The sequence below is a fragment of the Ancylobacter mangrovi genome (assembly GCF_024752335.1).
Taxonomy (GTDB): Bacteria; Pseudomonadota; Alphaproteobacteria; order Rhizobiales; family Xanthobacteraceae; genus Ancylobacter; species Ancylobacter mangrovi.
Map to the genome: position 1 here is coordinate 337,136 of NZ_JANTHY010000001.1, position 110,803 is coordinate 447,938.

The 110,803-nt window shown below is 70.7% G+C and carries 107 protein-coding genes (2 of these 107 cut by a window edge); 57 read left to right on the forward strand and 50 right to left on the reverse strand.

Features of this window, described 5'->3' with window-relative positions; translation table 11 throughout:
* Positions 1–1,927, reverse strand: partial view of a transglycosylase domain-containing protein gene (locus NVS83_RS01515; protein WP_258738458.1) — the 5' portion only. The gene continues 287 nt to the left of window position 1, outside the view; the window shows 1,927 of its 2,214 coding nt (coding positions 1–1,927); it begins with the start codon at positions 1,925–1,927; the stop codon falls past the left edge of the window.
* A gap of 322 nt (positions 1,928–2,249) precedes the next feature.
* On the opposite strand from NVS83_RS01515, the gene NVS83_RS01520 reads away from it, so the two are divergent.
* Positions 2,250–2,753 (forward strand): YcgN family cysteine cluster protein, encoded by a 504-nt coding sequence (locus NVS83_RS01520; RefSeq protein ID WP_258738459.1) that lies wholly within the window; start codon positions 2,250–2,252, stop codon positions 2,751–2,753.
* A 19-nt stretch (positions 2,754–2,772) separates the two neighbouring features.
* Here NVS83_RS01520 and NVS83_RS01525 read toward each other — a convergent pair whose 3' ends face one another.
* Positions 2,773–3,054 (reverse strand): hypothetical protein, encoded by a 282-nt coding sequence (locus tag NVS83_RS01525; RefSeq protein WP_258737739.1) that lies wholly within the window; start codon positions 3,052–3,054, stop codon positions 2,773–2,775.
* Positions 3,055–3,139: 85 nt separating this feature from the next.
* Entirely contained in the window at positions 3,140–4,276 is a 1,137-nt protein-coding gene (locus NVS83_RS01530; RefSeq protein WP_258737740.1) for an alpha-hydroxy acid oxidase, read from the reverse strand.
* A 218-nt stretch (positions 4,277–4,494) separates the two neighbouring features.
* On the opposite strand from NVS83_RS01530, the gene NVS83_RS01535 reads away from it, so the two are divergent.
* Positions 4,495–5,259, forward strand: a complete 765-nt coding sequence (locus NVS83_RS01535; protein WP_258737741.1) for an FCD domain-containing protein — start codon at positions 4,495–4,497, stop codon at positions 5,257–5,259.
* A 32-nt stretch (positions 5,260–5,291) separates the two neighbouring features.
* Here the strand turns inward: NVS83_RS01535 and dcd are convergent, their stop codons facing one another.
* Positions 5,292–5,849 carry a dCTP deaminase gene (gene dcd, locus NVS83_RS01540; RefSeq protein WP_258731146.1) on the reverse strand — a complete coding sequence of 186 codons (558 nt, stop codon included), beginning with the start codon at positions 5,847–5,849 and terminating at the stop codon, positions 5,292–5,294.
* 193 nt (positions 5,850–6,042) lie between these two features.
* Between dcd and NVS83_RS01545 the strand changes: the two genes are divergently transcribed.
* Positions 6,043–6,618 carry an NADPH-dependent FMN reductase gene (locus NVS83_RS01545; protein WP_258737742.1) on the forward strand — a complete coding sequence of 192 codons (576 nt, stop codon included), beginning with the start codon at positions 6,043–6,045 and terminating at the stop codon, positions 6,616–6,618.
* Between the two features lie 8 nt (positions 6,619–6,626).
* Positions 6,627–7,364 carry a TetR/AcrR family transcriptional regulator gene (locus NVS83_RS23445; RefSeq protein WP_309486165.1) on the forward strand — a complete coding sequence of 246 codons (738 nt, stop codon included), beginning with the start codon at positions 6,627–6,629 and terminating at the stop codon, positions 7,362–7,364.
* Here the strand turns inward: NVS83_RS23445 and NVS83_RS01560 are convergent.
* Genes NVS83_RS01560 through NVS83_RS01570 form a run of 3 tightly spaced genes read right to left on the reverse strand, consistent with a single transcriptional unit; the run spans position 7,361 to position 8,666 of the window.
* Entirely contained in the window at positions 7,361–7,897 is a 537-nt protein-coding gene (locus tag NVS83_RS01560; protein ID WP_258738461.1) for an SAM-dependent methyltransferase, read from the reverse strand. The genes NVS83_RS23445 and NVS83_RS01560 overlap by 4 nt on opposite strands.
* Positions 7,898–7,908: 11 nt before the next feature.
* On the reverse strand, positions 7,909–8,118 hold the full coding sequence (locus tag NVS83_RS01565; RefSeq protein ID WP_258737743.1) for a TOBE domain-containing protein: 210 nt from the start codon (positions 8,116–8,118) through the stop codon (positions 7,909–7,911).
* The gene (locus tag NVS83_RS01570; RefSeq protein ID WP_258737744.1) at positions 8,115–8,666 is read right to left on the reverse strand and encodes a molybdopterin-binding protein; all 552 of its coding nucleotides are present in this window, start codon (positions 8,664–8,666) and stop codon (positions 8,115–8,117) included. Before NVS83_RS01570 ends, NVS83_RS01565 begins: the two co-directional genes overlap by 4 nt.
* Positions 8,667–9,039: 373 nt before the next feature.
* On the opposite strand from NVS83_RS01570, the gene NVS83_RS01575 reads away from it, so the two are divergent.
* Together NVS83_RS01575 and NVS83_RS01580 are read left to right on the forward strand one after the other, a co-directional pair.
* Entirely contained in the window at positions 9,040–9,552 is a 513-nt protein-coding gene (locus NVS83_RS01575; RefSeq protein WP_258731139.1) for a hypothetical protein, read from the forward strand.
* Entirely contained in the window at positions 9,518–10,828 is a 1,311-nt protein-coding gene (locus NVS83_RS01580) for a DNA-packaging protein (RefSeq protein WP_258737745.1), read from the forward strand. Before NVS83_RS01575 ends, NVS83_RS01580 begins: the two co-directional genes overlap by 35 nt.
* A gap of 7 nt (positions 10,829–10,835) precedes the next feature.
* Here NVS83_RS01580 and NVS83_RS01585 read toward each other — a convergent pair whose 3' ends face one another.
* A complete protein-coding gene (locus NVS83_RS01585; RefSeq protein WP_258737746.1) occupies positions 10,836–11,000 on the reverse strand; it encodes a hypothetical protein in 165 nt (54 codons plus the stop codon).
* A 193-nt stretch (positions 11,001–11,193) separates the two neighbouring features.
* Here NVS83_RS01585 and NVS83_RS01590 point away from each other — a divergent pair, with 193 nt between their 5' ends.
* From NVS83_RS01590 to NVS83_RS01610, 5 genes are all read left to right on the forward strand, one after another.
* Positions 11,194–12,390: a phage portal protein gene (locus tag NVS83_RS01590; protein ID WP_258737747.1), complete on the forward strand. Its 1,197-nt coding sequence runs from the start codon at positions 11,194–11,196 to the stop codon at positions 12,388–12,390.
* A gap of 28 nt (positions 12,391–12,418) precedes the next feature.
* Complete coding sequence (locus NVS83_RS01595; protein WP_258731136.1) at positions 12,419–12,607, forward strand: hypothetical protein; 189 nt, start codon at positions 12,419–12,421, stop codon at positions 12,605–12,607.
* On the forward strand, positions 12,604–12,774 hold the full coding sequence (locus NVS83_RS01600; protein ID WP_258737748.1) for a hypothetical protein: 171 nt from the start codon (positions 12,604–12,606) through the stop codon (positions 12,772–12,774). The genes NVS83_RS01595 and NVS83_RS01600 overlap by 4 nt, the downstream gene beginning before the upstream one ends.
* The gene (locus NVS83_RS01605; RefSeq protein ID WP_258737749.1) at positions 12,771–13,343 is read left to right on the forward strand and encodes an HK97 family phage prohead protease; all 573 of its coding nucleotides are present in this window, start codon (positions 12,771–12,773) and stop codon (positions 13,341–13,343) included. Before NVS83_RS01600 ends, NVS83_RS01605 begins: the two co-directional genes overlap by 4 nt.
* Before the next feature lie 90 nt (positions 13,344–13,433).
* A complete protein-coding gene (locus NVS83_RS01610) occupies positions 13,434–14,696 on the forward strand; it encodes a phage major capsid protein (protein ID WP_374115017.1) in 1,263 nt (420 codons plus the stop codon).
* A gap of 77 nt (positions 14,697–14,773) precedes the next feature.
* Here the strand turns inward: NVS83_RS01610 and NVS83_RS01615 are convergent, their stop codons facing one another.
* Entirely contained in the window at positions 14,774–15,412 is a 639-nt protein-coding gene (locus tag NVS83_RS01615; protein WP_258737750.1) for a flavin reductase family protein, read from the reverse strand.
* A 105-nt stretch (positions 15,413–15,517) separates the two neighbouring features.
* On the reverse strand, positions 15,518–16,267 hold the full coding sequence (locus NVS83_RS01620) for a S1 family peptidase (RefSeq protein WP_258737751.1): 750 nt from the start codon (positions 16,265–16,267) through the stop codon (positions 15,518–15,520).
* Between the two features lie 104 nt (positions 16,268–16,371).
* On the opposite strand from NVS83_RS01620, the gene NVS83_RS01625 reads away from it, so the two are divergent.
* From NVS83_RS01625 to NVS83_RS01695, 15 genes are all read left to right on the forward strand, one after another.
* A complete protein-coding gene (locus NVS83_RS01625) occupies positions 16,372–16,938 on the forward strand; it encodes a head-tail connector protein (protein WP_258737752.1) in 567 nt (188 codons plus the stop codon).
* On the forward strand, positions 16,935–17,267 hold the full coding sequence (locus NVS83_RS01630; RefSeq protein WP_258737753.1) for a head-tail adaptor protein: 333 nt from the start codon (positions 16,935–16,937) through the stop codon (positions 17,265–17,267). Before NVS83_RS01625 ends, NVS83_RS01630 begins: the two co-directional genes overlap by 4 nt.
* Before the next feature lie 91 nt (positions 17,268–17,358).
* On the forward strand, positions 17,359–17,763 hold the full coding sequence (locus NVS83_RS01635; protein WP_258737755.1) for a DUF3168 domain-containing protein: 405 nt from the start codon (positions 17,359–17,361) through the stop codon (positions 17,761–17,763).
* 214 nt (positions 17,764–17,977) lie between these two features.
* Positions 17,978–18,385: a phage major tail protein, TP901-1 family gene (locus tag NVS83_RS01640; protein WP_258737756.1), complete on the forward strand. Its 408-nt coding sequence runs from the start codon at positions 17,978–17,980 to the stop codon at positions 18,383–18,385.
* Between the two features lie 10 nt (positions 18,386–18,395).
* Entirely contained in the window at positions 18,396–18,761 is a 366-nt protein-coding gene (locus tag NVS83_RS01645) for a gene transfer agent family protein (RefSeq protein ID WP_258737757.1), read from the forward strand.
* Positions 18,758–18,964 carry a rcc01693 family protein gene (locus NVS83_RS01650; RefSeq protein ID WP_258738463.1) on the forward strand — a complete coding sequence of 69 codons (207 nt, stop codon included), beginning with the start codon at positions 18,758–18,760 and terminating at the stop codon, positions 18,962–18,964. Before NVS83_RS01645 ends, NVS83_RS01650 begins: the two co-directional genes overlap by 4 nt.
* Before the next feature lie 39 nt (positions 18,965–19,003).
* Positions 19,004–19,612 carry a phage tail tape measure protein gene (locus NVS83_RS01655; RefSeq protein WP_258737758.1) on the forward strand — a complete coding sequence of 203 codons (609 nt, stop codon included), beginning with the start codon at positions 19,004–19,006 and terminating at the stop codon, positions 19,610–19,612.
* A complete protein-coding gene (locus NVS83_RS01660; protein WP_258737759.1) occupies positions 19,612–20,253 on the forward strand; it encodes a DUF2460 domain-containing protein in 642 nt (213 codons plus the stop codon). Before NVS83_RS01655 ends, NVS83_RS01660 begins: the two co-directional genes overlap by 1 nt.
* Positions 20,250–21,113: a phage/gene transfer agent baseplate hub protein gene (locus NVS83_RS01665; RefSeq protein ID WP_258737760.1), complete on the forward strand. Its 864-nt coding sequence runs from the start codon at positions 20,250–20,252 to the stop codon at positions 21,111–21,113. Before NVS83_RS01660 ends, NVS83_RS01665 begins: the two co-directional genes overlap by 4 nt.
* Positions 21,114–21,115: 2 nt before the next feature.
* Positions 21,116–21,553, forward strand: a complete 438-nt coding sequence (locus NVS83_RS01670; RefSeq protein WP_258737761.1) for an NlpC/P60 family protein — start codon at positions 21,116–21,118, stop codon at positions 21,551–21,553.
* A gap of 46 nt (positions 21,554–21,599) precedes the next feature.
* On the forward strand, positions 21,600–25,499 hold the full coding sequence (locus NVS83_RS01675) for a baseplate multidomain protein megatron (protein WP_258737763.1): 3,900 nt from the start codon (positions 21,600–21,602) through the stop codon (positions 25,497–25,499).
* Between the two features lie 33 nt (positions 25,500–25,532).
* Positions 25,533–26,222 carry a DUF2793 domain-containing protein gene (locus tag NVS83_RS01680; protein ID WP_258737764.1) on the forward strand — a complete coding sequence of 230 codons (690 nt, stop codon included), beginning with the start codon at positions 25,533–25,535 and terminating at the stop codon, positions 26,220–26,222.
* Between the two features lie 17 nt (positions 26,223–26,239).
* Positions 26,240–26,545 (forward strand): spike base protein, RCAP_Rcc01079 family, encoded by a 306-nt coding sequence (locus NVS83_RS01685; protein ID WP_258731122.1) that lies wholly within the window; start codon positions 26,240–26,242, stop codon positions 26,543–26,545.
* Position 26,546: 1 nt separating this feature from the next.
* A complete protein-coding gene (locus tag NVS83_RS01690) occupies positions 26,547–27,416 on the forward strand; it encodes a hypothetical protein (RefSeq protein ID WP_258737765.1) in 870 nt (289 codons plus the stop codon).
* Entirely contained in the window at positions 27,413–28,885 is a 1,473-nt protein-coding gene (locus NVS83_RS01695; RefSeq protein WP_258737766.1) for a right-handed parallel beta-helix repeat-containing protein, read from the forward strand. Before NVS83_RS01690 ends, NVS83_RS01695 begins: the two co-directional genes overlap by 4 nt.
* Positions 28,886–28,926: 41 nt before the next feature.
* On the opposite strand, the gene NVS83_RS01700 is transcribed toward NVS83_RS01695, so the two are convergent.
* Entirely contained in the window at positions 28,927–29,265 is a 339-nt protein-coding gene (locus NVS83_RS01700; protein ID WP_258737767.1) for a VanZ family protein, read from the reverse strand.
* 460 nt (positions 29,266–29,725) lie between these two features.
* Here NVS83_RS01700 and NVS83_RS01705 point away from each other — a divergent pair, with 460 nt between their 5' ends.
* The 13 genes from NVS83_RS01705 (at position 29,726) to NVS83_RS01765 (ending at position 45,021) form a co-directional block, all read left to right on the forward strand.
* On the forward strand, positions 29,726–30,532 hold the full coding sequence (locus tag NVS83_RS01705; protein WP_258737768.1) for a glycoside hydrolase family 108 protein: 807 nt from the start codon (positions 29,726–29,728) through the stop codon (positions 30,530–30,532).
* A 138-nt stretch (positions 30,533–30,670) separates the two neighbouring features.
* Positions 30,671–30,907: a hypothetical protein gene (locus NVS83_RS01710; RefSeq protein ID WP_258737769.1), complete on the forward strand. Its 237-nt coding sequence runs from the start codon at positions 30,671–30,673 to the stop codon at positions 30,905–30,907.
* Between the two features lie 71 nt (positions 30,908–30,978).
* A complete protein-coding gene (locus NVS83_RS01715) occupies positions 30,979–31,650 on the forward strand; it encodes a response regulator transcription factor (RefSeq protein WP_258731115.1) in 672 nt (223 codons plus the stop codon).
* Positions 31,650–33,029 (forward strand): ATP-binding protein, encoded by a 1,380-nt coding sequence (locus tag NVS83_RS01720; RefSeq protein WP_258737770.1) that lies wholly within the window; start codon positions 31,650–31,652, stop codon positions 33,027–33,029. Before NVS83_RS01715 ends, NVS83_RS01720 begins: the two co-directional genes overlap by 1 nt.
* Before the next feature lie 85 nt (positions 33,030–33,114).
* The gene (locus tag NVS83_RS01725; protein WP_258737771.1) at positions 33,115–33,579 is read left to right on the forward strand and encodes an RT0821/Lpp0805 family surface protein; all 465 of its coding nucleotides are present in this window, start codon (positions 33,115–33,117) and stop codon (positions 33,577–33,579) included.
* A 142-nt stretch (positions 33,580–33,721) separates the two neighbouring features.
* Positions 33,722–34,867 (forward strand): c-type cytochrome biogenesis protein CcmI, encoded by a 1,146-nt coding sequence (ccmI, locus tag NVS83_RS01730; protein ID WP_258737772.1) that lies wholly within the window; start codon positions 33,722–33,724, stop codon positions 34,865–34,867.
* A gap of 3 nt (positions 34,868–34,870) precedes the next feature.
* The gene (gene ccmE, locus NVS83_RS01735) at positions 34,871–35,317 is read left to right on the forward strand and encodes a cytochrome c maturation protein CcmE (RefSeq protein WP_258737774.1); all 447 of its coding nucleotides are present in this window, start codon (positions 34,871–34,873) and stop codon (positions 35,315–35,317) included.
* Positions 35,314–37,299, forward strand: coding sequence for a heme lyase CcmF/NrfE family subunit (locus NVS83_RS01740; RefSeq protein WP_258737775.1), 1,986 nt, complete (start codon positions 35,314–35,316; stop codon positions 37,297–37,299). The genes ccmE and NVS83_RS01740 overlap by 4 nt, the downstream gene beginning before the upstream one ends.
* A gap of 2 nt (positions 37,300–37,301) precedes the next feature.
* Positions 37,302–37,808: a cytochrome c-type biogenesis protein gene (locus NVS83_RS01745; RefSeq protein ID WP_258737776.1), complete on the forward strand. Its 507-nt coding sequence runs from the start codon at positions 37,302–37,304 to the stop codon at positions 37,806–37,808.
* A gap of 96 nt (positions 37,809–37,904) precedes the next feature.
* Positions 37,905–39,449 (forward strand): Do family serine endopeptidase, encoded by a 1,545-nt coding sequence (locus NVS83_RS01750; RefSeq protein WP_258737777.1) that lies wholly within the window; start codon positions 37,905–37,907, stop codon positions 39,447–39,449.
* Positions 39,450–39,861: 412 nt separating this feature from the next.
* Entirely contained in the window at positions 39,862–40,542 is a 681-nt protein-coding gene (locus NVS83_RS01755) for a response regulator transcription factor (protein WP_258731106.1), read from the forward strand.
* Positions 40,526–41,947 carry a sensor histidine kinase gene (locus NVS83_RS01760; protein ID WP_258737778.1) on the forward strand — a complete coding sequence of 474 codons (1,422 nt, stop codon included), beginning with the start codon at positions 40,526–40,528 and terminating at the stop codon, positions 41,945–41,947. Before NVS83_RS01755 ends, NVS83_RS01760 begins: the two co-directional genes overlap by 17 nt.
* A 47-nt stretch (positions 41,948–41,994) precedes the next feature.
* Positions 41,995–45,021 carry a bifunctional [glutamine synthetase] adenylyltransferase/[glutamine synthetase]-adenylyl-L-tyrosine phosphorylase gene (locus NVS83_RS01765; RefSeq protein ID WP_258737779.1) on the forward strand — a complete coding sequence of 1,009 codons (3,027 nt, stop codon included), beginning with the start codon at positions 41,995–41,997 and terminating at the stop codon, positions 45,019–45,021.
* Here the strand turns inward: NVS83_RS01765 and NVS83_RS01770 are convergent.
* Complete coding sequence (locus NVS83_RS01770; RefSeq protein ID WP_258737781.1) at positions 45,018–46,199, reverse strand: NAD(P)/FAD-dependent oxidoreductase; 1,182 nt, start codon at positions 46,197–46,199, stop codon at positions 45,018–45,020. The genes NVS83_RS01765 and NVS83_RS01770 overlap by 4 nt on opposite strands.
* Complete coding sequence (locus NVS83_RS01775; RefSeq protein ID WP_258737782.1) at positions 46,196–48,529, reverse strand: PAS domain-containing sensor histidine kinase; 2,334 nt, start codon at positions 48,527–48,529, stop codon at positions 46,196–46,198. Before NVS83_RS01775 ends, NVS83_RS01770 begins: the two co-directional genes overlap by 4 nt.
* A gap of 253 nt (positions 48,530–48,782) precedes the next feature.
* Here NVS83_RS01775 and fae point away from each other — a divergent pair, with 253 nt between their 5' ends.
* Positions 48,783–49,322, forward strand: coding sequence for a formaldehyde-activating enzyme (gene fae / locus NVS83_RS01780; RefSeq protein ID WP_258737783.1), 540 nt, complete (start codon positions 48,783–48,785; stop codon positions 49,320–49,322).
* A gap of 6 nt (positions 49,323–49,328) precedes the next feature.
* Here fae and NVS83_RS01785 read toward each other — a convergent pair whose 3' ends face one another.
* Positions 49,329–50,792 carry a GGDEF domain-containing protein gene (locus NVS83_RS01785; protein ID WP_258737784.1) on the reverse strand — a complete coding sequence of 488 codons (1,464 nt, stop codon included), beginning with the start codon at positions 50,790–50,792 and terminating at the stop codon, positions 49,329–49,331.
* Between the two features lie 97 nt (positions 50,793–50,889).
* Complete coding sequence (pepN, locus tag NVS83_RS01790) at positions 50,890–53,559, reverse strand: aminopeptidase N (RefSeq protein ID WP_258737785.1); 2,670 nt, start codon at positions 53,557–53,559, stop codon at positions 50,890–50,892.
* Positions 53,560–53,813: 254 nt separating this feature from the next.
* On the opposite strand from pepN, the gene NVS83_RS01795 reads away from it, so the two are divergent.
* Positions 53,814–55,067: an acyltransferase family protein gene (locus NVS83_RS01795; protein ID WP_258737786.1), complete on the forward strand. Its 1,254-nt coding sequence runs from the start codon at positions 53,814–53,816 to the stop codon at positions 55,065–55,067.
* A gap of 25 nt (positions 55,068–55,092) precedes the next feature.
* On the opposite strand, the gene folB is transcribed toward NVS83_RS01795, so the two are convergent.
* The 3 genes from folB to NVS83_RS01810 are packed head-to-tail and all read right to left on the reverse strand — an operon-like array spanning position 55,093 to position 57,473.
* Positions 55,093–55,455, reverse strand: a complete 363-nt coding sequence (gene folB / locus NVS83_RS01800) for a dihydroneopterin aldolase (protein WP_258731096.1) — start codon at positions 55,453–55,455, stop codon at positions 55,093–55,095.
* 15 nt (positions 55,456–55,470) lie between these two features.
* On the reverse strand, positions 55,471–56,511 hold the full coding sequence (locus tag NVS83_RS01805; protein ID WP_258737787.1) for a hydantoinase/oxoprolinase family protein: 1,041 nt from the start codon (positions 56,509–56,511) through the stop codon (positions 55,471–55,473).
* Positions 56,508–57,473, reverse strand: coding sequence for an ATP-grasp domain-containing protein (locus NVS83_RS01810; protein ID WP_258737788.1), 966 nt, complete (start codon positions 57,471–57,473; stop codon positions 56,508–56,510). The genes NVS83_RS01805 and NVS83_RS01810 overlap by 4 nt, the downstream gene beginning before the upstream one ends.
* A 26-nt stretch (positions 57,474–57,499) precedes the next feature.
* On the opposite strand from NVS83_RS01810, the gene NVS83_RS01815 reads away from it, so the two are divergent.
* Complete coding sequence (locus NVS83_RS01815) at positions 57,500–58,198, forward strand: HisA/HisF-related TIM barrel protein (protein ID WP_258737789.1); 699 nt, start codon at positions 57,500–57,502, stop codon at positions 58,196–58,198.
* On the opposite strand, the gene NVS83_RS01820 is transcribed toward NVS83_RS01815, so the two are convergent.
* From NVS83_RS01820 to NVS83_RS01845, 6 genes are all read right to left on the reverse strand, one after another.
* Complete coding sequence (locus NVS83_RS01820) at positions 58,188–59,054, reverse strand: triphosphoribosyl-dephospho-CoA synthase (RefSeq protein ID WP_258737790.1); 867 nt, start codon at positions 59,052–59,054, stop codon at positions 58,188–58,190. The two genes, NVS83_RS01815 and NVS83_RS01820, sit on opposite strands and share 11 nt — an antisense overlap.
* On the reverse strand, positions 59,051–59,959 hold the full coding sequence (locus tag NVS83_RS01825) for an ATP-grasp domain-containing protein (protein WP_258737791.1): 909 nt from the start codon (positions 59,957–59,959) through the stop codon (positions 59,051–59,053). Before NVS83_RS01825 ends, NVS83_RS01820 begins: the two co-directional genes overlap by 4 nt.
* Positions 59,956–60,924 carry a methenyltetrahydromethanopterin cyclohydrolase gene (mch, locus tag NVS83_RS01830; protein WP_258737792.1) on the reverse strand — a complete coding sequence of 323 codons (969 nt, stop codon included), beginning with the start codon at positions 60,922–60,924 and terminating at the stop codon, positions 59,956–59,958. The genes NVS83_RS01825 and mch overlap by 4 nt, the downstream gene beginning before the upstream one ends.
* Positions 60,925–60,929: 5 nt before the next feature.
* Positions 60,930–62,093, reverse strand: a complete 1,164-nt coding sequence (locus NVS83_RS01835) for an ATP-grasp domain-containing protein (RefSeq protein ID WP_258737794.1) — start codon at positions 62,091–62,093, stop codon at positions 60,930–60,932.
* Positions 62,059–62,955: an NAD(P)-dependent methylenetetrahydromethanopterin dehydrogenase gene (locus tag NVS83_RS01840; RefSeq protein ID WP_258737795.1), complete on the reverse strand. Its 897-nt coding sequence runs from the start codon at positions 62,953–62,955 to the stop codon at positions 62,059–62,061. The genes NVS83_RS01835 and NVS83_RS01840 overlap by 35 nt, the downstream gene beginning before the upstream one ends.
* Before the next feature lie 84 nt (positions 62,956–63,039).
* Positions 63,040–64,059: a beta-ribofuranosylaminobenzene 5'-phosphate synthase family protein gene (locus NVS83_RS01845; RefSeq protein ID WP_258737796.1), complete on the reverse strand. Its 1,020-nt coding sequence runs from the start codon at positions 64,057–64,059 to the stop codon at positions 63,040–63,042.
* 166 nt (positions 64,060–64,225) lie between these two features.
* Between NVS83_RS01845 and NVS83_RS01850 the strand changes: the two genes are divergently transcribed.
* The 6 genes from NVS83_RS01850 (at position 64,226) to NVS83_RS01875 (ending at position 69,570) form a co-directional block, all read left to right on the forward strand.
* A complete protein-coding gene (locus NVS83_RS01850; RefSeq protein ID WP_258737797.1) occupies positions 64,226–64,621 on the forward strand; it encodes a 4a-hydroxytetrahydrobiopterin dehydratase in 396 nt (131 codons plus the stop codon).
* Positions 64,622–64,625: 4 nt separating this feature from the next.
* Positions 64,626–65,867, forward strand: a complete 1,242-nt coding sequence (locus NVS83_RS01855; RefSeq protein ID WP_258737798.1) for a formylmethanofuran dehydrogenase — start codon at positions 64,626–64,628, stop codon at positions 65,865–65,867.
* Positions 65,868–67,535, forward strand: coding sequence for a formylmethanofuran dehydrogenase subunit A (locus NVS83_RS01860; RefSeq protein ID WP_258737799.1), 1,668 nt, complete (start codon positions 65,868–65,870; stop codon positions 67,533–67,535).
* A complete protein-coding gene (gene fhcD, locus NVS83_RS01865; RefSeq protein WP_258737800.1) occupies positions 67,532–68,461 on the forward strand; it encodes a formylmethanofuran--tetrahydromethanopterin N-formyltransferase in 930 nt (309 codons plus the stop codon). The genes NVS83_RS01860 and fhcD overlap by 4 nt, the downstream gene beginning before the upstream one ends.
* Positions 68,458–69,258, forward strand: a complete 801-nt coding sequence (locus NVS83_RS01870) for a formylmethanofuran dehydrogenase subunit C (RefSeq protein WP_258737801.1) — start codon at positions 68,458–68,460, stop codon at positions 69,256–69,258. The genes fhcD and NVS83_RS01870 overlap by 4 nt, the downstream gene beginning before the upstream one ends.
* 99 nt (positions 69,259–69,357) lie before the next feature.
* Positions 69,358–69,570 (forward strand): DUF1059 domain-containing protein, encoded by a 213-nt coding sequence (locus tag NVS83_RS01875; protein WP_258737802.1) that lies wholly within the window; start codon positions 69,358–69,360, stop codon positions 69,568–69,570.
* A 57-nt stretch (positions 69,571–69,627) separates the two neighbouring features.
* On the opposite strand, the gene mgtE is transcribed toward NVS83_RS01875, so the two are convergent.
* From mgtE to NVS83_RS01915, 8 genes are all read right to left on the reverse strand, one after another.
* Positions 69,628–71,049: a magnesium transporter gene (mgtE, locus tag NVS83_RS01880; RefSeq protein ID WP_258737803.1), complete on the reverse strand. Its 1,422-nt coding sequence runs from the start codon at positions 71,047–71,049 to the stop codon at positions 69,628–69,630.
* A 252-nt stretch (positions 71,050–71,301) separates the two neighbouring features.
* The gene (locus NVS83_RS01885) at positions 71,302–72,039 is read right to left on the reverse strand and encodes a (5-formylfuran-3-yl)methyl phosphate synthase (RefSeq protein WP_258737804.1); all 738 of its coding nucleotides are present in this window, start codon (positions 72,037–72,039) and stop codon (positions 71,302–71,304) included.
* Positions 72,036–72,602, reverse strand: coding sequence for a DUF447 domain-containing protein (locus tag NVS83_RS01890; protein WP_258731077.1), 567 nt, complete (start codon positions 72,600–72,602; stop codon positions 72,036–72,038). Before NVS83_RS01890 ends, NVS83_RS01885 begins: the two co-directional genes overlap by 4 nt.
* Positions 72,603–72,607: 5 nt before the next feature.
* Positions 72,608–74,122 (reverse strand): DUF6513 domain-containing protein, encoded by a 1,515-nt coding sequence (locus NVS83_RS01895; protein ID WP_258737805.1) that lies wholly within the window; start codon positions 74,120–74,122, stop codon positions 72,608–72,610.
* A complete protein-coding gene (locus NVS83_RS01900) occupies positions 74,115–74,681 on the reverse strand; it encodes a flavoprotein (RefSeq protein ID WP_258737806.1) in 567 nt (188 codons plus the stop codon). The genes NVS83_RS01895 and NVS83_RS01900 overlap by 8 nt, the downstream gene beginning before the upstream one ends.
* Positions 74,678–75,295: an amino acid kinase family protein gene (locus NVS83_RS01905; protein WP_258737807.1), complete on the reverse strand. Its 618-nt coding sequence runs from the start codon at positions 75,293–75,295 to the stop codon at positions 74,678–74,680. Before NVS83_RS01905 ends, NVS83_RS01900 begins: the two co-directional genes overlap by 4 nt.
* A gap of 232 nt (positions 75,296–75,527) precedes the next feature.
* Positions 75,528–76,337, reverse strand: coding sequence for a TrmH family RNA methyltransferase (locus tag NVS83_RS01910; RefSeq protein ID WP_258737808.1), 810 nt, complete (start codon positions 76,335–76,337; stop codon positions 75,528–75,530).
* Positions 76,334–78,145: an ABC-F family ATP-binding cassette domain-containing protein gene (locus tag NVS83_RS01915; protein ID WP_258737809.1), complete on the reverse strand. Its 1,812-nt coding sequence runs from the start codon at positions 78,143–78,145 to the stop codon at positions 76,334–76,336. Before NVS83_RS01915 ends, NVS83_RS01910 begins: the two co-directional genes overlap by 4 nt.
* 223 nt (positions 78,146–78,368) lie before the next feature.
* On the opposite strand from NVS83_RS01915, the gene NVS83_RS01920 reads away from it, so the two are divergent.
* From NVS83_RS01920 to NVS83_RS01935, 4 genes are all read left to right on the forward strand, one after another.
* A complete protein-coding gene (locus NVS83_RS01920; RefSeq protein ID WP_258737810.1) occupies positions 78,369–79,802 on the forward strand; it encodes an FAD-binding oxidoreductase in 1,434 nt (477 codons plus the stop codon).
* Between the two features lie 217 nt (positions 79,803–80,019).
* Positions 80,020–81,147 (forward strand): tonB-system energizer ExbB, encoded by a 1,128-nt coding sequence (gene exbB / locus NVS83_RS01925; RefSeq protein WP_258737811.1) that lies wholly within the window; start codon positions 80,020–80,022, stop codon positions 81,145–81,147.
* A 6-nt stretch (positions 81,148–81,153) separates the two neighbouring features.
* A complete protein-coding gene (gene exbD / locus NVS83_RS01930) occupies positions 81,154–81,666 on the forward strand; it encodes a TonB system transport protein ExbD (RefSeq protein ID WP_258737812.1) in 513 nt (170 codons plus the stop codon).
* A complete protein-coding gene (locus NVS83_RS01935; RefSeq protein WP_258737813.1) occupies positions 81,663–82,532 on the forward strand; it encodes an energy transducer TonB family protein in 870 nt (289 codons plus the stop codon). The genes exbD and NVS83_RS01935 overlap by 4 nt, the downstream gene beginning before the upstream one ends.
* On the opposite strand, the gene NVS83_RS01940 is transcribed toward NVS83_RS01935, so the two are convergent.
* A complete protein-coding gene (locus NVS83_RS01940; RefSeq protein WP_258737814.1) occupies positions 82,519–83,505 on the reverse strand; it encodes a hydrogen peroxide-inducible genes activator in 987 nt (328 codons plus the stop codon). The two genes, NVS83_RS01935 and NVS83_RS01940, sit on opposite strands and share 14 nt — an antisense overlap.
* A gap of 99 nt (positions 83,506–83,604) precedes the next feature.
* Here NVS83_RS01940 and katG point away from each other — a divergent pair, with 99 nt between their 5' ends.
* Entirely contained in the window at positions 83,605–85,782 is a 2,178-nt protein-coding gene (katG, locus tag NVS83_RS01945; RefSeq protein ID WP_258737815.1) for a catalase/peroxidase HPI, read from the forward strand.
* 139 nt (positions 85,783–85,921) lie between these two features.
* Here katG and NVS83_RS01950 read toward each other — a convergent pair whose 3' ends face one another.
* From NVS83_RS01950 to NVS83_RS01975, 6 genes are all read right to left on the reverse strand, one after another.
* On the reverse strand, positions 85,922–86,869 hold the full coding sequence (locus NVS83_RS01950; protein ID WP_258738464.1) for a dipeptide ABC transporter ATP-binding protein: 948 nt from the start codon (positions 86,867–86,869) through the stop codon (positions 85,922–85,924).
* Positions 86,870–86,952: 83 nt separating this feature from the next.
* Entirely contained in the window at positions 86,953–87,948 is a 996-nt protein-coding gene (locus NVS83_RS01955; protein ID WP_258737816.1) for an ABC transporter ATP-binding protein, read from the reverse strand.
* A 16-nt stretch (positions 87,949–87,964) separates the two neighbouring features.
* On the reverse strand, positions 87,965–88,618 hold the full coding sequence (locus NVS83_RS01960) for a hypothetical protein (RefSeq protein WP_258737817.1): 654 nt from the start codon (positions 88,616–88,618) through the stop codon (positions 87,965–87,967).
* Between the two features lie 4 nt (positions 88,619–88,622).
* Complete coding sequence (locus tag NVS83_RS01965) at positions 88,623–89,615, reverse strand: ABC transporter permease subunit (RefSeq protein ID WP_258737818.1); 993 nt, start codon at positions 89,613–89,615, stop codon at positions 88,623–88,625.
* Positions 89,608–90,618 carry an ABC transporter permease subunit gene (locus NVS83_RS01970; RefSeq protein WP_258731062.1) on the reverse strand — a complete coding sequence of 337 codons (1,011 nt, stop codon included), beginning with the start codon at positions 90,616–90,618 and terminating at the stop codon, positions 89,608–89,610. The genes NVS83_RS01965 and NVS83_RS01970 overlap by 8 nt, the downstream gene beginning before the upstream one ends.
* A 287-nt stretch (positions 90,619–90,905) precedes the next feature.
* A complete protein-coding gene (locus tag NVS83_RS01975) occupies positions 90,906–92,507 on the reverse strand; it encodes an ABC transporter substrate-binding protein (protein ID WP_258737819.1) in 1,602 nt (533 codons plus the stop codon).
* Between the two features lie 281 nt (positions 92,508–92,788).
* On the opposite strand from NVS83_RS01975, the gene NVS83_RS01980 reads away from it, so the two are divergent.
* Positions 92,789–94,000, forward strand: a complete 1,212-nt coding sequence (locus tag NVS83_RS01980; protein ID WP_258737820.1) for an acyl-CoA dehydrogenase — start codon at positions 92,789–92,791, stop codon at positions 93,998–94,000.
* 32 nt (positions 94,001–94,032) lie between these two features.
* Here NVS83_RS01980 and NVS83_RS01985 read toward each other — a convergent pair whose 3' ends face one another.
* The 5 genes from NVS83_RS01985 to NVS83_RS02005 all read right to left on the reverse strand — a co-directional run bounded on the left by NVS83_RS01985 (position 94,033) and on the right by NVS83_RS02005 (position 98,703).
* A complete protein-coding gene (locus NVS83_RS01985) occupies positions 94,033–94,488 on the reverse strand; it encodes an RrF2 family transcriptional regulator (protein ID WP_258737821.1) in 456 nt (151 codons plus the stop codon).
* A gap of 124 nt (positions 94,489–94,612) precedes the next feature.
* On the reverse strand, positions 94,613–94,765 hold the full coding sequence (locus NVS83_RS01990) for a hypothetical protein (protein WP_258737822.1): 153 nt from the start codon (positions 94,763–94,765) through the stop codon (positions 94,613–94,615).
* A gap of 52 nt (positions 94,766–94,817) precedes the next feature.
* Positions 94,818–96,179, reverse strand: coding sequence for an ATP-dependent DNA helicase (locus NVS83_RS01995; RefSeq protein ID WP_258737823.1), 1,362 nt, complete (start codon positions 96,177–96,179; stop codon positions 94,818–94,820).
* Between the two features lie 61 nt (positions 96,180–96,240).
* Complete coding sequence (locus NVS83_RS02000) at positions 96,241–97,083, reverse strand: EamA family transporter (RefSeq protein ID WP_258737824.1); 843 nt, start codon at positions 97,081–97,083, stop codon at positions 96,241–96,243.
* Between the two features lie 165 nt (positions 97,084–97,248).
* Positions 97,249–98,703 (reverse strand): NAD-dependent succinate-semialdehyde dehydrogenase, encoded by a 1,455-nt coding sequence (locus NVS83_RS02005; protein ID WP_258737825.1) that lies wholly within the window; start codon positions 98,701–98,703, stop codon positions 97,249–97,251.
* Between the two features lie 263 nt (positions 98,704–98,966).
* On the opposite strand from NVS83_RS02005, the gene NVS83_RS02010 reads away from it, so the two are divergent.
* Entirely contained in the window at positions 98,967–99,314 is a 348-nt protein-coding gene (locus NVS83_RS02010) for a hypothetical protein (RefSeq protein WP_258737826.1), read from the forward strand.
* A gap of 24 nt (positions 99,315–99,338) precedes the next feature.
* Here NVS83_RS02010 and NVS83_RS02015 read toward each other — a convergent pair whose 3' ends face one another.
* On the reverse strand, positions 99,339–102,107 hold the full coding sequence (locus NVS83_RS02015) for a DNA translocase FtsK (RefSeq protein WP_258737827.1): 2,769 nt from the start codon (positions 102,105–102,107) through the stop codon (positions 99,339–99,341).
* Between the two features lie 161 nt (positions 102,108–102,268).
* Positions 102,269–102,589, reverse strand: coding sequence for a GNAT family N-acetyltransferase (locus tag NVS83_RS02020; protein WP_258731052.1), 321 nt, complete (start codon positions 102,587–102,589; stop codon positions 102,269–102,271).
* Positions 102,590–102,822: 233 nt separating this feature from the next.
* Between NVS83_RS02020 and NVS83_RS02025 the strand changes: the two genes are divergently transcribed.
* Complete coding sequence (locus NVS83_RS02025) at positions 102,823–103,464, forward strand: nitroreductase family protein (RefSeq protein ID WP_258737828.1); 642 nt, start codon at positions 102,823–102,825, stop codon at positions 103,462–103,464.
* 10 nt (positions 103,465–103,474) lie between these two features.
* Here NVS83_RS02025 and NVS83_RS02030 read toward each other — a convergent pair whose 3' ends face one another.
* The 4 genes from NVS83_RS02030 to NVS83_RS02045 form a co-directional block, all read right to left on the reverse strand.
* On the reverse strand, positions 103,475–106,114 hold the full coding sequence (locus NVS83_RS02030) for a mechanosensitive ion channel family protein (protein WP_258737829.1): 2,640 nt from the start codon (positions 106,112–106,114) through the stop codon (positions 103,475–103,477).
* 271 nt (positions 106,115–106,385) lie between these two features.
* A complete protein-coding gene (locus NVS83_RS02035; RefSeq protein WP_258737830.1) occupies positions 106,386–108,557 on the reverse strand; it encodes a malate synthase G in 2,172 nt (723 codons plus the stop codon).
* Positions 108,558–108,747: 190 nt separating this feature from the next.
* The gene (gene aceA, locus NVS83_RS02040) at positions 108,748–110,067 is read right to left on the reverse strand and encodes an isocitrate lyase (protein ID WP_258737831.1); all 1,320 of its coding nucleotides are present in this window, start codon (positions 110,065–110,067) and stop codon (positions 108,748–108,750) included.
* A 236-nt stretch (positions 110,068–110,303) separates the two neighbouring features.
* Entirely contained in the window at positions 110,304–110,531 is a 228-nt protein-coding gene (locus NVS83_RS02045; protein WP_258737833.1) for a hypothetical protein, read from the reverse strand.
* Positions 110,532–110,674: 143 nt separating this feature from the next.
* On the opposite strand from NVS83_RS02045, the gene NVS83_RS02050 reads away from it, so the two are divergent.
* Positions 110,675–110,803: the beginning of a helix-turn-helix domain-containing protein gene (locus NVS83_RS02050; protein ID WP_258737834.1), read on the forward strand. Its footprint extends 1,290 nt past the window's final position; 129 of the gene's 1,419 nt are visible here — the first part of the coding sequence; the start codon lies at positions 110,675–110,677; its stop codon lies beyond the right edge, outside the window.

The window sequence follows — 110,803 nt, forward strand, 5'->3', positions numbered from 1 at the left end:
TCTGCCAGGTCATGGCCGGCAGCGAGCCGCCGGTCATGCGCCGGGTCGGGGTGTAGTCGTCATTGCCGAACCAGATCGCCGCCGCGTAATTGCCGGTGAAGCCGACGAACCAGGCGTCGCGATAGGCATTCGTGGTGCCGGTCTTGCCCGCCACCTTGACGCCCGGGATGATGGCACGCCGTCCGGTGCCGTGTTCGACCACGCTGTTGAGCATCGGGTTGATCATGTCGATGATTTCGGGCGGGATCACGCGCTTGGGCTTCTCGCCCTCCTGGGCGAAGTTCCACACCGGGTCGCCCGCCGGGGTGCGCATATCGATCACCGCGTGCGGCTGCACGGCGTAGCCGCCATTGGCGAACACGCAATAGGCGGTGGCCTGGTCCATCACCGTCACCTCGGCGGCGCCGAGCGGCAGCGCGCGGGTGATCTTCAGTTCGCTCTTCACGCCCATGGCGTGGGCGAGGTCGACGATCCGCCCGCGACCGATCGATTCCGCGAGCCGCACCGCCACCGTGTTGAGCGAGCGCGTCAGCGCCGTGATGAGCGGCAGGCGGCCGGCATAGGAATGGCCGTAATTCTGCGGGCACCAGTTGCCGATGCACAGCGGGGCGTCGAGCACCATGGTGTCGGGCTTGTATTTCCCGGTCATCAGCGCGGCGGTGTAGACGTAGGGCTTGAAGGACGAACCGGGCTGGCGCAGCGCGTCGGTGGCGCGGTTGAACTGGCTCTCGCCATAGTCGCGCCCGCCGACCATGGCGCGCACCGCGCCGTTCGGCTCCATCACCACCATGGCGGACTGGGTGGCGCCGTAATCCTTGCCGAACTGCTTGAGGCTGTCGCGGATGGCGGTGTCGGCTGCCTTCTGGATGTTGGGATCGAGCGCCGTGCGCACGACGAAGGAACGCTCGGCATAGTCCTTGGGCAGGGTGGCGACGATCGACTTCACCTGCTCGAAGGCGTAGTCGAGATAGTATTCGGGCACGTCCTCGCGCTTGCGGTCGATCGGCGTCGCCGGGTGGCGGCGGGCGCCGAACACCTGTCCCTCGGTCATGAAGCCGGCATCGACCAGATTGTCGAGCACCACGCTGGCGCGCCCGCGCGCGGCCGGCAGGTTGACGTGCGGGGCGAATTTCGACGGCGCCTTGAACAGGCCGGCCAGCATTGCCGCCTCGGCGAGGTTCACGTCGCGCGCCGACTTGCCGAAATAGTACTGCGCCGCCGCGTCGACGCCGAAGGTGCCCCCGCCCATATAGGCGCGGTCGAGATAGAGCTTGAGGATCTGGTTCTTGGTGAGGTGGAACTCCAGCCACAGCGCCAGGAACGCTTCCTTGATCTTGCGCTCCAGCGTGCGCTCGTTGGAGAGGAACAGGTTCTTGGCGAGCTGCTGGGTGATGGAGGAGCCGCCCTGCACCACGCCGCCGGCCCGCGCATTGGAGAGCAGCGCGCGGAAGGTGCCGGGCACGTCGATGCCGAAATGGTCGTAGAAGCGCCGGTCCTCGGTGGCGAGCACCGCCTTGATGAGGTGGTCCGGGAATTCCTCCAGCGGCACCGTGTCGTTGTGGCGGATGCCGCGCTCGCCGATGGTGTTGCCATAGCGGTCGAGGAAGGTGACGGACAGGTCCGCGCGCTTGAGCCAGTCGTCCGAGGTCTCCTGGAAGGCGGGCAGGGCGAGGGTCAGCATCAGCACCGCGCCGACCGCGCCCCAGGTCACCGCCTCCGAGGCGATCTCCACGCCCCAGCGCGCTGGGCCCTGCAGGTTGAAGCGCTCGGTGAAGGCGACGTAGCTGTCCCAGGCGGCGCGCAGACGCACGCCGCCGGTATAGATCGTGCTGTCGATCCAGGAATCGATGGCGAGCAGCGCATTTCGGATGCGGCGGCCGCGCCGCGGCGCGCCGGGCGGCGGGGCCTCCTTCGGCTCTTCCGGCATCTCCGCGTTCGGCGTCTCGCTCAAGCCCGGTACTCCACGGGTGCTCAACCAGTACCACCCTCGTTCCCAGGCAGCGTCCGACCTTATAGCCCAGACGGCGACGCGGGACGAGGCCGCCGACGGGCTCGCCTTGGCGGACGGTGAACGCTATCTAAGCGCGCGGGGACGCTTCGTGAAGCGCGTCCGTTTTCCCTAAGCCCTCTCTCGCGGAAGCTTGATGACACGACCCACGATCAACGACCGGCTCGACACCGATGGCACCGTCGCCGACGGCACCGGCCGCGAGGCGGAGCCGTTCTGGCGTACCAAGTCGCTCGAGCAGATGGACGCCGACGAGTGGGAGAGCCTGTGCGACGGCTGCGGGCGCTGCTGCCTGGTCAAGCTGCAGGACGAGGACACCGAGGCGATCGCCTATACCGACATCGGCTGCAAGCTGCTGGACGATGTCGGCTGCCGCTGCCGCGACTATCCCAACCGGCAGGCGCAGGTGCCCGACTGCGTGCGGCTGACGCCGCAGACGGTGCGCGCCATCGACTGGCTGCCGCCCTCCTGCGCCTACCGCCTCGTCGAGGAGGGGCGCGACCTCTACTGGTGGCATCACCTCGTCTCGGGCGACCGCGACACGGTGCACGCCGCCGGCGTCTCGGTGCGCGGCCGCGTGGAGGCGATGGAGGACGACCTGCCGCTCGAGGACTATATCGAGCACATGGTGCGCTGGCCGCTGCGCCTGCCGCGCGGGGCGATGCGACGCCCGGCCGACCCGGCACGCGGGCGGCGGACGGCCGCCCCCCCGACCGTCGCCGCCCGCGGCACGGCCCGGCGCTGACGCCGGGGCCGTTCGGCTCTCAGGGCGTGGGGCCGCCGCCGCCATGTTCGTCGGCGAAGGCGATGCCGGCCTCGACCTCGCCGATCGCCTGCCGGATCAGATCGATCGCGCGCTCGCGATATCCGCCCTTGTTGGGCGTCGCTTCGCGCAGGGAGGCGAGGGCCGAATAGAGGGCGGAGAGCGAGCGCTCCATATTGCCCTGATAGGCCGCGGCCGGAAGGGCGGGGAGCGTGCTCAGCGCGGCGACGGCGAGGCCGCCGAGCGCGAGGGGACCGAGGTCGCGGCGGGAAGGTTCTGTCATCGGGGAAGCTCTCGGCTGGGTGGGACGGCGAGGGTGGAACGAAGGCCGGCATGGTGCGCCGGCGGCGGGCCGCCAACAAGCGCGCTCAGAGCGCGAGCACGCTCTTGTCGACCTTCTTGATGTCCTTCGTTCCGGTGAGCGCCATCGACACGTCGAGTTCCCGGCGGATGATCTCGATCGCCTGCGCGACGCCGGCCTGCCCGCCGGCGGCGAGCGACCACAGGAACGCCTTGCCCATCATGCAGCCCCGCGCGCCGAGCGCGACCGCCTTGAGCACGTCCTGTCCCGACTGCACGCCGCCGTCGAACCAGATCTCGCTCGGCCCCCCGCCGATGGCGTCGACGATCCTCGGCAGCGCCGAGATCGAGGACACCGCGCCGTCGAGCTGGCGCCCGCCATGGTTCGAGACGACGATGGCGTCCGCCCCGGTCCCGGCCGCGATCCGGGCGTCCTCGACGTCGAGCACGCCCTTGAGGATGAGCTTGCCCGGCCAGATCGAGCGCACCCACTCCACGTCCTTCCACGACAGGGAGGGGTCGAACTGGCCGGCGATCCACTGCGAGAGCGTGGTGAGGCTGTCGCTTTCCTTGCGCACGGTGAGGTTGCCGAAGGAATGGCGCTTGCCCATGAGCACGCCGAGCGCCCAGGCCGGGCGCAGCGCGATGTCGAGCGCGTTGGCGAGCGTGAGCTTCGGCGGCACCGACAGGCCGTTCTTGATGTCCATGTGGCGCTGGCCCTGGATCTGCAGATCGAGGGTGAGCACCAGCGCCGAGCAGCGGGCCGCGATGGCGCGCTCGATGAGCGACTTCGAGAAGCCGCGGTCCCTCATGACGTAGAGCTGGAACCAGAAGGGCTTGTCGACCGCGCCGGCCACGTCCTCGATCGAGCAGATCGACATGGTGGAGAGGGTGAAGGGGATGCCCGCCGTCTGGGCGGCGCGGCAGCCGTGGATCTCGCCGTCGCCATGGAACAGGCCGGTGAGGCCGGTCGGCGCGATGGCGAGCGGCAGCGCCACCTTCTCGCCGATCATGGTGGTCTCGGTCGAGCGCTCGGAGACGTCGATCATCACCCGCTGGCGCAGCGCGATGGCGGCGAGGTCGGCCCGGTTGGCGCGGATCGTCGCCTCGTCGTACGAGCCGCGGTCGGCATAGTGGAAGATGGCGCGCGGCACCTTGCGCTTCGCGATGGCACGCAGATCCTGGATGTTGGTGACGGCCGTCATGGGCGCGGTTTCCGGCTTCCCGCCCGGCCGCGCCGGACACTCTCGGCGATGGCCGCCCCGCCGCGTGCCCGCACCCGTGGGCGCAGGGAGCCATCGCGGCGGCCGGACGTTTGGTAAGGAAAAATGACCATGGGTGTCAACAGGTCAGGAAGCCGCTCCTTTGTTGAACATCGCGCGGTGCCGGCGCATAAGGGCGGTTCGGACCGACGGGGGTGCACATGGTCGAGCGGCTGCGCGCGCCGAAGCTGGCGGAAGCCATCGCCGAACATATCGAGCGGCTGATCCTCGAGGGCGTGCTGCGCCCGGGCGAGAAGCTCGCCAGCGAGCGCGACCTCGCCGAGCGGCTGGACGTCTCACGCCCCTCGCTGCGCGACGCGCTCGCCCTGCTGGAGGGGCGCGGGCTGCTCGCCACCAGCCGCGACGGCACCCGGGTGACCGAGTTTCTCGCCGCGCTGACCGACCCGCTGGCGGACCTGCTTCAGTCCAACGACCGGGTGACGGCGGACTATTTCGAGTTCCGCGGCGCGGTCGAGCGCAGCGCCGCCGGCCTGGCTGCGCGCCGCGCCACCGACCCCGAGCGCGAGGCGATCCGCACCTGCCTCGCCGAGATGGAGGCCGCCCACCGCGCGCAGGACGCCACGCGCGAAGCGGAGGTCGACATCGACCTGCACCGGCTGATCTACGCCGCCTCGCACAACCTCGTCATCCTGCACGTCATGCGCGCCTTCTCCGAGATGCTGAGGCGCAACATCTTCTTCAGTCGCGCCAGCCTGTTCGCGCGCGCCGATGTGCGCGACGCCCTGTTCGTGCAGCACCGGGAGATCGCGGAGGCGGTGCTGAGGGGCGACCGGGAGGCGGCCGAGGACGCGGCGCACCGCCACCTCGCCTTCGTCGGGGCGAGCGTCGAGGAGTTCCGTCGCGACGAGGAACGCGCGGACCTCGCGCTGCGCCGGCTCAACCGCTCGACGCTGCTGGGCGGTTGACCGGGCAAGGGGCTTGCTTGGTGATCGGGAGCTTAGCCGGCGGCGCGCTGCCCGGCGAACTGGCCGCCATAGGCGCGCTGCGGCACGCCGAGCGTCTGCTCAAGGATGAGCTGGCACACCTTCATGCCGGCGCGCAGGCGGATCGGGCGCGGGCCGAGATTGATGATCTCGAGCTGGATGCGCCCGGTCGAGCCGGCATGGATGGTCGGCGCGGTGAGGTGCACCAGCAGGCCGATGCGCGCGAGCGAGCTCTTGCCCTCGACGCGGGCGGCGAGGCGGGCGCCGGCGGTGAGGTCGACCCGCTCCAGCGTCCAGCCGAGCACCAGGCGGCCGGGATCGAGCACGAAGCCGCCGGTGCCGATCTCGATGTCGTCGGCCATGGCGCCGATCGCCTCGCGGAAGCTGTAGCCCGGGCCGGCGGGGTCGATCACCGGGTCCTCCTCCGCGCCGGGGGCGCGGTAGAGGGTGAGGCGCGAATCCAGCCGCAGGTCGACCCCGTTCGGCGCGTAGAACTCCGGCGGCGGTGCCGGCTCGATGGCCAGCGTGCCGTCCTTCAGGGCGTCGAGAATGTCGCGGTCGGTCAGGATCACGGGTAGCGGTTCTCCCGGCTGGGTTGCGAAATCGGTAGCATGCTTTCCCGGATCGGGCGAGGGCGGCCGGAAAACCGTGGAATGCCAGAAAAAGCTTGCGCGATTGCAAGCGCGATCGGGTCGGAATGTGGTTAGATTGATACCGGATAGTATCAAACGAAGCGACCGCAGTGCCGCCTCACGGAGATTTCTCATGACCGACCATTCCACCGTCAAGCTTCTGGGCATTTCCGGCAGCCTGCGCACCGGCTCCTATTCGACCGCCGTGCTGGAGGCGCTGCGCGCCGTGCTGGCGCCCGAGGTGGAGCTGAAGGTGTTCCGCCTCAACGACGTGCCGCTCTACAATCAGGACGAGGACACCGACCATCCGCCGGCCGGCGCGGCGGCGCTGCGCGCGGCGATCGCGGCCGCCGACGGCGTGATCCTCGCCTCGCCCGAGTACAATTACGGCACCAGCGGCGCGATGAAGAACGCGGTCGACTGGGGTTCGCGCCCCTATGCGCGCGGCGCGCTGATCGGCAAGCCGGCGCTGGTGCTCACCTCCTCGCCCGGCTCCACCGGCGGCATCCGCGCCCAGGCGCAGCTGCGCGAGACGCTGAGCGCGGCCGGCGCGCGGGTGGTGACCTATCCGCACCTCGCCATTCCCAACGTGCTCGACAAGGTCGACGGCGGCGCGTTCACGGACGAGAAGACCCGGGACTTCGTGCTCGGCGGCGTGAAGGCGCTGGTCACCGAGATCCGCCTGCTCGCCTCGGCCAAGGCGGCCTGAGGCCGGCCATGACCGGGCGCGCGGCGGATGGCGGGGCGGGGCACGAGCCCGGGCAGGCCCGGCGCGGCCGGGCGCCCGAGAACAAGACCACCGCGCCGCGCTGCCCGAGCCGGCGCACCGGACGCGGTACGGCCACCTGCGCGGAGCTGCGCCGCGTCGCCGCCGACCTGTTCCTCGCCCATGGCTATGACGGGGTGAGCCTCGACGCCATCGTCGCCGAGGCCGGCGGCTCCAAGACCAACGTCTACGCTTTCTTCGGCGGCAAGGAAGGCCTGTTCGAGGCCGCGCTCGCCCATGCCTGCGCGGACATCCTCGCGCCGATGGACGCGGTGCGGGTCGAGGGGCTGTCGCTGGAGGAGGGGCTGGCGCGGCTCGGCCGGGCGCTGCTCGACCTGCTGCTGACGCCGCGCTCGGTGGCGCTGTTCCGCATCGCCATCAGCGCCACCGGGCGGTTTCCCCGGCTCGGCGCGGTCTGGTTCGCCAGCGGGCCGGCCACCTCGCAGGCGATCTTCGCGCGTTTCATTACGTCCCGGCTCGGCGAGGCGCCGCTGCGTGAGGGGCAGGCTCCCGACGCGGCGGTGCTGGCGCGGCTGTTCCACGACATGACGGTGCAGGAGCTGCTGCACCGCGCGCTGTTCGAGCCGGCGGCGGGACCGGCCGCGCGCGATGAAGCGGCGCGCACCGCCGCGGCCGCGGTGGCGGCGCTCGTAGCGGGGCTCGTGGCGGCGGGGGCGGAAGAGGGCTAGCCGCCCGGTGTCTCCTCCGGACCGTCGCTCACATCGTCATGCCCTGTCTGCCGGTCCCCCGCCTGCTCGCGGGCGAGCGGGGTGAAGAGGGTGCGGTCGGGCTTGAGGTCGAGCAGCGGCGTGCCGTCGATGCAGTCGAGCCCGCGCACGAGCAGGATGCCATCCGGCTCGACCCGCACCAGCCGGGCGATGGTGGTGCCGATCGGGTTCGGCCGCGCCGGGGTGCGCAGCGCGAAGGTGCCGTGCGCGGTGCCGTCGTCGGCAGGGCTCTGCAGGACCAGGTCGCGCCGCGACAGGTGCATCCAGAACAGCACCTCGATGCGCTCATAGGCCTCGATGCCCTTCAGCGCGGCACGCCAGGGCGCGAACACCTCGATCCGGCACAGCGGGCCGTCGAGCCGGCCGAGGCGCGGCGTCTCCAGCCGCGACGACCAGGGCGTGGCGATGCGGCCGATATAGACGAGGCCGGCATCGGTGGCGGGCGGCGGGTCGATCGCGACCTCGGCCCGCCGGATCTCGTTGAGGCGGACGATGGCGCCCTCCCTCAGTCGACCGCAACCATGACGTCGGACGCCTTGATCACCGCATAGGCGGCGTCGCCGAGCTTCAGGCCGAGCTCGTCCACCGCCTCGTTGGTGATGGCGGAGGTGATGACCTGCCCGGCGGCGATCTCAATCCGCACATGCGAGGTGGTGGCGCCGCGCACGACCGCGACCACCTTGCCCGGGACGACGTTGCGGGCGCTGAGCTTCATGGGTTTTCTCCTGTCGGGGGTTCGGGAAGGGTACGGACCTCGATGCGGGCGACGTCGAACACCTGCCGCGCGCCACGCCGGTCGCCGGGGACGACGAGCCGGGGCGAGCGGGCGGCCGGCAGTGGCGCGCCGTCGCGCTGGTGGACGAGGAGGATCGGCGCGGCGCCGAGCTCGGGCGCCAGCTCGCCGGCCGAGAGCACCAGCACGTAGCCGTCGCCGCCGGTGACGATCACCACCTGGCGGATGAGGGCGTGCAGGTCCGCGGGATCGACCAGCCCGTTGCCGACCAGCACGCTCCACAGCGACGCGCCGGTGTAGCGCGCATGCTCCTCGCCCTGCGAGGTGAGGAAGGTGACCTCGCGCGTGACGGCGGGCAGGGCTTCGAGCGCGGCGAGCGGCAGGGTGAGCGTGCGGCCCGGAGCGGCGAGGGCGAGGGGGTCGCGCGCGAGCGCCGGCTCGGCAGGGGCGAGGAGCGCAAGCGGGAGCGCGATGGCGGGGAGCGCGCGGAAGGCGAAGCGCCGGACGGCGGGGGCGGATGGGAAGGCCATGGCTGAGGCACCGGAAGATATATCTGAATGGATACATGACGGACGCAGGCGGCACAATGGGCGCGCCGTTCGCCGGCCTCCGACGCCGGGCCGGACAGGCGTTTTCAGCCCCGGTGGAGAGCGGGGGGCGGTGAAATATAGGAAAATAGTCCTTGACAGCGTGACGCTGTGGGGGTAGCTTTCGGTCATACTCCACAAATGCATCGAGGGGTCGCCGCCGTCAGCGGGGCTCGCCGGGTTGCCCGGCAGACGGGCTCGGGACTTCCGGGCTCGCAGCGGTGGAGAGGGGCCGGACCGAGGCCCCTTCAAGTCGTTTCGCAGCCGGCCTCAGGGCCGGCTTTTTCGTTTCTGAGCATCGTTCGGCGGAGGGGGCATGCCGGTTCCCGCGCAATCCATATCGCCGGAAGCGCTGGAGGAGGCGCGCCGGCTCTATGAAGGCGCCAGCCTGCCATTGTGGGCGGTCGCGAGCCGCCTTGGCGTCTCGCGCAGCACGCTGCACCGTCGGGCCAAGCGCTGGGGCTGGCGGCGCGGCAACGCCTACCGGCCCTGTGCGCCACCTGGACAGTCCGCCGGCTCCGCGCCGACCTCGCCCGAGCTTCCGCGCCCGGTGCTGATCCGGCGGCTGGTGACGCGGGTCGAGAACGAGATCGCCGCCGTCGAGCGGCTCATCGCCCGCGCTGGCCTCGTCGAGGGCGGCGCGGCGGAGGCCGAACGCGCGGCCCGCACGCTCGCCATACTGGTGCGCTCGCTGCGCGAACTGGCGGCGCTGGAGAAGGACGGGCCGGCCCGGGATGAGGATGAGGCAGGATTGCGCGACGCCGACGCCTTCCGACGCGAGCTTGGCGAAACTCTTGAGCGCGTGCTGGCAGGACGGGCGGCTGGCTGAGGCGATCGCCGCGCTGGACGCGGCGACCGCCGAATGGCTGGCCCATCACTGGCCGTTGCTCGGCCGGCCCTCGCAGCAGGCGCCGGACAAGGCGCAGGGCGGGGGCGACTGGCTGACCTGGCTGGTGCTGGGCGGGCGCGGGGCGGGCAAGACCCGCGCCGGCGCCGAATGGGTGCGCGCGCTGGCACTGGGGCGCGCCGGGCCGGCGGCCGGGCGGATCGCCCTGATCGCCGAGAGCCTTGGCGATTTCCGCGAGGTGATGGTGGAGGGCGTCTCCGGCATCCTCGCCGTGCATCCGCGCGCCGAGCGCCCGAACTGGGAGCCGACGCGCCGGCGCCTTCAATGGCCCAACGGGGCGGTGGCGCAGGGCTTTTCGGCCGACGACCCGGAATCGCTGCGTGGCCCGCAATTCGATGCCGCCTGGTGCGACGAACTCGCCAAGTGGCGCTATGCGCAGGCGGCCTTCGACATGCTGCAGTTCGGCCTGCGGCTGGGGCGTCGGCCGCGCCAGATGGTGACGACGACCCCGCGCCCGACCGCGCTGGTGCGTGCGCTGCTGGCCGACCCGCGCACCGCGGTGACGCGCATGGGCACGGCGGAGAACGCCATGCACCTCGCCCCGACCTTTCTCGAGGGCGTGGTCGGGCGCTATGCCGGCACGCGGCTGGGGCGGCAGGAACTCGAGGGCGAACTGGTCGAGGACCGGCCGGACGCCCTGTGGAACCGTGCCGCGCTCGAGGCCGCGCGCGAGACGGCGGCGCCGGAGCTGGTGCGGATCGCGGTCGCGGTCGACCCACCCGCCTCCTCGCGCCGGCAGGCCGACGCCTGCGGCATCGTCGCGGCGGGGATCGATCGGGACGGCATCGTCCATGTGCTGGCCGACGAGAGCGCGCAGGGGCTCACCCCCTCGCGTTGGGGAGCGAAGGCAATCGCGCTGTTCCACCGGCTGGAGGCGGACCGGGTCGTGGTCGAGGTGAACCAGGGCGGGGAGATGGTGCGCACCATCCTCGCCGGGCTCGATGCCGGCGTGCCGGTGGCCGAGGTGCGGGCGACGCGCGGCAAGTGGCTGCGGGCCGAGCCGGTGGCCGCGCTCTACGAGCAGGGACGGGTCCGCCATGCCGGGACCTTCCCACAGCTCGAGGACGAGCTTTGCGATTTCGGGCCCGAGGGCCTTTCCAACGGGCGCTCGCCCGACCGGCTCGACGCGCTGGTCTGGGCGGTGACGGGGCTCGCCCTCGGCCCGGCCGAGAGCGCACCGCGGGTGCGGCGGATGTGAGGGGGTCTCAGCCGGGCGGCACGGCAATGGCCTGCAGGTAGTCGGCGGCAAAATCGGTGGCGATCTCGATCCAGAGCGGGGCGTGGTCCGACACCTGCCGGTCCGCGCAGCGCTCGCCCGCGCCGGGCTCGCCCGCCAGATCCCGCCCGCAGATCCCGCCGCAGATCGGCATAGTTGTTCGACATGGCAGCGTCCCCAAAGTCTCGCGCCACACCGGGTGGAAGACGAGCAGCGGGCAGCGCGCAGGTCGTGTGCACGTTTAACGGCACACGTTTTGGGTGTGTCTCGTTCGGGCGGTTGCCTTGCCGGCTTCGCGTCACCAGCCCGGCCGCCCGCGCGGCCGACAGCCAGCTCAGGATGGGTCAATGCTTCGCCTGCCCTTCGCCTTTCGCGCCCGTGCCGGGCAGCCCGAAATGCCGCCCAACGCGCCGCCCGAGGCCAAGGCCTCGCGCACGCAGGCGCTGGTGGCGCTGATCGCCGGCCACCGGCCGCGCTGGACGCCGCGCGACTATGGCGCGCTCGCCCGTGAGGGCTACCAGCGCAACGCCGTGGCGCATCGCTGCGTGCGGCTGGTCGCCGAGGCCGTGGGGCAGGTGAGCTTCACCCTGCTCGAGGGCGAGCGCGAGCTCGATGCCCATCCGCTCGGCGAACTGCTGGCCCAGCCTAATCCGCGCCAGTCCGGCACCGCGTTCCTGGAGGCGCTCGCCGCGCATCTCATGATCGCCGGCAACGCCTATGTCGAGGCGGTGGCGATCGGCGGCGAGGTGCGCGAGCTCCACGTGCTGCGCCCGGACCGCATGCGGGTCGTGCCGGGCGGCGACGGCTGGGCCGAAGCCTATGAATATACGGTGGGCGGGCGCACCGTGCGCTTCGTGCAGGAGGGGCGGGGAGCGGGCCATGTGCCGCCGATCCTGCATGTCGCGCTGTTCAATCCGCTCGACGACTATTACGGCGCCCCGCCGCTGGAGGCGGCGCAGATCGCCCTCGACCTGCACAACGCCGCCGGCGCCTGGAACAAGGCGCTGCTCGACAATGCGGCGCGCCCCTCCGGCGCGCTGGTCTATGGCGGCGGGACGAACCTCTCCGACGAGCAGTTCGACCGGCTGAAGGAGGAGCTGGAGGCGAATTTCTCCGGCGCCGCCAATGCCGGCCGGCCGCTGCTGCTGGAAGGCGGGCTCGACTGGCGCCCGCTCTCGCTGAGCCCCAAGGACATGGATTTCCTCGAGGCCAAGAACGCGGCGGCGCGCGAGATCGCGCTCGCCTTCGGCGTGCCGCCGATGATGCTCGGCATTCCGGGCGATGCGACCTATGCGAACTATGCCGAGGCGAGCCGGGTGCTGTGGCGCCAGACGGTGCTGCCGCTGGCGCGCCGGCTCGGCGCCGAGCTCGCCGGCTGGCTTGCCCCCGCCTATGGCGCGGCGCGCCTGCGGCTTGAGCCGGACCTCGACGCCATCGAGGCGCTGGGCGCCGAGCGCGAGGCGCTGTGGCGCCGCGTGGGCGGGGCGACCTTCCTGACCGACAACGAGAAGCGCCAGGCGGTGGGCTACGGGACGCGGGAGTAGCCGCCCCGGCCGGCGGGCGGAGACCTTCATGCAGACGCTCATCGAGGCCTTCGTCGTGAAGGCCGATCTGGCGCATCTGGCGCTGCTGATGTGGGCGCTCGGCGCCTCCGCACTGGCGGGGACGGCGATGCGCGAGCTCGGCCGCGCCTCCCGACGCTTCGACGACTTCGTGCGCGAGATCGCGCGCTTCAATGCCACGTTCGGAGACGAGCCATGAAAGGCACACCACGCATAAGGGCCTTCCTGCCCGATCGTCCGCGCTTGCCGGCGCCGAGCCGGGCCGGCGATGCGCCGCATGTCTTCCGCGAGTTCGGCCGCACCCTCGGCCGGCTGGAGCGCGCCGCCGCCACACGCCGGCCCAAGGGCGGCAAGGAGGGCGCATGAGCGCGTTTGCGTACCGCGCGGCCGCACCGGCCGAGACCAAGGCCCATGCCGGCGCGCTCGCCGCGATCGAGCCCGACGGCAGCTTCGCGGGCTATGCGGCGCTGTTCGGCCGGGTCGATCTCGGCCGCGACCTGATCCTGCCGGGCGCCTTCGCCCGCTCGCTCGCCGAGCGGGGCGTGGGCGGCGTGCGCATGCTGTTCCAGCACGACCCGGCCGAGCCGATCGGCGCCTGGGCCACGATCCGCGAGGACGGGGTGGGGCTGCATGTGCGCGGCCGGCTGACGCTCGACGTCGCCCGCGCCCGGGAGGTGCTGGCGCTGATGCGCGCCGGGGCGATCGACGGGCTCTCGATCGGCTTCCGCACGGTGGAGGGGCGCACCGACCCGCGCTCGCGGGTACGCCGGCTCGCCCGCATCGACCTGTGGGAGATCTCGGTCGTGACCTTCCCGATGCAGCCCGATGCGCGCATCGCCGGGGTCAAGACCGGCGCGCGCGGCCTCGCCGCTACCATCCGGCGCGGCGCACGGCGGCTGCGTGCCCTGCCGGGCCTCGCCCCGCTGCCGGCCTGACCCTCGCATCCACCGACGCACTCTCTGCGACCCCGACCGGCAGGCCGGCCCGGGACGTCGACGCCTTATCGAAACATGGACATGAGCACGATGGATCTGAAGCATCCCGCACCCGAGACGAAATCGGTCGAGACCAAGCATATGGCCGGCCCGGAGGTGAGCGCCGCCTTCGAGGAGTTCATGGGCGCCTTCGAGGCGTTCAAGGACGCCAACGACCTGCGCCTCTCCGAGCTGGAGCGGCGCGGCGTCGACGCGGTGACCGCCGACAAGGTGGAGCGCATCAACGCCGCGCTCGACACCCAGAAGTCGCTGATCGACGAACTGGTGCTGAAGGCCCGCCGTCCCTCGCTCGGCGGCAGCGCCGACCTCATCTCGGACCTCGCCGCGCGCGAGCACAAGAGCGCCTTCGACGCCTATGTCCGCCACGGCGAGACCGCCGGGCTGAAGCGGCTGGAGGCCAAGGCGCTCTCCGCCGGCACGCCGGCGGACGGCGGCTATGTGGTGCCGAGCGAGACCGAGCGCGAGATCGGCAAGCGCCTCGCCGCGCTCTCGCCGATCCGCGCCATCTCCGATGTGCGGGTGATCTCCTCGGGCACCTACAAGAAGCCGTTCATGACCTCGGGGCCGGCGGTCGGCTGGGTGGCCGAGACGGCCGCCCGCACCCAGACCGCGAGCCCGGTGCTGGATGAGCTCTCCTTCCCGGCGATGGAGATCTACGCCATGCCGGCGGCGACGCAGACCCTGCTCGACGACGCGGCGGTGAATATCGACGAATGGCTCGCCATCGAGGTCGAGGCCGCCTTCGCGGCGCAGGAGGGCACCGCCTTCGTGACCGGCGACGGCGCGGGCAAGCCGAAGGGCTTCCTCGCCTATGCGACGGCCGCCGAGGATGCCTGGGAATGGGGCAAGCTCGGCTTCATCGCCACCGGCGCGGCGGGCGACTTCCCGGCCACCAACCCGGCCGACCCGCTGGTCGACCTGGTATATGCGTTGAAGGCGGGCTACCGCCAGAACGGCAGCTTCGTGATGAACCGCCGCTCGCAGGCCGCGGTGCGCAAGCTGAAGGACGAGAACGGCCAGTATTTCTGGGCGCCCCCGACCGCCGCCGGCCAGCCGCCGAGCCTGATGAACTTCCCCGTCCACGAGGCGGAGGAGATGCCGGACATCGACGAGAATAGCGTCTCGATCGCCTTCGGCGATTTCAAGCGCGGCTATCTGGTGGTCGACCGCGCCGGAGTGCGGGTGCTGCGCGATCCCTACTCGGCCAAGCCCTACGTGCTGTTCTACACCACCAAGCGCGTGGGCGGCGGCGTGCAGGACTTCGACGCGATCAAGCTGCTGAAGTTTGCTTAGCAAGGGGCAGAATTTCTCCCGGAGCGGATGGGGATGGGCACCCGCCCTGTCCGCTTCGTGGGTGGCTTCTGGCCGGCTCACTCTCCAGCAGGAAGCCAGGATCGCAGATGTCGGAGCGCCCGGCCCGGATCGAGCTCGGGCCGATACCAGGCCGCGACGACCTCCATGACGAACAGTCCGTCGCAATTCACCAGTCGCATGCTCGAAATCCGGCATTCCAGATTGAGGAGGCATTCGCAGATCAGCGGGGCTCCAATCAGGCTCGCCGGCTGGCTGGTGAAGGAGAAACGGGAGAACGGCTCTTGTCCCGCCATGCCGGTGGCAATCGCCGTGACGGCGGGTGTCATGTCCAGCGTCGGAATGGCGATGACGCATTCGCCGCTGGCGCGCACGGCGGCATAGGTGGGATCGGCGGGCGCGACGGCGCATGAGATCAGCGGGGGATCGGCCTGCGAGAGCGCGTGCCATCCCAGGAAGGAGATGTGGGTCCGGCTGCGTCCGGCGATCAGCAGCGCAGCGGGACGCGGCTGCAGCATGCGGGCGACATGATCGAGCGACAGCGGGTAAAGCTGCGGCTCGTCGCGGCGGGGGGAAATTCGCTCCTGTGCGGCGTCGCTTTCCTGACGAATCTTGAGGGTTGCACGACGCGAAAGGCCCAGTCGCCGCAAGGTTCCGCGGTCGAGCCCTCTGGAGGGGACAAGCTGCGGACGGGACATGACGGCCTCCTCATTCGAGCCCGTGCGCAACCGGGGCGTGTTTCGCCCTTGTATTACATGTAGTGAGAGTTAACCAGCGGATATTCGCGCTTTGGTTGTAGAGATTTACCTCTGCATGTGCCGGGCGGTGGCGTCGATCCAGGGGAATTGCGGGCCGACCAGCGTCGCCCCGGTAACGCCGCCGCAGCCGCGCTGGCCGCCGGCCGCGGTCGACCAGCCGATGATGCCGGCGACGAGGCCGTCGAGATAGACCGGGCCGCCGCTGTCGCCGGTGCAGCCGCCCTTTGCCGGCCCGTCCGACAGGCGGACCATGATGCCGCCCGTGATGCCGATGCTGGGAAGCTGCACCATGCGCAGCTTGCCCCCCGATGCGCCGTCGCCGTCCTTGGTCACGCCGAAGCCGGCGAGCAGGAACGACGTGCGGCGTGCCGGAAGGGCCATCTGCGAGGACAGGGTCGCCGGGCTGAAGTCGAGTGGCAGCGGCTCGGCGAGCCTCACCACGGCGAGGTCGGGCGTCGGGCGCCGCGTCTCGAAGGAATGCGGGTCGAAGGATGGATGGATCGCGATCTGCGCGACCGGGATCAGCTTCGGCGTGGAATCCTCGAACACCAGCGCCGCGTAGTCCGAGGCCGGCGCCACGCAATGCGCGGCGGTGAGCAGCACCCGCGGCGCCAGCACCACGCCGGAGCAGAAGGCGCCCCGGGTCGAGGTGATCATCACCACCTCGCTCTTGAGCGAATCGTCCGCCGGGCGCCCGCCGATGATGGCGTGGGCCGGAACGGCGAACGGCACGGCCAGCAGCATGGCGAGGACGAGGCGGAGCACGGCGCGGCGGATCGGGTACGGGCGGGGCATCGGGGCTCCTGAGAGGTACCGCGCCGTTGTGGCGGGGCCGGGCCGACGCGTCAATCGGCCCGCCCGCGGCGGGCGTTCACGAAAGACCAACCGGAGAAGACGAGATGCCCGCGATGCTCATCGCCGGGCCTGAGGTCGAGCCGCTGACGCTCGCCGAGGCCAAGACCTATCTGCGCGTCGACCATGACGCCGAGGACGCCCTGATCGGCTCGCTGATCACCGCGGCGCGGGCGACCGTGGAGGCGCTGACGCGGCGGGTGCTGATCGACCAGTCCTGGCGCATCGTGCGCGATGCCTGGCCGGCCTCCGGCCTCATCGCGGCGCCGGTGAACCCGCTGAAGACGATAACCGGCGCCCATGTGCTCGACGCCGAGGGCGCCGAGGTCGAGGTGTCGACGGACGCGCTGCTGGCCGACACGGCGCGCCTGCCCGGGCTGATCCGGGTGGCGTGCGGCACTGTACCCGTGCCGGGTCGGCCGATCGCCGGCATCGCCATCGATGTCGTCGCCGGCCACGGGGCCGATGCCGACCATGTGCCCTCGCCGCTGATCGAGGCGGTGCGGGTGGTGCTGGCCCATTTCTACGAGCACCGCGACGAGCAGGGGGCGGGCGCGGCCTTTCCCGCCCGGCTCGACGCGCTGGTCGCCCCGTTCCGGGTGGCGCGGCTATGAGCGCGGGGCCGGAAAGCGTCTCGGCGTTGCGGCACCGGCTGGTGCACGAGACGCCGGTAGAGACGCCGGACGGGATGGGCGGCGTCACCCGCACCTTCCTCGCCGTGGATTCGCTGTGGGGCGCGCTCGAGACCTCGGCCGTGCCGGCCGAGATCGCCGACCGTCCCGGTGCGGTGCTGACCCACAAGCTGACCGTGCGTGCGCCCGCCACCGTGCAGCCGGGCGACCGGCTGCGGCTCGGGGCGCGGCACTTTCTCATCGAGACGGTGAGCGACCCGGACGGGCGCGGCCGCCGGCTCGTCTGCCGCTGCCGGGAGGAGACACCATGACGTTCGAGGCTCGCCTGAAGGGGCTCGCCACGCTGCGTGCCCTGCCGCCGGCGCTCGCCCGCCGGCTTGCCGAGCGGATCGGGAGGGGCCGATGAGCGCGGCCACGGCGCTGCGCGCCGCCGTCCATGCGACGCTGGTGAACGACGGCGCGCTGAGCGCCGCGCTGGGCGGCGCGCGCGTCTACGACGTGCCGCCGGCGGCACCGGAATTCCCCTATGTGACGCTCGGCGAGGCGCAGCTTCTCGACTGGTCGACTGCCACCGAGGCCGGCGAGGAGCATCGGCTGACGCTCCATGTCTGGTCGCGCCAGGGCGGGCACGGGGAGGCCCACGCCATCACCCATCTGGTGCAGGAGGCGCTGCACGACATGCCGCTGGAACTGACCGGCGCGCGCCTCGTCAATCTGCGCTTCACCCAGGCCGACATAAGGCGTGAGGCGGGCGGGCGGACCTATCACGCGCTGGTGCGCTTTCGCGCGGTGACGGAAGGCGGTTGAGCTTTTCCGTTCTTGTGAAGAAACGCACGCAAGCAGCCGTAATCTCGCGAGATCCGGCGTGAAGTTGATTCTGAGGTTGAAGTCGATTGCGCGGATTTCCTCGTGCGATGCTTCAGCACACGCACCGGTCTTCTGCGGTCAATCGCCGATCAGCCTACAGAACGACAGTTAACCGTCACTGAATACCCGCGACCCACAGGAAAGGAACCCGCTTATGGCGGCGCAGAAGGGCAAGGACCTCTTGCTGAAGATCCATGACGGCGAGGCCTTCACGACCGTGGCGGGGCTGCGCTCGCGCCAGATCGCGTTCAACACCGAGACGGTCGACGTGACCCATGCCGAGAGCGCGGGCCGCTGGCGCGAGCTGCTGGCCGGGGCCGGCGCCAAGCGCGCCTCGATCTCCGGCTCCGGCGTGTTCAAGGACGCGGCCTCGGACGCGCTGATCCGCCAGAGCTTCTTCGACGGCACGGTCCGCGACGCGCAGATCGTGGTGCCCGATTTCGGCACCCTCGCCGGGCCGTTCCAGATCACCACGCTGGAGATCGCCGCCGAGCACGACCGCGAGGTGACGTTCGACATCGCGCTGGAGAGCGCGGGCGAGATCACCTTCAACGCGCTCTGAGGAGGGGATCATGGCGAACCGGCATCGCGGCGAGATTTCCGCTGAGCTCGACGGGCGCCCGCGCACGCTGGTGCTGACGCTGGGCGCGCTGGCCGAGCTCGAGGATGCCTTCGGCGCCGAGGACCTGGTCGCGCTGGCCGAACGCTTCGGGCGCGGCCGGCTCTCGGCGCGCGACGCCGTTCGCGTCGTCGGCGCCGGGCTGCGCGGGGCGGGCGCGGAGGTGAGCGACGCGGAGGTGGCGCGGATGACGACGCCCGGCGGCGCGGCGGGCTTCGCGCGCATCGTCGGCGACCTGATCGCCGCCACCTTCGGCGCCGGGGAGGGCGCCGCGCCGGGCCCTTTGCCCCCGGCGCCTCCGGCACCCCCGGCGGGCTGAGACGGGAGACGGCCGGGCGGCCGGCCTTTCCCTGGTCCGCGGCGATGGCGTTCGGCTTCGGCCGGCTTCGGCTCGGCGCGGACGATTTCTGGCGCCTGACGCCGCGCGAGCTGGCGGCGGCGATGGAGGCCGTGTCCGGCCCTGCGCGCGCCCCGCTCGACCGCGCCGGGCTCGCCGCGCTGATGGCGCGCTTTCCCGACTGAGCCCGCCCGCTTCGACGCATCCGCAGATGGAGGATCCGCATGGCCGACACCTATTCCGGCCTCGACGACACGCTCACCGTGGCGATCACGGCCGACACCTCGGCCTTCCGGCGCGAGCTCTCCGAGGCCGAGCGGCTGGCGCGCGGATTCGGCCGCGTGGTCGGCGACGCGCTGACCGGAGCGGCGGTGAAGGGGCGCGAGGCGGACGACGTGTTCCGCTCGCTGGTCTCGCGGCTCTCCACACTGGCGCTCGACGCCGCATTCCGGCCGATCGAGCAGGGCGTGGCCAGGCTGTTCCAGAACCTTCTCGGCGGCACGCTGGGCTTCGCCAATGGCGGCGTGATCGGCGCCGCGCCGGGTGGAGGGCGGGTCGTGCCGTTCGCCCAGGGCGGTGTGGTGGCGGCGCCGAGCTATTTCCCGCTCGCTGGCGGCCGCACGGGCCTGATGGGCGAGAGCGGCGCCGAGGCGATCCTGCCGCTCCGGCGCGGGCCGGACGGCCGCCTCGGCGTCGCGGCGCAGGATCAGGGCCGGACGGTCAACGTGACGGTGAACGTGTCGACGCCTGACGCTTCCTCGTTCCGCCGCTCGGAAGCCTATCTCTCCGGCCTCGTCGCCCGCGCCGTGACGCGCGGGGAGAGGAGCCTGTGATGGCCGCCTTCCACGAGACGCTGTTCCCGCTCGACATCGCGCTCGGCGCGGCGGGCGGGCCGGAGCGGGCGACAGAGATCGTCACCACGCTGACCGGCCGCGAGGAGCGCAACACCCGCCTCAAGCATTCGCGCCGGCGCTGGGATGCGGGCTACGGCGTCAAGTCGCTCGACCAGCTCGCGAGCGTGGTCGCCTTCTTCGAGGAGCGGCGCGGGCGGCTCTACGGCTTCCGCTGGCACGACCGGCTGGACCATTCCTCCGCCCCGCCGGGCGCCGCCGTGACGCCGTTCGACCAGGTGCTCGGCACCGGCGACGGGGCGCAGGCCGCGTTCCAGCTCGCCAAGACCTATGGCGGCGCCTATGCACCCTATCCGCGCCCGATCGCCAAGCCGGTCGCCGGCACGGTGCGGGTGGCGGTGAGCGGGGTCGAGCAGGTGGCGGGCAGCGCCTTCGCGCTCGACACCACGACCGGCACGGTGAGCTTCCTCGCCGGCCACGTGCCGCCCGCGGGCGCCAGCGTGACGGCGGGCTTCGCCTTCGACGTGCCGGTGCGCTTCGACACCGATTTTCTCGAGGTGAACCTCACCGCTTTCGAGGCGGGGGCGATCCCGCGCATCCCGATCCTGGAGATACGCCCATGAGGCAGCTTCCCGAGACGCTGGCCGCGACGCTCGCGGGCGGGGCGACCACCTTCGCGCGCTGCTGGCGCGTCACCCGCATCGACGGCACGGTGCTCGGCCTCACCGAGCATGACGAGGACCTCGTGGTCGACGGCACGGTGTTCCGGGCCGGCGGCGGCGTCACCGGCAGCGAGGATCGCTCCGCGCTCGGCTTCGCGGTCGGGGGCGGCGAGCTCTCCGCCGCGCTGACCTCCGAGCTGATCGATGAGGGCGACCTGCTCGCCGGGCGCTATGACGGGGCGCAGGTCGAACTCATCCTCGCCGACTGGAGCTTTCCCGCCGCCTTCCTCAGCCTGCGGCGGGGCACGATCGGCGAGGTGCGCCGTGAGAACGGCGCCTTCGTCGCCGAGCTGAGGAGCCTCGCCGCCGGGCTGAACGTCGTGCGCGGCCGGCTGTTCGCGGCCGGCTGCGACGCCGATCTCGGCGATGCGCGCTGCGCCATCGCGCTCGACGCGCCGGCCTATCGCGGCACCGGGACGGTGGCGGCTGTGGAGGGGGCGAGCCTTCTCGTCGTCTCCGGGCTCGAGGGCTTCGCCAGCGGCTGGTTCACGCAGGGGCGGCTCGATTTCACCAGCGGCGCCAATGCCGGCTTCGCCAGCGAGGTGAAGGGGCACCGCATCGATGCCGGGGTGCGGATCGAGCTGTGGCAGCGCCCGCCGGACGACGTGGCGCCGGGCGACGCCTTCACCGTGACGGCGGGCTGCGACAAGCGCTTCGAGACCTGCCGCGACCGCTTCGCCAACACGCTGAACTTCCGCGGCTTCCCGCACATGCCGGGCAATGACGCGGTGCTGAAGGTGTCGCAGCCCGGGGAGTCGTGAAGATGACGGGTCTGGAGCTGCGCGCGCGCCTCGTCGCCGAAGCGCGCGACTGGATCGGCACGCCCTATCGCCATCGCGCCTCCTGCAAGGGCGCGGGCACGGACTGCCTCGGGCTGGTGCGCGGGGTGTGGCGCGAGGTGCTCGGCCCCGAGCCGGAGGCGCTTCCCGCCTATGCGCCCGACTGGGCCGAGGCGACGCGGGCCGAGCAGATGATGGAAGCCGGCCGGCGCCACCTCGTGCCGGTGGCGGTGGAGGCGATCGCGCCGGGCGACGTGCTGCTGTTCCGCTGGCGCGACCACCTGCCGGCCAAGCATGCCGCGATCCTGGTAACGCCCGAACGCATGGTCCACGCCCATGACGGGGCGGCGGTGGCGGAGGTGTTCCTCGCCCCCTGGTGGCGCCGGCGGCTCGCCTTCGCCTTCGCCTTTCCCGGGACCTGATCCCCGGGGCGATCCAACCCGCCTCGGCGCATGAACGGAAAACACGATGGCCACACTTCTTCTCGGCGCGGCGGGGGCCGCGGTCGGCGGGGCGCTGCTCGGCCCGATCGGGGCCGTGGCGGGACGCGCCATCGGCGCGCTCGGCGGCGCCGCGCTCGACAACATGCTGTTCACGCGCGGGCGGCGCATCGAGGGTCCGCGCCTCGACGACATCGGCACCATGACCTCGACCGAGGGCGCGCCGATCCCACGCCTGTACGGCCGCGCGCGGCTGTCCGGGCAGGTGATCTGGGCAGCGCCGGTGGAGGAGGTGGTGTCGACGCAGGTGCAGTCCGGCGGCAAGGGTGGCACCAGCTTCGGCCCCAGCACCACCACGACGACCTACGCCTATTTCGCCAGCTTCGCGGTCGGCCTGTGCGAGGGGCCGGTGAACCGGATCGCGCGCATCTGGGCCGACGGCCAGCCGCTCGACACGCAGGGCCTGACGCTGAGGGTCCACACCGGCGGCGAGGGCCAGCTTCCCGACCCGCTGATCGAGGCGATCGAAGGCGCGCCGCCGGCCTATCGCGGGCTCGCCTATCTGGTGTTCGAGCGCCTGGCGCTGGGCGATTTCGGCAACCGCTTGCCGCAGATCACGGTCGAGGTCGAGCGTGCGGTGGGCGAGCTGGAGAAGCGCATCACCGCGGTGACGCTGATCCCCGGCGCGACCGAGTTCGGCTACGACACGCGCGAGATCCGCCGCGTCGAGCGCCCCGGCGTCTATGAGCCGGAGAACCGGCACACCACGCTCGCCGATACCGATTTCGAGGCCGCGCTCGATCATCTGCTGGCGCTGTGCCCGAACCTCAGGCGGGTGGCGCTGGTGGTGTCGTGGTTCGGCGACGACCTGCGGGCCGGCCAATGCCGGGTGCGCCCGGGCGTCGAGCGGCGCGACAAGCCGGCTAGCGCCACCGACGAGGTGAAATGGAAGGTGGCGGGCGAGATCCGCGCTGGCGCGTACCTCGTGAGTCAGTATGGCGGCCGCCCGGCCTATGGCGGCACGCCCTCCGACGAAAGCGTGGTGCGGGCGATCCAGCGGCTGAACGCGCGCGGGCTCGCGGTCACGCTCTACCCGTTCGTGATGATGGACGTGCCGGTCGGCAACACGCTGCCGGACCCCTGGAGCGGGGCGGGAGCTCAGCCGACCTATCCCTGGCGCGGGCGCATCACCTGCGACCCGGCGCCGGGCCGGCCGGGCTCGCCGGACGCGACGGCGACGGCGGGCGCGCAGGTGGCGGCGCTGTTCGGCAGCGCGGCGGCTTCCGATTACGCGATCGCCGGCGGGCAGGTGATCTATTCCGGGCCGGAGGAATGGACGCTGCGCCGCATGGCGCTGCATTACGCCAAGCTCGCCGTGCTGGCCGGCGGGGTCGAGGCGATCCTGATCGGCTCGGAGATGGCGGCGCTGACGCGGGTGCGCTCGGCGTCGGGCGTCTATCCGGCGGTCGATGCCTATGCCGCGCTGGCGGCGCAGGTGAAGGCGGTGGTCGGGGCCGGCACCAAGGTCGGCTACGCGGCCGACTGGACCGAATACACGACCCATGTGCTGGACGGCGGGGCAGAGGTGCGCTTCCCGCTCGACCCGCTCTGGGCCTCGCCCGCGATCGATTTTGTCGGCATCGACTGGTACGCGCCGGTCGCCGACTGGCGCGACGGCGACGCCCATCTCGATGCGGCGGATTTCGAGAGCGGCTACGACCGCGCCTATCTCGCCGCCAATGTGCGCGGGGGCGAGGGCTTCGACTGGTACTACCCCGACGACACGGCGCGGCTGACGCAGAGCCGGGTGCCGATCACCGACGGGGCCTATGGCGAGCCGTGGGTGTTCCGGCAGAAGGACATCGCCGCCTGGTGGGCCAGCGCGCATCACGAGCGTGCCGGCGGGGTACGCTCGGCGACGCCGACCGCCTGGGTGCCAGGTTCGAAGCCGGTGCGGCTGACCGAGTTCGGCTGCGCCGCGGTCGACAAGGGTGCCAACCGGCCGAGCGTCTTTCCCGACCCGAAGTCGGTGGAAAGCGGCCTGCCGCCCTTCTCCAACGGCCAGCGCGACGACCTGATGCAGCGCCGCCATCTCGAGGCAACGCTGGACGCCTTCGCCACCACGGCGGCCAACCCGCCGGCCGGCCTGCCTTCCGGGCGCATGCTGGAGGCGGATTCGCTCTACGCCTGGACCTGGGACGCGCGGCCTTACCCGGTGTTTCCGCTGGCGCGCGAGGTGTGGGCGGACGGGGCCAACTGGGAGACCGGGCACTGGCTTTCCGGCCGGCTCGGCGCGGCGCCGCTGGCCGAGCTGTGCGCGCAGCTCGCGGCCGATTTCGGCATCGCGGGGCTGGACAGCTCGACCCTGCGCGGCGTGGTGGACGGCTATGTGGTCGACCGGCCGATGAGCGTGCGCGCGGCGCTGGAGCCGCTCGCGACGGCCTTCGCCTTCGACCTCGTCGGCGACGGCCCGACGCTGCGGCTGGTGCCGCGCGGCGGGGCCGCGGTGGCGGTCGTCGGCGACGACGACATCGCCACCGGCGAGGACGTGCCGGCGCCGAGCTTCACCCGTACCGCCGAGAGCGAACTGCCGCGCTCGATGACGCTGAGCTTCGTCGACGGCACGGCCGACTACCGGCGCATCACCACCGGCTCGCGCCGCCTCGCCGGGCAGGCGAGGGCCGACAGCGCGCTCGACATCGCCATGGTCGCCCCGAGCGGGCTGGCGAGCGGGCTCGCCGAAATGGCACTGCAGGACGCCTGGGCGGGGCGCGAGAGCGTGCGCTTCGCGCTGCCGCCGTCCTTTCTCGCGCTGGAGCCTGGCGACGTACTGCGGCTCGACCGCGACGGGCGCTCGCGGCTGCTCGAGATCACCGAGATCGAGGATCGCGAGGCGCGCCTCCTGAGCGCGCGCGGCATCGACCCGAGCGTGTTCGCGCTGGCGGTGCGCTCGTCCCGCACGGCGACCATCACGCTGCCGGCGGCCGCGGGCCCGCCCGAGGCGCTGGTGATGGGCCTGCCGACGCTGTCCTCCTCCGACCCGGCGCCGGTGCTGGCGCATCTCGCCGCCTTCGCCGCGCCCTGGCCGGGCGCTCTGGCGGTGTGGCGCAGTCTCGACGGGGCGAGCTTCGAGCGGATCGAGACCGTCGCGGCGGCGAGCCCGATGGGTGAGACCCTGACGGAACTTGCGCCGGGGCCGAACTGGCACTGGAACCGCGGCGCCAGCCTCGATGTCGAGCTCTATGGCGGGGCGCTTGCCGCCGCCAGCGACGAGGCGGTGCTGGGCGGGGCCAACGCACTGGTGCTGTGCGCGCCCGATGGCGGCGTCGAGATCCTGCAGTTCCAGGATGCCGAGCTGATCGGCGCCTCGCGCTGGCGACTGACGGGACTGCTGCGCGGCCAGCTCGGCACCGAGGCACGCTCGCGCGCATCCTGGCCGGCGGGGACGCGGCTGGTGTGGCTCGACGCCAATCTTGTGCCGGTCGCGACCGGCCTCGATCTGCTCGGGCGCAGCCTCACCTACCGCGTCGGGCGGGCCGACCGCGACCATGGCGATGCGGCGGTGAGCGAGGTCTCGGCCTCGATCGGCCCTGCGGCGCTGCTGCCGCTCGCGCCGGTGCATGCCCGCGCCCGCCGCACCGAGGCCGGCATCGAGCTGAGCTGGATCCGGCGCACGCGCATCGACGGCGATTCCTGGGAACTGGTCGAGGTGCCGCTCGGCGAGGCCAGCGAAGCCTATCGGGTCGAACTGCTGAACGGGACGGACGTGGTGCGCTCCGCCACCGTCGGCGCGCCGCCGGTCGTCTATGCGGCTGCGGACGAACTGGCCGATTTCGGCGCCCCGCAGAGCTATCTCGACGTGCGCATCGCCCAGGTGTCGGCGAGCGTCGGCCCCGGCACGGCGCTGGAGACGCGGGTGCGGCTGTGACCGGCCGGCCCGCCATTCACCAACGGAGCCCCCATGAGCGAGACCACCCCCCTGCTGGCGCTGCCGCTGATCGCGGCGGCGCAGGCGCAAAAGCACGTCACCCACAACGAGGCGCTGGTGCTGCTCGACGCGGCGACCCAGCTCGCCGTCCTCGACCGCGGCCGCACCACCCCGCCTGGCGCGCCGGCGGCGGGCGACCGCCATCTGGTGGCGGCCGGGGCGGGCGGCGAATGGGCCGGCCATGACGGCGAGATCGCGCTCTACGACGCGGGCTGGCGCTTCCTAGCGCCGCGCGCGGGCTGGCGCGCCTATGTCACGGCCGAGCGCCTGACGCTGGTCCATACCGGGACGGAGTGGTCCGACCTTCTCGCCGGCACACCCTCGGGCGGGATGGTGACGCTGCGCGCCAGCGAGATCGAGGTCGACCTCGCCGGGTCGTCGGTTTCGACCGCGCTGGTCATTCCCAACCGGACGATCTGCCTCGGCGTCGCCAGCCGCACCCTCCTCGCCGTGACCGGGGCCGGCGCCTACGACGTCGGCACCGCGGCCGAGACCTCCAAGTTCGGCGGCTCGCTCGGGGCCGCGGCCGGCTCGACCAATATCGGCGTGATCGGGCCGCAGGCCTTCTACGCCGACACCCCGGTGCGCGTGAGCGCCGTGGGCAGCGCCTTCACCGGCGGGCGGGTGCGGCTCGTCCTCACCACGCTCGCCTTCGCCATCTGAACCATCGGGAGCCTGCCATGCCCTACGATCCCGCCAGGGACCCCTGGCGCGGAAGCGCCGTCTCGCCCACCAGCCTCGGCCGTGCCGGGGCGGCGGTGACGCCGAGCGACGACGCCGACCTCGAGCGCTATGCGCGCATCCGCGTGTTCGCGCCGGCCGCGCTGGAGAGCGCCGAGGTCTCGATCCTTCCCCTGGACGCCGCCGATGGCGAGCCGCTGACCCTGCCGGTGCCGGTGGGGCTGGTGAGCGTGCTCGAATTCCTGGTCCGGCGCGTCCTCGCCACCGGCACCACGCCTGGTCTCATCATCCACACGGTGAACTGACATGACCGCGACGATTCAGATTCCGCTGCACTGGAACACCAATGCGCCCCTGCCGGAGATCCGGCTGGAGGATTACGACTTCACCGGCAAGGAGATCGAGCTCACGATCACGCCGGAATCCGGCCCGCTGGCGCCCTTCGTGCTGTCGAGCGCCGACGAGGGCGGCCTGTCGCTGCTGGAGCCCAACGGCGAGGGCGACGTCGAGGGCTGCCGGATCGACGATGTCGGCAGCTTCGTGAACGAGCTTCCGCTGGGCCAGCACACGCTGGTCGACATGTACGCCATCACCGGCGCCGAGCGCCAGAAGGTGGCGGCGGGCTCCATCACCGTCGGCGGCGCGGGCGAATATCTCGGCGCCGAGATGGCGCTGGTGCAGGTGCCCGGCATCCAGGGCCCGTCCGGCTACTCGCTGCTGACCGGCGACGGCGCACCGGATGCGGGCACCGGCGAGAGCGGCGATCGCTACATCGACAACCTGACCCTCGACCTCTGGGGCCCGAAGACCGAAGGCGGCTGGGGCGGCGCGCCGGCCGGTTCCTGGCTCGGCCCGCTGGTGACAGCCGCCACGCCCGCCTACGCGATCGGCGACGACATCACCTTCGACCACGTGACCCATGCCGGGGTCGGCACTGTGAGCGTCGCCGGCGAGGTGGACGTCACCCTGCCGAACGACACGCCGGCCGGCTATGGCGGCGTCGCCTTCTCGCCGGAGGGTTCGACGATCCAGCTCGTCGCCGCCTCGGGCGCCAGCCTCGCTCATCCCTACGACCACAGCCGCAGCCTCGAGAAGGGGCTGATCGTCTGGCACTGCGTCGCCAATGCCGACGATGCGAGCGCGGTGTGGGCCATTTCCGGAGCGACCCAGTCATGAGTTTCGGTCTCGGAATTTCCCTCGCGTCGGTGGCGAGCCGGGCGGCCGCCATCCTCACGCCCTTCGACTACTACGTCGACCCGGTGAACGGGTCGGCGCTCAACTCCGGCCGGACACCGGGCGCGGCCAAGGCGGCCTGGGGCGACGTGCCGGTGGAAGCGGGCATGCGCATCGGCTTCGTCCGCGGCGAGACGCTCTACAGCAACATGCTGCGCGAGAGCCTGCTGCTGACCGCCAACGTGCACATCGGCGCCTATGGGGCGGGCTACAGGCCGATCGTCGCCAGGTCGGTCCGCCACACGTCGGGCTGGGCGAACAGCTCCGGCACGGTCTATGCGAAGGACATCGGCTACGCCGCGCAGAACGTGTTCGTCCTCTCGGGCGGCGACACCGTCACCAAGCTGATCGTCAACACCAGCACGCCGACGACCCCCGGTGCCGGCGGCTTCGGGGTGAGCGGCACCAGCGTCTATATCGACGTCGGCGGCGACCCGGCCGGGATGCTGATCGAGATTCCCGCCAGCGGGACCGACGACAACATCCAGTTCAACACCGGCTCGGACTATTCCGTGGTCGAGGGCATCGCCTCCTGGTTCGGCCCGAACAACGGGTTCGAGGCGACGGGCGGCTCGGTCGGGGTCGAGGTCAGCATGTGCGACCTCAGCTACAACTCGAATGACGGCTTCGGCGCCCATGGCACGGCCTCGATCGCCCGGATCGAGGATTGCGTCGTTCGGCGCAATGGCGGCGCGCGCACGCTTTCGGGCGGGCGCGGCGACGGCATTTCCTTCCACGACTACACGACCGGCTTCATCCGCCGCTGTGACATCCGGGACAACGAGAAGTCCGGCATCTCCAACCAGTCGAGCGCCTCGGTCGACACCGACCGCTGCTTCCTGCGCAACAATGCCCAGGAACTGTTCATCCTCTCGATCACCAACCAGGTCGGGGGCACGCACAATTTCACGTCCAACGTGATCTACGTGCCCGGCGCCGACGACCTTGCCGGCTATGCGCTTCAGATCGGCAATGTCGGGATCGCCACGCCGGAGAACCGGCCGACTGTGAACGTGTTCAACAACACGTTCTACGGCTCGGCCATCATCTCCTCGCGCTCGGCGATCCGCTCGCTGACGGGCAATGTGACGTCCCGGAACAACATCATCACCGGGTTCTCGCGCGGCCACGACTACCGTTCGAGCGACACCACGGCGACGCTCGATAACGACTATGACTGCCTCTACAACTGCACCACGCCCTACTTCAACAACGGCACGGCGGGCGTTACCGCCGGGGCCCACGACGTTGCGGCGAACCCGCTGTTCGTGAGCGCCGGCACCGACTTCCGCCTGCAGTCCGGCTCGCCCTGTGTTACGGCCGGCGTGGCCGTGGAGGGAGTGACGGCGGACAAGGACGGCAAGCCGTTCGCCAGCCCGCCCTCGATCGGCGCCTATCAGTTCGCGGCCTGACGGGTCCTTCGTCTTTATGAAGAGGGTCGCTCCCGCCGGCGCTATTTCCAGGGCCGGGCGGCGGCGACGCGGCTGATCAGCATGCCGACCACGAACGCCGCCGCCTTTATGGCGGCGTCGTGCACCTGCGCGTGGCGCGTGGGGATCAGCTCCTGGGCGAGTTCGAGGGCGACGGCGTAGCCGAGGCCGATGGCGAGCGGCAGCAGCCACCGGCGCGGGAACAGCCATCCCATCGACACGCCCAGGAGCGCGAAGGCGAGAGCGCGTTCGACATCGGCCGACGACGACAGGTGCGGGCGGAGCCAGATCGGCACCACCGTCGCGGCGGCGATGCCCAGTGCCAGGGCGACGGTCATCAGGAGGGGTATGCGGGAGATCATTCCTTCACTCACCTTGGCGCCATGCAATGGCCGGATGCCAACCGATCAGCTGGCGCCGGCGGGGCCTTGCACGCCGCGTGCCGACGACCGGCGGGCGCTGCAAGGCTGAGAGGTGGAGACACGCACGCATGCCGCCGCTTCAGCGGTTCCCGGTCCACGCGAGCGCGCTGGGGAGGTGATGGACGAGCTCCGCCGCCGAACCCCCGACGACGGCGCGGCCCACGATGCGGGCGCGGCCCACGATGCTGACAGCGATCGAGGTCGTCGGATATTCGGCGTCTTCCTGGTCATCGGCGCCTGACGGTTCGACGACGAGGCCGTCGGCCCCCGGGTACAGCGGTGCGCCGGCAGGTCGGGCACCCGCCGGCGCCGGCCATTAGACCACATCGAACCGGCCGATCAAACGACGGCCGCCTGCCGGCGGCCCTTTCATTTCCGTTCCCCGCAACCGGAGACTGCCATGACCGCGTCGAGCTTCGACGAGGCGCTCAAGCGCGTGCTCGTCCATGAGGGCGGCTATGCCGACCTGCCCGCCGACCCCGGCGGGGCGACGATGAAGGGGATCACCCAGCGCGTCTATAACGGCTGGCGCCGGCGCCGGGGGCTGGCGGCGCGCAGCGTGCGCCGGATCGGCGACGACGAAGTCACGGCGATCTACCGGGCGCAGTACTGGGACGCGATCCGCGGCGACGACCTGCCGGCGGGCGTCGATTATTGCGTGTTCGACGCCGCGGTGAACTCCGGTCCCGCGCAGGCCGCGAAATGGCTGCAGCGCGCCGTCGGTGCGGCGGCCGATGGCATCGTCGGGGAGGCGACACTGTCCGCGGTGCGGGCGGCCGAACCCGTCGAGACAATCGACGCGGTGTGCGACCGCCGCCTCGCCATGCTGCGCGGACTGAAGACCTTCCGCACTTTCGGCGCCGGCTGGACCCGGCGCGTCGCCGAGGTGCGCGAGACGGCTGCCGGGATGGCGCGGGGCTCTACCGGACGGCTGCAACCTCCCGCCGTCGTCTCGGATCCTTCGACGGCGGCCAAGGCGCGCCCCTCGGACCTGCGGCTCGGCCGGACGCGCGAGGGCGCGGGCGGCCTGATCGCGGGCACCGGCGGGCTGGCGGCGATCATCGCCGAACAGGCCGACCGGCTGGCTCCGCTCGCGGGAGTCGCCGAGCCGCTGAAATGGACCTTCGCCGCGCTGATGCTGGCCGGCGTGGCGCTGACGCTGCACGCCGCGATGGCGCGCATCCGGGCCGGGGAGAGCCTCGCATGACGGCGCTGCTCGGCCTTCTCGCCAGCCCCGCGGCGCGGGCGGCGGGGCTGCTGCTGCTCGCGCTCGCCGTGGCGGGCGGTCTCTATGCGAAAGGAAGGTCCGACGGGCGCGCCGCCTGTGTGGCCGAGGGAGAACGCGATGTGTCCGACACGATTCTACGCGCTGATCGCGCGCGTGCTGCTGCTGAGCGGCGCGACGCTGACGATCGCCGGCTGCGCGACGACGACGCCTTCCGCCGCGACTAGGGGCGCCTGCGGCGCCTTCCGCGCCATAAGCTGGGCCAGCGCCGACACTGACGCCACGATCCGCCAGGTGAAGGCGCACAATGCGGTGGGCCGCGAACTGTGCGGCTGGCGCGGCGAGGCGCCGACCTGACATCGGCGCCCGGCGATGGCATTCTCCGCGCGCCGCGCGCGCCGCGCGGCGTTGCCGTGAGGAGCAAGAGGTTGCGCCTGCTCGTCGTCGAGGACGATCCCGACCTGAACCGCCAGATGTATGAGGCCCTTGTCGAGGCCGGCTATGTGGTCGACCGCGCCTATGATGGCGAGGAGGGCCACTATCTCGGCGATACCGAGCCCTATGACGCCGTGGTGCTCGACATCGGCCTGCCGAAGATGGACGGGCTGTCGGTGCTGGAGGCGTGGCGGCGCGGCGACCGCAAGATGCCGGTCCTCATCCTCACCGCGCGCGACCGCTGGAGCGACAAGGTGCAGGGCTTCGATGCCGGCGCCGACGACTATGTCGCCAAGCCCTTCCACATGGAGGAGGTGCTGGCGCGCATCCGGGCGCTGCTGCGCCGCTCGGCCGGCCACGCCGCCAGCGAGCTGAGCTGCGGGCCGGTGATGCTCGACACCCGCTCCGGGCGGGTGACGGTCGACGGGCGGCAGGTGAAGCTGACCTCGCACGAGCACCGCCTGCTCGCCTATCTGATGCACCATGCCGGGCGGGTGGTCTCGCGCACGGAGCTGGTCGAGCATCTCTACGATCAGGACTTCGACCGCGATTCGAACACCATCGAGGTGTTCGTCGGGCGGCTGCGCAAGAAGCTCGGCATCGAGGTGATCCAGACCGTGCGCGGGCTCGGCTACCTGCTCACGCCGCCGGAGGCGCCGCGCTGATGCGCGCCGGCTCGCTCGCCCTACGCCTCTTCATCTCGGCGACCGTGGTGAGCGCGCTGGTGCTGCTGGTCACCGGCTTCGCGCTGTCCTCCATCTATCGCGACGCGGTGGAGCGCTCCTTCGATCAGCGGCTCGACGTCTATCTGAAGACGATCGTCGCCGACGTCGCCAACGCGCCGGCCGGCACCATGCCCGAGCCGACCACGCTCGGCGATCCGCTGTTCAACTTCCCCATTTCCGGCTGGTACTGGCAGATCGCCCGCATCGACGGGCCGGCGACGCAGGTGAAGACCTCGCGCTCACTGCCCGAGGGAAAGCTGCCGATGCTGTTCAAGAGCGGCTCCAAGGCCGACCTGACCGGCATGCGCTACAGCTACGCCAAGGGCCCCGAGGAGCAGAATCTGCGCCTCGTCGAGCGCACCGTCGACCTCGGCGAGGACGGGCGCTACGCGGTCTCGGTGGCCGCCGACGCCGGCGAGATCGAGGACGAGGTGGCGGGCTTCGACCGCGCGCTCGCCGCGACGCTGGCCGTGCTCGGCCTTGCCTTCCTGCTCACCCTCGTGTTCCAGGTGCTGTTCGGCCTTCGCCCGCTCAGGCGCATGCGGGTGGCGCTGCACGAGGTTCGGGTGGGGCGGGCGGACCGGATCGCCGGCGACTTTCCGGTCGAGATCGCGCCGCTGGTCGCCGAGGTGAACGGGCTGATCGAGGCCAATCGCGAGATCGTCGAGCGCGCGCGCACCCATGTCGGCAATCTCGCCCACGCACTCAAGACGCCGATCTCGGTGCTGCAGAACGAGGCCGCGCGGGCGGCCGTCGCCGGCGACCCGCTGGCCGCCAAGGTGGCCGAGCAGGCCGAGATGATGAAGGGGCAGGTCGCCCATCATCTCGAACGCGCGCGCATGGCCGCCCGGGCCTCGGTGGTCTCGACGGTGGAGGATGTCGGGCCGGTGGTCGAGAAGCTGGCGGGCACGCTCGCCAAGGTCTACCGGTCCAAGGGGGTGGCGGTGGAGGCCGAGGTCGCGCCGCGCGTGCGCTTCCGCGGCGAGCGCCAGGACCTCGAGGAGATTCTCGGCAACCTGGTGGACAATGGCTGCAAATGGGCCCGCTCGCTGGTGGAGATCGCAGTGGTGCCGGTGCCCGGCGTGGCCGGCCGGCGCGACTTCTTCGAGATCGTCATCGATGATGACGGGCCGGGCCTGACCGCCGAGCAGCAGGCCGAGGCGCTGAAGCGTGGCAAGCGGCTCGACGAGACCAAGCCGGGCTCGGGGCTCGGCCTTTCCATCGTCTCCGAGCTGGTATCCCTCTATGGCGGGCGGCTCGACTTCGCCCGTTCGCCCATCGGCGGGCTGCGCTGCATGGTGCGCCTGCCGGCCGCGTGACCCGGGTGACGGAGCCCCGGTTTCGCCCTATTCCTACCGCTTCGTGCCACGCACGTTTCGTGACCGAGCTGGAGGAAACAGTTTCATGCGCGCTTACCACCTTGTCGCCGTCGGCCTTATCGGCGGGCTCCTCGCCGGCTGCTCCCCCCAGGACAACCCGAACACGGTCGGGGGCGCGGCGGTCGGCGCGCTGGCGGGCGGCGTCATCGGCCAGATCGCGGGTGGCAACACCGGTGCGACGCTGGCGGGTGCGGCGATCGGCGGGCTGGTCGGCACCGCCATCGGCAGCGCGCTCGACGATCAGGATCGCCAGCGTGCGCAGGCCGCGCAGACGCAGGCGCTCGAATATGGCTCGCCCGGCGCGCCGGTGAGCTGGCGCGGCGACAGCGGCGCCTACGGCACCATCGTGCCCGGTCCCACCTATGCGCGCGGCGGCTCGCCCCGCTGCCGCGAATTCACCCACACCATCTACGTCGACGGCCAGCCGCAGACCGCGCGCGGCACCGCCTGCCGCAACCCGGACGGCACCTGGTCGCCGGTCGCCGGCTGACGCGGAGCCGATTCGCATCACGCTCGCGTGAGACGGCGCCGCAGTTCCGCCCATTGGGCGAGGCTGCGGCGATCCGACTGAGGGTGATACGGATTGGCGGCGCCGTGCCGGTCGGCTAACTCAGCGCATTAGAGGAAGACTAATGTTGCTGTGGATCGCCTTCTCGCTGATGACCGGCGCCGCCATCCTGGCGGTGCTGTGGCCGTTGCGCACGGGTGCCGGCGCGGCGCCCGAGGCCGCGAGCGCGGCCGAGGCGGACCTTGCTGTCTATCGCGACCAGCTTGCCGAAATCGAGCGCGACCGCACCGCCGGGCTGATCGGCGAGGGCGAGGGCGAGGCCGCCCGCGCCGAGGTGGCGCGCCGCATCCTGCGTGCCTCCGCGGAAGTGCACGCGACGCGGGCCGCCTCCGCCGGCAATGTCGGCCGCCGGCGGGCCGCGGCGCTGATCGCGCTTATCGGCGTGCCGGTGCTGGCGGGTACGCTCTACATCCTGCTCGGCTCGCCCCAGCTTTCCCCCCAGCCACTAGCAGCGCGCCTCAACGCGCGGCCCGAGGAGGCCGACGTCGCGGTGCTGATCCGCAAGGTCGAGGAGCATCTCGAAGCCAATCCCGACGACGGGCGCGGCTATGAGGTGATCGCGCCGATCTACCTGCGGATCGGGCGCACCTCCGACGCCGTGCGCGCCTGGTCCAACGCGATCCGCCTGCTCGGCTCCAGCCCGTCGCGGCAGAGCGGGCTCGGCGAGGCGATGGTCGCCGACGCCGACGGCGTGGTGACGGCGGAAGCCTCCGCCGCCTTCCAGCAGGCGCTGGCGCAGGACCCGAAAGACCCCAAGGCACGCTATTTCCTCGGCCTCGCCGCCGAGCAGGACGGCAAGACCGCCGAGGCCGCCGCCTACTGGAGCGCGCTCGCCGCGGATTCGCCGGCCGGCGCGCCCTGGCTTCCGCTCGTCCATGCCGCGCTGGCCCGGGTCGGCGCCACCGCGCCGGCGCCGCAGACCGCGCAGATGCCGGGCCCCGGCGCCGCCGATGTCGCGGCGGCCGAGGATATGACCCCCGAACAGCGCAGCCAGATGATCCGCGGTATGGTCGAGCGCCTTTCCGCGCGGCTCGCCGAGGATGGCGACGACCTCGAGGGCTGGCTGCGGCTCATGCGTGCCTGGACCGTGCTCGGCGACGCCGACAAGGCGAAGGCCGCCGCCGCCGATGCGCGCGACCATTTCGGCAAGGACGACGCCGCGCTCGCCCGCATCGACGCGCTGGCGCGCGAACTCGGCCTCGGGAGCTGACGAATGACCCGCAAACGACGGCGGCTGCTGCTCATCTTCTCCGCCCTCGGCGTGCTCGGCGTCGCCGCCGGGCTGGTGCTGTTCGCGCTCAACGACACGATCGTGTTCTTCCGCACGCCGAGCGAACTCGCCGCCGAGCACGCCGTGCCCGGCACGCGGCTGAGGCTGGGCGGGCTGGTGAAGGACGGCAGCGTCGTCAAGCAGGACAATGCGCATGTGCGCTTCGTCGTCACCGATGGCGGCGGGGAGATCGCGGTGAACTATGCCGGGCTGCTGCCCGACCTGTTCCGCGAGGGGCAGGGCGTGATCGCCGAGGGCACGCTCGAGACCGACGGCAGCTTCCGCGCCGACACCGTGCTCGCCAAGCATGACGAGAAGTATATGCCCAAGGAGGTGGCGGACGCGCTGAAGAAGCAGGGCGTCTGGAAGGAAGGCGAGGCGACGCGATGAACCCCGAGATCGGCCATTACGCCCTCGTCCTCGCCCTCGCGGTGGCGATCCTGCAGACCACCATCCCGGTCTGGGGTGCGCGGGCGGGCGACGCGGCGCTGATGCGGGTGGGAACGGCGCTGGCGATCGTGCTGTTCGGCTTCATCAGCCTGTCCTTCGCCACGCTGGTCTCGGCCTATGTGCAGTCCGACTTCTCGGTGCTGAACGTGGTCGAGAATTCGCACTCGATGAAGCCGCTGCTGTTCAAGATCACCGGCGTGTGGGGCAACCATGAGGGCTCGATGCTGCTCTGGGTGCTGGTGCTGTCGCTGTTCGGCGCGCTGGTGGCGCTGTTCGGCTCCAACCTGCCGGCGACGCTGAAGGCCAACGTGCTGGGCGTGCAGGGCTCGATCGCCACCGCCTTCCTGCTCTTCATCCTGCTCACCTCGAACCCGTTCATCCGGGTGGTGCCGGCGCCGGCCGAGGGGCAGGACCTCAACCCGGTGCTGCAGGACATCGGCCTCGCGATCCATCCGCCGCTGCTCTATCTCGGCTATGTCGGCTTCTCCATCACCTTCGCCTTCGCCGTCGCGGCGCTGATCGACGGGCGCATCGACGCCGCCTGGGCGCGCTGGGTGCGCCCCTGGGCGCTCGCCGCCTGGGCCTTCCTCACCGTCGGCATCGCCATGGGCTCCTACTGGGCCTATTACGAGCTCGGCTGGGGCGGCTGGTGGTTCTGGGACCCGGTCGAGAACGCCTCGCTGATGCCGTGGTTCGCCGGCACGGCGCTGATCCATTCCGCCGTGGTGATGGAAAAGCGCGACGCGCTCAAGGTGTGGACCATCCTGCTCGCCATCCTCGCCTTCTCGCTGTCGCTGCTCGGCACCTTCCTGGTGCGTTCCGGCGTGCTGACCTCGGTGCACGCCTTCGCCACCGATCCCTCGCGCGGCGTGTTCATCCTCGGCATCCTGATCTTCTTCATCGGCGGCTCGCTGGCGATCTACGCGCTGCGCGCGCCGGCACTGCGGCAGGGCGGCATCTTCGCGCCGGTCTCGCGGGAGGGCGCGCTGGTGCTGAACAACCTGCTGCTGACCGCCGCTGCGGCGGCGGTGTTCGTCGGCACGCTCTACCCGCTCGCGCTCGAGGCCTATAACGGTGCCAAGATCACCGTCGGCCCGCCCTATTTCAACCTGACCGTCGGCGCGCTGATGGCGCCCGTCGTGTTCGCCATGCCGTTCGGCCCGCTGCTGGCCTGGAAGCGCGGCGACCTGCTGGGCGCGGCGCAGCGGCTGATGGCGGCCTTCGGCGCGGCCATCCTCGCCGCCTTGGCTGCGGTCTATGTGCAGGGCGGAGGCCCGGTCCTCGCGCCGGTTGGCATGGGGCTCGCGGCCTTCATCGTCATCGGCGCCTGCGTCGACATCGCCGAGCGCGCCGGCTTCGGCCGGGTGCCGGCGGCGACCGCCTTCGCGCGCTTTCGCGGCCTGCCGCGCGCGACCTTCGGCGCCGCGCTCGCCCATGCCGGCGTCGGCATCTGCCTGATGGGGATCATCGCCGAGACGAGCTGGAACGCCGAGCGCATCATCGGCGCGAAGATCGGCCAGAGCTTCGAGGTCGGGCGCTACGAGCTCACCCTCGACCGGCTGGAGCCGCGCCAGGGCCCGAACTACCGGGCCCTCGTCGGCGTCTTTTCCGTGCGCCGGGGCGGGGCGGACATGGGCACCATCGAATCCTCCAAGCGCCTGTTCACCGCCCGCAGCATGTCGACCACCGAATCGGGCATCCGAACCTACGGTCTCAGCCAGCTCTATGTGAGCCTCGGCGACGAACTGCCCGGCGGCGCGATCGGCGTGCGCGCCTACTGGAAGCCGCTGGTCACGCTGATCTGGCTCGGCGCGCTGATCATGGCGCTTGGCGGCGTGCTCTCGCTCTCCGACAGGCGCCTGCGCGTGGGAGCGCCGCGACCGGCGAAGAAGCCTAAGCCGGCCGCGGTGCCGGCGGAATGAGGATGAAGCGCCTTCGCGCCCTTGCCTGCGCGGCGCTGCTGCTGCTCGCCGGCGTCGGTCCCGTCTTCGCGGTGCGGCCCGACGAGATGCTGGCCGACCCGGCGCAGGAGGCCCGCGCGCGCGCGCTCTCCAAGGAGCTGCGCTGCATGGTCTGCCAGAACCAGTCGATCGACGATTCGGACGCGCCGCTGGCCCGCGACCTGCGCCTGCTGGTGCGCGAGCGCATCAAGGCCGGCGACAGCGACGACCAGGTGCTGGGCTTCCTGGTCTCGCGCTATGGCGAGTTCGTGCTGATGCGTCCGACCTGGCACGGCACCAACTGGATCCTGTGGCTGTCGCCCTTCCTGGTGCTGGCGGTGGGCGGGGCGGGGCTCGTCTTCGCCTATCGCCGCCGCCGAGCGCCCGCTGCGGCCGCCCCGCTCAGCGCCGAGGAAGAACGCCGGCTGCACGAGCTTCTCGACGGCCCGGAGCCGCGGGACGGGGACGGCCGCAACGTTACAAATGTTTAAGCTGCCCGCCAGCCTGCGTTAAGGAGACCGACACTAGGGTCCTCATCAAGCCTCCCCGGTCGGGGAGTGAAACGACCGTCGAACGAGGACCGACCCATGTCGCGCAACGCGCTTCCCGAGACTTCCACGAAGACCTCCTCCACCCTGCGCCGCAGCCGCACGCGTCTGCTCGCCGGCGTGTTCACCCTCGCGCTCGCCGGCGGTGCCGTCGGCGCCTTCGTGCTGCCGGAGACGGTGACGCCGGCCTTCGCCCAGCTCTCCACCAACCAGCCGGCCAGCACCTTCTCCTTCGCCGACATCGTCGAGAAGGTCTCCCCCGCCGTGGTGAGCGTGAAGGTCAAGAAGGACGCCGAAGAAGATGTCGCCATGGGCGACGACGGCGACATGGGCCAGGTGCCTCCCCAGATCCAGCGCTTCATGCGCCGCTTCGGTCTGGGTCAGGGTCAGGGGCGCGGCGACATGTCCCCCCGTCACGGCCACGGCCGCGTCGTGGGCCAGGGCTCCGGCTTCTTCATCTCCAATGACGGCTACATCGTCACCAACAACCACGTCGTCGAGGGCGCATCGGAAGTCGACGTCACCCTGACCAACGGCAAGAGCTACACCGCCAAGGTGATCGGCACCGACCCGCGCACCGACGTCGCGCTGATCAAGGTCGACGGCCGCAGCGACTTCCCGTGGGTGAAGCTCTCCGAGAAGGCGCCGCGCGTCGGCGACTGGGTGGTCGCGGTCGGCAACCCGTTCGGCCTCGGCGGCACCGTCACGGCGGGCATCGTCTCGGCGCGTGGCCGCGATATTGGCTCGGGCCCGTATGACGACTTCCTGCAGATCGACGCCCCGATCAACCGCGGCAATTCCGGCGGCCCGACCTTCAGCCTCGACGGCGACGTGATCGGCATGAACACCGCCATCGTCTCCCCCTCGGGCGGCAATGTCGGCATCGCCTTCGCGATCCCCTCGGAGACGATCTCGCAGGTGGTCGACGCGCTCAAGAGCGGCGGCCAGGTCGCCCGCGGCTATGTCGGCGTGCAGATCCAGCCGGTCAGCGACGAAGTGGCCGAGGCGCTCGAGCTCAAGGACACGCAGGGCGCCCTGATCGCCCAGGTCCAGCCCGGCACCCCGGGTGAGAAGGCCGGCCTCAAGCCCGGCGACATCGTGACCGCGATCGACGATCAGCAGATCAAGGACGCGCGCGAGATGTCTCGCGAAGTCGCGAGCCACAAGCCCGGCAGCACCATCAAGCTGAGCGTGCTGCGCGACGGCAAGCCGATGACCCTATCGGTGACGCTGGAGCAGCTTCCCGACCAGGTCGCCTCGGCCAACAACCCGGACACCGAGAGCGGCACCCATGAGGTGCCCCGCCTCGGCCTGTCGCTGGCGCCCGCCAAGGGTGTCGCCGGCGCCGGCGACCAGGGCGTCGTGATCACCCAGGTCGACCCGGACGGCCCGGCCGCCGAGAAGGGCCTGCGCGAGGGTGACGTCATCCTCGACGTCGCCGGCAAGCCGGTCATGTCCCCGAACGACGTGCGTGACGGTCTCGCCGCGGCCGCCAAGGAAAACCGCAAGGCCGTGCTGATGCGGGTGAAGAGCGACCGCGGCACCCGCTTCGTCGCGATCTCGCTCGACAAGAGCAACGGCTGACGATCGGTTCCGGCTGCGGCCCGTTCCGTCGCCCCCTGGGCAACAGCCGGTTCGGTGGCGCGGGGAGTCCGAAAGGGCTTCCCGCGTCGACCTGCTTCCCTCCATCCGGAGACGCCGGGCACGCAAGCAACGGCGGGCCCCGTATCTCCCGATATTGATCCTGCCTCTTCGTAAATGACGACTATTTTCAAATAACAGGCCCTGTTCAGGCCCGACGACACGTCTTTTGTTTGCTTATTGCTTGAATAAAATATCGTGAATGCGCCGCTCATTTCTTTCGGTCATCGGCGACGTTCGACGTATTCGCGAAGAGCAGCACTCCGTTTGCGAAGGTGTCAATATGGTGTTCCCTTCCGATCCCGGTCGCGTAGAGTCCGATACGATTCTACGAGAGGAAATCGACACTACAGCCATGCGCCTGCTCGTCGTCGAAGATGATCGCGATGCCGCCGACTATCTGCGCAAGGCGCTCCGTGAGGCCGGCCATGTCGTCGATCTCGCCGCCGATGGCGAGGAGGGCCTCGCCTTCGCCCGCGAGGGCGGCTACGACGTGCTCGTCGTCGACCGCATGCTGCCGCGCCGCGACGGCCTCTCGCTCATCGCCGAGCTGCGCGCGCGCGGCGACCAGACGCCGGCGCTGATCCTTTCCGCCCTCGGCCAGGTGGATGACCGCGTCACCGGCCTGCGCGCCGGCGGCGACGACTACCTGCCCAAGCCCTATTCCTTCTCCGAGCTGCTGGCGCGGGTCGAGGTGCTGGCACGCCGCGGGGCGCCGCAGGCGGCGGACACCGTGTACCGGGTTGCCGATCTCGAACTCGACCGCCTCGCCCATCGCTGCACCCGCGCGGGGCAGGAGATCCCGCTGCAGCCGCGCGAGTTCCGCCTGCTCGAATATCTCATGCGCCATGCCGGCCAGGTGGTGACCCGCACCATGCTGCTGGAGAATGTGTGGGACTACCATTTCGACCCGCAGACCAACGTGATTGACGTACATGTCTCGCGGCTGCGCTCGAAGATCGACAAGGGGTTCGACCCGCCGCTGCTCCAGACGGTGCGCGGCGCCGGATACATCATCCGTGACGTCGCTCGGTAGGCTGATCCGCACCACCGCGTTCAAGCTGATCGCGGCCTATCTCCTGGTGTTCGCGGTCTTCGCCGGCTCGGTCATCGCCTATCTCGGCTGGCACACCCAGCGCCTCGTAACCCGGCAGGCGATCGAGGCGATCGACGCCGACGCGCGCTATATGCAGGCCCAGTTCGAGCGCGGCGGCATCAGCCGGCTGGTGCAGGTGGTGAACCGCCGCGCCCGCGCGCCCGATGCCGGGCTGCTGCTGGTGACCAGCTTCAGCGGCGACCCGCTGGCCGGCAACGTGCTCAACCTGCCGCTCCCTGTGCTGAGCGAGCCCGGCTGGAGCGAGATCAGCTATGTGCGCTCGGAGGAGGCACAGGCGCCGCCGAGCCGGGCGCTGGTCAACGTCATCTATCTCCCCGGCGAGTTCCGGCTGCTGATCGGACGCGACATCGTCGAGCGCGAGGAACTGCGCAAGATCATCATCGGTCCGGCGGTGTGGGGGCTCGTGCTGCTGGTGGTGCTGGGATTCGCGGGCGGGCTGTTCGTCACCCGCCGCGTGCTGAAGCGCATCGACCAGATGACCGCCGTGTCCGAGAGCATCATGGCGGGCGACCTGTCGGGACGCCTCGCCGTCGCCGGCACCGGCGACGAGTTCGACCGCCTCGCGCTGAGCCTCAATGCCATGCTGGAGCGCATCGAGACGCTAATGGCGGGGCTGAAGGAGGTTTCCGACAACATCGCCCACGACCTCAAGACGCCGCTGACGCGCCTGCGCAACCGCGCCGAGGATGCGCTGCGCACCGCGCAGGCGGACGAGGACTGGCGCGCGGCGATGGAGCGCACGATCGAGGAATCGGACGGTCTCATCCGCACCTTCGACGCGCTGCTGATGATCGCCCGCGCCGAGGCGGGGCAGGCGAGCGCGGCCATGGTTCAGCTCGACGTCGCCGAGACGGTGGCAGGCGTCGCCGAGCTCTACGAGCCGCTCGCCGACGAGGCGGGGCTCGACCTCGATCTGTATGTCGAGGGCCCGCTGCCGGTGAGGGGTGTGCGTGAATTGCTGGCGCAGGCCTTCTCCAACCTGATCGACAACGCGATCAAGTACTCCGCCCCGGACGCGCCGGGCACGCGGAGGCGGGTCCGGCTCGCCGCCGAGAAGGTCGAGGGCCGCGCGCGGGTGACGATTGCCGACGAGGGCGCGGGCATACCGGAGGCGGAGCGGCCGCGGGTGGTGGAGCGCTTCGTGCGGCTGGAGGCGAGCCGTACCCGGCCCGGCTCCGGGCTCGGCCTGTCGCTGGTCGCGGCGGTGGTGCACCTGCATGGCGGCACGCTGAAGCTAGAGGACAACGAGCCGGGCCTGCGGATCGTCGTCGAGTTGCCGCTCGATGCCGAGGGCACCGACGAGCCGCCGGCTAGCTCTTTGTGAACGAAACGCACCTAGACTGCGTTTGATCCGAGCGAGGCGGGGTAAGGATGGCGCTGGCGCGCACGAGGAAGGCGGCGATCGAGGTGGGCGAAAGGCCCGTCGAGCCGGCGGCAATGCCGGCGGAGGCGCTGGTGGCGCGGCTGCGCGCCGCCGAGGCGCTGGCCGTGCGCAAGCTGGCGCCCGCGCTCGCCGAATTGCTCGAGGACGTGTCCGCCGAGCAGCGCCGGTCCTTCACCGCGCTGATGAAGGCCCATCCCGCCGCCCATGCCGTGCTGGCCGGCGTCGCCACCCATTCCCCCTTCCTTTCCGACCTGATCCGCCGCGATCCGGCGCGGCTGGCCGGCCTGCTCGCGGCCGATCCCGCCGAACATCTCGCGCAGGCGCGCGAGGAGACGCTGTCGCTCGTCGCGGCGAGCGGGGACGAGGATGCCGTGATGGCGGCGCTGCGCCGGCTGCGGGCCGAGACCGCGCTCACCGTCGCCCTCGCCGATATCGGCGAGGTGTTCGACCTCGCCGCCGTCACCCGGGAACTCACCGCCGGCGCTGATGCCGCCGTGCGGGCCGCGGTCGCCTTTCTGCTGCGCGAGGCGGCGGGGGCGGGCAAGCTCGACCCGGCGACGCTGGGCGAAGACGGTGCCGGCGCGGGCTACACTGTGCTCGCCATGGGCAAGCACGGCGCGGGCGAGCTCAACTATTCCAGCGATATCGACCTGATTGTGCTCTACGATCGCGAGGCGGCGCCACTCGGCGAGGATGTCGAGGCCGCGCCGTTCTTCGTGCGGCTCACCCAGCGCCTCGTGCGCCTGCTGCAGGAGCGCACGGCGGACGGCTATGTGGCGCGGGTGGATCTGCGCCTGCGCCCCGATCCGGCCTCGACGCCGGTCGCGCTATCGCTCGAGGGGGCGCTCGACTATTACGAGCGCGAGGGCGCCACCTGGGAGCGCGCCGCCTACATCAAGGCGCGGCCCATCGCCGGCGACATCGCGCTCGGCCACGCCTTCCTCAGGCAGCTCTCCCCCTTCGTCTGGCGCCGCTCGCTCGACTATGCGGCGGTGGCCGACGTCCATGCCATGAAGCAGGACATCCACGCCTTCCGCGGCCATGAGGCGATCGCGGTCGAGGGGCACAATGTGAAGCTCGGGCGCGGCGGCATCCGCGAGATCGAGTTCTTCGTTCAGACCCAGCAGCTCATCGCCGGCGGGCGCGACCCGCGCCTGCGCACCCCGCGCACGCTGGAGGCGCTGGCGATGCTGGCCGAGACCGGCTGGATCGACGAGACCGTGCGGGCCGAGCTCGACGAGGCCTATCACTTCCTGCGCCGGGTCGAGCACCGGCTGCAGATGGTCGCGGACGCGCAGACCCACACCCTGCCCGAGAGCGCGGAGGCGCTGGCCGACTTCGCCGCCTTCATGGGCTATGCCGACCGAGACGCCTTCGCCGCGGCGCTGACCCGGCGGCTGGTGACGGTGCAGAACGACTATTCGCGCCTGTTCGAAGACGTGCCGCCGCGCGCGGCGGTGGATGGCAGGCTGGAGTTCCCGGCCGAGTCCGACGACCGCGAGACCCTCGCCACGCTCCTCAAGCTCGGCTTCGCCAATCCCAGGGCCGCCAGCGCCACCGTGCGCGGCTGGCTCGCCGGCGAGCACCGGGCGCTGCGCCCGGCCGATGTGCGCCAGCACCTCGCCGCCATCGTGCCGCCGCTGATCGACGCGCTGGCGCGCGGGGGCGCGCCCGACGCAGCGCTGAACGCAGCCGACCTCTTCTTCCGCGAACTGCCCAGCGCCCACCGCCTGCTGCCGGCGCTGGCGCTTCATCCCGATCTCGTGCGCCTGCTGGCGACCATCCTCGGCACCGCGCCGCGGCTCGGCGAGATGCTGGCGCACCGCCCCTCGCTGATCGACGCGCTGCTCGACCCCGCCTTCTTCGGCGCGCTGCCGGACGAGGAGGCGCTTGCCGCCCGGCTCGACGCGCTGCTGGAGGCGGCCGAGAATGAGGAGGACCTGCTCGACCAGGCCCGCCGCTTCCGGCAGGAGCAGCACGTGCTGATCGGCGTGCGCATCCTCTCGGGCACCCTGCCGGCGGCGCGCGCGGGCGAAGCCTTCGCGAGGCTCGCTGGCATCATCATCCGCGCCCTTCTGGCGGTGGTCGAGCGGCGCTTCCGCGAGGCGTACGGCACCATCCCCGGCGCCGAGGTCGCTGTGATTGCCATGGGCAAGCTCGGCGGGCGGGAGATGACGGCGGGCTCGGATCTGGACCTCATCGTGCTCTACGATTTCGATCCCGAGCATCCCGAGAGCGACGGGCCGCGCTCGCTCGAGGGCGGGCACTATTTCGCCCGCTTCACCCAGCGCCTCATCAGCGCGCTGACCACCCCCACCAATGCCGGCCAGCTGTACGAGGTCGACCTGCGGCTGCGCCCCTCCGGCCGCTCCGGGCCGGTGGCGACCAGCCTGCCGCGCTTTGAGGTCTACCAGGCCGAGGAGGCGTGGACCTGGGAGCATATGGCGCTCACCCGCGCGCGCGTCGTCGCCGCCTCGCCCGCCTTTGCGGCGCGGGTGGAGACGGCGATCGGCGCGGTGCTGCGGCGCCGGCGCGATACCCGGCGGATCGCCGACGACATACGCGACATGCGCGCCGCCATCGCCGAGGAGAAGGGCGAGGACGAGCGCTGGGACCTGAAATATGCGCGCGGCGGGCTGATCGACATCGAGTTCGTCGCGCAGTATCTCGTGCTCGTCCACGCCGCGCGGCACCCCGCGATCATGGACACCTCGACCCTGCGCGTGATCGAGGCGGCGCGCGCCGCCGGGCTGATCGACGCCGAGGACGGCCAGCTTCTCGCCGAGGCCTGCCGGCTGCTGCACGACCTCACCCAGGTGCTGCGCCTCGCGCTGGCGGGGCCGTTCAGGCCGGCCGAGGCGAGCCCGGCGCTGCGCCGGCTGCTGGCGAGGGCCGGCGGCATGCCGGACTTCTCGACGCTGGAGGCGCGCCTGTTCGAGATCGAGGACGAGGTGCGCGCAATCTTCGGACGGGTGCTCGACCCGTCCTCCGCGTGCGGCGATCCAGAGAGCTAGAGCGCCGGGACCGGGCTGACGTCGAGCTTGTGCGCCACCAACTCGGCGATGGCGAGGCTGGCGGTGAGGCCGGGCGATTCGATGCCGAAGAGCTGCACCAGCCCCGGCACGCCATGCTCCTGCGGCCCGTCGATACGGAAATCGGCCGCCGGCACGCCGGCCGGCACGATCTTCGGCCGGATGCCGGCATAGGCGGGCTGGAGCGCGCCGTCGGGCAGGGCCGGCCAATAGCGGCGGATCGCGGCGTAGAACGCGTCGCCGCGCGCCGGGTCGACCCCGTAGTCGCGCGTGACGATCCACTCCGTGTCGGGCCCAAAGCGCGCCTGCCCGCCGAGATCGAGCGTCAGGTGCACGCCGAGCCCGGCCTGCTCGGGCACCGGGTAGACGAGGTGGGTGAAGGGGGCGCGGCTCGACAGGGTGAAATAGGACCCCTTGCAGAAGAACGCCTCCGGCACCGCAGCGGCCGGAATGCCCTCGATCGCCCGCGCCAGCGGCACCGCGCCGTGGCCGGCGGCGTTGACGAACAGCCGGCAGGCGAGCCGCATCGGCGCCTCGCCGCCCACCTCCAGCGTGAAGCCCTCGGCTCCGGCGGTCCCGGAGATGATCGGCGCGTGGAAGGCGATCATGCCGCCCGCGTCCTCCAGATCGCCGCGATAGGCGAGCATCAGCCCGTGGCTGTCGATGATGCCGGTGGAGGGTGAGAGCAGCGCCGCCTCGGCCTGCAGCGCCGGCTCCATGGCGCGCGCCTCGGCGCCGGCGAGCGGGCGCAGATCCGTGACCCCGCAGGCGCGGGCATGGGCGTCGATGGCCTCGAGCTTGGCGGTCTCCGCCGCGCTGGCGGCGACGATCAGCTTGCCGCAGCGCCGGTGCGCGATGCCTCGCTCCGCGCAATAGGCGTAGAGCGCCTCCCGGCCGGCGACGCAGAGCCCGGCCTTCAGCGTGCCCGGCGCGTAGTAGATGCCGGCATGGATGACCTCGCTGTTGCGCGCCGAGGTGTCCGAACCGATGAGGCCGGTCGCTTCCAGCACCAGCACCTCGAGACCCTGCCGCGCGAGCGCCCGGGCGATGGCGAGGCCGACCACGCCGGCACCCGCGACGACGCAGTCGACGGACGCGGTTTCGGTGGGGGCGGGGTCGGCTGGAGCGGTATCGACGGACGCAGCTTCGGGCGTGCTCATGAGGTGGCCGGGATCGGCCGCTCCGCGCGCGCATTGCGATAGTGCAGCGCCGGCCGGCCGTTGAGAGGCAGGCGGATGACGACGGTGGTACCCACGCCTTCCGACGAGCGGATGCGCATGGTGCCACCATGCAGCTCGACCAGCGACTTGGCAATGGCGAGGCCGAGGCCCGAGCCCTTGTAGGTCTTGGTGAACTGGCTCTCGACCTGCTCGAACGGCTTGCCGATCTTGGCCAGCGCACTCTTGGGGATGCCGATGCCGCTGTCCTCGATGACGAGCAGCGCCGCGCGCGAGAAGCGACGTGTGCGCACGGTGATACGCCCGTTCTCGGGCGTGAACTTGATGGCGTTCGAGATCAGGTTGAGCGCGATCTGCTTCAGCGCTCGCTTGTCGGCCTCGATGGCGACCGGCCCCTCGCTCTCGCTGGCGAGGGTGAGGTGCTTCTCGTCGGCGCGCACCGACATCACCCGGATGGCGTCGGTGACGATCTCGTCGAGCTGCACCGGCTGCAGCGCGAGCTGGAAGCGGCCGGCCTCGATCCGCGACATGTCGAGGATGTCGTTGATGACGTCGAGCAGGTAGCGGCCGGAATCGCGGATGTCGCGGCAGTACTCGTTGTACTTGTCGCTGCCGAGCGGGCCGAACAGGCCGCTCTCCATCAGCTCCGAGAAGCCGATGATGGCGTTGAGCGGCGTGCGAAGCTCGTGGCTCATATTGGCGAGGAATTCGGACTTGGCGCGGTTGGCGTCCTCGGCCCGGGTCTTCTCGTCGGCATAGTTCTGCGCCAGCTCGGCGAGCTGGAGCGCCTGCATCTCCAGCGTCTGCTGCGATTTGCGCAGGTCCGCGACCAGTGCCATCAGGCGCTTCTCGCTGTCCATGAGGCGTTCCTCATGGCGCTTCAGCGCGGTGATGTCGGTGCCGACCGAGACGAAGCCGCCATCCTTGGTGCGACGCTCGGTGATCTTCAACCAGCGCCCGCCCTCGAGCTGCGCCTCGAAGGCGCGCGCGCCTTCCTCCGGCCGGTCCTCGGCGCGCAGCGGGATGCGCAGCACCGGCTTGCGCGCCTGCTCGGCCACCGCCTCGAACGGGGTGCCGGGCGCGACATTGGCGTCGCCGAAGCCGTGCAGGCTCTGGAACTTTGAGTTGCACATCACCAGCCGGTTGGTGCTGTCCCAGAGCACGAAGGATTCCGAGATGCTCTCGATGGCGTCGCGCAGGCGCATGTCGGCAGTGGCGGTGCGCTCGGCGAGGCGGCGCTCCTCGGTGATGTCGACCGCGATGCCGACCAGATGCGGCGGCTCGCCATTCTCCTGCGCCACCACCTCGGCCCGCGCGCGCAGCCACAGCCAGTGCCCGTCGGCGTGCTTCATGCGGAACATGCGGTCGATCGAGCGTCCCGGCTTGTCGGCGATCTCCTTGGCGATGTCGTAGAGGTTGGTGTCGTCGGGATGAACGAGGGCCGAGACCTCGCCGAACGAGATCAGCTCGTCGCGCGGCTCGTGGCCGAGCATCTCGAACATGGATTCGGACCAGAACATGCGCCCGCGTCCCATGTCCCAGTCCCACAGGCCGCAGCGCCCGCGTGAGAGCGCGGTGTCGATGCGCGCGCGCACCGTGTCGTAGATGCCGTCCGCCTCGCGCGCCCGGGTCGCCTGCCAGTGGAAGGCGAAGCCGAGGATCATCAGCACCGCGCCCGTGGTGCTGAGCAGGGTGACGGTGAGGATGGTGTCGGACTGCCAGGTGTTCAGCGCCCGCCCAAGCGGCTGGATGGCGACGAGCTGGAGCGGGGTGGCGCGCAGATTGTGCACGGTGGCGAGCGCGGCCGAGCCGTCCGGCATCGCCACTTCCAGCACGCCGGCATCCTCGGCGAAGATGGTGAGCGCCTGCACGTTGACGACCAGATGGCGGATCTGCTCGGTCACGGCGGCGCGGGCGTCCTCGTCGTGCACGGCGACCACGGTGCCGGCGCTGTCGATCAGCCCGTAGCGGCGCCCGTCCTCGGCGGCGCGCGGGGGAAGGCTGGAGGCGAGCAGGGCGTCGGGGGCGGAAAGATCCGCGCCGGGCCGCCCGATCTCGCTGGCGATGGCGGTGGCGAACAGGGCCAGCTCGTCCTTCGCGCTGGCCACGGCCTCGGACCGATAGGCGCGGTTCTGGACGATCGCGGCAACCGCGACGATACCTATGAAGGCGACGATAAGCGCCGGCACCGCCTTGCGCATGAAGGGTTCGGCGTCGACCAGCCGCTGATACGCGGGTCGTGCTACCGAGCGCGCCAGACCTCGCATGGCCTGTACGCGCACGGAACCGCCCGCAGCGTTGGCGCGAGCCATCGCCGGCCTCCCCGAAGTCCCGAACCCTTTCCCAGTCGACCTGGAGGGATGTGCCGCATCTCTCCGAATCACCCTGATTTGAATCGAATCGTACCCTTCCTGTCCAGAGTCCCCAGCGAGTCAAGTTTGCGGCGAGGCAACCGAAGGGCGAGTGGGCGGTGCCTCGATAGGGGTCGCGACGCGATGGCCGATGGACGGATCGCGCGGCCCGGTGCTATGCGCTCGGCCTCATCTTTATGGGCAGGAGACGACCATGAGCGACATCTGGTTCCGCACCGGCGAAGCAACCGTGCTGGCCGCGGAAGGGCAGTTCACCGACGCGATGCCGGAGGTGCTGATCGGCTCCGTGCGCGGCCCGGCCGGGCACGCCTTCGCCTCCATGATGGGGCAGGTGCAGGGCCACACCCGCATGTTCGTGGTGCGCGACCTCAACCAGATGGTGCGCCCGGCCACCATGATGACCACCAAGGCGACGATCGAGTCGCTCGACTATGTCGAGCTGCTGGGCGGTGTGGTCCAGGGAGCGATCGGCGACGCCATCGTCGACGCGCTGATCGAGGGCATCCTGCCGAAGGACCAGGCCGACGAGATCTGCATGATCGTGATGGTGTGGCTCGATCCGCGCTGTGCGGAGGACGCGAACCTCGACAAGGCGGACCTCTACCGCACCAATTACGAGGCGATGAAGATCGCGCTGTCGCGCGCCATGAAGGGCGAGCCGACGGTCGACGAGCTGATCGCCAACCGCAAGACGATCAAGCACTACGCGCTCGAGGACGTCATCGACTACTGAGCCCGCTCAGCGCCGCGCATCCTTGTCGGCGTCGACCGGCCGCGCGGAGGCGGCGGTGCCGTTCTCGGTCACCGCCATGGTGCGCAGCGCGCCGCTCGCATCGATGTTCGAGGCCGCGATGCAGTTGCGCCCCGCCTGCTTGGCCGAATAGAGCGCCCGGTCGGCCGCCTCGATCAGCGTGGCGGGCGGCATCGGGCGCGGCGCGGGCTCGGACAGCTCGTAGACCGCGACGCCGATGCTGACCGTGACGATGCCGGGCGAACTGCCCGCATGCGCGATCCTGAGCGCGCGGACCGCTTCCAGCATGCGGCCGGCGAGCAGCGTTGCGTCGGCTTCGTTGGTGTCGGCGAGGATGGCAGCGAACTCCTCGCCGCCATAGCGGGTGATGACGTCGCCGGCCCGGCGCGCGCACCGGCGCAGCGTCTCGGCCACCCTGCGCAGGCACTCGTCGCCCTCGGGGTGGCCGTAGAGGTCGTTGTAGCTCTTGAAGTGATCGACATCGATCATCAGCAGCGCCAGGGCCGGGGTGTGGCGCCCGTTGCGGCGGATCTCGCGCGAGAGCACCTCGTCGAACTTGCGCCGGTTCGGCAGCTCGGTGAGCGAATCCATCTCCGACAGCGCGGTCAGGCGGCGATTGGCGGCGACCAGCTCGCGTTCGAGGTCCTCGCGCTGGCGTACGGTCGCGCCGAGCTCCTGCTCGATCCGCTTCTGGCGGCTGATGTCGACGCTGGTCGCCAAGAGGCGCAGCGGCTTGCCGTCGGGCGCGCGCTCCACGATGCGCCCGCGCCCCATGATCCAGATCCAGTTCCCGTTCCGGTGTTGCACCCGGTAGACCGCCTCGAACAGGTCGGTCCGCCCTTCCACGAGGTCGCGGAAGCGCCGCAGCACCTGCGGCCGGTCGTCCGGATGGACCACGCTCCACGCCACGTGCTCGCTGTCGCTGACCGCCTCGTCCTGGGCATAGCCGAGGCCGGACTTCCAGTGCGGCGAGCGCCGCACCCGGTTGGCCGGGATGTCGAGCTCCCAGATCCACTGGTTGGCGCTCTCCATGGCGAAGGCGATGCGCTGCTCCATCTCGATCAGCGTCTCGGCCATCCGCTTGCGCTCGGTGATGTCCACCAGCCCGATCGACAGCCCGGCAAGCTCGCCATTTGTGCGGAATGGCTCGGCGGAGGCGAGGAGCACACGCCCGCAGGCGCTGACGGGCAGCTCGTAATCGCTGAACGCCTCGCCGTCGCGCGCCTTCTCGAATGCGGTGGCAATGAAGGCATCGGCGCCGGGAAGCAGCAGGCCCAGATCCTCATCGAGGAGGCCGGCCAGCGGGCGGTTCATCGTCGCGGCGAAACGCTCATTGGCGGCGAGGCAGCGCCGCTCGTGGTCGACGAGGCACAAGGCGACGGGCGCGCTGAGATAGGTCGCCGCCAGTGTTGTCACATCCTGCGAAACCACCTGGAGCGATGTCTTTTCCATGTGCCGCTGGGCTATACGTTCAAAAGAACTCTATCCTCGAATTTGACGATCTGAAACGGCCTATTTGAGTGCAAGCAATTCATAGTACTTAACGCGCTCAACCGAGCGAACGGGCGACGATGTCGCTCACATCCGGCGAGAGCCCGGGGCCGTCGGCGATCCGCCTCAGCGCGCGCTCGGCGGAGCCGCGCCGCGTCGGCTCCAGCGAGCGCCAGCTCTTGAAGGCACCGAGCAGCCGTGCCGCCACCTGCGGGTTGCGCCTGTCGAGCTCCAGCACGGCATCGGCCACGAACAGGTGTCCGGCGCCGTCGGGGCGGTGGAACTGGGTCTGGTTCGCCGCCGCGAAATTGCCGATCAGCGCCCGCACCCGGTTCGGGTTGCCCATGGAGAAGGCCGGATGGCGGGTCAGCTCGCGCACCCGCTCCAGCGTCTCCGGCTCGGCGATCTGCGCCTGCAGCGCCAGCCATTTGTCGATCACCAGCGGGTCGTCGCGGAAGCGCTGGTAGAAGGCGTCGAGCGCCGCGTCGCGCTCGGCCGGCGCGTGATGGGCGAGCACCGACAGCGCGAAGAAGCGGTCGGTCATGTTGTCGGCGGTCTCGAAATGGGCGAGCGCCCGCGCGATGTCGGCCGCCTCCCCGGTGCTTGCCATCAGCTCGAGCGCGGCGTTGCGCAGCGCCCGCCGGCCGGCGGAGACCGCGTCGGGCGAATAGGCGCCGTCGGGGGCGTGGCGGCCATAGGCGCGCTCCAGCCCCGGGCGCAGCGCCTCGCCGAGCGCGCGCCGCAGCGAGCGCCGCGCGGCGTGGATCGCGTCGGGATCGACCTCGCTGCCGATCTCGCGGGCGATGTCGCCCTCCGAGGGCACCGAGAGAACCTGGGCGATGAAGGCGGGATCGAGCGTCTCGTCCTCGAGGCTCGCCCCGAGCGCCTCGATCAGCGCCTCCACCAGCGCCGTGCCGCCGCCGGACGGGGGGCCGGCGCTGGTCTTCTCGGGCGCCAGCCCGCTCGCGCTCACCAGATGGGCGAGGGCGAGCGTCTGGCCGGCCTCGAAGCGGTTGAACGGGTCGGTGTCGTGGCGGGCGAGGAACAGCAGGTCCTCGCTGGCGAGGTTGGTGGTCAGCTTCACCGGCGCGGAGAAGCCGCGGTTGATCGAGGGCACCGGCCGCGCCTCGACGTCGCGGAAAACGAAGCTCTGCTCCGGCCGGCTGACGACCAGCACCGAGCCGGCGGCGTTGGTGCCGTCATGGGGGACCAGCGGCAGGTCGCGCCCGTCGGCGCCGACGAGGCCGAGCGCGAGCGGGATCAGCATGGGCTGCTTGTCCGGCTGGCCGGGCGTCGGCACCTGCGTCTGGCGAACATCGAGCCGGTAGCTGCGCGCCGCCGCGTCCCAATGGCCGTTCACCTCGACCTGCGGCGTGCCCGACTGCGCGTACCACAGCGCGAATTGCGAGAGGTCGGCGCCGTTGGCGTCGGCGAAGCAGGTGAGGAACTCCTCCACCGTCGCGGCCTGCCCGTCATGGCGGTCGAAATAGAGGTCCATGCCGGCGCGGAAGCCTTCCTCGCTCAGCAGCGTCTTCAGCATCCGCACCACCTCGGCGCCCTTCTCGTAGACGGTGGCGGTGTAGAAGTTGTTGATCTCGCGATAGGTCGCCGGCCGCACCGGATGCGCCAGCGGGCCGGCATCCTCGGCGAACTGGTGGCTCTTCAGCAGCCGCACGTCGGCGATGCGCTTGACCGGGCGCGAGCGCTGGTCGGAGGAGAACTCCTGGTCGCGGAAGACCGTCAGCCCTTCCTTGAGGCAGAGCTGGAACCAGTCGCGGCAGGTGATGCGGTTGCCGGTCCAGTTGTGGAAATATTCGTGGGCGATGATCGCCTCGATATTGGCGTAGTCCGCGTCGGTCGCGGTCTCGGGGCTGGCGAGCACGTATTTGTCGTTGAAGACGTTGAGCCCCTTGTTCTCCATCGCCCCCATGTTGAAGTCGGCCACGGCGACGATGTTGAACACGTCGAGGTCGTATTCGCAGCCGAACACCTCCTCGTCCCAGCGCATGGAGCGCTTCAGCGCGTCCATGGCGTAGCCCGCGCGCCCCGCCTTGCCGGGCTCGACATAGATGCCGAGCTCGACCTCCTTGCCGGTGGCGGTGACGAAGGGCTCGGTGATGCGGTCGAGCTTCCCGCCCACCAGCGCGAACAGGTAGCAGGGCTTCGGCCAGGGATCGTGCCAGACGGCGAAGTGGCGGGTGGTGCCCTCGACATCGCCGCTGTCAACCTTGTTGCCGTTGCCGAGCAGCACCGGGGCCTCCTCGCACTCGGCTTCGATGCGGGTCGTGTAGACGGCGAGCACGTCCGGCCGGTCCGGGAAATAGGTGATGCGGCGGAAGCCCTCGGCCTCGCACTGGGTGCAGTAGGTGCCGCTGGAGCAGTAGAGGCCCATCAGCTTGGTGTTGGCCGACGGGTCGAGCACGGTCTCGATCGTCAGCACCAGCGGGTCCTGCGGCGGGGCGAGGATGGTGAGCGAGGAGGGGGTGGCGGCGTAGCCGGCGCCGGCCAGCGGCGCGCCGTCGAGCGCCACCGATTTCAGCTCCAACTCGTCGCCGTCGAGCACGATCGGCGCGCCGGGCCGGCCGAGCGGGTTCGGGCGCATGCCGAGCCGGACCACCACGCGGGTCGCCTGCGGATGCAGGCGCACGTCGAGGTCGACGGTGTCGACCAGCCAGTCCGGCGGGCGGTAGTCAGTCAGGCGGACGGGCTGGGGATCGGCATCGCGCATCGCATCACTCCTGCAGGCGGGCCGCCAACAAGTAGGGCCTCCGCCGGGCGACAGGAAGCCCCCTCCGGCACACGCGCCTACCGCGAGCGGTCTCGTCGGGCCACGTCGCCGCTGCGGCGGATAGCGAGAGTGCCCCGGAATTGCCCCAATGAATTTCGGAACCCGTCGGAAGCTCACCGGTTAGTCCGATGCCGTCCATGGGGTGTCGGGCGGTGAAGGGGGGCGGATAAAGTCGTTCCGCGAGGTGTTATGGTATGAAATCGTCGGCCGTTACCGACCGCTTTGACGCATTGGATGCTTGGCGCGGTCTCGCCGCAATCATGGTTTTAATTTACCATTTCATCTATATCGTCAAATTAGACTTTATTTATTCGCGTTTCGTGACCAACGCTTACCTTTTCGTCGATTTCTTCTTCGTCCTCTCCGGCTTCGTCGTCTGCCACGCCTATCGCGACCGCATGGGAAGCGCTCGCCAGGCGGGCGGCTTCCTGTTGCGCCGCATCGGCCGGCTGTGGCCGCTTCATCTCACGGTGCTGTTCGCGCTGATGCTGGGGGTCATGGCCGTCAATCTCGGCGGGCGCCTGCCCGACAGCCTGATGATCGAGGCCGGGACCGGCGGCTATTCCATGCAGGGCCTGCTGCTGAACGCGGCGCTGCTCAATTCCATGGGCTTCTACGGCGTCGCCTGGAACGGGCCGGCCTGGAGCATCGGGGCCGAGTTCTACACCTATGTGCTGTTCGCCGCCGTGCTGCTGGCGGCCGGCTCGCGCCGGCTGCTGCCGGTCGCGCTGGCGCTGTCGCTGGCGTCGACCGTCACGCTGCTGATCGTGGCGCCGGCCTACATGAACTCCACCGCCGATTACGGCTTCCTGCGCTGCATCGCCGGCTTCTTCGCCGGTGTCGGCGCCTATCACCTGCATGAGCGCATGCGCGGCCGCGCGCTTCCGGCGGCGACGGTGCTGGAGATTGCGGCCGTGCTGCTCGCCGGCCTCTTCATCGTCGCGGCCGGCATGGGGCCGGACAGCGCAAGCCCGCTCAGCGTGGCGGCGCCGGCGGTGTTCGCGCTCGCCATCCTCGTCTTCGCCCGCCAGGGCGGCTTGGCCTCGCGGCTGCTCACCACGCGTCCGTTCCGCGCGCTCGGCGCGTGGTCCTATTCGATCTACCTGATCCACATGCCGCTGCTGATCCTGCTCGGCTTCGGCCTGTGGCTCTATGGCGACGTCACCGGCGCGTCGCTGAAGGTGAAGACCGAGGTGCTGGGCGATCCCAAGCTGCTCTACGATCTCGGCCACCCGCTGGCGGCGACGGCGCTGCTGGTCGCCTTCGCGGCGGCGGTGATCGCGCTCGCCTCGCTCAGCTACCGCCTGATCGAGGTGCCCTGGCGCGACCGTTTCGCCCGCCTTGCGCGCAATCACGAAACGTCCGGCCGCACGCTCGCCCCGCTGCCGCCGCGCTCGGTGGCGCCGACCCCGGTGCCCGTGCGGGTGAGCCGCGACCTGCGGCGCTGACGGGGACGGGCGGGTTCCGCGCAGACTACCTCTTGCGCGTCACCTCGACGCCGGCATCGCGGAAGATGCCGGCGATCGGGGCGGCGGGCTTGTGCACCTCGACCCGCACCTTCTCGACGCTGGAATAGCGCGCCAGCACCGCCGCGGCGATGGCGTCGGCGAAGGCCTCGATCATCTGGAAGCGCCGTCCGGTCGAGACCTCGTGGATGACCGCGAACACCTTCTCGTAGCCGACCGTCAGCTCGTAATCGTCGGCCGCCGCCGCCGGCCGCGTGTCGAGCCACCAGTCGATATCGACGACGAAGCGCTGGCCGAGCCGCGCCTCCTCCTCATGGAGGCCGTGATGGGCGTGCAACTCGACGCCTCGAAGGAAGATGCGGTCGGACATGGGGTTTTCCGGGGCTCAGGCGGGCGTGAGGGCGGCGGCGAGGAGGCCGACGGCGACCGCCGGCGCGCAGTCGGCAGCGTCGCTGGAAAGCGCGGCATCGTCCGTCAGCACGTCGGCGAGATCGAGATAGGCCATGGCGCGCCGTTCCGCGAGCCGGGCGGCGAGAAAGCGCCCGACGCCCGCCCCGACGAGGAGGCCGGGCTCGCTCTCCATGCCGGAGGCGACGCAGTCGAGCGCGCGCGACAGGCGATGGAGCTGCGCCTCGGCGAGGTGTCGGGCGAGGGCGCGCGCCGCGCCGAGGTTCGAGGGCGTGAGGTCCTCTCCCACCATGCGCAACAGGCGACGCGCGCTGGCCTCGGCCGTCTTCGGCCCGCCATCGGCGCTGGGGTGGAGGTCCGCCGCTTCCGGCAGGTCGCCGGTCAGGCGGTGGATGTCGGCGCTGGTGGCGTAGAGCTCGGCCATCATCGGCACCCAGCGCCCGCCGAACGGCGCCTCCGTCGCGAGCGCCATCACCGGCGTGCGCACCGCACCGCTGTAGATCAGCTCATTGCTGGCGAGCCGCTCGGCGTCGCTGAAGCCGCGCGCTGCGACGCGCCCGGAGCCGAAGGGGATGAGGTCGGCGGTGGTCGAGCCGATGTCGAGCAGGATGCCCTCGGGCAGCAGATGGGCGAGCACCGCCGCGGTCGCGTACCAGTTGGCCGAAGCGATGGTCGCGGCATGGGCCGCCGCCTCCTCGGCCGGCACGAAGCCCTCCGGCCCGGCGAACAGGGCGAGCGGCGCCCCGGCCAGTTCCTCGATCAGGATCGCCGCCGTGCCGACCACGCCCGCATGCCGGTCGGGCCACAGGTCGGCGAGCTCGGCGGTCATGGTGGCGGCGGAGGGGATGCCGGGCGGAAACTCCGCCCGCAGCGTGCGCAGCGCCTCGTGCAGGTGCTCCGCCCCCTTCCACACCGGGCAGGCGGCGATCCGCACCGCCTTGAGACGGCCGTCGCGGCCGAAGGCGGCGAGCTTCACATGCGCGCCGCCGATGTCCCATGCCAGACGTGCGATGCTCATCGGGCGATCACCTCGACCGGCAGCGCTGGCGGCAGGTGCGGCAGGTCCGGCACCGCGCCGTCGCGGATCAGCTCGGCGACGAAGGCGAGCGGGTTGACGCCGAGCGCCTGCCGCAGCCCGGCATAGCTGGTGGTGAGGCGGGGATTGACCTCGACCACCACCGGCCCGTCGGGCGTCGCGATGTAGTCGAGGCCGACGATGCCGTGCAGGCCGGGCAGGGCGGCGCCCACCTTCGCGCCCAGCGCGCGCAGAGCGTCGTCGACCGGCTGCGCGCCGACCATCACGCCCCGGAAGCTGAGCCGGCCGTCGGCCCGGTCGATGTTCTGCCGGTTGGCGGCGAGCACATGGGTGCGCCCGGACTGGCACAAAAGGCTGAGGCTCGAGGGCACGCCCTCCACATAGGGCTGCACGATCGCCCGCGCCGGGTAGGGACCCTGCGGCCGGCCGGCGCACACCGTCACGTCGAGCGCGCCGGCGCCGTCGTCGGGCTTGACCACGAACGGGCCGCCGGCGTCGGCCGGCACTTCGTCGACACCCCAGGTCGGCACCGTCGCGACGCCGGCCGCGGCGAGGATCGCGGCCGTGCGCTTCTTGCTCGAACAGTTGCGCAGCGTCGAGGCATCGGAGGCGACGACACGCCGGTTGAGGGTACGCAGTTCGGCGACGAAACGCTCGAGTATGCCGTCGGTCTCCGGCGCGATCGGCCAGCAGCAATGCGCCTCGGCCGCCAGCCGGTTCCACGCCGCGCGCGCATCCTCGCCCGGGGCGAGCGGGGTCGAATGGCCGCGCGGGGGCGGGGGCAGGCGGGCGTCATGCGTCGTGACGACGCTGATGCCGGGAAGATCCTCCAGATCGCCGATAAGCGCATCGCGCATCAGCGTTCCTTCGGCTATCAGGCCGTCGGGAAGGTCCTCTCCGACGAAGCCGCCGGCGGTGACCGTTTCGCAGACGAAGACGAGCATCAGCACATCCTGCGGGGTTTGGAGCGGTGGAACTTATACCGGTGATCGACCTGATGGGAGGGGCCGTCGTACATGCGCGGCGCGGCGAGCGCTCCGCCTACCGGCCCATCGAGACGCCGCTCTCCGCCGGCTCGGCGCCGCTCGACGTGGCCGCCGGCCTGCTGGCGCTGGCGCCGTTCACGAGCCTCTACGTGGCCGATCTCGACGCCATCGCCGGCCGGCCGGGCCATGACGCGGCGCTGGCCGAGCTCGCGGCCCGCCATCCCGGCCTCGCGCTCTGGGTCGATGCGGGCGAGGCGGAAGCCCCGCGCGTCGAGCGGCGGGCGGCCGCCGGGCCGGGGCGCTCCGTGGTCGGCAGCGAGACCATGGCGGATCTCGCCTTGGGCCTCGCGGCGATCCGCGCGGGCGCGGCGGCGCTGTCGCTCGACTACGGGCCCGAGGGCCCGCGCGGGCCGGCGGAGATCCATGCCGAGGCCGGGCTCTGGCCGGAGGCGGTCATCGTCATGACGCTCGCCCGGGTCGGGGCGGGCGAGGGGCCGGACTTCGGCCGCCTCGCCGGCATCGTGGCGCGGGCCGGCGCGCGGCGGGTCTATGCCGCCGGCGGGGTCCGCCACGCCGACGATCTGGCGCGGCTCGCGGATCTCGGCATTGCCGGGGTTCTGCTTGCGAGCGCGCTTCACGACGGGCGGCTCCCGGCGGCGGCGATCGCGCGCTTCATGGCCTGAGGCTCCCGCCCGTCAGCAGGTCGGTGAACAGCGTCGCCACCGTGAGGTCGGCGCTGGTGCCGGGATTCAGCCCGCGCGCCTTCAGCGAGACGTCGAACGGCAGCAGCGCGGCGTGGCGCGTCGCGTCCGGGGCGCGGAAGTCGATCCGCGGCAGCAGCGCCGCCGCCTCCGCGCGGACCGCCTCGGCGATGTCGATCCCGGATTTGCGGGCGATGTGGCTGTCGGGGAAGGCGGCCATGAAGCCCAGATGCACCGCTTCCGTCCGCGCTTCGGCGGGCGCGTTGGCGAGCGCGCGCAGGCGCGGCAGGCCGAACTCGAAGATGTCGGCGAAACCGGTGACGAACTGGCGGGCGATGCTGTCGCGCGCCGCCGCCAGCCCCATCGCCTCCACCAGCCCGATCCGCACCGGGCCGGTCACGTCGTGCTCGGTGGCGCGCCCGAGGCCACCGGGATTGGCATGGGTGATGGCGCGGAAGGTAGCCGCCGCGTCCTCCATGTCGAGCCCGTCCAGCGCCGCGCGAAGCCGCGCGCGGAGCCCTTCGGCCGTCGGCGCGGGGCCGGCGGATTCGGCGGCGGAGGCAAGCGGCGCGCACAGCAGCACGATGCCGAGATTGGTGTTGAGCCCGGCGGCGGCGAGCGAGGCGTCGACCGCCTGCTCGATCCGCGCGCCGACCCGCGCGCCAACCGCCGCGATATGAGGGGCGGCGGCGTCGGCCGCCCGCTCGAAATGGGCGACCTCCATGCCATGGCCGGCGCCGTGGCGGTGGACGTTGCCCACCTTGAGCGCGTTGAGCTCCGCCCGGCAGGCGGCGCGGAAGGCGGCCGCGACGCCGGCGGCGATGTCCTGCGGGCTCATAGGGCCGGCACCGGCCCCAGTGCGCGCAGCAGGTGCCCCGCCAGGGCCGCGGCGATGTCGATGTCCGTGGTCTTCTGCAGGCCCTTCCAGGCCGGCATGGAGTTCACCTCGAGCACGGTGAAATTGCCCTGCGCGTCCTCGATCAGGTCGACGCCGGCATAGTCGGCGCCGACCGCCGCGGTGGCGCGGATGGCGAGCTCGGCCGCGCGCGGGTCGGCCGGGGCGGCGACGCCGACGGCGCCCTGGTGGATGTTGGTGACCCAGCGCGGCGAGCGGCGCAGCATCGAGGCGACGACGGTCTCGCCGATCACGAACACCCGCCAGTCCTCGAAGGCCTCATCCGAGGCGCGAGCCACGAAGTCCTGCAGGTAGTAGACCGAGCCTACCTTCTCGCGCTCGGGCAGCGGCGCGCGCGGCGCGATGCGCTTGATGCCGCGCCCCTGTGCCCCGAACAGCGGCTTCAGCACCATGTCGCCCGGCGCCTCGTCGACCAGCGCCTGCATCGCCTCGCGGCTCTCGCGCACGAAGGTGCGCGGCGTCGGCAGGCCGGCACGGGCGATGAGGAAGCTGGTCATGCTCTTGTCGACGCAGCGCTCCACCGCGCGCGCGTCGTTCATCACCTTCACGCCGAGCTCGCGCAGCGCATGCAGCAGGCCGAGCCGGGCGGTGATCTGCTCGGTTGTGCCGTTGGCGATCAGCCGCACGAAGGCGGCGGCCGGCAGCCGGTCGCCGAAGCCGGGCAGCATCAGCCCGTGCGGGGTCTCGCCGATGGCGAAGCCGCAATCGTTGAGCGAGAGCACGACCACGCCGAGGCCCTCGGCCTCGATCGCCGCCTTGAGCCGGCGCGTGTGCCAGTCGGCATCCTCGGTGAAGATGACGACCGTATCGCTGAGAGGCGCGCTCATGCGAAGGAGCGTTCCAGTATGTCCTCGTGGAAGGCGCCGAAGGTGAAGCTGTGCCCGGTCTCGAGCGCGGTCACCGTCACCCGCGCCGGGCTGAACAGCATCGGGTCCATGGCGTAGAAGTCGCCATTATAGGCGGTGAAGATTTCCGCGAAGGTCCGCCCGTGGTCGCGCGAGGACGAGCTCGGCAGCCCCTCGGCGAGCTCGCGCGCCTCGTTTTCCGGTCCCTCCACGAAGAGCTGCACATTGCCGCCATAGAGCGTGGCGTCGTTAGTGCGGCCCATGGCCGAGACGAAGTCCGGCGCCGGCGGGGGCAGCGGCGAGGAGCCGATGCCGTCCACCACCCGCTCCAGCGGGAAGTGCAGCGCGTGGGTCTTGTGCAGCGCCACTTCCAGCACGCGGGCGACGATCTGCACCGTGCCGGCGAGGCTGGAGGTGGGGGTGAGGATCAGCGTCAGCCGCTCCGGGTCGACGCCGCAATCCTGCGCGATCCGCGCCACCAGCGTGTCGGGCGGCAGGCGGTCGACCTCCAGCACCAGGCAAGCCTCGTCGGCGCGGTCGCGGTAGCCGAGCTCCTCGAACAGCGTCTCCTTGGCCCACAGCGCCCGGGCCGGACCGGAACCGAGGGCGAAGAAGTCGCCCTCCGCGAGGCTCCAGCCGGCATACTGGCTGCCGAGGCAGGCCAGCACCGGATCGGCGGTGGTGACGGTGATCATGTCGGCCCAGCGCGCGAAGCGCCCGCCCGAGGCGATGCCGACCGAGCCGAGTCCGCCGAGGCAGATCTCGGCGATCCGCCGTCCCGCTTCCATGCCGCCGCGCGCGTTGATTCCGGCGTCGACCAGCCGCGCCCCGCAGGGGCTGCGCGTCACGTCGAGCCGCAGCGGTCCCGCCTTGGCGACGAGGTCCTCGACAAGCGGGGCGGCGAGGTTGGAAACGCTCGGGCGCAGGTTGCGAATATGCTCGCCCATGAAAATCACTCCGCAGCCTTGCGGCTGGCCATGCTTAGGTCGTGCCACAGTTGATCCTGGCGCCGTGCCAGCACGTCGCGAACCTCGCTGACGTCCCGCCCGGCGGCGAAAAGGGTACAGATCGGCTCGCCGGCCTCGATCCGCGTGCCTTGCGGCGGACGGTCGGCGACCCAGTCGGGAAGCGGGTCGAGCCGCATCTCGAACGAGGAGGGGGCGTAGAAGATCGCCGCCCCGCGCACCGTGCCGGCCGCTTCCGGGGTCAGCAGCGCGAGTTCGGGAAGCTGGCCCTCGCACGCCTCGAAATGCAGCCGCAGCAGCGGCGGCAGCGGGGCGTGGTCGAACACGTCGAGCGAGGCGCCCGGGCGCGGATTGACCTCGATGAGGCTCCATCCCTCGTCCAGCAGCAACAGGTCGGCGCTGGCGAGCCCGGCGATGCCCGCCGCGCCGACCAGCCGGTCGAGCGCCGCGGCGATCGAGGCCTCGATCTCGGGGTCGAGGCGGATCGGCCCCGCGGCGCCCCCATAGCGATAGGGCGCGTCCTCGCAGGGTGCGCACCACTGCTCCGAGAAGGCGAGCAGGCGCGCCTGGCGCCGGTCGCCGAGGAACAGGGCGGAGACGGTGCGGCCCTCGAGCCGCTCCTGCAGGTACCAGCCCCGCCCGCGCGCCTCCTCGGCCGGCCGCACGTGCCAGCCGCCGGAGCCGCCGATGCGCTTCTCCAGCGTCGTCACGCCCCCGGGGGCGCGGTCGGCGAAGATGCGCGGATGAGGAACGCCGAGATTGTGCAGCAGCCGCTCCAGCATCATCGGCTCCTTGAGCCAGGCGAGGGTCGGCCGGCCGTTGCCGACCAGCCGGAACCGCCTCGCGAGCTCTTCCACCACCTCGGGCGCGTGCTCGAAGCCGGTGCCGAGCACGACCGGAACGTCCGGCCCGGCATGGATCGCGAGCTGCTCGAAAAGGTCGTCCGGATCGATGGCGAAGGCGCCGGTCCGCCGGAGCGGAATCGCGGCGACGGCGAATTCGCGCGTGTCGTCGTCGCCGAACAGGTCGAGGACGAGCGCGCGCAGCCCCGCGCGCCGTGCGGCGGCGGCGAGACCCCGGGCGGCAATGCCGACAATGACGACATCTGCCGTATCCTTAGGCGACGATGGATCGTGCGAGAATGAAGGCATCCTCGAATCCGAAAGAGAGGGCCGCGGTTGCAACTCGCATACGCTGCAACAGCTCGTGCTGCACGCGGTATTTGAGGTGGCCGATGGTCAGTGCGCCAATGCCGAGCGCACCGTTCGCAAGAACCTTGCCATCCGCGTGGGCATCGATGCCGGCAATGCCCGAGGGCGGAACCGCGTTCACATCCGCGGCCACGGCCAGCCGGCCCGCGCTCGCCAGCACGTCGGCCGAGAGGATCTCGACGCCCGCGCGCCCGCAGGCGAGCACGATCTCGGCCTCGGCGATGAGCGCGCGCTTCTCCTCGTCGGTGCGCCCCGAGGCGCTTTCGAGGTCGACGTCGAACCGCCGCTTGAAGTCGCGCGCCTTGGTGGCAACGGCCTCGATGTCGCGATGGCTGACCAGCGTCACCTCGGCGCCGGCCTGCGCGGCGATCACGCCGGCAATGCCGCCCACCACGCCCGTCGCGCCATAGACCTGCACCCTGGCGCCCTTGATACCTTCGGGGCGGGTCGGGCGCAGCTTGCGCTCCACCTCGGCGACCATGGCGGCGGCGGTGGTGAAGGAGCCGGCGGGATCGACGAAGACCGAGATCTCGAACGGCGGGAAAAGCACGCTCTTCGCCTTGTCGGCCATGTCGAGCGCGAGGCTGGCATCCTTGCCGCCGATGAACAGCCCGGTGCGCGGGGCGGCGTCCGGGTGGCGCGAGAACATCATGTCCTGAGTGAGGTCACCCACCTCGTCCAGCGTCACGCCGGAATAGGGCAGGATGGTCGCATAGCCGGCATCGACCGCCATGTTCACGTCGAAGGGCGAGACGTGGCGCAGCGGCGAGAGGATGTGGAGAATCGGGGCGTAGTCCGCCATGTCGTTTCATTCCCGAGTGGAATCGGGCCTTGCGGCCTCTGTTGAGGAGATGAAGAGCGACGCGGGCGTTCCGCCAATCCGCCGCTAGCACTGCTCGACGCAGGCAAGCCACTCGATCCGTGCGCCGGCATTGCCGCCGCGCACGCAGTCGAAAGCCAGAGCGGACCGATGCCCGAAACGGGCGCGCGCCTCGCTCATGATCCGTTCGCCGTCTTCCGGACTGCCGATAATGGCGAATCCGGTGGGGCCCCAGGAACTTTGGCCGAGTCCGCGCAGTCCGCGGTTCTCCAGCCAGTCCATCACCTCGGCGACCGAACTGCTTGTATAGCGGCCACCCTGGGCATCCGCATAGTGCTCGCCCAGAAGTCGCTGCATTTCGCCGACCGCGGCGCTGAAGTAATCCACATCCCCTTCGGCCAGCGCCGGCAGCGCCACCATCACCGTGAGCCGCGCCATATGGCCGGCCAGCGTGTCGGCGAAGGGCGGCAGGCTGTCCATCGCCGAGGATTCGGCCGTGCCGCTAAGCCCTTGATGGCTACTGTCATATACCAGCAGGATGCGCCAGTGCTCGGGGAAGGGCAGGCGCGAGAGGATCGGCGGCGGGGCGTTCGAGCCGGGCTTCTTGCCACCGTCGAGGATCACCCCGCCCTGGGTGAACGCGCCGATGCCGATCGATGAGCGCGCCCCGCGACCCAACGCCGCGCCGATCTCGCGCGGCGTGAGCGTCAGGCCGCGCAGCAGGCACAGCCCGGTCGCCGCGGCGAGGCCGAGCTGGGTGCCAGAGCCGAGGCCGGAATGGGGCGGCAGCGCGGCTTCCACCGTCACCTCGACGGCGGGATCGAGATCGAAATGGCGCGCCGCCTTCTCCACCGCCGCCAGCGCCCGGTCGGCATCGGGACCGGAGGCGGAAAGCCGCGCCGCGCGGCGCATGCGCAGCACGGTTGCCGGACGGTCGAGCGTGATGCCGAGGCTGCCGAAGCGGCGGCCCAGCGTGCCGGCGAGATCGATGAAACCCAGATGCAGGCGGCCCGGCGCGGCGATGCGCACCGCGCGGTCCTCCTCCTGCCTGTTCGCCGCTTTCAGATCGAGCGTCGTCTTGTTCACGGGCGTGTCCTCAGGCTTCATCGTAAGGCGCGGAAGGCGGCGAGGACAAGCACGGGCGAATCTCACCATGCGTGAACGGGGTTTGCCGCACCCCCCGTGACCGTGCTACCGAATCGGCCAGCGCAGCCCGCGACAGAATGGGCGCGCGGCCAGGAGGATGCCCGAAATGGCGGTGGATCCGAATACGATCGATCCCAAGAAAACCCTTGCCGACGAGGAGGTTGCCGCGCGCCTTGCCGCCGAGCTGCCGCAGTGGAAGCTGGTCGACGGCTGGATCCGGCGCACCTACCGCACCTCGAGCTGGAAGGGCACGCTGATGGTGATCAACACCGTCGGCCATCTCGCCGAAGCCGCCTGGCACCATCCCGACCTCACCGCCTCCTATGCCTGGGTCGAGGTGCGACTGATGTCGCACGACGCCAAGGGCATCACCGAGCGCGATCTGCAGCTTGCGAAGAAGATCGAGGACGTCGTCGGCTGGCAGCCCGGCATCGAGCCGGAAAGCGCGCTCGAAGGCACGCCCCGCAGCGATCTTCGCTTCGCCTACATCAAGTATGATTGAGACCATGGCCGAGGCTTCTCTCCGGACGATCGACGACGTGGTCTGCGGCTTCTGCGGACTGGGCTGCGACGACCTCACGGTCGAGGTCGAGGGCCGCGAGGTGCGCGCCAGCGGCGCGGTCTGCCCCGAGGCGGCACGGCTGCTGCGGCGCATGGACATGCCCGATCGCGGGCCGAGCGTCGCCGGGGCCCCCGTGAGTCTGGACGAGGCGACGCAGGCGGCGCGGCGCCTGCTCGGCGAGGCGCGCGCCCCGGTCTTCGCCGGGCTCGGCGTCGACATGGCGGGCGCGGGCGCGCTCGCCGACCTCGCCGTGCGGTTCGGCGGCGTGCTGGACCATTACGCCTCGGACGGCCTTTTCGCGAACTATGCCGCCGCCCAGCGCACCGGCTGGCTCTCCACCACGCTGGCCGAGGTGCGCAACCGCTGCGACCTGCTGCTGGTGCTCGGCGAGGACCCCGCGGCGACCTGGGGCCGGCTGTTCGAGCGCCTCTATCCTGAAGCGCCGCTGTTCGCCGGGGCGCCGCGCCGGGTGGTGTTCCTCGGCGGCGCGCCGGGCGAGAAGGCGCGCCGGCAGCTTGCCGGCGCCGAGGTCTCCCATCTCGCGGCTGACGACGTGGTGGCGGCGCTCGAGGCGCTCGGCGTGTTCGCCGCCGGCGGCCAGCCGCCCGGCACCAGCTTCGGCGGCGTGCCGGCGCAGGACATCAGCGCGCTGGCCGAGGCGCTGCGCGGGGCGCACTACGCGGTCGTCACCTGGAATGCGGGCGGCCTCGCTCAGGGCGACCTCGTCGCCGAGTTCGCCACAAAGCTGGTCGATTCCATCAATCTGGTGACCCGTGCCGGCGTGTTCCCGCTCGGCGGGCGCGACAACATCATCGGCGTGAACCAGCTGCTGCTGTGGCGGCTCGGCTACCCGCTGCGCACGGCGGTGCGCGGGCAGGCGAGCGCGCATGACGGGGCGCTCTACGCCACCGGGCAGGCGCTGGCCGATGCCGACCTTCTGGTGTGGACCTCGGCCTTCCGGCCCGAGCCCCCGCCCGCCTTTTCGGGCAAGGTGATCGCCCTTGCCCATCCCGATACTCAATTCGACAAGGAACCGGATGTCCTTATCCCGGTCGGCACCCCCGGCGTTGACCACGCCGGCACGGTGTTCCGGATGGATTCCATAGTGAGCATGCCGCTCGGCGCCCTGCGCGTCGCGACGCTTCCGAGCGTCGCCGAGGCTGCGCGAGGCCTGGCGGAGGGATGAATGAGACTGAGGCTGAAGGGCGGGCGCCTGCTCGACCCGGCCAATGGCGAGAACGGGGTCGCGACCGGAACGCGGCGCGACATTGAAATCCTCGACGGGCGCATCGTCGCCCCGACCGGCCTGCCGGCGAGCGCCGAGTACGACCTCGGCGGCGACGTCGTCATGGCCGGCGGCATCGACCTGCACAGCCACATCGCCGGCGGCAAGATGAACCTCGCCCGGCTCCTCATGCAGGAGGACCGGGCGGCCTATCCCGAAATGCCGGGGGATTTCTGCGGTTGCGGCGGCGGGCGGGCGGTGCCGACGGCGCATGCCACCGGCTGCCGCTACGCCCAGCTCGGCTACACCACGGTGTTCGAGCCGGCGATGCTGGGCGCGAACGCGCGCGGCGCCCATCTCGAGATGGCGGACATCCCCAATCTCGACACCGGGGCCTATCTGGTTCTGGGCAATGACGATTACTTCCTGCGCCTGCTCGCGGCCGGCGCCGGGCAGGAGCAGATCAACGCCTATGTCGGCTGGATGATCGAGGCGACGCAGGCCTTCGCGATCAAGATCGTCAATCCGGGCGGCATCAACGCGTTCAAGTTCAACGCCCGCAAGATGGACCTCGACGAGGCCAACCCGCATTACGGCTCGACGCCGCGCGACGTGCTGACCACGCTGATCCGCGCGGTGACCGAGCTCGGCCTGCCGCACCCGATCCACCTGCACGGCTGCAATCTCGGCGTGCCGGGCAATGACGAGACCACGCTCGCCACCATCCGCGCGGCGGAAGGACGGCGGCTGCACCTCACCCATCTACAGTTCCACTCCTACGGCACCGAGGGGGACCGCCGGTTCTCCTCCTCGGCGGCGCGGATCGCGGAACTGGTGAACGCCAATCCGAACATCTCGGTCGATGTCGGGCAGGTGATGTTCGGCCAAACCGTCACTGCCTCGGCCGACTACATGTCGCAGTACCGCAACCGCGGCATCGCCACGCCGAAGAAGTCGATCGGCATGGACATCGAGCTCGACGCCGCCTGCGGCGTGGTGCCGTTCGAGTATCGCGACAAGTCCTTCGTCAACGCGCTGCAATGGGCGATCGGGCTGGAGCTGTTCCTGTTGGTGGAGGATCCGTGGCGGATCTTCCTCACCACCGACCACCCCAATGGCGGGCCGTTCACCACCTATCCGCACCTCATCCGGCTGCTGATGGACCGCGACTTCCGCAACGCCCAGCTCGCGACGCTGCACAAGGCGGCGCAGAAGCACACGCTCATCGGCGAGATCACCCGTGAATATTCGCTGGAGGAGATCGCCATCCTCACCCGTGCCGCGCCCGCGCGCATCCTCGGGCTGAAGGACAAGGGCCATCTCGGCCCGGGTGCGGTGGCGGACATCGCGGTGCATCGCGAGGATTCCGACCGCGAGGCGATGTTCTCGACCTCGCGCTTCGTGTTCAAGAACGGCCGGCTGATCGTGAAGGACGGCGAGGTGGTGGAGCTGGCGCAGGGCACCACCCACGTCGCCCGGCCCGAATTCGACCGCTCCATCGAGACCGACATCGGGCGCTGGTTCGACGAGGCGGTGGGGCTGAAGGCGAAGCATTTCCGCATTGCCGACGGCGAGCTGAGGGCGGGCGCCGGGCCGACCATCCTCAAATGCGAGGGGGTGGCGCCATGATCATCAACGGCGTCGAGATCCGCGACACCTTCGCGGAAGCCTTCCCGATGGTCGGCACCCGCCTCATCGTCACCGCCGACACGCCCGAATGGGCGCTTACCGCCGGGCGCACCACCACCGGCTTCGCCACCTCGGTCATCGGCTGCGGCTGCGAGGCGGGGATCGAGCGCACGCTGGCGCCGGAGGAGACGCCGGACGGGCGGCCGGGCGTGGCGCTGCTGATCTTCGCGATGGACTTCAAGCAGCTCAAGACCGTGGTGCCGCTGCGCCTCGGCCAGTGCGTGCTCACCTGCCCGACCACGGCCTGCTATGCGGGCATCGAGGGCGGCAAGCGCGTGCCGCTGGCCAAGACCATCCGCTACTTCGCCGATGGGCACCAGATCTCCAAGAAGATCGGCGACAAGCGCTTCTGGCGCCTGCCGGTGATGGAGGGCGAGTTCGTCTGCGACGAGGACACCGGCTCGGTGGAAGGCGTGGGCGGCGGCAATTTCCTCATCCTCGCCCGCTCGCGCGGGCAGGCGCTGAAGGCCGCCGAGGCCGCCGTGGTCGAGATGGGCAAGGTCGAGGGCGTCATCCTGCCGTTCCCGGGCGGGGTGGTGCGCTCGGGCTCCAAGGTCGGCTCGAAATACAAGGGCCTGTTCGCCTCCACCAACGACGCCTATTGCCCGACGTTGCGCGGCACCGTGCCGAGCCAGCTTCCGGCCGAGGTCGGCTCGGTGATGGAGATCGTGATCGACGGCGTGAGCTTCGAGGCGGTGTCGGAGGCGACGCGGGTCGGCATCGCCGCGGTCTGCGCGCTGGGCAGCGAGGGCGGCGTGGTCGCCATCGACGCCGGCAATTACGGCGGCAATCTCGGCCCGTTCCATTTCAAGCTGCGCGAGATCATGGCCGCTGACGCGGAAAACGGCGCGGGAGGCGCGGCATGAGCGGGGTGTCACTGAAGCCGCGCGCGCCCTTCGAGGCGCGTGTCGACATGGCCGGCATCACGCCGGTCGTCACCTGTGCGCTGACCCTGCCGGAGCTTGAGCGCCTCGCCGTGCCCTTCGGTGCGCGCAGCGTGCCGCTCGCCGAGCTGTTCTTCATCGAGGGCGCGCCCGAGGGCGTGCTGCTGATCGAGATCGGCGACGCGCGGCTCGACGGCGTCGGCGCCGGCATGGACAAGGGCGAGCTGATCGTCGACGGCCCGGTCGGCGCCTGGGCCGGGCGCGGCATGTCGGGCGGGGTGCTGCGCATCGCGGGCGACGCCGGCGACTTCCTCGGCGCCGAGCTCTCCGGCGGCGAGATCAGCCTCGGTGGCAATGCGGGCGAGCGCGTCGGCACCGCCTCCTCGGGCGCGCGGCGCGGCATGTCGGGCGGCACGATCCGCATCGCCGGCTCGGTCGGCACCCGCGCGGCGGACCGCCAGCGCGGCGGGCTGATCGTGATCGACGGCGATGCCGGCGAGGGGCTGGCGACCGACATGATCGCCGGCACGGTGAGCGTCGCCGGCGCCATCGGCGCGCGCATGGGGCGCGGCATGCGGCGCGGCACCATCTTCGCCTCGGCGCTCCCCGATCTGCCGGCGGGCTTCGTGGACACCGGCGCGCACGAATTGGTGGCGGTGCGGCTGATCGCCCGCCGCGTGCCCGAACTCGCCGGCATGCTGGAGGGCTGGGAGAGCACGCGCCGCATCGTCGGCGACACGCTGATGGGCGGGCAGGGCGAGGTGCTGGTGCAGGCCTGAGCGGCCCGTTTTCGTGATTGGGGTCCCCGGGCCGGTCGGGTGTAAATTGTCCAGCCGGCGCCGGGCGTGCCGTTCGGCGCCGAACCACAGGAGGCGCCCATGGGCCGTATGTTCATCGACTGCCGTGAAGTGCCCAGCGACAGGAAGTGCTCCGTCGCCATCGCTGCCGACAATGAGCGCGAGCTGCTCGACGCCGTCGTCCAGCACGCGGTCGCGGTGCACGGCGCGAAGGACACGCCGGAATTTCGCGGCGAGCTGAAGAAGGCGATTCATCAGGGCACGCCGCCCATGCAGGTCCACCACGCCGCTTGACCGGCGGCGCGATGGCGCAACCTCGGCCGACGTCGGGCGACGCCGGCCGGGGCGCGCTCACAGCAGCGTGCCGTGCAGGATCACCAGCGCGACCGAGAAGTAGATCACCAGCCCGGTGACGTCGACGAAGGTGGCGACGAACGGCGCCGAGGCGCTCGCCGGGTCGAAGCCGAGCCGGCGCAGCACGAAGGGCAGCATCGAGCCGATCAGCGAGCCGAAGGTCACGATCGCCACCAGCGCCGCCCCGACGGTGGCCGCCACCAGCGTCCAGTGCTCGCCATAGTCGTGCAGGTCCAGCATCTGCCACACGGTGATGCGGATCATGCCGAGCACGGCGAGGATGGCGCCCAGCACGAGGCCGGAGGGCAGCTCGCGCAGCGCGACGCGCCACCAGTCCCCGAGCCGGATTTCGCCCAGCGCCAGCGCGCGGATGATGAGCGAGGTCGCCTGCGAGCCGGAATTGCCGCCCGAGCTCATGATCAGCGGGATGAACAGGGTAAGCACGATGGCGCGCTCCAGCTCCGCCTCGAAATGCTGCATCGCGTTGGCTGTGAGCATCTCGCCGAGGAACAGGATGGAGAGCCAGCCGGCCCGCTTCTTCAGCATGTCGAAGAAGCTGATCTCCATATAGGGCTCGTCCAGCGCCTCCATGCCGCCGAACTTCTGCGCGTCCTCGGTGCCTTCCTCGATGATCGCGTCGATCATGTCGTCGACGGTGACGATGCCGAGCACATGCTCGTCCTTGTCGACCACCGGCACGGCGAGCAGGTCGTATTTGGAGATCAGCCGCGCCACCTCCTCGCGGTCCATCAGCGGGTCGGCGGTGATCGGGTCGTGGCCGGGCGCCACCGAGAGGATCGGCTGGCCCGGCTCGCCGGTGATGAGCCGGCGCAGCGTCACCGCCTTGAGCAGCCTGTGGCTTTCCGGATCGAGCACGTAGATGGCGTAGATGGTCTCGCGCGTGCGCTCGATCTCGCGCAGATGGCGCAGCGTCTCGCCCACCGTCCAGGAGGCGGGCACGGTGACGAACTCGGTCGTCATCAGGCTGCCGGCGGTGTCCTCGGGCCAGGCGAGCAGCCGGTTGAGCTCGGCCTGGGTGGCGGGCGGCAGGCGCGCGAACAGGTGTGAGCGCGCCGGCTCCTCCATCCAGCGGAACAGGTCGGCGGCGCGGTCGGCCGACATCTCGGCGATCAGATGCACCGCCTCCTCGACCGGCAGCGCCTCGATCAGGTCGCCGGAGAGGTCGAAATCGGGCAGGTCGAGGATCTCGACCTGCTTGTCGCGCGGCAGGCTGGCGAGGACGGCGGAAGCGGTCTCCGGCTCCTCCTCGTCGAGCGCGGCGGCGATGTCGGCGGGGTGTTCCTGGGCGAGCTCGGCGGCGATGGAGGCCGCGCGGGCGCTCGCCAGTTCGTCGTCGCGGAAATCCTCGCGACGGGGATCCTCGTGACGGTCGCCGCCCGTGTTCCGGATGTCTTCCATTTCGGCTCTCTTTCCGACGTCCGGCCGTCGGGTGGCGGGAGCGGAGAGCCGAAATCCCAGCGGGTCGACCTGCTGGTCAGGCCCGAATTCGGCTCACGGCGCCGGCCGCCGATGGCCGGACAATCGACTTGGACTGTCGCTGGGCATGGGTAAGGGGTTCCGATTGCGCCGCCGTGACGAGCGGCGGGGCGGAGATGGACCCGGCGCACGGGGAAGTCAAGCGGCGCGGAAGGCGGCCCTCCGCACCCGGTCTCAGCCCCTCGCGGTGCCGCTATGCGCCTTCAGCCGCGCGCGCAGATCGGCGAGCCGCGCCGGGTCGAGCCGGCCGGTGCGCCCGCCTTCGCACAGCGCGCCGCGGAAGCCGAGATAGTCCGGCCCGACCGCCGTCAGCACGCCGATATCCTCGGCGATGAGCGAGCCGGCGAGGCCGGTCATCAGCCCGTGCCGGCGCGCCTCGGCGATGAACTGGCCGAGGGTGAGCGCGTCGAGATGGTCGGTCAGCCGGCCCGATGCCTTGTCGGCGGTGTCGATCATCACCCCGGTGAAGCCGGCCCGGCTCAGCGCCGCGAGGGTGCCGAAATCGGGCTCCTGGTCGGCGAACAGCACCCCGATCACCCAGCACCGCCCGGCCAGCGGGGCCAGCGCCTCGATGCATTCATTGGTGTGCTTGGAGGCGAACAGGCCGACCTTGACGATCGGCACGCCGGTGCCGGCCACCCGCTCGGCGGCGGCGCGCAGCAGCGCCGGCACCATGGGCTGGTCGCCGGCGGTGGCGCTCAGCATCGGGCGGCGGGCGCCCGGCGCCTGCTGCTCGTCCCACGCGTTCCACAGCATTACCGCCGCGGTCAGCGCCTCGCTGCTCCACGCGCCGAGCGCGCCGAAGGCGGGCTGCTTCAGGTCGACGATGTCGGCGCCGCCCGCGCGCGCCAGCTCCATCTCGCGGAGGTCGGCGACGCTCGCCAGCAGGCCGGGGGAGGAGGCGCCGGTCATGAGGCACGCTTGCGGCGGAAGTCGTCGACCGCCTCGACCATCCAGCTCCAGGCTTCCAGCTCGTCCGGGCCGGCGGTCTTCTCGACCGCGATGGCGAGATAGGCCATCTCCTGGTCGATCTTCTCGTCGGTCAGGATGTTCATCCGGCTGACCAGCACCGCCGCCTCCAGCACCGCCGCCTTGGCGCGGTTCATCCCCTCGAAGCGGGTATGGCCCTCCGAATGGTAGGTCTTGCAGAAGAATTTCGGCCGCTGCGGGTCGTCCTCCATGGTCTCGACCGTGATCTCGTCATGGGAGAGCGCGTCGGCGAGGCGCGGGCAGTCGATATAGGTCGCCTTCTTCACGTCCACCGACATGCGACGCCCGACCACGCAGCCGGCGAAGATGCGCACGTCGTCGGTGAAGTTGACGACGCCGATGCGCGTGGTGGCGAGGTTGGTCAGCGTGCGCGAGGGACGGAAGGGCTGCAGCAGGTAGCCGCCCTCGATCACCGTCGCGCCCATAGGGGCAATGTGCGGTTCGCCGTCGAGCGAGCGGGTGGTGACGATGGTTTCGCGGATCATGGCCGTCAGGTCTCTTCCTCGCCCGGTCGCGGGACGTTCTCCCCCGCCGGTCCTTGCGGTTTGCGGGCCGTCGCTCCGGCCGCTTTCGCGGATGTCGCCGCGAGCGTCGTGCCGGCCTGCTTGAATGTCAAACGGTGCGCCTCCTCGGGACTGCCGGCGATCTCGCCGGCGACGCCCCAGGCAAGGCCCTCGTCCTGCGCATAGCGCTTGCCGAGCTTGTAGGCGATCTCCGCCCGCGCCGTCTCGACGCCGAGATAGAAGGCGTGGGCGCCGTCGTCCTCGACCTTGAGATGCGGGAACAGCGCGAACGGGTCGTCCGCGACGTGGTGCCCGTCGCGATTGTAGATGTGGACCCCGTCCTCGGCGACGTCGATGCGGAAATTGCGGTCGCGCACCTCGCCCGCCAGCCGGGCGATCTCCTGCGGGCTGGCGGCATAGGGCCGGCGGTCGCGCAGCGCCATCAGTCCGCCGCCGAAGCCCTGCGGCAGCGCGCCGGCCTCGCGGGCGGCGAAGAACTCGCGCCGCGCGCGGTCGAACTCGCGTACCGCCGTGCGGCAGTGCGGGCTCACCTGCACCGCCAGCACGGCGGTGATGTGGAGCTCCGAGATCATGCCCATCAGCAGCGCATTGATGCCGGTGGTGTCCGCGTCGGTGAGCTCGGTGACGTTGCCGATGCCCATGAGGATCGGGATGTCGGGACAGCGTCGTTTCAGCTCGGCATAACGCACGATCGAGGCGGTGAAGCCGTAATGGATCGGGTCGAGGATCGGGTCGGCATAGAAGGCCTGTCCCCGCGCCCGGCACGCCTCGACCGCGCGGACGAGCGAGTCGAGGTCGCCCTGGGTTGCCGGGACCAGCACCGGCACCGCCGGGCCTTCCGAGGCGATGTGAAGATTGGTCTCGTTGAGGCTGAGCAAATAGTCCGCCCCGGCGCGGGTGGCGCGCGACAGCTCGGACAGGTCGAACGAATCGACGCTGACCTTCAGCCCTTCCGAATGCAGCGCGGCGATCGCCTCTTCCAGATGCGGGAAGCGTGTGTCGGGCATGCAGCCGAGGTCGATCACGTCCGCGCCCTCGCCCTTGAGGATGCGCGCGCGAGCGAGGATGGCATCGGTGTCCAGCGCCGTCGCGTCGACGATCTCGGCGAAGATGGTGACGTCGTGCCGCGACAGGTCGACGCCGCGGTGCTTCTGGCCGAAATAGTCGGGAATGTCCGCCATCTCGTCCGGCCCGCGGGCGAAGGGCACGCCGAAGAAGCGCTCCAGCCGGTCGAGGTCGCCGCGGAACCGGCCTGGCATCAGCACCCGGTCGGTGCCATCGGGCAGCTTGAGCCGGCGTTCGACGATCTCGGCCGTCATCAGCGCCGCGACCTTGACCCCGACATTGACCACCACCGGCTCCAGCTCGACGTCGCCGATCTCGGCCGCGATCCGGTTGAGCCGCGGCTCGGCCAGCGAGCCGGTGACGAGGGCGACCTTCTCGGGGCGGCGCAGCGGGGAGGGCGGGTCCGCGTCAGCCATCGACGGCCGCGCCCTTCTCCGCCACCAGCCGGGCGCGGGCGGCGATGGCGTCCTCCAGCTCGCGAATGGATTCGACCACCGTCGTGTCGTCGAACTCCTTGAGCTTGGCGGTGTTCTCGAGGTCGATCCGGCGCGGATAGACCGGATAGAGCCCCTTCGGCGCCATGGTGATCATTTCCGGCGCGGTGTCGCAGGCGAAGACGATGGCGTGCACGCGGCACTTGCCGGCCTGGGCGAAGCAGTTCGTCACCAGCGTGTCGGAGATGCCGAACACGCATTTCGCCACCGTGTTGGAGGAGGCGGGCGAGACCACCAGCGTGTGGTAGAGCACCTCGTAGAAACGCCCCACCGGCGCCGAGCTGGCGGTCGTCTCCTTGAAGATGCGCGTGTCCGGCGGCAGGTCCTGCTTGTACATGCGCAGCACCTCGTCGGCGGCCTTCGACACGAACAGGTCGACCGCGCCGAGCTGCTTGATGAGGGCGATCGACTCGGTGAAGAAATGCCCCGATCCGGTCAGCGCCCAGGCCCAGCGCGGATAGGTGCCCTTGTTCCCGCTCATGCCGCGAGGCTCCCGTCGGTGAAATGGCCGAGCGCGGCCTCGAGGCTCATCACCTCGACCGGCCCGGCGATGGACCCGGCATAATCGGGAAACAGCGGGTCGACCAGCCCGCCGGCGGCCCAGTCGCGCGGCCCCGAGCCGGGCACGGCGGGGGCGGACTTCACCAGCGTCAGCCGGCCGGCCCCGATCGACCCGGCGAGCCAGGCGGCGAGGCTGTCCGAGGTCAGCGCCCAGCTCTCGGGCAGCTCGCGCGCGGCGAGCGCCATCCGCGCCGGCAGCCAGATGGCGGGGCGGGCCTCCTCGCCGGCGCGGGCGATGGCTTCGGCGCTGTCGACCGGGACAAGGCCGGGGGCGAGGTCGGCGAAGGCGAGGGCAGTCTGCTCCATGGCGAGGATCGCCATGCGGTGGCAGGCGGCGTCGGACAGGCCGAGCCGGGGCTGGGCCTCGCGCACCGCGTCGGCGAAGGGCCCGCCGCCGGTCACCAGCAGCACCGATCCGCGAGCCCGCGCGAATGCCCGCAGCAGCCGGGGCAGCGCTGGCGCGCCGATCAGGCTGCCGCCGAGCTTGACCACATGCGGGCGCGGGGCCCGGGCGGCGAGGGGATCTGCTGGCATCGATGCGTCCTCAACGGGTGCCCGCCGGGGCCGGCACCGAGGCCGCAACCTAGCGCAGCCATCCGCCCGATCAATCGGGCCGATTGCCGCCGAAAAAAAGACCCGAAGCGGGGCTTCGGGTCTGGAAAAGGTAGACGGTCATTCAGACGGTGCTTCCGTCCGGCATTCCACCTAGGAGCATGAGCGCAGTTTCGGGGATTGTCGAGGGCTGAATCGCCCGATCACGCTGGCGTTATGGCGTCGGCTTCATCAAAGCGTGTAGCGCGATACCGCTGGTGGTGGCGACGTTGAGGGAATCGAAATCGCCCTTCATCGCGATGCGCAACGTGCTCGTGCGGGCCATGATGTCGGGCGCAAGCCCCGGCCCTTCCGCGCCCAGCAGCAGCGCCGCGCGGCGCGGGCGGGCGAGGGTGGACAGCTCGCTCGCGCCGGCCGGGCTGAGCGCCAGGAGCTCGAAGCCCTGCGCCGCCAGCAGGTCGATGAGCTCGTGCGCCATGCCCTCGCGGGCGAAGGGCACGATCAGGCTGCCGCCGACAGAAACCCGGATCGCCTTGCGGTAGAGCGGATCGCAGGAGGCGAAGTCGAACAGCGCCGCGTCGGCACCGAAGGCGGCGGCGTTTCGCATGATGCCGCCGACATTGTCGTGGTTGGTGATGCCGAGCGGGACCACCACCAGTGCCTCCTCCGGCAGGCGCGCCAGAAGCTCCGCCGCGCCCGGCTCCTCGCCGCGCAGCCCGACGCCGAGCAGGCCGCGATGGATGTGGAAGCCGGTGATTCCGTCGAGGATCGCCTGGCTGGCGGTGTAGATCGGCACGCCTTCGGGCGCCTGCGCCAGCAGCGGCGCCAGCGCCTGCGCGCGGCTTTCCGCGATCAGCAGCGATTCCAGCGCGAAGCGGTTGCGCGGGGAGAGCGCCACGTCGAGCACGGTGCGCCCTTCGAGGATGAAGCGCCCGCCGCGCCCGACGAGGTCGCGTTCCTTGATGACGCGATAGGCGTCGATGCGAGGGTCGTCCGGCGAGGCGAGGGGGATGAGGCGGTTCACCCGCCCAGTTCCTCGCGCAGCATCTCCAGCTCCAGCCACTGCTCCTCGGCCTTCGACAGCTCGCCCTGCGCCTTCTCCAGCGCGGCGGAGGTCTTGGCGAAGCTGGCCGGATCCTTGGTGTAGAGGTCCGGCGCCTGCATCTTATCGGCGAGCTTGGCGATGTCCGCCTCCAGCTTCGCGATCTGCTTCGGAAGCTGCTCCAGCGCGTGCTTCTCCTTGAAGGAGAGCTTGCGCTTGCCGGCCGCCTTTCCGGCCGCCGGCGGGGCGCTCCCCTTCGCCGGAGCGGTCTGCCGGGCGCCGTTCTCCCGCGCTTCGACGCCGCGCCCGCGCTGGGCCACCATGTCGGAATAGCCGCCGGCATAGACGTTCCAGTTGCCATCGCCCTCATAGGCGATGGTGGCGGTCACGGTGCGGTCGAGGAAGTCGCGGTCGTGGCTGACCAGCAGGACCGTGCCGGCATAGTCGTCGATCATCTCTTCCAGCAGGTCGAGGGTCTCGAGGTCGAGGTCGTTGGTCGGCTCGTCGAGCACCATCAGGTTCGAGGCCTGCGCCAGCGCGCAGGCCAGCAGCAGCCGCCCGCGCTCGCCGCCCGACAGCGAGGAGACCGGCGTGCCGGCCTGCTCGGGCGCGAACAGGAAGTCCTTCATGTAGCCGATGACATGGCGCGGATTGCCGCCGATGAACACCTGGTCGCCGCGCCCCTCGGTCAGCGTGTCGCGCACCGAGCGGTTCGGGTCGAGGCTGGCGCGGCGCTGGTCGAGCGTCGCCATCTCGATATTGGTGCCGAGCTTCAACGTGCCGGAATCGGGTGCGAGCTGGCCGGTCAGCATGCGGATCAGCGTCGTCTTGCCCGCCCCGTTCGGCCCCACCACGCCGATCCGGTCGCCGCGCTGGATGCGGATCGAGAGGTCGCGCACGATCGGCCGGCCGTCATAGGCCTTGGCGATGTTCTCGGCCTCGATCACCGTCTTGCCGGAGACCTCCGCCTCGGTGGTGGCGAGGGTGACGGTGCCGAGCACGCGCCGGTGCTCGCGCAGCTCCTTGCGCAGGTCGGCGAGCTGGCCGACGCGGCGCATGTTGCGCTTGCGCCGCGCGGTCACGCCGTAGCGCATCCAGTGCTCTTCAGCGACGATCTTGCGGGCAAGCTTCTGCTGGTCGCGCTCCTCTTCCTCCAGCACCTGGTCGCGCCACTCCTCGAAGAACCTGAAGCCGCGCTCCATGCGCCGCGTCGTGCCGCGGTCGAGCCAGACCGTGGCGCGGGTGAGGTCCTCGAGGAAGCGCCGGTCGTGGCTGATCAGCACCAGCGCCGAGCGGGAAGAGGCGATCTCCCCCTCCAGCCATTCGATCGCCGGCAGGTCCAGATGGTTGGTCGGCTCGTCCAGCAGCAGGATGTCGGGCTCGGGCGCCAGCACGCGGGCGAGCGCGGCGCGGCGGGCCTCGCCGCCCGACAGGCTCGCCGGGTCTTCCTCGCCGGTGAGGCCGAGCTGCTCCAGCAGGTAGCGGGCACGGTAGTCCTGATCGCCCGGCCCCATGCCGGCCTCGACATAGGCGAGCACGTCGGGAAAGCCGGAGAGGTCCGGCTCCTGCGGCAGGTAGCGCACCGTGGCGCCAGGCTGCACGAAGCGCGTGCCGCCGTCGGCCTCGACGAGGCCGGCCGCGATCTTGAGCAGGGTCGACTTGCCCGAGCCGTTGCGGCCTACGAGGCCGACGCGCTCGCCGGGAGAGACGGACAGCTCCGCACCTTCGAGCAGCGGCGTGCCGCCGAAGGTGAGCCGCGTGTCCTGAAGCAGAAGAAGAGGGGGCGCCATGGCGCTCCGATAGGGGCAAAGCGGACGGCGGGCAAGAGGGAGAGCAGCAGGGCGGCGAGACGAGGGGCGAAACAGGGGACAGAACGGCCGGGCCTCGCGCCGGGTTGCGGCCGCGCCTTCCCGGACGGTCCTGACTCGCGGGCGAAGCGGACTTATGGTGCCTCACGCCGCATGCCGGCCCCGCCCCGATGCCCGCTCCAGCCGCCTGTCGCACGAGAGTTCCATGTCCGTCACCTCGCCCGTCCGCGCCGACCTCTCCCCCCTGCTCGCCGCCATCACGCCGCGCCTCGGCGCGGCGCATGTGCTGACCGACGCCGCCGACATGGCGCCCTATCTGCGCGAGGAGCGTGGGCTCTATCAGGGGCGCACGGCCGCGGTGATCCGGCCGGGCGCCACCGAGGAGGTCGCCTTCGTGGTCGCCGCCTGCGCCGAGGCCGGGGTGCCGATCGTCCCGCAGGGCGGCAATACCGGCCTCGTCGGCGGGCAGACCCCGTTCGGCGAGCTGCTGCTGTCGCTGACCCGCCTCGACCGCATCCGCAATGTCGATCCGGTGGACATGACGATGACGGTGGAGGCCGGCGTCATCCTCGACACCGTGCACCACGCGGCGGAGGATGCGGGCTGCCTGTTTCCGCTCCACATCGCCTCGCAGGGCTCGTGCCGCATCGGCGGCAACCTCTCTACCAATGCCGGCGGCACGGCGGTGCTGCGCTACGGCAATGCACGCGAGCTGGTGCTCGGGCTCGAGGTGGTGCTGGCCGACGGGCGGGTGTGGAACGGGCTCAAGCGGCTGCGCAAGAACAATGCCGGCTACGACCTGAAGCAGCTCTTTCTCGGCACCGAGGGCACGCTCGGCATCATCACCGCTGCGGTGCTGAAGCTGTTCCCGCAGCCCGCGCAGCGCTCCACCGCCTTCCTCGCCGTGCCCGGTCCCGGGGCGGCGCTGGCGCTGCTGAAGCGGCTTCGGGGCGAAGCGGGCGATGCGCTCACCACCTTCGAGCTGATGGCCGCCTTCGGCGTCGAGACGGTGCTGAAGCACATGCCCGGCACGGTGCGCCCACTCGCCGAGCGCTATGACTGGTACGTGCTCGCCGAGTTCTCCGCGCCGACGCGGGCCTTCGATCTCGCGGCGCTGATGGAGGAGGGGCTGGGCGAGGCGATGGAGGCCGGCGAGGTGCTGGACGCGGTGATCGCCGCCAGCGAGGCGCAGGCCGACGCGCTGTGGCGACTGCGCGAGGACATGTCGGAGGCGCAGAAGCACGAGGGCGGCTCGATCAAGCATGACGTCTCGGTGCCGGTCTCCCGCGTGCCGGAATTCCTCGAGCGCGCGCTCGCCGCGGTGACGGCGGCGCTGCCGGGGCTGCGGCCATGCCCGTTCGGCCATGTCGGCGACGGCAACATCCACTTCAACCTCAGCCAGCCAGAGGGCATGGAGAAGGCTGCCTTCATCGACATGTGGGAGACCTTCAACCGCATCGTGCACGACATCGTGACCGAGATGGACGGCTCCATCGCGGCCGAGCACGGCATCGGCCGGCTGAAGGCGCACGAACTCGTCCACTACGGCGATCCGGTCGCCCTCGACCTGATGCACAGGCTCAAGCAGGCGCTGGATCCGGCGGGGCTGCTCAACCCGGGTAAGGTGATCGAGGAATGACGGGTAATATTCGTTAGTCTGGAACGATGATAAACTGGAATTCTTCTTCGTATTCCTTATTTTGAAGAATTCTACATTGAGCTGATCGAGCTTTTTCATATTGTCGGCAGCGTACTTGCGGGTTTATGGAAGCCGGTAACTGACGAGACCGGCGGCCCGATACGTGCATGCGCACCCTGCGTTGCGGGACGGGCGGCCAGAACTTCGGGTCACCGCCATGCCGACACTTTGCCGAGCCTTCCCGCATCCGATGCGCCGCCGCGCGCTGGCCACGGCCCTGATCTGCGGCCTGCTGGCGCCGGCCGTGGCGGGGCCGGTGCTCGCTCAGCAGACGGCGCCCGCCCAGACGCCGGCGCCTGCCCAAAATTCGGCGCCTGCTGGCGCGCAGGCCCCGGCGCAGCCGGCCGAAACGCCGGCCACGTCGACCACGGCACCCACCCCCGCCGCATCTTCATCCGGCGCCACGACCGCCCCTCGGGCCGATGACGGGCTGGTGCCGCCGATGCCTTCCGCCGACGGCGCGGCGGGCGTCGCCGGTCCGGCCGGGAGCGAGGACGCGGGCGCGGCCGAGGTACCGCCCGGCACCGAAGACGGCGCGCTGCCGCTCCCCGACGAGGACACCTCCGTCTCCGCCCAGCTTCCGCACGACCTGTCGCCCTGGGGCATGTTCATGGCGGCGGACTGGATCGTGAAGGCGGTGATGATCGGCCTCGCCTTCGCCTCGGTCGTGACCTGGACCGTCTGGCTGGTGAAGTCGCTGGAGCTTGCCTTCGCCCAGCGCCGGCTGCGGCGTGCGCTGCGCGGCTTCCTCGCTTCGGCCTCGCTCGACGAGGCGCGTCGCGTCTCCCCGGCCGGGCCCGCCGGCGCGATGCTGCGCGCAACCGATCTCGAGATCATGCGCTCGGGCGACCTGCCCGCCGACGGCATCAAGGAGCGCGTGTCGATCTCGCTCCACCGCATCGAGGTCGGCGCCGGGCGCGCCATCACCCGCGGCACCGGCCTGCTCGCCACCATCGGCGCCACCGCGCCCTTCGTCGGCCTGTTCGGCACGGTGTGGGGCATCATGAACGCCTTCATCGGCATCTCGAAGGCGCAGACAACCAATCTCGCCGTAGTCGCACCCGGCATCGCCGAGGCGCTGCTCGCGACCGCCATCGGCCTGGTCGCGGCGATACCGGCGGTGGTGATCTACAATCACTTCACCCGCCACGTCTCCGGCTACCGGGTGCTGATGGGCGACGCCGGCGCCGAGGTGCTGCGCCTGCTCTCGCGCGACCTCGACCGGCGCGACGTCGCCGCCCGCGCCGCGCACGCCCCGGCGCGGCTGCGCGCGGCCGCGGAGTGAGGCGCCATGGCGGCCAAGCTCCAGAGCAGCGACAGCGACGATCTGGTCGAGAACCACGAGATCAACGTCACGCCGTTCATCGACGTGATGCTGGTGCTGCTCATCATCTTCATGGTGGCGGCGCCGCTCTCGACCGTCGACGTCAAGGTCGACCTGCCGGCCTCCAACGCCGTCCCGCAGCAGCGCCCCGACAAGCCGCTCTACCTCACCGTGAAGGGCGACCTCAGCCTCGCGCTCGGCAATGACGACGTGGCGCGTCCCGCGCTCGGGGTCGAGCTCGCGCGCGCCACCGACGGCAACAAGGACACCCGCATCTTCCTGCGCGCGGACAAGGCGGTCGCCTATGGCGACCTGATGCAGGTGATGAACCTGCTGCGCGCGGCCGGCTACCTCAAGATCGCGCTGGTGGGGCTCGAGACCGTCGGCGGCCCCGCCGCGCCGTCCGATGCCGGCGGCGCTCCCGCCGGCTCCCCGTCCCCCGCTGCGCCCGCTCCGTCCGCGGGGGCGCCGGCGCAATGAGCCTGCTGCTGCTCAAGGGCGGCCCGCGCCATCGCCTGCGCGAGGCGGCCGGCTGGCTGGCGTGCGGCTGCGTCGTCCTCGCCGTGCATGGCGGCGCGCTCGGCTATCTGCTGTCGAAGCCTCCGATCGCCGCCGCCGACGCGCCGGCAGCGATCATGATCGAGCTCGCCGAGATGCCGGTCTCGCCCGAGGCGGAGCCGACCGAGACCGCGCCGGGCCCGCCCATGGTGGAGGCGCCCAAGGAGGTGGAGGAGGAGGTCAAGCCCGACCCGCTCGCCGAGGTCGAGGACACGCCGCCGCCCGAGCCGGAGCCCGAGATCGAGCAGGAGCCGGTGCCGGAGGTCGACGAATCGCCGGCGCCCGATATCGAGGTGCCGCTGCCGCCACCTCCGCCGCTGGCGCAGGAGCTGACCCCGCCGGAGAAGCCGGTCGAGAAGCCCAAGGAGCGGCCGAAGGAGAAGCCCAAGCCGCGCAAGAAGAACAAGAAGCCGCCCGCGCCCCGCACAGCCGCCGCGCCCGCGCTCGACGCCGCGCGCTCGGACCGGGTCGCCGCACCGACGCAGGGCGCCAGCTCGTCGAACAGTCGGGCGGTGGCGAACTGGCGCTCGCGGCTGATGGCCCATCTCAACCGCCACAAGCGCTTCCCCGCCGGCGAGAACGGGCGCGGCAAGTCGCGGGTGGCCTTCACCATCGACCGCTCCGGGCGGGTGGTGGCGGTGCGCCTCGTCGGCAGCTCGGGCAATCCGCGCTTCGATCAGGAGGCGGTGGCGATGATCCGCCGCTCTTCGCCCGTGCCCGCGCCGCCGGACGATGTGGGCGGGCGGACCATCTCCTTTACGGTGCCGGTGGACTTCACCCGGCGCTGAGGCGGCGGGCGGGTGCAATCTCGCCGGCCGGCGCGTCGTCGGGCTTCCAGTCGAGTCCGGCGCCGGAGACGATGTCGCCCAGTGCGTCCAGCCCCACCTCGCGCACGATCTCGGCGATGTGCTGGAACGAGGCCGACAGCGGATTGGTCTTGCGCCAGACCATGCCGATGGTGCGCGTGGGCCGCGGCTGCGGCAGGCGGGCGACCGAGACGGCGGAGGAGCGGGTCTCGATCGGCAGCGCCATCTGCGGGATCAGCGTGACGCCGATCCCGGCGCCGACCATCTGCACCAGCGTCGTGAGCGAGCTTCCCTCCATCAGGTCGCGCGGCAGGCTCGACGACATGCGGCAGAAGGAGAGCGCCTGCTCGCGGAAGCAATGCCCTTCCTCGAGCAGCAGCAGGCGCATCTCGCGCAGGATCTCGGGGTTCGGCACCGGCCTTCCCGCGTCCTCGCGGGGCCGCACCAGGATGAACTCCTCGTCGAACAGCGGGTATTCGGCCAGTGCCGGCTCGGAGACCGGCAGCGCCACCAGCGCCGCGTCGAGCCGCCCCTCCAGCAGGTCCTCGACCAGCCGCTGCGTCACCGCCTCGCGCGGGCGCAGGTCGAGCTCGGGATGGCGGTCGGTGAGGCGCTTCATGACGGTCGGCAGCAGGTAGGGCGCGACGGTCGGGATAACCCCGATCCGCAGCCTTCCCGCCAGCGGGCTGTGCGAGGCGCGCGCGAGGTCGTCGAGCTCGTCCACCGCCCGCAGGATCTCGCGCGCCCGCGCGGCGAAGGATTCGCCCAGCCCCGTGAGGCGGATCTGGCGCGGCCCGCGCTCCACCAGCGGCGCGCCGAGGATCTCCTCCAGCTCCTTGATCTGCAGCGACAGGGCCGGCTGCGAGATCGCGCAGGCCACGGCCGCGCGGCCGAAATGGCCATGCTGGGCCAGCGCCTCGAAATAGCGCAGATGCTTCATGGAGATATCACCCATAAGCTGAGCATATCGCCATGATTAGAAAATGCAAATTTTCATTATTATAGACTTGCGCTAGAAGCGCTCCAGCCAGCGAAGCCAGGATGGGAGAGCGCAATGGATGACATGACGAAGAGTGCGGCCGGCAAATGCCCGGTAATGCACGGAGCGAACACGGCCTCCGGCATGTCCAATATGGATTGGTGGCCGAACGCGCTGAACCTCGACATCCTTCATCAGCAGGACAGCAAGACCAACCCGATGGGGAAGGACTTCAACTACCGCGACGAGGTCAAGACCCTCGATTTCGCGGCGCTGAAGAAGGACATGCACGCCCTCATGACCGAGAGCCAGACGTGGTGGCCGGCGGACTGGGGGCACTATGGCGGCCTGATGATCCGCCTTTCCTGGCACGCCGCCGGCTCCTACCGCACCGCCGACGGGCGTGGTGGCGGCGGCACCGGCAACCAGCGCTTCGCACCGCTGAATTCCTGGCCCGACAATGTGAGCCTCGACAAGGCCCGCCGCCTGCTGTGGCCGATCAAGAAGAAGTACGGCAACAAGGTGAGCTGGGCCGACCTGATCGTGCTGGCCGGCACCATCGCCTATGAATCAATGGGCCTGAAGACCTTCGGCTTCGGCTTCGGCCGCGCCGACATCTGGCACCCCGAGAAGGACACCTACTGGGGCGCCGAGAAAGAATGGCTGGCGCCGAGCGACGAGCGCTACGGCAATGTCGACGACCCCTCGACCATGGAGAACCCGCTCGCCGCGGTGCAGATGGGCCTAATCTACGTGAACCCCGAGGGGGTGAACGGCAAGCCCGACCCGATGAAGACCGCTGCCCAGGTGCGCGAGACCTTCTCGCGCATGGCGATGAACGACGAGGAGACCGCGGCCCTCACCTGCGGCGGCCACACCGTCGGCAAGACCCACGGCAATGGCGACGCGACCCTGCTCGGGGCGGACCCGGAAGCCGGCGCCGTCGAGGCGCAGGGCCTCGGCTGGGCCAACCCGAACCAGAACGGCCTCGCCAGCCGCGCCGTCACCTCGGGCCTGGAAGGCGCGTGGACCACGCACCCGACCAAGTTCGACATGGGCTTCTTCGACATGCTGTTCGGCCATGAGTGGGAGCTGCGCAAGAGCCCCGCGGGCGCCTGGCAGTGGGAGCCGGTCGACATCAAGGAAGAGGACCGTCCGGTCGACGCGAGCGACCCCTCGATCCGCCACAACCCGATGATGACCGACGCCGACATGGCGATGAAGGTGGACCCGATCTACAACGCGATCTGCCAGAAGTTCATGGCCGATCCGGCGTATTTCCAGGACACCTTTGCCCGCGCCTGGTTCAAGCTGACCCATCGCGACATGGGCCCGAAGGTCCGCTACATCGGCCCGGACGTGCCCGCCGAGGACCTGATCTGGCAGGACCCGGTGCCGGCCGGCACGACCGGCTACGACGTCGCGGCGGTGAAGGCCAAGATCGCCGCCAGCGGGCTTTCCATCGGCGAGATGGTCGCGACCGCCTGGGACAGCGCGCGCACCTTTCGCGGCTCGGACATGCGCGGCGGGGCCAATGGCGCGCGCCTGCGCCTCGCGCCGCAGAAGGACTGGGAGGGCAACGAGCCCGCCCGCCTCGCCAAGGTGCTGGGCGTGCTGGAGAAGATCGCGGCGGAGAGCGGCGCCAGCGTCGCCGACGTGATCGTGCTGGCGGGCAATGTCGGTGTCGAGCAGGCGGCCAGGGCCGCGGGCTTCGAGGTCGCCGTGCCTTTCGCTCCGGGCCGGGGCGACGCGAGCGACGAGCAGACGGACGTCGAATCCTTCGCCGTGCTCGAGCCGGTGCATGACGGCTACCGGAACTGGCTGAAGAAGGACTACATCGTCAGCGCCGAGGAGCTGATGCTCGACCGCACCCAGCTCATGGGCCTCACCGCCAACGAGATGACGGTGCTGGTCGGCGGCCTGCGCGTGCTCGGCGCCAACCATGGCGGCACCCGGCACGGCGTCTTCACCGACCGTGAGGGCGCGCTGACGACGGACTTCTTCGTCAACCTGACCGACATGGCCAACACGTGGAACCCGGTCGGCAACGGCCTCTACGAGATCCGCGACCGCGCCAGCGGCACGACGAAGTGGACCGCGACGCGGATGGACCTCGTCTTCGGCTCCAACTCGATCCTGCGCGCCTATGCGGAGGTCTATGCCCAGGACGACAACAAGGAGAAGTTCGTGAAGGACTTCGTCGCCGCCTGGACCAAGATGATGAACGCGGACCGCTTCGACCTCGCGGCGTGAGCGCGCGCCGGCCTTTCCGCCCTCGGGAAGGCCGGCCATCGTGAAAGACCGGCGCCCGGAAGAGCCCGCCCGATGGCGGTGCCTCTTCCGGGCGCTTTTTCGTTCGCCCCGTCTTTCGTTCGCCAGCGCTTTTCGTTCGCTACTGCGCCGCCCAGCAGGCGACGAGCTGCCCGCCCTTGCGCTCGAGCGGGGGCATCTCCACCCGGCAGCGGTCCATCACCAGCGGGCAGCGCGGGTTGAAGGGGCAGCCGGCCGGCGGGTTGAAGGGGGAGGGCAGCTCGCCCTCCAGCACGATGCGCTCGCGCCGCGATTCCGGGTCGGCGACCGGCGTCGCCGAGAGCAGCGCGCGCGTATAGGGATGCTTGGCCGCGTCGAAGATGGCGTCGCGCGGGCCGTGCTCGACCCCGCGGCCGAGATACATCACCAGCACCTCGTCGGCCATGTGCCGCACCACGCCGAGATCGTGCGAGACGAAAACATAGGCGACGCCGAGGCTTTCCTGCAGCTCCACCAGCAGGTTGAGCACCTGCGCGCGCACCGAGACGTCGAGCGCTGAGACCGGCTCGTCCAGCACCAGGATCTTCGGGCGCAGCACCAGCGCGCGGGCGATGGCGATACGCTGGCGCTGGCCGCCGGAGAACATGTGCGGGTAGCGCCCGTGATGCTCCGGCCTCAGGCCGACGCGCGCCATCATGTCGAGCGCCCGCGCGCGCCGCTCGGCGGCGGAAAGGCTGGTATTGACGAGCAGCGGCTCCTCGATCGCCTTGCCCACCGTCTGGCGCGGGTTGAGCGAGCCATAGGGGTTCTGGAACACCATCTGCACCTCGCCGCGATAGCGGCGCAGCGTGGCGGTGTCGGCCTCGGCGACGTCGACGTCGTCGAGCAGCAGCGAGCCATCACCCGGGCGCTCGATCATGGTCAGCATGCGCGCCAGCGTGGACTTGCCCGAGCCGGATTCGCCGACGATGGCGAGGGTCGAGCGCGGGGCGAGGCGGAAGCTGATGCCGGCCACCGCCTTCACCGTCGCCGACTTCGCGAACATGCCGCGCGCGACCTCGTAGGACTGGGCGAGGTTCACCGCCTCCATCACCGAATGGGCGGCGGGCGGCTCGCCGGGGGCGACCGTGTCGGGCGCGGTTCTCTCGCGGGAGGTTCCGTGTATGGCCTGTGTCACGCGGCGATCTCCCGGTTCTGGGGCACGCCCTCGACGAGCGGGTAGTGGCACAGCGCGAGGCCGAGCTCGGCGCCCATGCGCGGCGGCGGGACGCGGCGGCAGGTCTCGGTGGCGAAGCGGCAGCGCGGCGAGAACAGGCAACCCTGCGGCCGGTCGGCGAGGCCCGGTACCACGCCGGGGATGGACGGCAGGATGCGCCCTTTGGCGCGTTCGGGCAGCGCGGCGAGCAGGGCCGCGGTGTAGGGATGGTGCGGGTCGGCGAACAGGCCGCGCGTCGGCTGCATCTCCACCTGCTGGCCGGCATAGTGGACGCAGACCCGCTGCGCGGTCTCGGCCACCACGCCCATGTCGTGGGTGATCAGGACGAGCCCGACCCCGCTCTCCTTCTGCAGCCGCAGCAGCAGGTCGAGGATCTGCGCCTGGATGGTGACGTCGAGCGCGGTGGTCGGCTCGTCGGCGATGATGAGCTTGGGGTTGCAGGCGAGCGCCATGGCGATCATCACCCGCTGGCTCATGCCGCCGGAGAGCTGGTGCGGGAAGGCCCGGAGGCGGCGTTCAGGCTCGGGAATGCCGACCAGCTCCAGCAGCTCCACCGCCCGCGCCTGGCGTTCGGCGCGGGAGAGGTCGAGATGGGCCTTCATCGCCTCGCGGATCTGGAAGCCGATCGTGAAGCAGGGGTTGAGGCTCGACATCGGCTCCTGGAAGATCATGGCGAGGTCGCGCCCGATGATCCGGCGCCGCTCGCGCGGGGCGAGGGCGAGCAGGTCGTGCCCGTCGAAGCTCAGCCGGTCGGCGGTGATGGTCGCGGTCCAGGGCAGCAGGCCCATGACGGCGAGCATGGCGACCGACTTGCCCGAGCCGGATTCGCCGACGATGGCGACCAGCTCGCCGGGCGCGACGTCGAGGTCGACCCCGTCGACCGCCTTGAACGGCCCGCGCGCGGTGTCGAAGCTGACCGTGAGGTTGCGGATGGAGAGGAGGGGTTCTTTCATTCCGTCCTGCATGCGCCTATATTTCTTGGCGGTTGGAGGAAGCATCATGGTCGGCCCGATCGTTCCCATCGTCTGACGCATTCATGGCCGGGGCGGCATCCGCGGCCTCGAAGGCTATGCGTTTGGCCGCGAGATCGAGCCCCAGCCCGTCGCCATAGCTTTCAATCTCATCGAGTGCCTTGTGGCCGATGCGACGTTGCTGGCCGACGACGCCGAGCAGCAGCGCGACGAATTTGCGCCGCTCCTCCACGCTCTGTTCACGGAACTGAAGATCCCGCAGGTCGCGTGTCATGGCGTTCGACTGCGCGGCCCGCCGATAATACTGCACCACCGAATGTATCACCGGCTCCGGCAGGATGCTGAGGTCCCCCTGCGTGCCGGCGAACACGAAATCGTTGTCGTCGGGCGTGGCGAACGGATTGTCGTTGGCGAGCGCGTAGGCGCGCTCCTCCGGGGTGAGCTGGTGCCGGCTCGCGCCGACGCCGGCGAGAATCTCCGCATGCATGGCGATCAGCAGGTCGCGCTGGCGCTGCGCTCGGTGGCGGCTGTCCTGCTGCACGACCGAGCGGCTCTGCAGCGCGACGGTGGCTGCCGCGCCGAGCACCGCGCCCAGCGCGCCGACGAGGGCGACGAGAAGGCCGGAGTACAGGCTGTCGGCCGTTGCCTCCATGCCCTCAGCTCCGCCGCAGCTTCGGGTCGAGCGCATCGCGCAGGCCGTCGCCCATCAGGTTGATCGCCACCACCGTCACCAGGATCGCCAGTCCCGGCAGGGTCACGATCCACGGCGCGGCGCGGATGAATTCGCGGCTGTCGGCCAGCATCGCGCCCCATTCGGGCGTCGGCGGCTGGGCGCCGAGGCCGAGGAAGCCGAGCGCCGCCGCCTCGAGGATCGCGTCGGAAATGCCGAGCGCGGCCTGCACGATGAGCGGGGCGAGGCAGTTCGGCAGCACGGTCACGAACATCAGCCGCAGCCGCCCGACACCGGCGACTTGCGCGGCGACGACGTATTCCTTCGACAGCTCGGCGAGGGCGGAAGCGCGGACGAGCCGCACATAGCGCGGCAGATAGACCACGGTGACCGCGATGATGGTGTTGATCAGGCTCGGCCCCAGCACCGCGACCACGAGGATGGCGAGCACCAGGCTCGGGATCGCCACCACGAGGTCCATGATGCGCATCACCACCACCTCGACGACGCCGCGCATGAAGGCGCTGGCGAGGCCGAGCACGATGCCGACCGCGACCGAGACCAGCATCACCGACAGGCCGATGCTGAGCGAGATGCGCGCGCCATAGATGAGCCGCGAGAGCACGTCGCGCCCGACCGCGTCGGTGCCGAAGGCGAACTCCCAGGTGCCGCCCGCCCACACCGGCGGCTGCTGCACGTGGTCGCGGAACTGCTCGATCGGCGAGTGCGGCGCGACCCACGGCGCGAAGAGCGCCAGCAGGGCGATGAACACCACCACGGCAAGGCCGAGCAGGGCCCCCCGGTTCTCGGTGAAGGCGGACCAGAATGCCCTCAGCGCGGAGACCTCGTGCGGCACCGTCTCGACGATGGGGTCGGCGGTGACCGCCTCCGCGGTAAGGCTGCCCTCACTGGCCGGGTCGAGCCCCAGCCGCTCCGGCGCGGTCGGCATCGGGTCTGAGATGGCGGTCTCCTCAGCCATGCCGGATCCTCGGATTGATGGCGACATAGAGCATGTCGACGATGAGATTGACGAGGATGACGATGCCGGAGATCAGCATGATCCCGCCCTGCAGCGCGGGATAGTCGCGGCGCGAGATCGACTCGATCAGCCATTTGCCGACCCCGGGCCAGGCGAAGATGGTCTCCGTCAGCACCGCGCCGGCGAGCAGCGTGCCGGTTTGCAGGCCGATCACGGTGACGACCGGGATCAGCGCGTTGCGTAGCGCGTGCAGCCCCACCACCCTGAGCGGCGAGAGCCCCTTGGCGCGGGCAGTGCGCACATAGTCCTCGCCCAGCACCTCCAGCATGGAGGAGCGCGTCATGCGCGCGATCACCGCCAGCGGGATGGTGCCGAGCACGATCGAGGGCAGGATGAGGTGGGCCACCGCCGCGCCGAAGGCGCCTTCCTGGTCCGACAGCAGGCTGTCGATCAGCATGAAGCCGGTGACCGGCTCGAAATAGTAGTTGATGAGGTCCATGCGGCCGGAGACCGGGGTGAGCCCCAGATATTCCGACATGAACATGATGAGCAGCAGGCCCCACCAGAAGATCGGCATGGAATAGCCGGCGAGGGCGACCGTCATCACCGCATGGTCGATGATGCCGCCACGCTTCACCGCCGCGATCACGCCGGCGGGGATGCCGAGCACCACGGCGAATATCAGCGCGCAGATCGACAGTTCCAGCGTTGCCGGGAACAGCGTCGCGAATTCGTGCAGCACCGGCGTCTTGGTGACGATGGAGACGCCGAAATCGCCGTGGATCAGCCCGTTCGCATAGTCGAGGAACTGCTTCCACACCGGCTGGTCGAGGCCGAGCTGGTGGCGGAGCTGGGCGAGGCGCTCGGGGGCGATGCCGCGCTCGCCGGTGCGCGCCTCGATCGGGTCGCCGGGCACGAGACGCACCGCGACGAAGGTGACGAACATCAGCGCCACGAAGGTCGGCACGGTCAGCGCGACACGGCGGATGAAGAATTTCAGCATGTATGTCCCGGGCTTGGCCGGTCGGGGACCGGCTTCGCGTCACGCCGGGCCGGGCCCGGGAGGGGCACGGCACGGGAGGCAGGGTTGAGGGCGCCACGTTCGAGGGCGCCAGTTCGGGGCGTCGCCTTCAGGGGCACCACGTTCGCGGGCGCCGCGTTCGGAAGGCGCCTCGCGGCGAGCGGACGGACCGGTCGCGCATCGTCTTTCCTGATGCCGCGCGGGCGGCCCGTCTTTCGCAAAGGCACGGCGCCGGCGGCTCGCTCCCGCCGCCGGCACCGGCCGGTTCGTCACTGCTTCAGGTCGACGCCGTAGAACTCGTGGCGGCCGAACGGGCTCACCTTGTAGTCCACGACCTCCTTGCGGGTCGGCTCGTAGACCACCGAGTGGGCGATGGTGAACCAGGGGGCCTCTTCCTTGAAGATCACCTGGGCCTGCTCGTAGAGCTTGGTGCGCTCCTCGACGTCGGAGATCGTGCGGGCCTTGTCGATCAGGGCGTCGAAGTCCTTGTTGCACCACTTGGCGAGGTTCTGGCCGCCCTTGCGCGCGGCGGGGCAGCCGAGCAGGAAGAAGAAGTTGTCCGGGTCGCCATTGTCGCCGGTCCAGCCGAGCTGGCCGGTGATGTGCTCGCCCTCCTGCAGGCGCTTGCGGTACTCGCCCCACTCATACGAGACCAGCTTGGCGTTGATGCCGATCTTGGCGAGGTCCGACTGCATCATCTCGGCGATGCGCTTGGCGTTCGGGTTGTAGGGGCGCTGCACCGGCATCCACCACAGGTCGATGTCGAGCGGGAACTTCACCCCCGCGTCGGCCATCATCGCCTTGGCCTTCTCCGGATCGTAGGGGTAGTCCTTGATCGAGCTGTTGTAGGACCAGATGGTCGGCGGGATCGGGTTGATCGCGGCCTGGCCGGCGCCCTGATAGACGTCCTTGATGATCGCCGCCTTGTCGATCGCCATGTTGAAGGCCTGGCGGACCTCCTTCTTGTCGAAGGGCGGCTTTTCGACGTTGAGCGCCAGATAGGCGATGTTGAGGCCCGGCTGCGAGAGCAGGTTGATCGCGGGATCGGACTTCATCGAGGCGATGTCGGCCGGGTTCGGCGCCATCATCACGTGGCACTCGCCCTTCTTCAGCTTGGCGTAGCGGGCGGTCGCGTCGGGCGTGATGGCGTAGACGAGGTTGTCCAGCGCCGCCTTGCCGCCGAAATAGTCCGGGAACGCCTTGTAGCGGATCACCGCGTCCTTCTGGTAGGCGACGAACTGGAACGGGCCGGTGCCGACCGGGATCTGGTCGAACTGCTCGGGCGTGCCCTTCTTGAGCAGGTAGTCGGCATATTCGGCCGACATGATGGTGCCGAAGTCCATGGCGAGGTTCGCCAGCATCGGCGCGTTCGGCTCGTTGAGCGTGAACTTGACCGTGTAGTCGTCGACCTTGTCGATCGACTTCAGAAGGTCGGGCATGCCCATGTCGTTGAAGTAGTCGTAAGCCCCGCCGGTGACCTTGTGGTAGGGGTTGTCTTCCTTCCACTGGCGGTTGAACGAGAACAGCACGTCGTCGGCGTTGAAGTCGCGGGTCGGGGTGAAGCCGTTGACGCCGGAGTGGAACTTCACGCCCTTGCGCAGCTTGAAGGTGATTTCCTTGCCGTCGTCGCTGATCGTCCAGCTCTCGGCGAGGGCGGGAACCACCTTGGTGGTGCCGCGCTCGAACTCGACGAGTTGGTTGTAGACCGGACGCGCCGCGTCGAAGCTTGTGCCGGTCGTATTGAGGGCCGGAGTGAAGTTCTCCGGGCTGCCTTCCGAGCAGTAGACAAGCGTCTTTGCGGCGTAGGCCGGCGCGGAAAGCGCCATCAGGACGGCCGCAGCGGCGGCCAGTTTGGCATTGATGACCGGCATGATGAGATTTCCCTCTCGTGGATCCGACGCAGACTGCCCGTTTATCGGGCCCGATTAATTGTTGAACTGCATCGTCCGAGATTGGACTCAATCATGCCATTTCGAGTTGCGCAATCTCACCCTACCCCCAGACAAAAGTCGAATAGGCGCGCCCGTCGAGGCCGGTTTCATGCGTCGAGAGGCGGGGATGCGCGCAGCACGCCGGCGTTGTAAGACCGCTGCGTAAGCCCGCCTGCGCCGGCCCCGTGCCGGCCGTCGGTACGTCCCGGAGAAGTCGCCTCATGAGTGCCGCCCCGTCCACCGGAAAATCCGCCCGCGCCGTCTTCGACTGGAGCGATCCGCTCGACCTCGACGGCCAGCTCACGGAAGAGGAGCGCATGGTCCGCGACACGGCGCGCGACTATGCCCAGGAGAAGCTGCTGCCGCGCGTGGCCTCCGCCTATATGGACGAGCGCTTCGACCGCGAGATCATGCAGGAGATGGGCGCGCTCGGCCTGCTCGGGCCGACCATCCCCGAGGAATATGGCGGCGCCGGTCTCGGCTACGTCTCCTACGGGCTGGTGGCGCGCGAGGTGGAGCGGGTCGATTCGGGTTATCGCTCGGCGATGAGCGTGCAGTCCTCGCTGGTGATGCATCCGATCAACGCCTATGGCACGCAAGAGCAGAAGAGGAAGTTCCTGCCCAGGCTCGCGACCGGCGAGATGGTCGGCTGCTTCGGCCTCACCGAGCCGGATGCGGGCTCCGACCCCGCCGGCATGCGCACCCGCGCCGAGAAGATCGAGGGCGGCTACCGGCTCTCGGGCAGCAAGATGTGGATCACCAACTCGCCGATCGCCGACGTCGCGGTGGTGTGGGCGAAGTCGGCGGCGCACGACGACGACATTCGCGGCTTCCTGCTGGAGCGCGGCATGAAGGGCCTCTCGACCCCGAAGATCGAGAACAAGCTTTCGCTGCGCGCCTCCATCACCGGCGAGATCGTGATGGACGATGTCGAGGTGCCCGAGGCGAACCTGCTGCCCGGCGCCTCGGGGCTGAAGGGGCCGTTCGGCTGCCTCAACCGCGCGCGCTACGGCATCGGCTGGGGCACGATGGGCGCGGCGGAGGCCTGCTACCACGCCGCTCGCAGCTACACGCTCGACCGCCACCAGTTCGGCAAGCCGCTGGCGGCGATGCAACTCGTGCAGCGCAAGCTCGCCGACATGGCGACCGAGATCGCGCTCGGCCTGCAGCTCGCGCTGCGCGCCGGGCGGCTGTTCGACGAGGGACGGCTGCCGCCGGAGACGATCTCGATGCTCAAGCGCAACAATTGCGGCAAGGCGCTCGACATCGCCCGGCTCGCCCGCGACATGCATGGCGGCAACGGCATCTCGGCCGAATATCCGGTGATGCGCCACATGGTGAACCTCGAGACGGTGAACACCTATGAGGGCACGCACGACATCCACGCGCTGATCCTCGGTCGCGCGATCACCGGCCATCAGGCGTTCTTCTGAGGGAAGCGCCCCGCGCGGGAACCGCCGGCCGCTCAGCCCTCGGTGAGGGCGTCGGCGGGCGAGGCCGAGGGGCAGGCGGCGGCGACCATCTCGGCCAGCGTCATGCGGTCGAGGATGTCGGACATGGCGTCGCGCACCCGGCTCATGGTCCGGCGCACGGCGCAGGTCTCGAGGTCCTCGCAGTCCTGGCAGGGCACATAGGCGCTCTTGCTGGCGCAGCTTATCGGCGCCAGCGGGCCATCCAGCGTGCGGATGATGTGCCCGATATTGATCTCCGCCGCCGAGCGCGAGAGCGCGTAGCCCCCGCCCGGCCCCTTCTTCGAGCGCAGCAGCCCGGCATTGCGCAATTCGAGCAGGATGGCGTCGAGGAACTTCTTGGGAATGTTGTTGGCGGTGGCGATTTCCTGCCCCATGGCGCTCGTCCCCGGCTCGAGCTGAGCGAGAAAAAGCATCGCCTTGAGGCCGTACTTACCCTTGTTGGTCAGCATATCCGCGTGAATTCCAACGAGACGCGCGCCCCCCCGCAGGAAGCCCTCACCGGATCCTATATACGACAGCGGTGGCGAGGCGAGCGCAGAATTGGAACATTTTGCGCGAATTGCCGGATCGTGGTCACGGCGCGGCCGCCACAGAGGCCGCCACCACCTGCGCGTCCTTCGCCCCGCCGAACGGGTGGGCGAAGAGGATGGCGCCGATGATCGCGCCATAGGCGAGGGCGAAAAGCAGCTTGTCGCGATAGCGGCGCAGGCCCGTGCGATTCGTCATCGTCCCCTCCCGCGGCTGTTCTCGTTCCCAATTAGTCTACCGACAAGGTCGATTATGTAAAGCGCGGCGCCTCCAGCCCTGTGGACGATTCCTCGAAGGCCATGGTGAAGGCGGCCACGCGGCGGTCGATGCGGATGTCGCCGGCCCGCAGCGGGCGCACCAGCGACAGCCCCTCCAGCGAGCGCGCACGAGAGAGCGCGACATAGGCCTGGCCGGCGGCGAAGGCGCCGCTGTCGAAGTCGATCCGCACGTCCTCGAGCGTCAGGCCCTGCGCCTTGTGCACCGTCACCGCCCAGGCGGGCACCAGCGGGAGCTGGGTATAGGTGCCGACCACCTTGGCCGCGAGCCCGCCCGTGGCCTCGTCCCAGTCGTAGCGGATGCGCTCCCAGCTCGTGCGCTCGATCTCGACCACGCCGGCCCCGTCGAGCCGCACGAAGGCGCGGTCCGGGGCGAGGCCGATGACGGTGCCGACCGAGCCGTTGACCCATTGCCGCTCCGGGTCGTTGCGCACCGCCATGACGCGCGCGCCGACCTTCAGCACCAGCACCTCGGGCACCGGCAGGCGATCATTGGCGAGGTCGAACTCGCCCTCGCTCTTGCCCTCAAAGATGCGCCCGGCCTCGGTAAGGGTCTCCATGCCGCGACGGTTATAGGCGTCGACGCGGGCATTGGTCGGCGCCAGCACCACCGGGATGCGCCCCTCGCGATGGGCGCGGAAGGAGGCGGCGTTGATGGCGGCGACGGCGCGCTCCACCTGCCGGCCGGCCCGCAGGTCCGCCAGATGGCCGACGAAGGCGGCGTCGCTCTGGCGGTACACCTGAAGGAAGGGCAGGCGCGCCACCTCGGTCTCGCGCAGCACACGCGCGTCGAAGGCGAACGGACCCTCATAGCCGAGCCGGCCGAGGATCTCGCGCTCGGCCATCGGCACCACCGGGGGGAGCTGGAGGAAGTCGCCGACCAGCACCACCTGCACGCCGCCGAAGGGCGAGGGATCGCCACGCGCCAGCCGGAGCGAGCGGTCGACCGCGTCGAGAAGGTCGGCCCGCACCATCGAGACCTCGTCGATGACGAGGCGCTCCAGCTTTTTCATCAGCCGGCGCTTCTGCGGGCGCGGCTTCACCTCGTCGGGGTCGATGAGGCGCGGCGGGATGCCGAAGAAGGAGTGGATGGTCTGCCCGCCGAGCTGCAGCGCGGCGACGCCGGTCGGGGCGAGGAAAGCCTGCTTGCTGCCGCCATGCCGGCGCAGCGCGTGCAGGAAGGTGGTCTTGCCGGTGCCGGCCCCGCCCAGAACCATCACCAGCGGCGCGCCGCGCCCGACCACCGCCAGCGGGCCGGCAAAGGCGTCCTCGGCCGGCACGATGGGGACGGTGGCAGAGGCGGCGGGGCGAATCTCGCTGGCGTTCGAAAGGCTCATGGCGCGCAGGGAAGCACAGGCCGGCCCGCGAAGGAACGCCGCAGGGCGACAAGCGGCGACTTCAGTGCAGCTTGATCAGCACCAGCCCGACCACGATCAGCGCGGCGGCGGCCATGCGCTCGGCTCGCAGCGGCTCGCGCAGCACCACCACGGCGATGACGGCGGCGAACAGCACGCTCGATTCGCGCACCGCCGCGACGAGGCCGATCGGCGCCTGGGTCATGGCCCAGATCGTGATCCAGTAGGCGGTGAGCGACATCGCCCCGCCCGCAAAGCCCGGGCCGAGGAAGGAGAGGGCGGGCTTCAGCCCGGACGGTCCCTTCCAGACGAGGCCGACCACGGATAGCAGGATACTGTCGGCCACGAACAGCCACGAGGTGTAGAGGTGCGGGCTGCCGGCATGGCGCGCGCCGAGCCCGTCCACCAGCGTGTAGATGGTGATGCTGACGCCGCAGGAGAGCGCGAGCCGCAGCGCCGCGCCGTCGAACGCCGCCATGCCGCGGCGCGGCCAAGCGATGGCGAGGATGCCGCAGGCGAGCAGCGCCACGCCGAGGAAGCTCTGCAGGTCGATCGCCTCGTCGAGCAGGGTCGCCGACAGCATCGTGGTGAGCAGCGGCGCGGTGCCGCGCGCGATCGGGTAGACGAGCCCCATATCGGCGCGCCGATAGGCGCCGCACAGGGTCAGGTAATAGCCGAGATGGAGCAGGATCGAGGCGAGGATCCACAGCCAGACATCCGGCTCCGGCGGGCCGAGGGCGAGCGCCACCGGCAGGGCGAAGACGCCGCAGGCGGCGTTGACCAGCACCATGGCGAGGAACGGGTCGAGGCGGATCTTGAGGATCGCGTTCCATGAGGCATGCATCGCGGCTGCGGCCATGACCGCGATGAAGACGCTGGGATCCATCGGAATGCCGGAACAGGAGGGACACGCATGCCCTTGCCGCTCGCCTCGCGTGGGCAAGGCGGCGGCCGGGCCGACGGGCGGCGGTCGAGTACCGCCGCGCCGGGTTTCGGGAGAGGGCGCCCCTCACGCCAGCCCGCGCGGGGCAGGGTGTGGGGCGCGCAGTCGTCAGACCCCGAGCTGGGTGACGAACTTGGTGTTCACATAGGCTTCCATCGCCTCGATGCCGCCTTCCGAGCCGTAGCCGGAATCCTTGATGCCGCCGAACGGCACCTCGGGCAGGGCGAGGCCGTGATGGTTGATCGAGATCATCCCGCTCTCGACCCGGCGCGCGAACTCGTCGGCGCGGGCGGAGGAGGTGGTGTAGGCATAGGCCGCGAGCCCGTAGGGCAGGCGGTTCGCCTCTTCGATCACCGCCTCGGTCGAGGTGAAGGGCATGATCGGCACGATCGGGCCGAACGGCTCCTCGTTGAGGATGCGCGAATCCGCCGCTAGGTCGGTCAGCACGGTGGGCTGGAAGAAATAGCCCTTGTTGCCGATGCGCGCGCCGCCGGCACGCAGCGTCGCCCCCTTCGACAGCGCGTCGGCGGTGAGCGCCTCCATCGCGTCGATGCGGCGCGAATTGGCGAGCGGGCCCATGCGCACGCCGTCCTCGAGGCCGTTGCCGACCTTCACCTGGCCGACCGCCTCGGTGAAGCCGTCGACGAAGCGCGAATAGATGTCCTCATGCACCAGGAAGCGGGTCGGCGAGACGCAGACCTGGCCGGCGTTGCGGAACTTGGCGCCCGAGAGCAGCTTCACCGCGAGGTCGACGTCGGCATCCTCGAACACCACCGCCGGCGCGTGGCCGCCGAGCTCCATGGTGACGCGCTTCATATGCGCGCCGGCCAGCGCGGCGAGTTGCTTGCCGACCGCCGTCGAGCCGGTGAAGGTGACCTTCTTCACGATCGGATGCGGGATCAGGTACTGCGAGATCTCCGCGGGCACGCCGAAGACGAGGTTGACCACGCCCTTGGGCAGGCCGGCATCCTCATAGGCCTTGACCAGCGCGGCGCAGGAGGCGGGGGTCTCCTCCGGGCCCTTCAGGATGATCGAGCAGCCGGCCGCCAGCGCGGCGGAAATCTTGCGCACCGCCTGGTTGATCGGGAAGTTCCACGGGGTGAAGGCGGCGACGACGCCTACCGGCTCCTTGTGCACGATCTGCTGCACGCCGGCGCCGCGGGCGGGGATGAGCCGGCCATAGAGGCGGCGCGCCTCCTCGGCGAACCAGTCGATGATGTCGGCGGCGGCCAGCGTCTCCATGCGGGATTCGGGCAGCGGCTTGCCCTGCTCCATGGTCATGATGCGGGCGATGTCCTCGGCCCGCTCGCGCAGAATCTCGGCTGCCTTGCGCATCAGCTTGTAGCGCTCATGTGCCGACACGTGGCGCCAGGTCGCGAAGCCCTTCTCGGCGGCCAGCAGCGCGGCGTCGAGGTCGGCCCGGCTCGCATGGGCGAGGGTGCCGATCTCCTCCTCGGTCGCCGGGTTGACGATCGGCTGGTGCGCCGCGCCGTCATGGCCGTGCCCCTCGCGCCATACGCCGTCGATGAAGAGCTGGACGTCGGGATAGCTGACCGTGGACATGACTGACCTCTCGATGGAAGACGCGGCGCGGGCGCGCCGGAAGGGCGGGTGCGGCACACACCTAATCCTCCGGACCCTCCAGCGAAAGAGGCACGTGCTGGCATGCCAGCGTCCGTGGCCCGAAACGGGCCTAAGGCCGGGCCGGCGAGCGGAACCAGCCGGCGTCGGTCCGGTTCTCCCCAAGGGAAGTTTGACGTGAAGTTCCACCTGAAGCTTGACGTGAAGCTCGAGCAGGTTAGAGGCATCAGCACCGGGGCAACGCGATGACGACCGCCGCACGTGCGCGCGACGACACCGACCGCAGCCACAGGGACGACGCCGGGAGCGCCGGCCGCGCATCCGTCCGGCCCGCGCCGCAGCGTCCGAACCCGGCCGCCGCCGGCTGGGTGGGCGAGCGCGGCCAGCCGGGCGAAGGACATCCGGGAGTGTCCGTCCCCTCCGAGCCGGGAAACGGCCAGAGGGCGGGCGCGCGGCCCGCAGCGCCGGCGAAGCGGCGCTCGACGCCGTGGCCGGGCGGCCGGCGGCGCAACTGGCGCGCCGCCCTGATGCTGGCAGGCGCGGCGTTCGTTATGAGCGCGCTGCTCACCCTGTGGGGCTGGCTGACCGCCTGAGCGCTGCCCGGCGGCCGGCTTCGATCAGCGCAGCTCGCGCAGGATCTCCCGCTTGCCGGCATGGTTGGCCGGGCCGACGATGCCTTCGTTCTCCATCCGCTCCATCAGCGAGGCGGCGCGGTTATAGCCGATCTGCAGCCGCCGCTGGATGTAGGAGGTGGAGGCCTTCTTGTCGCGCATGACGAGCGTCACGGCCTGGTCGTAGAGGTCACCCGTGTCCTCGCCCATGGAGGTCTTGTCGAACACAGCCGCGTCGTCGGGGATCGGCTCGTCCTCTTCCTCCGCCGTCACCTCGTCGAGATATTCCGGCCGGGCCTGGCACTTGAGGTGCTCGACCACGCGTTCGACCTCCTGGTCGGAGACGAACGGGCCGTGGACGCGCGAGATGCGTCCGCCGCCGGCCATGTAGAGCATGTCGCCCTGGCCGAGCAGCTGCTCGGCGCCCATCTCGCCCAGGATGGTCCGCGAGTCGATCTTGCTCGTCACCTGGAAGGAGATGCGGGTCGGAAAGTTGGCCTTGATGGTGCCCGTGATGACGTCCACCGAGGGACGCTGCGTCGCCATGATGAGGTGGATGCCGGCCGCGCGGGCCATCTGGGCGAGGCGCTGGATCGCGCCCTCGATCTCCTTGCCGGCGACCATCATAAGGTCGGCCATCTCGTCGACCACGATCACGATGTAGGGGAGCGGGGAGAGATCCATGATCTCCTCCTCCTCGATCACCTCGCCGGTCTCCTTGTCGAAGCCCTTCTGCACCGTGCGGGTGATGATCTCGCCCCTGGCGGCGGCTTCCGCCACCCGGCTGTTGAAGCCGTCGATATTGCGCACGCCGAGGCGGCTCATCTTGCGGTAGCGCTCCTCCATCTCGCGCACCGCCCATTTGAGGGCGACGATCGCCTTCTTGGGGTCGGTGACGACGGGGGTGAGGAGGTGCGGGATGCCCTCATAGACCGAGAGCTCCAGCATCTTCGGGTCGATCATGATCAGGCGGCACTGCTCGGGCCGGTGACGGTAAAGCAGTGAGAGGATCATGGTGTTGATGGCGACCGACTTGCCCGAGCCGGTGGTGCCGGCGACGAGCAGGTGCGGCATGCGGGCGAGGTCGACGATCACCGGCTCGCCGCCGATGGTCTTGCCGAGCGCAATGCCGAGCTTGGCCTTGGCCGCCTCGAATTCGTGGCGCGACAGCATCTCGCGCAGCCATACCGTGTCGCGGCGCTGGTTCGGCAGCTCGATGCCGATGACGTTGCGGCCTTCCACCACGGCGACGCGGGCGGAGATGGCGCTCATCGAGCGGGCGATGTCGGCGGAAAGGCCGATCACGCGGCTCGACTTGATGCCGGGCGCCGGCTCCAGCTCGTAGAGCGTGACCACCGGGCCGGGATTGGCGTCGATGATCTCGCCGCGCACGCCGAAATCGTGCAGCACCTGCTGCAGCTTCACCGAATTGCGGTCGAGGAATTCCTCCGACAGCTCGTAGTCCGGCTCGCTCGCGGGCGGCTCGGTGAGCAGCTCGAGCGGGGGAAGCTCATAGACGTCCGACGCTGCCGGACGCGCGCCGGGGCGCGGTGCCGGGGCGGGGATGACGGCGGCCGGCTCGGCGGCGACGGGCGCGGCCGCGACAGTCGCGACGACCGGGGCCGCCTCGACGGGGGCCGGCTCCGGCTCGCGGGCCACGGGAGCGGCGGCAGGCGCGGGCGCGGCGGGTTCGGCCGTGACGGTGAAGGCGGGCCAGGAGAAGGACACCGTGACCGAGGGAGCGTCGTACCCCGCCGGGCGGGCCATCGGCACCGCGATCCACGCCGGGACGTCCGGGCCAGCGCCGGCCGGTGCGGCATCGGTTGCCGCAGGCGCGGACGACGGCGGCACGGGGGCGGTTGCGGCGGGGACCTCCGGGAGCGGGTCCTGATGCGAGGGCGGCATCGGCGGCACGTCCCAGCCGAGCCGGATCATCTCGGCGATGAGCTGGATCGAGCGCGGCGGATCGCCCGCCGCTTCGTCGTGCGGGAACGTCTCGGGCAGGGCCGACTCGGGCAGGGCCGCCTGCGGAACGGCAGTTTGCGGAAGGACGGCTTCGGGCGGAGCGGCAGGGGCCGGTGCGGCTTCGGGTGCCACGGCTTCCTGAGCCACTTCCTGCGCGACCGTCTCCTGCGCCTCCTCGACCGGCGGGACGGCGGGGAGCGCGTCGGTGTCCGGCATGACCGGCGGCAGGCTCGGGACCGGCGTGGCGCCGTCGCCGCCGACGATCTGGGCGGCCCTCGCCTGGCGGGCCAGCGCGGCGATCAGCGGCTGCGCGCCGACGCCGGCCGGCGGCAGGCGCGGGGGCACGCGCAGCACCGGGGTCTGCGAGACGCGCGGCGCGACGACCGGCGGCGCCTCGCTCTCCGGCACCTCCGGCTCGGGGGCGATCTCGGGAAGCTGCGGGCGCAGCAGATAGTCCGGCGTGCGGGTGAAGCGGGTGTTCGAGGGCAGGGTGAAGGGCTGCAGCCAGCTCGGCACCGGCGCTCCGGGCGGCTCGATCGTGCGTGACGCCGGTATCGACGGCACGGGTTTCTCGCGCGCCGGGGCGGGCTCGCGCGCGGCGAACGACTCGCGCGTGGGGGCCGGCTCGCGCGGCAGGGCGGCCTTCGCCGGCTTGGGCGTCTTCGGCGGCGGGGGCAGATGCACCGTCTGCGGATTGGCGCGGGTGAACCGGTGTCCGCTGACGCCCGGGCCGCCGGCGTTCTGGCGCGGCTTCTCGTCGTCGGTCGAAGAAATCTCGTGCGGATCGGAGGGACGCGCGGAGTTACGCATGGGCACCGGAACCTTTGCCGCTCATGAACATCGGGCACCGGCCGGCAGGCTTTCGTTCACCCTGCCGGCTGTGCTCCCATCGTTAGGAGCACAGCGTTAAGGAAGGGTATGAAAGGCCGGTTTTTCCCGTGCGCGAGGGCAGGTTCCGTGGCGGCGCGGCCTCAGGCCGGCAGGCCGAGCGTCGCGCGGATCTCGGGCGCGAGCAGGTCGTGGGTCTCGGGATGCTTGATCATGTAGCGCCCGAACACCGAGCAGCGCGGGACCACGGAGAGCCCGCGCTCGCGGGCGCTGGCAAGCCCGGCTTCCACCAGCCGCGTCGCAAGGCCGCGCCCGCCGAGTTCCGGCGGCACCTCGGTGTGCATGAAGATGATGTGGTCGGGCGCGAGGAGGTACTGCGCAATGGCAAGATGGCCGTCCTGCTCGATTTCGAAGCGATCGGCGGCGCGATTGTCGCGGACCGGGATTTCGCCGTTCATGCTCATGCGGATTCCTCCTTCTGGTTCGGTTGGTGGCTCGCCGCCGTCCGGGGGCCGTCGGCACCGGCACGCGCAGGAGGCCGGCCGTGATGGCCGCCACAGCGCATGGCAGATCCCGTCAGGTGGCACGTCCCCCTTTACGTAGCCAGCCGGCGAATTTATCGCCAGCGACCTATCTAGTGTGTGCGCAGCCGATTGAAACCCGGCGATGCGCGCATATCCCCCAACAGGACCGTTTCATGCCCGTGCCCCCCTCGTCGCCCTCCGCTCGCCCCTCCGCGCCCTCCGACGGCTGGCTCGACGCCATGGCACGGCGGCGCTCGGTCCCGTCGGCGGGGCTCGCCGAGCCGGGGCCGGACGAGGCGACGCTGCAACGCATGCTGGAGCTGGCGACGCGGGTGCCCGACCACGCCATGCTGGCGCCGTGGCGCTTCATCGTGATCGGCGGGGAGGCGCGCGGGCGGCTCGGCGCGCTGCTCGCGGAGGCCTATCGTGCCGGCAATCCCGAGATGGCGCCGGAGCGGCGCGAGAAGTTCGCGGGGATCATGTCGCGCCTGTTTCCGGCCCCGCTCGCGGTGGTGGTGGTCAGCCGGCCGAACCGGGAGACCATGATCCCGGTGTTCGAGCAGGAACTCTCCGCCGGCGCGGTGTGCATGAACCTGCTGCACGCCGCCCACGGCTTTGGCTTCTCCGGCATCTGGGTCACCGGTTGGGCCGCGACGAATGCGCAGGCGCAGCGCCTGCTCGGGCTGGTCGGGGGCGAGAAGGTGGCCGGCATCGTCCATCTCGGCACCGCGCGCGAGGCGCCCGGCGAGCGCCCGCGCCCGGATGTCGGCGAGCGGACCGCCTTCTGGAGCGCGCCCGATCCGGCCGCGCCGTAGCGGGTAAGGCTCAGCCGGTCGCGGCCTCGCTCTCCGCGCGGGCGGCGAGGTCGTTGGCGATGCGTGCGCGCGTCACCGCCGCGGCGGCGCCGGCTCCGGCGCCGGTGTCGGCATCCCCGCCCATCGCCTGCACCGGCACGAGGTTGTTGGCGAACTGGATGCCCTGCTGCGGGAGCTGGTAGACCATCCGCTTGATCGCCTCGCGCCGCACCACGGTCGGCTTGATCGGCCGCACGGTGAACTTGAAGCGCACGATCAGCGCGTTGTCGATGATGTCGGCCACGCCCTGCATCTTCAGCGGCGCGAGGAACTCCTCCTTCAGCTCCGGGTCCTCCAGCATCTCGGCGCCGATCTTCTTCACCGTCTTGCGCAGCTTCTCGAGGTCGGTGTCGCGGGTGAAGCGCAGGTTGAACTTCATCGTCGTCCAGTCGCGGCTGAAGTTCGTGATCTGCCCGAGCTGGCCGAACGGGATGGTGTGGATCATGCCGTTCTGGTGGCGCAGCTTCAGCGAGCGCAGGGTGAAGCCCTCCACCGTGCCCTTGGCCTTGCCGCAATCAATGTACTCGCCGACGCGGAAGGCGTCGTCGACCAGGTAGAACACGCCGGACACGATGTCCTTCACCAGCGTCTGGCTGCCGAAGGAGATGGCGAGACCGATGATCGAGGCGCCGGCGATCAGCGGCATCACGTCGATGCCGAGCTGCCCCAGCAGCGTGAGCCCGGCCATGATGATGATGGCGAGCATGAGCGTGACGCGCAGCAGCGGCAGCAGCGTGGACATGCGCGAACGCGGCCCGTGAAGCCCGTCCTCGACGTCGGTTCCCGGCATGGCCGGCCCGCCGTGCAGGCCCTCGCGCGCATGGCGGCCGGTGAAATAGTCCACCGCCTGCCAGGCGCAATAGGCGGCGAGCAGGATCGCGCCGGCCGGCAGGGCGGCGCTGGCGAGGGCGTTGTAGCGGCTCATCTCCATCATGCCGACGCCATAGACCACCCAGATGCGCACCAGCAGCGACAGCGAGACCAGCAGGATGGCGACGCGCAGGCAGCGCATCACCGCTTCGATCGCCCGCTCGCGGGCGATGGCGTGCAGGGCGGCGGCGCGCTCCTGCGCGGCCATCTGCTCGGCGAGGGCCGCCTGTTCGGCCGCGGCCTGTTCCGCAGCCGCCTGCTCGGCCGCGGCCCGCTCGAGTGCCGCCGGGTCGAGCGGCGCGATCTCCAGCACGGCCGGCTCGGCTCCGGCGGCGGGCATCGCCGCGGCCGTCACGGGCTCGGCGACGACCGGCTGCGCGGCGGCGCTGGCGACCTCGGCGGCGATCTCGGCGTTTTCGACCGCCACTTCCTCCGCCGCGGTGACGGAGGCCACCTCCGCCCGCATCAGGCGGCAGACCTTGTCCATGAAGGATTCGAGCAGCACCAGGGCGAGCAGGACGTGCATGGTCAGAAGGATCGCCGTGTGCACGCCGTCCCAAGTGGTCAGCGCGCCATAGACGCGGGCGATGCCGAGGGCGAGGAAGACGGGAACCGCCACCACCAGCCACCAGCGCGCCACCGTCGCCACGATCGGCCCCGGCCGGCCCTCCTGCGACAGGCCGTGGAACCACTTCGCCACCGGCTCGCGCACCGCCACCGCCGCCGCGATCAGCAGCGAGGTGAGGATGGCGGTGTTGATCAGCATGGCGCAGACCACCACGAGCTGCGGCGAATGGATGGCCTCCAGCACGCGGCGGAAGTCGCTCAGCGCGATCGCCACCAGGATCACCGCCGAGGCCCAGCGAAAGATGGCGCGCGCCTCGTGGTCGTCGACCATGGCGAGCCGCGCCGGCGTGAGTCCGGGGCGCAGCGCGATGCGGAAGACCACCAGATAGAGCCGCCAGTAGAACACGCTGGTGAGCACGAGATAGCCGAGCCGGGCCTGCGGCTCCGTGCCGTCGAACAGGCCGATCACCATGCCGTGGGTCGCGAGCCAGAGCCCTGTGAGCACCACCACGTCGAGGCTCACCAGCGCGGCCAGCGCCCAGATCGAGGCGGCGCCCTCCATGCGGCCGGCGAGATAGGACCGCGGCCCGCGCAGGGCAAACAGCAGCAGCGCCTCGACGGCGAGCGCCACGGCGACGCAGGCGGCGAGCAGCAGGAAGAAGGCGGAGCGGCTGCGCCCGCCATTCATCTCCGCGCTCAGCAGCGTGGGAATGCGCCCGCTCTCGGTGACCAGCGAGGGAAACTGCTCGAGCGCGTCGTCGCCACGCTCCATGACGTCGATGAAGACCTCGCTGAACGGCGCTTCGCTGGCCATGGCCATCATCATGGCGTCGGAATGGGCTGCGCCGGCAGCGGTGGCGCCGGCCTTGGCCGCCCCCGGATGGGCGGCGGCAGGGGGCGCGGCGGCAGGCGTCGCGGTGGCGGGCGGGGCTTTGGCGAGCCGTTCGGCCACCGATTTCGACAGTGCGTCGACCAGCGCGTCGAACTGCTGCGGCGACAGAGGCAGCGCCGCCCCTGCAGCGCCCTGAGTTGCGCCCCCTTGCGGTTCAGCCCCTTGCGCGGTGGCCGCCGCCTGCGGTGCCGGCCCGGCGGTGCTCTGCGCCAGCGCAGAAGGGAGCGTCGCGGCCAGCATGGACAGCGCGAGAAACAGGGGCCGGAGGCGTCTCAGCATCATGACAGGACCGTGCGTGCGATCACCGGCTCTGGCCGCCCACCGGCCGGTGATCTTCAAAGCGGGCCGTGTCGAGGCGGTCGCTAGGTAACGAGCCCACAATATCTTTCGCCCGGCACGGCCTGTCCATCCGCAATTGCCGGGACGATGAACGCGGGATTGTCCGACCCGTCTGCGCGCGGGCGGACGGGGCGCGGGAGGCACAAAAAGGGCCGCGCGGGCGATGCCGCACGGCCCTCCTGTCAGGCCATGCCTGTCTGCGGTTATGCAGGGCTCAGGCGGCGCGCGCCTGCTTCGCCTCGCGCCGGCGCTGGGTGAGGATGAACTCGGTGTAGCCGTTGGGCTGGGTGCGGCCCTCGAAGATGAGGTCGCGCGCGGCCCGGAAGGCGAAGCCGTCATAGGCCGGCGCCATCGGCTCGTAGTCCGGATCGCCGGCATTCTGGCCGTCGACCACCTTCGCCATGCGGCGCAGCGTCTCCTCGACCTGCTCCTCGGTGACGACCCCGTGCAGCAGCCAGTTGGCGACGTGCTGGGAGGAGATGCGCAGCGTGGCGCGGTCTTCCATCAGCCCGACATCGTGGATGTCCGGCACCTTGGAGCAGCCGACGCCCTGGTCGATCCAGCGCACCACGTAACCGAGGATGCCCTGGATGTTGTTGTCGAGCTCCTCCTGCACGGCCGCCGGCTCCCAGTTGCCGCGGTCGACCACCGGGATGGTGAGCAGGTCGCGCTTGGAGGCGGGCTGGCGCGAGCGAAGCTCCTCCTGGCGCTGGAACACGTCGACCTTGTGGTAGTGCAGCGCGTGCAGCGTCGCGGCGGTCGGCGAGGGGACCCAGGCGGTGTTGGCGCCCGCCATCGGGTGGGCGATCTTCTGCACCAGCATGTCGGCCATGCGGTCGGGCATCGCCCACATGCCCTTGCCGATCTGGCCGTGCCCGTCGAGATGGGCGGCGAGGCCGGCGTCGACATTGTTGTCCTCATAGGCCTTGATCCAGGCCTGCGCCTTCATCTCGTTCTTGCGCACCATCGGACCCACCTCGATCGAGGTGTGGATCTCGTCGCCGGTGCGGTCGAGGAAGCCGGTGTTGATGAAGACGACGCGCTCGCGGGCGGCGTGGATCGAGGCCGAGAGGTTGGCGCTGGTGCGGCGCTCCTCGTCCATGATGCCGATCTTGAGCGTGTTGCGCTCGAGGCCGAGCACGCCCTCGACGGCGGCGAACAGGTCGACCGCGAAGGCGACCTCCTCCGGGCCGTGCATCTTCGGCTTCACGATGTAGACCGAGCCGGTGCGGCTGTTGCGCAGCTCGGCATCGCCCTTGAGGTCGTGGATCGCGATCAGCGAGGTGACGGCGGCGTCGAGGATGGTCTCGGGGATCTCGTTGCCCTCGGCGTCGAGCACAGCGTCCGTCATCATGTGCTGGCCGACATTGCGCACCAGCAGCAGGCTGCGCCCGTGCAGGGTGAGGTCGCCGCCGCCGGCGCGGCTGTAGTGGCGGTCGGCGGCGAGGCGGCGCTCGACGGTCTCGCGGCCCTTGGCGAAGGCGGCGCTGAGCGTGCCCTTCATCAGGCCGAGCCAGTTGCGATAGACGTGCACCTTGTCCTCGGCGTCCACCGCCGCGACCGAATCCTCGCAGTCGACGATGGTGGTCACCGCCGCCTCGATGACGATGTCGGCGACACCGGCGGGGTCGGTGCTGCCCACGCGGTGCTTGCGGTCGATCTCGATGTCGATGTGCAGGCCGTGATTGATCAGCAGCACCGAGGTGGGCGAGGCGTCCGCGCCGCGATGGCCGGCGAACTGCGCCGGATCCTTCAGCCCGACCACCGAGCCGGTGTTCAGCTCGATCTTCAGCGCTCCGCCCTCGACCCGGTAGGCCACCGCATTGGCGTGGGTGCCGGCGGCGAGCGGAACGGATTCGTCGAGGAAGATGCGGGCGCGCTCGATCACGCGCTGGGCGCGGATCGGGTTGAAGCCGCCGGAGCGGGTGGCGCCGTTATCCTCGGGCAGGGCGTCGGTGCCGTAGAGCGCGTCGTACAGGCTGCCCCAGCGCGCATTGGCCGCGTTGAGCGCGTAGCGCGCATTGGTGACGGGCACCACGAGCTGCGGACCCGGAATGCGGGCGAGTTCGTCGTCGACCTTGTCGGTCGCCACCTCGAAGGGCTCGGGCTCCGGCAGCAGATAGCCGATCTCCGCGAGAAACACCTCATAGGCGGCGGGGTCGATCGGCTTGTTGCGATGGGCGCGGTTCCAGGCGTCGATCTGCGCCTGAAGCTCGTCGCGGCGGGCGAGCAGCTCCTTGTTGCGGGGAGCGAACGTGCCGACCAGGCCGGCGAATCTCTCCCAGAACACGGCCGCGTCGACCCCGGTGCCGGGCATCGCCTCATCATTAATAAAGTTTACAAGCGCAGAATCCACCTTGAGGCCGGCGACGTCTGTATAGCTCATATGCGGGGTTCCTCCGTTCGTTTGGGAGTTGGCACCCTCCCGGAGCCACCAACTCACTTTGTGCTATGCAGCAAGAGGCGGATGCGACGCAATATCGCAGATGGTCCGATGGGCGCAAAAATGCGCATAGCTCCCCAGCGCCCATCGCAGAGCGAGGCCGGCCCGGTGCCGGCGCTCGCCGCGAGACCTCCTAGAACTGGGCGGTTTCGGTCGATTCCTTCATCGCCATGGTCGAGCTCATGCCTTCGCTGAGCACGGTGGCGATGGCGTCGAAGTAGCTGGTGCCGACCTCGCGCTGGTGGCGCGTGGCGGTGAAGCCGTCCTTCTCGGCCGCGAATTCGGCCTGCTGGAGCTCCGAATAGGCGGCCATGCCGTCCTCGCGGTAGCGCCGCGCCAGCTCGAAGGTCGTGTAGTTGAGGTTGTGGAAGCCGGCCAGCGTGATGAACTGGTAGCGGTAGCCCATCGCTCCCAGCTCGCGCTGGAAGTGCTTCATCTGATCGCGGTCCATGTGCTTCGCCCAGTTGAAGGAGGGCGAGCAATTATAGGCCAGCATCTTGCCCGGATGGACCTTGTGCACCCCTTCGGCGAAGCGGCGCGCGTCCTCGAGGCTCGGGGTCGAGGTCTCGCACCACAGCAGGTCCGCATAGGGCGCGTAGGCGACGGCGCGGGCGATGCCGGCCTCGAAGCCGCCCTGGTAGCGGTAGAAGCCCTCGGGCGTGCGCTCGCCCGTGATGAAGGGCCGGTCGGTCTCATCGATGTCCGAGGTGATGAGACGGGCCGATTCCGCGTCGGTGCGCGCCATGATGACGGTCGGCACGCCCGCGACGTCCGCCGCGAGCCGCGCCGCATTCAGGGTGCGGACGAACTGCCGGGTCGGCACCAGAACCTTGCCGCCGAGATGGCCGCACTTCTTCTCCGATGCGAGCTGGTCCTCGAAATGGACCGCCGCCGCGCCGGCCTCGATCAGCGCCTTGGTGAGCTCATAGGCGTTGAGCGGGCCGCCGAAGCCGGCCTCGGCATCGGCGATGATCGGCACGAAGAAGTCGAGTTCCGGCCCGGCCGCGCCGGCGCCACCGGAGACGCGCTCCATGGTCTGGATCTGGTCGGCGCGGGCCAGCGCCTTGTTGATGCGCCGGACCACGGCGGGGACGCTGTCGACCGGGTAGAGGCTCTGGTCCGGGTACATGTCGCCGGCCGAGTTGCCGTCGGCGGCGACCTGCCAGCCGGAGAGGTAGATCGCCTCCAGCCCCGCCTTCACCTGCTGCACCGCCTGGCTGCCGGTGTAGGTGCCGAGCGTGGGCACGAATTCCTGCATCTGCAAAAGGTCCCACAGCCGGCGCGCGCCGTTCTGCGCCAGCGTGTGCTCGATGCGCAGCGAGCCGGCGAGGCGGCCGACATCGGCGCGGGTGTAGCTGCGGTGGATGCCGGCCCAGCGGTCGGGTGCCCAGGGCGGTGCGGGGAACTGGTCAGGCGAGGTCTCGCGCGCGGTTTCGCGGATCGTGTCGAGCATGGTCGGCTCCTGCGGCTGAAGGGTCGGTTGGGGTCGGGCGGGCCGCCGTGCGGGTCGTCGCGGGGACGCCGGTGCGGATGGCGGGGCGAATGGAAGCGGAGTGGAGGGAAGCGGGGTGAACGGGCGCCGGCGCCGCGAGGCTCGCGGGGCCGGTGCCCGGCGCGCTGGGCCGGGGATCTGTGGGCCGGGAATCGACGGGCCACATGTCGATGGCGCGGCGCGCGTGGAAACGCGGCCTAGCGGGCACGGCGGGTATAGGTCGCGGCGACCAGCGTGCCGCCGTCGAGCAGCGAGGTGAGCTCGCGGCCCGGTGCCATGGCGAAGCGGTGCCGGCCGATGCGGTGCACGATGGTGAAGTCCTTCTCGGCGAGACCTTCCGCCCGGAAGGCCCGGCCGATCTCCTCGGCGTCGCCGCCGACGATGGTGACGAATTCCTCGTCGCCGTTGTGATGGGTCGGTCTCATGCCAATTCCTCCGCTTGGGATGTGATGTAAAGATTTCACACTCGACATAGACGAACAAGAAATATAGCAATATGAATGTGTTAAGCTGATAAGGCTTGTAAAGTTTACCGAGCTGTTTTGTAAACTGAGCAAAGGAGCGGGCAATGTCCGCCATGGAGCCGCGCATCGGCAGCCGGGTGCAGAGGCTGCGACGGGCCAGGCGCATCTCGCAGGCCGACCTTGCGAGCGCGCTGGGCATTTCCGCGAGCTATCTCAACCTGATAGAGCACAAT

Bases quoted from the DNA above. Each gene is read 5' to 3' on its own strand.
- NVS83_RS01520 (WP_258738459.1), top strand. From the start codon at position 2,250: ATGGACGCCGACGAGTGGGAGAGCCTGTGCGACGGCTGCGGGCGCTGC.
- NVS83_RS01525 (WP_258737739.1), bottom strand. From the start codon at position 3,054: ATGACAGAACCTTCCCGCCGCGACCTCGGTCCCCTCGCGCTCGGCGGC.
- NVS83_RS01530 (WP_258737740.1), bottom strand. From the start codon at position 4,276: ATGACGGCCGTCACCAACATCCAGGATCTGCGTGCCATCGCGAAGCGC.
- NVS83_RS01535 (WP_258737741.1), top strand. From the start codon at position 4,495: ATGGTCGAGCGGCTGCGCGCGCCGAAGCTGGCGGAAGCCATCGCCGAA.
- NVS83_RS01545 (WP_258737742.1), top strand. From the start codon at position 6,043: ATGACCGACCATTCCACCGTCAAGCTTCTGGGCATTTCCGGCAGCCTG.
- NVS83_RS23445 (WP_309486165.1), top strand. From the start codon at position 6,627: ATGACCGGGCGCGCGGCGGATGGCGGGGCGGGGCACGAGCCCGGGCAG.
- NVS83_RS01565 (WP_258737743.1), bottom strand. From the start codon at position 8,118: ATGAAGCTCAGCGCCCGCAACGTCGTCCCGGGCAAGGTGGTCGCGGTC.
- NVS83_RS01570 (WP_258737744.1), bottom strand. From the start codon at position 8,666: ATGGCCTTCCCATCCGCCCCCGCCGTCCGGCGCTTCGCCTTCCGCGCG.
- NVS83_RS01575 (WP_258731139.1), top strand. From the start codon at position 9,040: ATGCCGGTTCCCGCGCAATCCATATCGCCGGAAGCGCTGGAGGAGGCG.
- NVS83_RS01585 (WP_258737746.1), bottom strand. From the start codon at position 11,000: ATGCCGATCTGCGGCGGGATCTGCGGGCGGGATCTGGCGGGCGAGCCC.
- NVS83_RS01590 (WP_258737747.1), top strand. From the start codon at position 11,194: ATGCTTCGCCTGCCCTTCGCCTTTCGCGCCCGTGCCGGGCAGCCCGAA.
- NVS83_RS01595 (WP_258731136.1), top strand. From the start codon at position 12,419: ATGCAGACGCTCATCGAGGCCTTCGTCGTGAAGGCCGATCTGGCGCAT.
- NVS83_RS01600 (WP_258737748.1), top strand. From the start codon at position 12,604: ATGAAAGGCACACCACGCATAAGGGCCTTCCTGCCCGATCGTCCGCGC.
- NVS83_RS01605 (WP_258737749.1), top strand. From the start codon at position 12,771: ATGAGCGCGTTTGCGTACCGCGCGGCCGCACCGGCCGAGACCAAGGCC.
- NVS83_RS01610 (WP_374115017.1), top strand. From the start codon at position 13,434: ATGGATCTGAAGCATCCCGCACCCGAGACGAAATCGGTCGAGACCAAG.
- NVS83_RS01615 (WP_258737750.1), bottom strand. From the start codon at position 15,412: ATGTCCCGTCCGCAGCTTGTCCCCTCCAGAGGGCTCGACCGCGGAACC.
- NVS83_RS01620 (WP_258737751.1), bottom strand. From the start codon at position 16,267: ATGCCCCGCCCGTACCCGATCCGCCGCGCCGTGCTCCGCCTCGTCCTC.
- NVS83_RS01625 (WP_258737752.1), top strand. From the start codon at position 16,372: ATGCCCGCGATGCTCATCGCCGGGCCTGAGGTCGAGCCGCTGACGCTC.
- NVS83_RS01630 (WP_258737753.1), top strand. From the start codon at position 16,935: ATGAGCGCGGGGCCGGAAAGCGTCTCGGCGTTGCGGCACCGGCTGGTG.
- NVS83_RS01635 (WP_258737755.1), top strand. From the start codon at position 17,359: ATGAGCGCGGCCACGGCGCTGCGCGCCGCCGTCCATGCGACGCTGGTG.
- NVS83_RS01640 (WP_258737756.1), top strand. From the start codon at position 17,978: ATGGCGGCGCAGAAGGGCAAGGACCTCTTGCTGAAGATCCATGACGGC.
- NVS83_RS01645 (WP_258737757.1), top strand. From the start codon at position 18,396: ATGGCGAACCGGCATCGCGGCGAGATTTCCGCTGAGCTCGACGGGCGC.
- NVS83_RS01655 (WP_258737758.1), top strand. From the start codon at position 19,004: ATGGCCGACACCTATTCCGGCCTCGACGACACGCTCACCGTGGCGATC.
- NVS83_RS01660 (WP_258737759.1), top strand. From the start codon at position 19,612: ATGGCCGCCTTCCACGAGACGCTGTTCCCGCTCGACATCGCGCTCGGC.
- NVS83_RS01665 (WP_258737760.1), top strand. From the start codon at position 20,250: ATGAGGCAGCTTCCCGAGACGCTGGCCGCGACGCTCGCGGGCGGGGCG.
- NVS83_RS01670 (WP_258737761.1), top strand. From the start codon at position 21,116: ATGACGGGTCTGGAGCTGCGCGCGCGCCTCGTCGCCGAAGCGCGCGAC.
- NVS83_RS01675 (WP_258737763.1), top strand. From the start codon at position 21,600: ATGGCCACACTTCTTCTCGGCGCGGCGGGGGCCGCGGTCGGCGGGGCG.
- NVS83_RS01680 (WP_258737764.1), top strand. From the start codon at position 25,533: ATGAGCGAGACCACCCCCCTGCTGGCGCTGCCGCTGATCGCGGCGGCG.
- NVS83_RS01685 (WP_258731122.1), top strand. From the start codon at position 26,240: ATGCCCTACGATCCCGCCAGGGACCCCTGGCGCGGAAGCGCCGTCTCG.
- NVS83_RS01690 (WP_258737765.1), top strand. From the start codon at position 26,547: ATGACCGCGACGATTCAGATTCCGCTGCACTGGAACACCAATGCGCCC.
- NVS83_RS01695 (WP_258737766.1), top strand. From the start codon at position 27,413: ATGAGTTTCGGTCTCGGAATTTCCCTCGCGTCGGTGGCGAGCCGGGCG.
- NVS83_RS01700 (WP_258737767.1), bottom strand. From the start codon at position 29,265: ATGATCTCCCGCATACCCCTCCTGATGACCGTCGCCCTGGCACTGGGC.
- NVS83_RS01705 (WP_258737768.1), top strand. From the start codon at position 29,726: ATGACCGCGTCGAGCTTCGACGAGGCGCTCAAGCGCGTGCTCGTCCAT.
- NVS83_RS01710 (WP_258737769.1), top strand. From the start codon at position 30,671: ATGTGTCCGACACGATTCTACGCGCTGATCGCGCGCGTGCTGCTGCTG.
- NVS83_RS01720 (WP_258737770.1), top strand. From the start codon at position 31,650: ATGCGCGCCGGCTCGCTCGCCCTACGCCTCTTCATCTCGGCGACCGTG.
- NVS83_RS01725 (WP_258737771.1), top strand. From the start codon at position 33,115: ATGCGCGCTTACCACCTTGTCGCCGTCGGCCTTATCGGCGGGCTCCTC.
- ccmI (WP_258737772.1), top strand. From the start codon at position 33,722: ATGTTGCTGTGGATCGCCTTCTCGCTGATGACCGGCGCCGCCATCCTG.
- ccmE (WP_258737774.1), top strand. From the start codon at position 34,871: ATGACCCGCAAACGACGGCGGCTGCTGCTCATCTTCTCCGCCCTCGGC.
- NVS83_RS01740 (WP_258737775.1), top strand. From the start codon at position 35,314: ATGAACCCCGAGATCGGCCATTACGCCCTCGTCCTCGCCCTCGCGGTG.
- NVS83_RS01745 (WP_258737776.1), top strand. From the start codon at position 37,302: ATGAAGCGCCTTCGCGCCCTTGCCTGCGCGGCGCTGCTGCTGCTCGCC.
- NVS83_RS01750 (WP_258737777.1), top strand. From the start codon at position 37,905: ATGTCGCGCAACGCGCTTCCCGAGACTTCCACGAAGACCTCCTCCACC.
- NVS83_RS01755 (WP_258731106.1), top strand. From the start codon at position 39,862: ATGCGCCTGCTCGTCGTCGAAGATGATCGCGATGCCGCCGACTATCTG.
- NVS83_RS01765 (WP_258737779.1), top strand. From the start codon at position 41,995: ATGGCGCTGGCGCGCACGAGGAAGGCGGCGATCGAGGTGGGCGAAAGG.
- NVS83_RS01770 (WP_258737781.1), bottom strand. From the start codon at position 46,199: ATGAGCACGCCCGAAGCTGCGTCCGTCGATACCGCTCCAGCCGACCCC.
- NVS83_RS01775 (WP_258737782.1), bottom strand. From the start codon at position 48,529: ATGGCTCGCGCCAACGCTGCGGGCGGTTCCGTGCGCGTACAGGCCATG.
- fae (WP_258737783.1), top strand. From the start codon at position 48,783: ATGAGCGACATCTGGTTCCGCACCGGCGAAGCAACCGTGCTGGCCGCG.
- NVS83_RS01785 (WP_258737784.1), bottom strand. From the start codon at position 50,792: ATGGAAAAGACATCGCTCCAGGTGGTTTCGCAGGATGTGACAACACTG.
- pepN (WP_258737785.1), bottom strand. From the start codon at position 53,559: ATGCGCGATGCCGATCCCCAGCCCGTCCGCCTGACTGACTACCGCCCG.
- NVS83_RS01795 (WP_258737786.1), top strand. From the start codon at position 53,814: ATGAAATCGTCGGCCGTTACCGACCGCTTTGACGCATTGGATGCTTGG.
- folB (WP_258731096.1), bottom strand. From the start codon at position 55,455: ATGTCCGACCGCATCTTCCTTCGAGGCGTCGAGTTGCACGCCCATCAC.
- NVS83_RS01805 (WP_258737787.1), bottom strand. From the start codon at position 56,511: ATGAGCATCGCACGTCTGGCATGGGACATCGGCGGCGCGCATGTGAAG.
- NVS83_RS01810 (WP_258737788.1), bottom strand. From the start codon at position 57,473: ATGCTCGTCTTCGTCTGCGAAACGGTCACCGCCGGCGGCTTCGTCGGA.
- NVS83_RS01820 (WP_258737790.1), bottom strand. From the start codon at position 59,054: ATGAGCCCGCAGGACATCGCCGCCGGCGTCGCGGCCGCCTTCCGCGCC.
- NVS83_RS01825 (WP_258737791.1), bottom strand. From the start codon at position 59,959: ATGAGCGCGCCTCTCAGCGATACGGTCGTCATCTTCACCGAGGATGCC.
- mch (WP_258737792.1), bottom strand. From the start codon at position 60,924: ATGGGCGAGCATATTCGCAACCTGCGCCCGAGCGTTTCCAACCTCGCC.
- NVS83_RS01835 (WP_258737794.1), bottom strand. From the start codon at position 62,093: ATGCCTTCATTCTCGCACGATCCATCGTCGCCTAAGGATACGGCAGAT.
- NVS83_RS01840 (WP_258737795.1), bottom strand. From the start codon at position 62,955: ATGGCGGACTACGCCCCGATTCTCCACATCCTCTCGCCGCTGCGCCAC.
- NVS83_RS01850 (WP_258737797.1), top strand. From the start codon at position 64,226: ATGGCGGTGGATCCGAATACGATCGATCCCAAGAAAACCCTTGCCGAC.
- NVS83_RS01855 (WP_258737798.1), top strand. From the start codon at position 64,626: ATGGCCGAGGCTTCTCTCCGGACGATCGACGACGTGGTCTGCGGCTTC.
- NVS83_RS01860 (WP_258737799.1), top strand. From the start codon at position 65,868: ATGAGACTGAGGCTGAAGGGCGGGCGCCTGCTCGACCCGGCCAATGGC.
- fhcD (WP_258737800.1), top strand. From the start codon at position 67,532: ATGATCATCAACGGCGTCGAGATCCGCGACACCTTCGCGGAAGCCTTC.
- NVS83_RS01870 (WP_258737801.1), top strand. From the start codon at position 68,458: ATGAGCGGGGTGTCACTGAAGCCGCGCGCGCCCTTCGAGGCGCGTGTC.
- NVS83_RS01875 (WP_258737802.1), top strand. From the start codon at position 69,358: ATGGGCCGTATGTTCATCGACTGCCGTGAAGTGCCCAGCGACAGGAAG.
- mgtE (WP_258737803.1), bottom strand. From the start codon at position 71,049: ATGGAAGACATCCGGAACACGGGCGGCGACCGTCACGAGGATCCCCGT.
- NVS83_RS01885 (WP_258737804.1), bottom strand. From the start codon at position 72,039: ATGACCGGCGCCTCCTCCCCCGGCCTGCTGGCGAGCGTCGCCGACCTC.
- NVS83_RS01890 (WP_258731077.1), bottom strand. From the start codon at position 72,602: ATGATCCGCGAAACCATCGTCACCACCCGCTCGCTCGACGGCGAACCG.
- NVS83_RS01895 (WP_258737805.1), bottom strand. From the start codon at position 74,122: ATGGCTGACGCGGACCCGCCCTCCCCGCTGCGCCGCCCCGAGAAGGTC.
- NVS83_RS01900 (WP_258737806.1), bottom strand. From the start codon at position 74,681: ATGAGCGGGAACAAGGGCACCTATCCGCGCTGGGCCTGGGCGCTGACC.
- NVS83_RS01905 (WP_258737807.1), bottom strand. From the start codon at position 75,295: ATGCCAGCAGATCCCCTCGCCGCCCGGGCCCCGCGCCCGCATGTGGTC.
- NVS83_RS01915 (WP_258737809.1), bottom strand. From the start codon at position 78,145: ATGGCGCCCCCTCTTCTTCTGCTTCAGGACACGCGGCTCACCTTCGGC.
- NVS83_RS01920 (WP_258737810.1), top strand. From the start codon at position 78,369: ATGTCCGTCACCTCGCCCGTCCGCGCCGACCTCTCCCCCCTGCTCGCC.
- exbB (WP_258737811.1), top strand. From the start codon at position 80,020: ATGCCGACACTTTGCCGAGCCTTCCCGCATCCGATGCGCCGCCGCGCG.
- exbD (WP_258737812.1), top strand. From the start codon at position 81,154: ATGGCGGCCAAGCTCCAGAGCAGCGACAGCGACGATCTGGTCGAGAAC.
- NVS83_RS01935 (WP_258737813.1), top strand. From the start codon at position 81,663: ATGAGCCTGCTGCTGCTCAAGGGCGGCCCGCGCCATCGCCTGCGCGAG.
- NVS83_RS01940 (WP_258737814.1), bottom strand. From the start codon at position 83,505: ATGGGTGATATCTCCATGAAGCATCTGCGCTATTTCGAGGCGCTGGCC.
- katG (WP_258737815.1), top strand. From the start codon at position 83,605: ATGGATGACATGACGAAGAGTGCGGCCGGCAAATGCCCGGTAATGCAC.
- NVS83_RS01950 (WP_258738464.1), bottom strand. From the start codon at position 86,869: ATGGAGGCGGTGAACCTCGCCCAGTCCTACGAGGTCGCGCGCGGCATG.
- NVS83_RS01955 (WP_258737816.1), bottom strand. From the start codon at position 87,948: ATGAAAGAACCCCTCCTCTCCATCCGCAACCTCACGGTCAGCTTCGAC.
- NVS83_RS01960 (WP_258737817.1), bottom strand. From the start codon at position 88,618: ATGGAGGCAACGGCCGACAGCCTGTACTCCGGCCTTCTCGTCGCCCTC.
- NVS83_RS01965 (WP_258737818.1), bottom strand. From the start codon at position 89,615: ATGGCTGAGGAGACCGCCATCTCAGACCCGATGCCGACCGCGCCGGAG.
- NVS83_RS01970 (WP_258731062.1), bottom strand. From the start codon at position 90,618: ATGCTGAAATTCTTCATCCGCCGTGTCGCGCTGACCGTGCCGACCTTC.
- NVS83_RS01975 (WP_258737819.1), bottom strand. From the start codon at position 92,507: ATGCCGGTCATCAATGCCAAACTGGCCGCCGCTGCGGCCGTCCTGATG.
- NVS83_RS01980 (WP_258737820.1), top strand. From the start codon at position 92,789: ATGAGTGCCGCCCCGTCCACCGGAAAATCCGCCCGCGCCGTCTTCGAC.
- NVS83_RS01985 (WP_258737821.1), bottom strand. From the start codon at position 94,488: ATGCTGACCAACAAGGGTAAGTACGGCCTCAAGGCGATGCTTTTTCTC.
- NVS83_RS01990 (WP_258737822.1), bottom strand. From the start codon at position 94,765: ATGACGAATCGCACGGGCCTGCGCCGCTATCGCGACAAGCTGCTTTTC.
- NVS83_RS01995 (WP_258737823.1), bottom strand. From the start codon at position 96,179: ATGAGCCTTTCGAACGCCAGCGAGATTCGCCCCGCCGCCTCTGCCACC.
- NVS83_RS02000 (WP_258737824.1), bottom strand. From the start codon at position 97,083: ATGGATCCCAGCGTCTTCATCGCGGTCATGGCCGCAGCCGCGATGCAT.
- NVS83_RS02005 (WP_258737825.1), bottom strand. From the start codon at position 98,703: ATGTCCACGGTCAGCTATCCCGACGTCCAGCTCTTCATCGACGGCGTA.
- NVS83_RS02010 (WP_258737826.1), top strand. From the start codon at position 98,967: ATGACGACCGCCGCACGTGCGCGCGACGACACCGACCGCAGCCACAGG.
- NVS83_RS02015 (WP_258737827.1), bottom strand. From the start codon at position 102,107: ATGCGTAACTCCGCGCGTCCCTCCGATCCGCACGAGATTTCTTCGACC.
- NVS83_RS02020 (WP_258731052.1), bottom strand. From the start codon at position 102,589: ATGAGCATGAACGGCGAAATCCCGGTCCGCGACAATCGCGCCGCCGAT.
- NVS83_RS02025 (WP_258737828.1), top strand. From the start codon at position 102,823: ATGCCCGTGCCCCCCTCGTCGCCCTCCGCTCGCCCCTCCGCGCCCTCC.
- NVS83_RS02030 (WP_258737829.1), bottom strand. From the start codon at position 106,114: ATGATGCTGAGACGCCTCCGGCCCCTGTTTCTCGCGCTGTCCATGCTG.
- NVS83_RS02035 (WP_258737830.1), bottom strand. From the start codon at position 108,557: ATGAGCTATACAGACGTCGCCGGCCTCAAGGTGGATTCTGCGCTTGTA.
- aceA (WP_258737831.1), bottom strand. From the start codon at position 110,067: ATGCTCGACACGATCCGCGAAACCGCGCGCGAGACCTCGCCTGACCAG.
- NVS83_RS02045 (WP_258737833.1), bottom strand. From the start codon at position 110,531: ATGAGACCGACCCATCACAACGGCGACGAGGAATTCGTCACCATCGTC.